General features: G+C 62.2%; 119 protein-coding genes and 1 pseudogene (2 of these 120 only partly in view). 66 read left to right on the forward strand and 54 right to left on the reverse strand.

Annotation, left to right across the window (positions count from 1 at the left end; genetic code table 11):
- From P3G66_RS02260 to P3G66_RS02280, 5 genes are all read right to left on the reverse strand, one after another.
- Window positions 1-41, reverse strand: the start of a protein-coding gene (locus tag P3G66_RS02260; protein WP_003940082.1) for a hotdog fold thioesterase. It extends 886 nt beyond the left edge of the window; only the first 41 of its 927 coding nucleotides appear in the window; its start codon is at window positions 39-41; its stop codon lies off the left edge, out of view.
- Between the two features lie 44 nt (window positions 42-85).
- Window positions 86-868: a pirin-like bicupin family protein gene (locus tag P3G66_RS02265; protein ID WP_003940511.1), complete on the reverse strand. Its 783-nt coding sequence runs from the start codon at window positions 866-868 to the stop codon at window positions 86-88.
- A 115-nt stretch (window positions 869-983) separates the two neighbouring features.
- Window positions 984-1,730 carry a pirin family protein gene (locus P3G66_RS02270; RefSeq protein WP_003939960.1) on the reverse strand — a complete coding sequence of 249 codons (747 nt, stop codon included), beginning with the start codon at window positions 1,728-1,730 and terminating at the stop codon, window positions 984-986.
- 1 nt (window position 1,731) lies between these two features.
- Window positions 1,732-2,697 (reverse strand): pirin family protein, encoded by a 966-nt coding sequence (locus P3G66_RS02275; protein WP_007731415.1) that lies wholly within the window; start codon window positions 2,695-2,697, stop codon window positions 1,732-1,734.
- A 114-nt stretch (window positions 2,698-2,811) separates the two neighbouring features.
- Window positions 2,812-3,534 (reverse strand): helix-turn-helix domain-containing protein, encoded by a 723-nt coding sequence (locus P3G66_RS02280; protein WP_003939719.1) that lies wholly within the window; start codon window positions 3,532-3,534, stop codon window positions 2,812-2,814.
- Window positions 3,535-3,672: 138 nt separating this feature from the next.
- On the opposite strand from P3G66_RS02280, the gene P3G66_RS02285 reads away from it, so the two are divergent.
- From P3G66_RS02285 to P3G66_RS02310, 6 genes are all read left to right on the forward strand, one after another.
- Window positions 3,673-4,122, forward strand: a complete 450-nt coding sequence (locus tag P3G66_RS02285; protein ID WP_042452740.1) for a nuclear transport factor 2 family protein — start codon at window positions 3,673-3,675, stop codon at window positions 4,120-4,122.
- Window positions 4,123-4,171: 49 nt separating this feature from the next.
- Entirely contained in the window at window positions 4,172-5,008 is an 837-nt protein-coding gene (locus P3G66_RS02290; RefSeq protein ID WP_007731420.1) for an SDR family oxidoreductase, read from the forward strand.
- The gene (locus P3G66_RS02295) at window positions 5,001-5,783 is read left to right on the forward strand and encodes an SDR family oxidoreductase (protein WP_047271227.1); all 783 of its coding nucleotides are present in this window, start codon (window positions 5,001-5,003) and stop codon (window positions 5,781-5,783) included. Before P3G66_RS02290 ends, P3G66_RS02295 begins: the two co-directional genes overlap by 8 nt.
- Window positions 5,780-7,237, forward strand: a complete 1,458-nt coding sequence (locus P3G66_RS02300) for an FAD-dependent oxidoreductase (RefSeq protein WP_058226219.1) — start codon at window positions 5,780-5,782, stop codon at window positions 7,235-7,237. The genes P3G66_RS02295 and P3G66_RS02300 overlap by 4 nt, the downstream gene beginning before the upstream one ends.
- Before the next feature lie 108 nt (window positions 7,238-7,345).
- Window positions 7,346-8,626: an MFS transporter gene (locus tag P3G66_RS02305; protein WP_037120539.1), complete on the forward strand. Its 1,281-nt coding sequence runs from the start codon at window positions 7,346-7,348 to the stop codon at window positions 8,624-8,626.
- A gap of 26 nt (window positions 8,627-8,652) precedes the next feature.
- A complete protein-coding gene (locus tag P3G66_RS02310) occupies window positions 8,653-9,141 on the forward strand; it encodes a nuclear transport factor 2 family protein (RefSeq protein WP_030535188.1) in 489 nt (162 codons plus the stop codon).
- Window positions 9,142-9,209: 68 nt separating this feature from the next.
- On the opposite strand, the gene P3G66_RS02315 is transcribed toward P3G66_RS02310, so the two are convergent.
- Both P3G66_RS02315 and P3G66_RS02320 read right to left on the reverse strand, forming a co-directional pair.
- Complete coding sequence (locus P3G66_RS02315) at window positions 9,210-10,850, reverse strand: ABC-F family ATP-binding cassette domain-containing protein (protein ID WP_276116132.1); 1,641 nt, start codon at window positions 10,848-10,850, stop codon at window positions 9,210-9,212.
- 208 nt (window positions 10,851-11,058) lie between these two features.
- A complete protein-coding gene (locus tag P3G66_RS02320; RefSeq protein WP_021332048.1) occupies window positions 11,059-11,616 on the reverse strand; it encodes a TetR-like C-terminal domain-containing protein in 558 nt (185 codons plus the stop codon).
- A gap of 51 nt (window positions 11,617-11,667) precedes the next feature.
- Between P3G66_RS02320 and P3G66_RS02325 the strand changes: the two genes are divergently transcribed.
- From P3G66_RS02325 to P3G66_RS02360, 8 genes are all read left to right on the forward strand, one after another.
- Window positions 11,668-12,627, forward strand: a complete 960-nt coding sequence (locus tag P3G66_RS02325; RefSeq protein ID WP_003940520.1) for a DMT family transporter — start codon at window positions 11,668-11,670, stop codon at window positions 12,625-12,627.
- Window positions 12,624-14,219, forward strand: a complete 1,596-nt coding sequence (locus P3G66_RS02330; protein WP_276116133.1) for an amidohydrolase — start codon at window positions 12,624-12,626, stop codon at window positions 14,217-14,219. Before P3G66_RS02325 ends, P3G66_RS02330 begins: the two co-directional genes overlap by 4 nt.
- Window positions 14,220-14,940: 721 nt before the next feature.
- Window positions 14,941-15,882, forward strand: coding sequence for an Ig-like domain-containing protein (locus tag P3G66_RS02335; RefSeq protein ID WP_256519856.1), 942 nt, complete (start codon window positions 14,941-14,943; stop codon window positions 15,880-15,882).
- 218 nt (window positions 15,883-16,100) lie between these two features.
- Entirely contained in the window at window positions 16,101-16,610 is a 510-nt protein-coding gene (locus P3G66_RS02340) for an alternate-type signal peptide domain-containing protein (RefSeq protein WP_019745196.1), read from the forward strand.
- Window positions 16,611-16,625: 15 nt separating this feature from the next.
- Window positions 16,626-17,168 carry a hypothetical protein gene (locus P3G66_RS02345; RefSeq protein WP_019745195.1) on the forward strand — a complete coding sequence of 181 codons (543 nt, stop codon included), beginning with the start codon at window positions 16,626-16,628 and terminating at the stop codon, window positions 17,166-17,168.
- Window positions 17,169-17,233: 65 nt separating this feature from the next.
- Window positions 17,234-17,905, forward strand: a complete 672-nt coding sequence (locus tag P3G66_RS02350; RefSeq protein ID WP_276116134.1) for a signal peptidase I — start codon at window positions 17,234-17,236, stop codon at window positions 17,903-17,905.
- 9 nt (window positions 17,906-17,914) lie between these two features.
- Window positions 17,915-18,520, forward strand: a complete 606-nt coding sequence (locus tag P3G66_RS02355) for a SipW-dependent-type signal peptide-containing protein (protein WP_116057901.1) — start codon at window positions 17,915-17,917, stop codon at window positions 18,518-18,520.
- Window positions 18,517-19,128 carry a signal peptidase I gene (locus tag P3G66_RS02360; protein ID WP_276116135.1) on the forward strand — a complete coding sequence of 204 codons (612 nt, stop codon included), beginning with the start codon at window positions 18,517-18,519 and terminating at the stop codon, window positions 19,126-19,128. The genes P3G66_RS02355 and P3G66_RS02360 overlap by 4 nt, the downstream gene beginning before the upstream one ends.
- 384 nt (window positions 19,129-19,512) lie before the next feature.
- Here the strand turns inward: P3G66_RS02360 and P3G66_RS02365 are convergent, their stop codons facing one another.
- Window positions 19,513-19,962 (reverse strand): hypothetical protein, encoded by a 450-nt coding sequence (locus tag P3G66_RS02365; RefSeq protein WP_225320133.1) that lies wholly within the window; start codon window positions 19,960-19,962, stop codon window positions 19,513-19,515.
- Here P3G66_RS02365 and P3G66_RS02370 point away from each other — a divergent pair.
- The gene (locus P3G66_RS02370; protein ID WP_225320132.1) at window positions 19,949-20,203 is read left to right on the forward strand and encodes a hypothetical protein; all 255 of its coding nucleotides are present in this window, start codon (window positions 19,949-19,951) and stop codon (window positions 20,201-20,203) included. The genes P3G66_RS02365 and P3G66_RS02370 overlap by 14 nt on opposite strands.
- Window positions 20,204-20,210: 7 nt before the next feature.
- On the opposite strand, the gene P3G66_RS02375 is transcribed toward P3G66_RS02370, so the two are convergent.
- Both P3G66_RS02375 and P3G66_RS02380 read right to left on the reverse strand, forming a co-directional pair.
- A complete protein-coding gene (locus P3G66_RS02375) occupies window positions 20,211-20,621 on the reverse strand; it encodes a limonene-1,2-epoxide hydrolase family protein (RefSeq protein WP_276116136.1) in 411 nt (136 codons plus the stop codon).
- On the reverse strand, window positions 20,618-21,859 hold the full coding sequence (locus tag P3G66_RS02380) for a cytochrome P450 (protein ID WP_064443758.1): 1,242 nt from the start codon (window positions 21,857-21,859) through the stop codon (window positions 20,618-20,620). Before P3G66_RS02380 ends, P3G66_RS02375 begins: the two co-directional genes overlap by 4 nt.
- A 185-nt stretch (window positions 21,860-22,044) precedes the next feature.
- On the opposite strand from P3G66_RS02380, the gene P3G66_RS02385 reads away from it, so the two are divergent.
- From P3G66_RS02385 to P3G66_RS02400, 4 genes are all read left to right on the forward strand, one after another.
- The gene (locus tag P3G66_RS02385) at window positions 22,045-22,599 is read left to right on the forward strand and encodes a helix-turn-helix domain-containing protein (protein WP_276116137.1); all 555 of its coding nucleotides are present in this window, start codon (window positions 22,045-22,047) and stop codon (window positions 22,597-22,599) included.
- A 122-nt stretch (window positions 22,600-22,721) separates the two neighbouring features.
- Window positions 22,722-23,870: a TetR/AcrR family transcriptional regulator gene (locus P3G66_RS02390; RefSeq protein WP_031330833.1), complete on the forward strand. Its 1,149-nt coding sequence runs from the start codon at window positions 22,722-22,724 to the stop codon at window positions 23,868-23,870.
- 58 nt (window positions 23,871-23,928) lie between these two features.
- Window positions 23,929-25,056 (forward strand): acyl-CoA dehydrogenase family protein, encoded by a 1,128-nt coding sequence (locus tag P3G66_RS02395; RefSeq protein ID WP_276116138.1) that lies wholly within the window; start codon window positions 23,929-23,931, stop codon window positions 25,054-25,056.
- On the forward strand, window positions 25,053-26,117 hold the full coding sequence (locus P3G66_RS02400; protein WP_064443760.1) for an acyl-CoA dehydrogenase family protein: 1,065 nt from the start codon (window positions 25,053-25,055) through the stop codon (window positions 26,115-26,117). Before P3G66_RS02395 ends, P3G66_RS02400 begins: the two co-directional genes overlap by 4 nt.
- 19 nt (window positions 26,118-26,136) lie before the next feature.
- Here P3G66_RS02400 and P3G66_RS02405 read toward each other — a convergent pair whose 3' ends face one another.
- Complete coding sequence (locus P3G66_RS02405; RefSeq protein WP_073513617.1) at window positions 26,137-27,675, reverse strand: long-chain fatty acid--CoA ligase; 1,539 nt, start codon at window positions 27,673-27,675, stop codon at window positions 26,137-26,139.
- Between the two features lie 191 nt (window positions 27,676-27,866).
- On the opposite strand from P3G66_RS02405, the gene P3G66_RS02410 reads away from it, so the two are divergent.
- Complete coding sequence (locus P3G66_RS02410) at window positions 27,867-28,904, forward strand: phosphatidylinositol-specific phospholipase C domain-containing protein (protein WP_073513616.1); 1,038 nt, start codon at window positions 27,867-27,869, stop codon at window positions 28,902-28,904.
- Window positions 28,905-28,979: 75 nt separating this feature from the next.
- A complete protein-coding gene (locus tag P3G66_RS02415; protein WP_054825167.1) occupies window positions 28,980-29,756 on the forward strand; it encodes a trans-aconitate 2-methyltransferase in 777 nt (258 codons plus the stop codon).
- A 27-nt stretch (window positions 29,757-29,783) separates the two neighbouring features.
- Here the strand turns inward: P3G66_RS02415 and P3G66_RS02420 are convergent, their stop codons facing one another.
- The 5 genes from P3G66_RS02420 to P3G66_RS02440 form a co-directional block, all read right to left on the reverse strand.
- A complete protein-coding gene (locus tag P3G66_RS02420) occupies window positions 29,784-30,779 on the reverse strand; it encodes a glycine betaine ABC transporter substrate-binding protein (protein ID WP_003939988.1) in 996 nt (331 codons plus the stop codon).
- On the reverse strand, window positions 30,776-31,555 hold the full coding sequence (locus tag P3G66_RS02425) for an ABC transporter permease (RefSeq protein ID WP_007731455.1): 780 nt from the start codon (window positions 31,553-31,555) through the stop codon (window positions 30,776-30,778). Before P3G66_RS02425 ends, P3G66_RS02420 begins: the two co-directional genes overlap by 4 nt.
- A gap of 41 nt (window positions 31,556-31,596) precedes the next feature.
- The gene (locus P3G66_RS02430) at window positions 31,597-32,808 is read right to left on the reverse strand and encodes an ATP-binding cassette domain-containing protein (protein ID WP_007731456.1); all 1,212 of its coding nucleotides are present in this window, start codon (window positions 32,806-32,808) and stop codon (window positions 31,597-31,599) included.
- Window positions 32,805-33,452 carry an ABC transporter permease subunit gene (locus tag P3G66_RS02435; RefSeq protein WP_019745160.1) on the reverse strand — a complete coding sequence of 216 codons (648 nt, stop codon included), beginning with the start codon at window positions 33,450-33,452 and terminating at the stop codon, window positions 32,805-32,807. Before P3G66_RS02435 ends, P3G66_RS02430 begins: the two co-directional genes overlap by 4 nt.
- Before the next feature lie 300 nt (window positions 33,453-33,752).
- Window positions 33,753-34,373 (reverse strand): malonic semialdehyde reductase, encoded by a 621-nt coding sequence (locus P3G66_RS02440; RefSeq protein ID WP_007731458.1) that lies wholly within the window; start codon window positions 34,371-34,373, stop codon window positions 33,753-33,755.
- A gap of 109 nt (window positions 34,374-34,482) precedes the next feature.
- On the opposite strand from P3G66_RS02440, the gene P3G66_RS02445 reads away from it, so the two are divergent.
- From P3G66_RS02445 to P3G66_RS02470, 6 genes and pseudogenes are all read left to right on the forward strand, one after another.
- The gene (locus P3G66_RS02445; protein ID WP_007731459.1) at window positions 34,483-34,836 is read left to right on the forward strand and encodes a helix-turn-helix domain-containing protein; all 354 of its coding nucleotides are present in this window, start codon (window positions 34,483-34,485) and stop codon (window positions 34,834-34,836) included.
- Between the two features lie 155 nt (window positions 34,837-34,991).
- Window positions 34,992-35,159 (forward strand): hypothetical protein, encoded by a 168-nt coding sequence (locus P3G66_RS02450; protein ID WP_021332067.1) that lies wholly within the window; start codon window positions 34,992-34,994, stop codon window positions 35,157-35,159.
- A gap of 26 nt (window positions 35,160-35,185) precedes the next feature.
- Window positions 35,186-35,527: pseudogene (locus P3G66_RS02455) on the forward strand (transposase); the annotation flags it as partial.
- A gap of 175 nt (window positions 35,528-35,702) precedes the next feature.
- Window positions 35,703-36,665: a DUF389 domain-containing protein gene (locus tag P3G66_RS02460; protein ID WP_073513615.1), complete on the forward strand. Its 963-nt coding sequence runs from the start codon at window positions 35,703-35,705 to the stop codon at window positions 36,663-36,665.
- A 543-nt stretch (window positions 36,666-37,208) separates the two neighbouring features.
- Window positions 37,209-38,057, forward strand: a complete 849-nt coding sequence (locus P3G66_RS02465) for an alpha/beta hydrolase (protein ID WP_063315824.1) — start codon at window positions 37,209-37,211, stop codon at window positions 38,055-38,057.
- 190 nt (window positions 38,058-38,247) lie between these two features.
- On the forward strand, window positions 38,248-38,451 hold the full coding sequence (locus P3G66_RS02470) for a PspC domain-containing protein (protein WP_003939828.1): 204 nt from the start codon (window positions 38,248-38,250) through the stop codon (window positions 38,449-38,451).
- Between the two features lie 9 nt (window positions 38,452-38,460).
- Here the strand turns inward: P3G66_RS02470 and P3G66_RS02475 are convergent, their stop codons facing one another.
- Window positions 38,461-39,120: a TetR/AcrR family transcriptional regulator gene (locus P3G66_RS02475; RefSeq protein ID WP_080712681.1), complete on the reverse strand. Its 660-nt coding sequence runs from the start codon at window positions 39,118-39,120 to the stop codon at window positions 38,461-38,463.
- A gap of 99 nt (window positions 39,121-39,219) precedes the next feature.
- Here P3G66_RS02475 and P3G66_RS02480 point away from each other — a divergent pair, with 99 nt between their 5' ends.
- Entirely contained in the window at window positions 39,220-40,716 is a 1,497-nt protein-coding gene (locus P3G66_RS02480) for an MFS transporter (RefSeq protein ID WP_003940566.1), read from the forward strand.
- A gap of 49 nt (window positions 40,717-40,765) precedes the next feature.
- Here P3G66_RS02480 and P3G66_RS02485 read toward each other — a convergent pair whose 3' ends face one another.
- A complete protein-coding gene (locus tag P3G66_RS02485) occupies window positions 40,766-41,473 on the reverse strand; it encodes a TetR/AcrR family transcriptional regulator (RefSeq protein ID WP_007731468.1) in 708 nt (235 codons plus the stop codon).
- Between the two features lie 141 nt (window positions 41,474-41,614).
- On the opposite strand from P3G66_RS02485, the gene P3G66_RS02490 reads away from it, so the two are divergent.
- Window positions 41,615-42,052, forward strand: coding sequence for a GtrA family protein (locus tag P3G66_RS02490; protein WP_020908979.1), 438 nt, complete (start codon window positions 41,615-41,617; stop codon window positions 42,050-42,052).
- Window positions 42,053-42,102: 50 nt separating this feature from the next.
- The gene (locus P3G66_RS02495) at window positions 42,103-42,873 is read left to right on the forward strand and encodes an ABC transporter permease (RefSeq protein WP_276116139.1); all 771 of its coding nucleotides are present in this window, start codon (window positions 42,103-42,105) and stop codon (window positions 42,871-42,873) included.
- A gap of 523 nt (window positions 42,874-43,396) precedes the next feature.
- On the opposite strand, the gene P3G66_RS02500 is transcribed toward P3G66_RS02495, so the two are convergent.
- Window positions 43,397-44,878 carry an NAD(P)/FAD-dependent oxidoreductase gene (locus P3G66_RS02500; RefSeq protein ID WP_073513614.1) on the reverse strand — a complete coding sequence of 494 codons (1,482 nt, stop codon included), beginning with the start codon at window positions 44,876-44,878 and terminating at the stop codon, window positions 43,397-43,399.
- A gap of 76 nt (window positions 44,879-44,954) precedes the next feature.
- Window positions 44,955-45,413 (reverse strand): DUF5990 family protein, encoded by a 459-nt coding sequence (locus P3G66_RS02505; protein WP_042452701.1) that lies wholly within the window; start codon window positions 45,411-45,413, stop codon window positions 44,955-44,957.
- Between the two features lie 38 nt (window positions 45,414-45,451).
- Here P3G66_RS02505 and P3G66_RS02510 point away from each other — a divergent pair, with 38 nt between their 5' ends.
- Window positions 45,452-46,606, forward strand: coding sequence for a lipase family protein (locus P3G66_RS02510; protein ID WP_047271110.1), 1,155 nt, complete (start codon window positions 45,452-45,454; stop codon window positions 46,604-46,606).
- A gap of 33 nt (window positions 46,607-46,639) precedes the next feature.
- Here the strand turns inward: P3G66_RS02510 and P3G66_RS02515 are convergent, their stop codons facing one another.
- The 5 genes from P3G66_RS02515 to P3G66_RS02535 all read right to left on the reverse strand — a co-directional run bounded on the left by P3G66_RS02515 (window position 46,640) and on the right by P3G66_RS02535 (window position 49,718).
- Window positions 46,640-46,972, reverse strand: a complete 333-nt coding sequence (locus P3G66_RS02515; protein WP_276116140.1) for a CD225/dispanin family protein — start codon at window positions 46,970-46,972, stop codon at window positions 46,640-46,642.
- A gap of 73 nt (window positions 46,973-47,045) precedes the next feature.
- Window positions 47,046-47,573: a hemerythrin domain-containing protein gene (locus P3G66_RS02520; protein ID WP_030535215.1), complete on the reverse strand. Its 528-nt coding sequence runs from the start codon at window positions 47,571-47,573 to the stop codon at window positions 47,046-47,048.
- On the reverse strand, window positions 47,570-48,136 hold the full coding sequence (msuE, locus tag P3G66_RS02525; protein WP_019745144.1) for an FMN reductase: 567 nt from the start codon (window positions 48,134-48,136) through the stop codon (window positions 47,570-47,572). The genes P3G66_RS02520 and msuE overlap by 4 nt, the downstream gene beginning before the upstream one ends.
- Before the next feature lie 8 nt (window positions 48,137-48,144).
- Window positions 48,145-49,203, reverse strand: coding sequence for an LLM class flavin-dependent oxidoreductase (locus tag P3G66_RS02530; RefSeq protein WP_054781093.1), 1,059 nt, complete (start codon window positions 49,201-49,203; stop codon window positions 48,145-48,147).
- An 11-nt stretch (window positions 49,204-49,214) separates the two neighbouring features.
- Window positions 49,215-49,718, reverse strand: coding sequence for a MarR family transcriptional regulator (locus P3G66_RS02535; RefSeq protein ID WP_064443762.1), 504 nt, complete (start codon window positions 49,716-49,718; stop codon window positions 49,215-49,217).
- 158 nt (window positions 49,719-49,876) lie between these two features.
- Between P3G66_RS02535 and P3G66_RS02540 the strand changes: the two genes are divergently transcribed.
- A complete protein-coding gene (locus P3G66_RS02540; protein ID WP_276116141.1) occupies window positions 49,877-51,178 on the forward strand; it encodes an HNH endonuclease signature motif containing protein in 1,302 nt (433 codons plus the stop codon).
- A gap of 95 nt (window positions 51,179-51,273) precedes the next feature.
- Here P3G66_RS02540 and P3G66_RS02545 read toward each other — a convergent pair whose 3' ends face one another.
- Entirely contained in the window at window positions 51,274-52,236 is a 963-nt protein-coding gene (locus P3G66_RS02545) for a sensor domain-containing diguanylate cyclase (RefSeq protein WP_064443764.1), read from the reverse strand.
- A 173-nt stretch (window positions 52,237-52,409) separates the two neighbouring features.
- On the opposite strand from P3G66_RS02545, the gene P3G66_RS02550 reads away from it, so the two are divergent.
- On the forward strand, window positions 52,410-53,678 hold the full coding sequence (locus P3G66_RS02550) for a VWA domain-containing protein (protein ID WP_050654800.1): 1,269 nt from the start codon (window positions 52,410-52,412) through the stop codon (window positions 53,676-53,678).
- Window position 53,679: 1 nt separating this feature from the next.
- On the opposite strand, the gene P3G66_RS02555 is transcribed toward P3G66_RS02550, so the two are convergent.
- The 4 genes from P3G66_RS02555 to P3G66_RS02570 form a co-directional block, all read right to left on the reverse strand.
- A complete protein-coding gene (locus tag P3G66_RS02555; RefSeq protein ID WP_064443765.1) occupies window positions 53,680-54,771 on the reverse strand; it encodes an alpha/beta fold hydrolase in 1,092 nt (363 codons plus the stop codon).
- Between the two features lie 170 nt (window positions 54,772-54,941).
- Window positions 54,942-55,568 (reverse strand): superoxide dismutase, encoded by a 627-nt coding sequence (locus tag P3G66_RS02560; RefSeq protein WP_003940303.1) that lies wholly within the window; start codon window positions 55,566-55,568, stop codon window positions 54,942-54,944.
- A complete protein-coding gene (locus P3G66_RS02565) occupies window positions 55,561-56,133 on the reverse strand; it encodes a flavin reductase family protein (RefSeq protein ID WP_042451450.1) in 573 nt (190 codons plus the stop codon). The genes P3G66_RS02560 and P3G66_RS02565 overlap by 8 nt, the downstream gene beginning before the upstream one ends.
- A gap of 105 nt (window positions 56,134-56,238) precedes the next feature.
- The gene (locus tag P3G66_RS02570; protein ID WP_064443766.1) at window positions 56,239-57,084 is read right to left on the reverse strand and encodes an LLM class F420-dependent oxidoreductase; all 846 of its coding nucleotides are present in this window, start codon (window positions 57,082-57,084) and stop codon (window positions 56,239-56,241) included.
- A 125-nt stretch (window positions 57,085-57,209) separates the two neighbouring features.
- Here P3G66_RS02570 and P3G66_RS02575 point away from each other — a divergent pair, with 125 nt between their 5' ends.
- The 5 genes from P3G66_RS02575 to P3G66_RS02595 all read left to right on the forward strand — a co-directional run bounded on the left by P3G66_RS02575 (window position 57,210) and on the right by P3G66_RS02595 (window position 61,419).
- Window positions 57,210-58,100 carry a class I SAM-dependent methyltransferase gene (locus tag P3G66_RS02575; RefSeq protein ID WP_257233152.1) on the forward strand — a complete coding sequence of 297 codons (891 nt, stop codon included), beginning with the start codon at window positions 57,210-57,212 and terminating at the stop codon, window positions 58,098-58,100.
- 244 nt (window positions 58,101-58,344) lie between these two features.
- On the forward strand, window positions 58,345-59,202 hold the full coding sequence (locus P3G66_RS02580) for an ABC transporter permease (protein ID WP_003939782.1): 858 nt from the start codon (window positions 58,345-58,347) through the stop codon (window positions 59,200-59,202).
- On the forward strand, window positions 59,199-60,299 hold the full coding sequence (locus P3G66_RS02585) for an aliphatic sulfonate ABC transporter substrate-binding protein (protein ID WP_042451442.1): 1,101 nt from the start codon (window positions 59,199-59,201) through the stop codon (window positions 60,297-60,299). Before P3G66_RS02580 ends, P3G66_RS02585 begins: the two co-directional genes overlap by 4 nt.
- Window positions 60,283-61,110 carry an ABC transporter ATP-binding protein gene (locus tag P3G66_RS02590; RefSeq protein WP_192712231.1) on the forward strand — a complete coding sequence of 276 codons (828 nt, stop codon included), beginning with the start codon at window positions 60,283-60,285 and terminating at the stop codon, window positions 61,108-61,110. Before P3G66_RS02585 ends, P3G66_RS02590 begins: the two co-directional genes overlap by 17 nt.
- Before the next feature lie 81 nt (window positions 61,111-61,191).
- Window positions 61,192-61,419, forward strand: a complete 228-nt coding sequence (locus P3G66_RS02595; RefSeq protein WP_007733785.1) for a hypothetical protein — start codon at window positions 61,192-61,194, stop codon at window positions 61,417-61,419.
- Between the two features lie 57 nt (window positions 61,420-61,476).
- On the opposite strand, the gene P3G66_RS02600 is transcribed toward P3G66_RS02595, so the two are convergent.
- From P3G66_RS02600 to P3G66_RS02625, 6 genes are all read right to left on the reverse strand, one after another.
- Complete coding sequence (locus P3G66_RS02600; RefSeq protein WP_003940277.1) at window positions 61,477-61,665, reverse strand: helix-turn-helix transcriptional regulator; 189 nt, start codon at window positions 61,663-61,665, stop codon at window positions 61,477-61,479.
- Entirely contained in the window at window positions 61,665-62,084 is a 420-nt protein-coding gene (locus P3G66_RS02605) for a hypothetical protein (RefSeq protein WP_192712232.1), read from the reverse strand. The genes P3G66_RS02600 and P3G66_RS02605 overlap by 1 nt, the downstream gene beginning before the upstream one ends.
- A gap of 90 nt (window positions 62,085-62,174) precedes the next feature.
- Window positions 62,175-62,693: an N-acetyltransferase gene (locus tag P3G66_RS02610; protein ID WP_003940356.1), complete on the reverse strand. Its 519-nt coding sequence runs from the start codon at window positions 62,691-62,693 to the stop codon at window positions 62,175-62,177.
- A gap of 19 nt (window positions 62,694-62,712) precedes the next feature.
- Complete coding sequence (locus tag P3G66_RS02615; protein ID WP_007733788.1) at window positions 62,713-63,591, reverse strand: SDR family oxidoreductase; 879 nt, start codon at window positions 63,589-63,591, stop codon at window positions 62,713-62,715.
- Window positions 63,588-65,120 carry an NAD(P)/FAD-dependent oxidoreductase gene (locus P3G66_RS02620; protein WP_192712234.1) on the reverse strand — a complete coding sequence of 511 codons (1,533 nt, stop codon included), beginning with the start codon at window positions 65,118-65,120 and terminating at the stop codon, window positions 63,588-63,590. Before P3G66_RS02620 ends, P3G66_RS02615 begins: the two co-directional genes overlap by 4 nt.
- 13 nt (window positions 65,121-65,133) lie before the next feature.
- Window positions 65,134-66,138, reverse strand: coding sequence for a patatin-like phospholipase family protein (locus P3G66_RS02625; protein WP_209920673.1), 1,005 nt, complete (start codon window positions 66,136-66,138; stop codon window positions 65,134-65,136).
- Between the two features lie 130 nt (window positions 66,139-66,268).
- Here P3G66_RS02625 and P3G66_RS02630 point away from each other — a divergent pair, with 130 nt between their 5' ends.
- Window positions 66,269-66,859, forward strand: a complete 591-nt coding sequence (locus P3G66_RS02630) for a TetR/AcrR family transcriptional regulator (RefSeq protein ID WP_030535226.1) — start codon at window positions 66,269-66,271, stop codon at window positions 66,857-66,859.
- Here P3G66_RS02630 and P3G66_RS02635 read toward each other — a convergent pair.
- Entirely contained in the window at window positions 66,795-67,919 is a 1,125-nt protein-coding gene (locus P3G66_RS02635) for an alpha/beta hydrolase (RefSeq protein WP_228232235.1), read from the reverse strand. The genes P3G66_RS02630 and P3G66_RS02635 overlap by 65 nt on opposite strands.
- 19 nt (window positions 67,920-67,938) lie before the next feature.
- Between P3G66_RS02635 and P3G66_RS02640 the strand changes: the two genes are divergently transcribed.
- Genes P3G66_RS02640 through P3G66_RS02650 form a run of 3 tightly spaced genes read left to right on the forward strand, consistent with a single transcriptional unit; the run spans window position 67,939 to window position 69,961 of the window.
- Window positions 67,939-68,703 (forward strand): MBL fold metallo-hydrolase, encoded by a 765-nt coding sequence (locus P3G66_RS02640; protein ID WP_042922301.1) that lies wholly within the window; start codon window positions 67,939-67,941, stop codon window positions 68,701-68,703.
- Complete coding sequence (locus tag P3G66_RS02645) at window positions 68,700-69,359, forward strand: alpha/beta fold hydrolase (RefSeq protein ID WP_058037738.1); 660 nt, start codon at window positions 68,700-68,702, stop codon at window positions 69,357-69,359. The genes P3G66_RS02640 and P3G66_RS02645 overlap by 4 nt, the downstream gene beginning before the upstream one ends.
- Window positions 69,360-69,409: 50 nt before the next feature.
- Window positions 69,410-69,961: an SRPBCC family protein gene (locus P3G66_RS02650; RefSeq protein WP_003940599.1), complete on the forward strand. Its 552-nt coding sequence runs from the start codon at window positions 69,410-69,412 to the stop codon at window positions 69,959-69,961.
- Between the two features lie 4 nt (window positions 69,962-69,965).
- On the opposite strand, the gene P3G66_RS02655 is transcribed toward P3G66_RS02650, so the two are convergent.
- The gene (locus tag P3G66_RS02655; RefSeq protein ID WP_007733803.1) at window positions 69,966-71,036 is read right to left on the reverse strand and encodes a LacI family DNA-binding transcriptional regulator; all 1,071 of its coding nucleotides are present in this window, start codon (window positions 71,034-71,036) and stop codon (window positions 69,966-69,968) included.
- A 159-nt stretch (window positions 71,037-71,195) separates the two neighbouring features.
- On the opposite strand from P3G66_RS02655, the gene P3G66_RS02660 reads away from it, so the two are divergent.
- On the forward strand, window positions 71,196-72,368 hold the full coding sequence (locus P3G66_RS02660; RefSeq protein ID WP_003939770.1) for an acyl-CoA dehydrogenase family protein: 1,173 nt from the start codon (window positions 71,196-71,198) through the stop codon (window positions 72,366-72,368).
- A complete protein-coding gene (locus P3G66_RS02665) occupies window positions 72,365-73,513 on the forward strand; it encodes a CoA transferase (protein WP_003939934.1) in 1,149 nt (382 codons plus the stop codon). Before P3G66_RS02660 ends, P3G66_RS02665 begins: the two co-directional genes overlap by 4 nt.
- A gap of 54 nt (window positions 73,514-73,567) precedes the next feature.
- Here the strand turns inward: P3G66_RS02665 and P3G66_RS02670 are convergent, their stop codons facing one another.
- Entirely contained in the window at window positions 73,568-74,569 is a 1,002-nt protein-coding gene (locus tag P3G66_RS02670) for an NADP-dependent oxidoreductase (protein WP_003939765.1), read from the reverse strand.
- 111 nt (window positions 74,570-74,680) lie between these two features.
- Here P3G66_RS02670 and P3G66_RS02675 point away from each other — a divergent pair, with 111 nt between their 5' ends.
- Window positions 74,681-75,604: an alpha/beta hydrolase gene (locus P3G66_RS02675; protein ID WP_039973369.1), complete on the forward strand. Its 924-nt coding sequence runs from the start codon at window positions 74,681-74,683 to the stop codon at window positions 75,602-75,604.
- Entirely contained in the window at window positions 75,601-76,032 is a 432-nt protein-coding gene (locus P3G66_RS02680; RefSeq protein WP_003940510.1) for a nuclear transport factor 2 family protein, read from the forward strand. Before P3G66_RS02675 ends, P3G66_RS02680 begins: the two co-directional genes overlap by 4 nt.
- Window positions 76,033-76,050: 18 nt before the next feature.
- On the opposite strand, the gene P3G66_RS02685 is transcribed toward P3G66_RS02680, so the two are convergent.
- Complete coding sequence (locus P3G66_RS02685; protein WP_007733807.1) at window positions 76,051-76,824, reverse strand: SDR family oxidoreductase; 774 nt, start codon at window positions 76,822-76,824, stop codon at window positions 76,051-76,053.
- A gap of 209 nt (window positions 76,825-77,033) precedes the next feature.
- Between P3G66_RS02685 and P3G66_RS02690 the strand changes: the two genes are divergently transcribed.
- Complete coding sequence (locus P3G66_RS02690) at window positions 77,034-77,960, forward strand: hypothetical protein (RefSeq protein ID WP_276116142.1); 927 nt, start codon at window positions 77,034-77,036, stop codon at window positions 77,958-77,960.
- On the opposite strand, the gene P3G66_RS02695 is transcribed toward P3G66_RS02690, so the two are convergent.
- Window positions 77,948-78,559: a phosphoribosylanthranilate isomerase gene (locus P3G66_RS02695; RefSeq protein ID WP_042451422.1), complete on the reverse strand. Its 612-nt coding sequence runs from the start codon at window positions 78,557-78,559 to the stop codon at window positions 77,948-77,950. The genes P3G66_RS02690 and P3G66_RS02695 overlap by 13 nt on opposite strands.
- Before the next feature lie 69 nt (window positions 78,560-78,628).
- Here P3G66_RS02695 and P3G66_RS02700 point away from each other — a divergent pair, with 69 nt between their 5' ends.
- The 3 genes from P3G66_RS02700 (at window position 78,629) to P3G66_RS02710 (ending at window position 82,004) form a co-directional block, all read left to right on the forward strand.
- Complete coding sequence (locus P3G66_RS02700) at window positions 78,629-79,930, forward strand: alpha/beta hydrolase-fold protein (RefSeq protein WP_047271090.1); 1,302 nt, start codon at window positions 78,629-78,631, stop codon at window positions 79,928-79,930.
- Between the two features lie 91 nt (window positions 79,931-80,021).
- Window positions 80,022-81,251, forward strand: a complete 1,230-nt coding sequence (locus P3G66_RS02705) for an acyl-CoA dehydrogenase family protein (protein ID WP_007733810.1) — start codon at window positions 80,022-80,024, stop codon at window positions 81,249-81,251.
- A gap of 156 nt (window positions 81,252-81,407) precedes the next feature.
- On the forward strand, window positions 81,408-82,004 hold the full coding sequence (locus P3G66_RS02710) for a CatB-related O-acetyltransferase (RefSeq protein ID WP_037125853.1): 597 nt from the start codon (window positions 81,408-81,410) through the stop codon (window positions 82,002-82,004).
- Between the two features lie 12 nt (window positions 82,005-82,016).
- Here P3G66_RS02710 and P3G66_RS02715 read toward each other — a convergent pair whose 3' ends face one another.
- Window positions 82,017-82,622 (reverse strand): hypothetical protein, encoded by a 606-nt coding sequence (locus tag P3G66_RS02715; protein ID WP_276116144.1) that lies wholly within the window; start codon window positions 82,620-82,622, stop codon window positions 82,017-82,019.
- Between the two features lie 67 nt (window positions 82,623-82,689).
- Here P3G66_RS02715 and P3G66_RS02720 point away from each other — a divergent pair, with 67 nt between their 5' ends.
- Together P3G66_RS02720 and P3G66_RS02725 are read left to right on the forward strand one after the other, a co-directional pair.
- A complete protein-coding gene (locus P3G66_RS02720; protein ID WP_020970627.1) occupies window positions 82,690-83,043 on the forward strand; it encodes a VOC family protein in 354 nt (117 codons plus the stop codon).
- Between the two features lie 73 nt (window positions 83,044-83,116).
- Complete coding sequence (locus tag P3G66_RS02725) at window positions 83,117-84,436, forward strand: M18 family aminopeptidase (protein WP_064443778.1); 1,320 nt, start codon at window positions 83,117-83,119, stop codon at window positions 84,434-84,436.
- Between the two features lie 27 nt (window positions 84,437-84,463).
- On the opposite strand, the gene P3G66_RS02730 is transcribed toward P3G66_RS02725, so the two are convergent.
- Window positions 84,464-85,441 (reverse strand): Dyp-type peroxidase, encoded by a 978-nt coding sequence (locus P3G66_RS02730; RefSeq protein ID WP_276116146.1) that lies wholly within the window; start codon window positions 85,439-85,441, stop codon window positions 84,464-84,466.
- A gap of 250 nt (window positions 85,442-85,691) precedes the next feature.
- Between P3G66_RS02730 and purL the strand changes: the two genes are divergently transcribed.
- The 9 genes from purL to purM all read left to right on the forward strand — a co-directional run bounded on the left by purL (window position 85,692) and on the right by purM (window position 96,039).
- The gene (purL, locus tag P3G66_RS02735) at window positions 85,692-87,980 is read left to right on the forward strand and encodes a phosphoribosylformylglycinamidine synthase subunit PurL (RefSeq protein WP_003940379.1); all 2,289 of its coding nucleotides are present in this window, start codon (window positions 85,692-85,694) and stop codon (window positions 87,978-87,980) included.
- A 3-nt stretch (window positions 87,981-87,983) separates the two neighbouring features.
- Window positions 87,984-89,768, forward strand: a complete 1,785-nt coding sequence (locus P3G66_RS02740) for an alpha/beta-hydrolase family protein (RefSeq protein ID WP_042922291.1) — start codon at window positions 87,984-87,986, stop codon at window positions 89,766-89,768.
- Window positions 89,765-90,421 carry a CPBP family intramembrane glutamic endopeptidase gene (locus P3G66_RS02745; protein WP_007733821.1) on the forward strand — a complete coding sequence of 219 codons (657 nt, stop codon included), beginning with the start codon at window positions 89,765-89,767 and terminating at the stop codon, window positions 90,419-90,421. The genes P3G66_RS02740 and P3G66_RS02745 overlap by 4 nt, the downstream gene beginning before the upstream one ends.
- The gene (locus tag P3G66_RS02750) at window positions 90,421-90,810 is read left to right on the forward strand and encodes a sterol carrier family protein (protein ID WP_276116147.1); all 390 of its coding nucleotides are present in this window, start codon (window positions 90,421-90,423) and stop codon (window positions 90,808-90,810) included. The genes P3G66_RS02745 and P3G66_RS02750 overlap by 1 nt, the downstream gene beginning before the upstream one ends.
- Before the next feature lie 170 nt (window positions 90,811-90,980).
- Window positions 90,981-92,558 carry an amidophosphoribosyltransferase gene (purF, locus tag P3G66_RS02755; protein ID WP_003940541.1) on the forward strand — a complete coding sequence of 526 codons (1,578 nt, stop codon included), beginning with the start codon at window positions 90,981-90,983 and terminating at the stop codon, window positions 92,556-92,558.
- Between the two features lie 144 nt (window positions 92,559-92,702).
- Complete coding sequence (locus P3G66_RS02760; RefSeq protein ID WP_003940441.1) at window positions 92,703-93,311, forward strand: AIM24 family protein; 609 nt, start codon at window positions 92,703-92,705, stop codon at window positions 93,309-93,311.
- A gap of 3 nt (window positions 93,312-93,314) precedes the next feature.
- Window positions 93,315-93,992 carry an AIM24 family protein gene (locus P3G66_RS02765; RefSeq protein ID WP_003939918.1) on the forward strand — a complete coding sequence of 226 codons (678 nt, stop codon included), beginning with the start codon at window positions 93,315-93,317 and terminating at the stop codon, window positions 93,990-93,992.
- Window positions 93,993-94,005: 13 nt separating this feature from the next.
- Window positions 94,006-94,752, forward strand: a complete 747-nt coding sequence (locus P3G66_RS02770; protein WP_003939813.1) for an AIM24 family protein — start codon at window positions 94,006-94,008, stop codon at window positions 94,750-94,752.
- Window positions 94,753-94,959: 207 nt separating this feature from the next.
- Window positions 94,960-96,039 (forward strand): phosphoribosylformylglycinamidine cyclo-ligase, encoded by a 1,080-nt coding sequence (gene purM, locus P3G66_RS02775; protein WP_003940225.1) that lies wholly within the window; start codon window positions 94,960-94,962, stop codon window positions 96,037-96,039.
- A 150-nt stretch (window positions 96,040-96,189) separates the two neighbouring features.
- On the opposite strand, the gene P3G66_RS02780 is transcribed toward purM, so the two are convergent.
- The 4 genes from P3G66_RS02780 to P3G66_RS02795 all read right to left on the reverse strand — a co-directional run bounded on the left by P3G66_RS02780 (window position 96,190) and on the right by P3G66_RS02795 (window position 99,332).
- Window positions 96,190-96,393 (reverse strand): DUF3073 domain-containing protein, encoded by a 204-nt coding sequence (locus P3G66_RS02780; protein WP_003940337.1) that lies wholly within the window; start codon window positions 96,391-96,393, stop codon window positions 96,190-96,192.
- A gap of 202 nt (window positions 96,394-96,595) precedes the next feature.
- Window positions 96,596-97,549 carry an asparaginase gene (locus P3G66_RS02785; RefSeq protein ID WP_003940365.1) on the reverse strand — a complete coding sequence of 318 codons (954 nt, stop codon included), beginning with the start codon at window positions 97,547-97,549 and terminating at the stop codon, window positions 96,596-96,598.
- The gene (locus P3G66_RS02790; RefSeq protein ID WP_030535239.1) at window positions 97,546-98,214 is read right to left on the reverse strand and encodes an MOSC domain-containing protein; all 669 of its coding nucleotides are present in this window, start codon (window positions 98,212-98,214) and stop codon (window positions 97,546-97,548) included. Before P3G66_RS02790 ends, P3G66_RS02785 begins: the two co-directional genes overlap by 4 nt.
- A complete protein-coding gene (locus tag P3G66_RS02795) occupies window positions 98,211-99,332 on the reverse strand; it encodes a folate-binding protein YgfZ (protein ID WP_007733828.1) in 1,122 nt (373 codons plus the stop codon). The genes P3G66_RS02790 and P3G66_RS02795 overlap by 4 nt, the downstream gene beginning before the upstream one ends.
- A 79-nt stretch (window positions 99,333-99,411) precedes the next feature.
- On the opposite strand from P3G66_RS02795, the gene P3G66_RS02800 reads away from it, so the two are divergent.
- The 5 genes from P3G66_RS02800 (at window position 99,412) to cydC (ending at window position 106,407) form a co-directional block, all read left to right on the forward strand.
- Window positions 99,412-100,275 (forward strand): aminodeoxychorismate lyase, encoded by an 864-nt coding sequence (locus P3G66_RS02800; protein WP_007733829.1) that lies wholly within the window; start codon window positions 99,412-99,414, stop codon window positions 100,273-100,275.
- A gap of 154 nt (window positions 100,276-100,429) precedes the next feature.
- Window positions 100,430-101,929, forward strand: a complete 1,500-nt coding sequence (locus tag P3G66_RS02805) for a cytochrome ubiquinol oxidase subunit I (protein WP_007733830.1) — start codon at window positions 100,430-100,432, stop codon at window positions 101,927-101,929.
- A 9-nt stretch (window positions 101,930-101,938) separates the two neighbouring features.
- Window positions 101,939-102,982 (forward strand): cytochrome d ubiquinol oxidase subunit II, encoded by a 1,044-nt coding sequence (gene cydB, locus P3G66_RS02810; RefSeq protein ID WP_003939727.1) that lies wholly within the window; start codon window positions 101,939-101,941, stop codon window positions 102,980-102,982.
- Between the two features lie 58 nt (window positions 102,983-103,040).
- Window positions 103,041-104,729, forward strand: coding sequence for a thiol reductant ABC exporter subunit CydD (cydD, locus tag P3G66_RS02815; RefSeq protein WP_007733831.1), 1,689 nt, complete (start codon window positions 103,041-103,043; stop codon window positions 104,727-104,729).
- On the forward strand, window positions 104,719-106,407 hold the full coding sequence (gene cydC / locus P3G66_RS02820; protein ID WP_276116148.1) for a thiol reductant ABC exporter subunit CydC: 1,689 nt from the start codon (window positions 104,719-104,721) through the stop codon (window positions 106,405-106,407). Before cydD ends, cydC begins: the two co-directional genes overlap by 11 nt.
- 233 nt (window positions 106,408-106,640) lie before the next feature.
- On the opposite strand, the gene P3G66_RS02825 is transcribed toward cydC, so the two are convergent.
- The 7 genes from P3G66_RS02825 to P3G66_RS02855 all read right to left on the reverse strand — a co-directional run.
- A complete protein-coding gene (locus P3G66_RS02825; RefSeq protein WP_276116149.1) occupies window positions 106,641-107,681 on the reverse strand; it encodes a type IV toxin-antitoxin system AbiEi family antitoxin domain-containing protein in 1,041 nt (346 codons plus the stop codon).
- A gap of 144 nt (window positions 107,682-107,825) precedes the next feature.
- Window positions 107,826-108,464 carry an FABP family protein gene (locus tag P3G66_RS02830; RefSeq protein ID WP_039973378.1) on the reverse strand — a complete coding sequence of 213 codons (639 nt, stop codon included), beginning with the start codon at window positions 108,462-108,464 and terminating at the stop codon, window positions 107,826-107,828.
- Between the two features lie 258 nt (window positions 108,465-108,722).
- A complete protein-coding gene (locus P3G66_RS02835) occupies window positions 108,723-109,028 on the reverse strand; it encodes a DUF1416 domain-containing protein (protein ID WP_003939797.1) in 306 nt (101 codons plus the stop codon).
- A gap of 2 nt (window positions 109,029-109,030) precedes the next feature.
- Complete coding sequence (locus P3G66_RS02840; protein ID WP_003939859.1) at window positions 109,031-109,864, reverse strand: sulfurtransferase; 834 nt, start codon at window positions 109,862-109,864, stop codon at window positions 109,031-109,033.
- Between the two features lie 74 nt (window positions 109,865-109,938).
- Window positions 109,939-110,409 carry a DUF4395 domain-containing protein gene (locus tag P3G66_RS02845; protein ID WP_003940408.1) on the reverse strand — a complete coding sequence of 157 codons (471 nt, stop codon included), beginning with the start codon at window positions 110,407-110,409 and terminating at the stop codon, window positions 109,939-109,941.
- Between the two features lie 228 nt (window positions 110,410-110,637).
- On the reverse strand, window positions 110,638-111,114 hold the full coding sequence (locus tag P3G66_RS02850; protein WP_003939684.1) for a thioredoxin family protein: 477 nt from the start codon (window positions 111,112-111,114) through the stop codon (window positions 110,638-110,640).
- Window positions 111,111-111,332, reverse strand: the end of a protein-coding gene (locus tag P3G66_RS02855; RefSeq protein WP_003939847.1) for an LmeA family phospholipid-binding protein. 558 nt of this gene lie beyond the right edge of the window; the window shows 222 of its 780 coding nt (coding positions 559-780); the start codon falls outside the window, past its right edge — the gene reads right to left on this strand; it ends in the stop codon at window positions 111,111-111,113. The genes P3G66_RS02850 and P3G66_RS02855 overlap by 4 nt, the downstream gene beginning before the upstream one ends.

The following is a 111,332-nucleotide window of genomic DNA, read 5'->3' on the forward strand; positions in this document are numbered from 1 at the left end:
TCAAGCTTCTTGACGGGCGCGGCGGAGTTGTCGATGCTCATCTGTCGAGTATCTCCAGCGCGCCGAGTCCTGCCGAGACCGGGTCTCAACCACCGATACGTGAATGCATCTCCCAGACGAGGACTTCGGCCCCGGCGTCGGAGGTCAGCTGCTGGCCACCCGAATCGCTCAACCGGACAGCATCGCCTTCGTACAGTGTGCCGACGCCCTCCATCTCGGCAGTGCCCTGCGCGACGAAGACGTGCAGGAACCGTGCGCCCGGAAGATTCACGGAGGTGCCCGGCAGAATGCGTGCGACATGCATGGCGGCGTTCTTGTTGTTGATGCGAATCGCCGAATGATCCTTGTAGCGCTCCATCCCGGAGGCAACCGGGATCAGACCGCCGCGCAGCAGTTCGTCGTCGATCTCGAGCTGTTCGTAACCGGGGGTCAGTCCACCTTCGTCCGGTACCACCCACATCTGAATGAAATGCACGGGGTCGGAATGCTGTTCGCCGCCGATACGCCACGAATCGTTCTTCTCACTGTGCATGATTCCGGTACCGGCGCTCATGCGCTGGGCGAGTCCCGGATAGATGACGCCGGTGTGGCCGATGGAATCCTGGTGCACGAGCGAACCGCGAAGCACCCAGGTCACGATTTCCATGTCCTTGTGCGGATGGGTGTCGAAACCGGTTCCCGCCAGTACGGTGTCGTCGTTGTTGACGAGCAGCAATCCGTGATGAGTGTTGTCCGGATCGTAGTGCTGTCCGAACGAGAACGAATGTTTCGAATCCAGCCAGGAGACGCGGGATTTCAAGCGATCGCCGGAGCGGTGCACATCGATGTGCGGTGTCGTCCGTGGGGCCTGTGCTCGACCAGATGCCATGGCTCCTCCTTCTGTACCACCGGGATCCACCACAATCGGGATCCGCCACTACCGGCATCCACCCTACGACGAACCTGCTGTGTAGTCCGAACATTGGGCGTACTCGGTGGTGTCGTCAGTTCGTCGACGCGTGCATCTCCCACACGAGTATCTCCGCATCGCCGATTCCCTCGACTCGTTGACCGCCAGTATCCTTGAGTCGCAACGAATCTCCCGGACCGAGCAATCCGACTCCCTCGACGTCGACAGTGCCACCGGCGATGAAGCCGTGCACGTACGGCGCATCCGGGAGAGATACCGACCCACCGGTCTCGAGGCGAGCAACATGCAGTGCCGCATGTTTGTTGTGCAAGCTGATCGCGCTGTGGTCGCGATGCGCGGGCATCCCCGACGCCAGGGTGATCAGGCCACCGCCGTCGAGTTCGGAGTTGATGTCGAGTTCCTGATAGCTCGGAGTCACTCCGGATTCGTCCGGGGGTATCCACATCTGGACGAGGTGAACGGGCTCGGTGACACGCGAGCCGTCGGCCCGGAAGCGATCGTTGCGCTCGGAGTGCAGGATTCCGGTACCGGCGCTCATTCTCTGCGCGAGTCCGCGATGGATGACCCCGGAGTGCCCAGCGGAATCCTGGTGAACCAGAGATCCGCTGAGCACCCACGTCACGATCTCGGTGTCGCGGTGCTGATGAGTGTCGAAACCGTAGTCGGCTTCGATGATGTCGTCGTTGTTCACCAACAGAAGTCCGTGCGCGTACGCGGCGTGATCGAAGTTTCCGGCGAAGGGGAAACTGTGACGCGCCGTGAGCCAGCCGTAGTTGAGATGCGCACGTTCGTCAGCTCGCTGGACGACTACCGACGACATGTCAGCTCAGCGTCTCGTGTGCCGCCGGGATGGATCCCAGGCGTCCGGCCTGGAAGTCCTCGAAGGCCTGCATGACCTCGGACTTGGTGTTCATGACGAACGGCCCGGCCATCGCGATGGGCTCACGAATCGGTTTGCCGCCGAGGATGAATACCTCGAGAGATTCGGTCCGTGAATCCTGGCGATCGGAGGCGGCGACGGTGATGGAGTCACCGCGTCCGAAGACAGCTGTCTGTCCGACACGAATGGGCCGACGCTCTGCCCCGACCGTGCCTTCGCCGGCGAGCACGTAGACGATCGCGTTGAACTCGGGGTTCCACGGAAGCGTCAGGCTCGCACCCGGGGCCACAGTCGTGTGGGAGAGCGCGATCGGTGTGTACGTCGATCCGGGTCCGGCGTGGCCGGCGATGTCTCCGGCGATGACGCGTACCAAGGCTCCGCCGTCCGGCGAGGAAAGCAGGGCCACCTTGTTACCGGTGATGTCCTGGTACCGCGGAGATGCCATCTTGTTGTCGCGAGGCAGGTTGACCCACAGTTGGACGCCGTGGAAAAGGCCGCCGCTGAGGACGAGGTGCTCCGGCGGAGTTTCGATGTGGAGGATGCCGCCACCCGCGGTCATCCACTGGGTGTCGCCGCCGCCGATAATGCCACCGCCACCGTTGGAGTCCTGGTGCTCCATGATGCCGTCGATCATGTAGGTCACGGTTTCGAAGCCGCGGTGCGGGTGCCACGGTGTGCCCTTGGGTTCTCCGGGTGCGTAGTTGACCTCGCCCATCTGGTCCATGTGGATGAAGGGATCGAGGGCGGAGAGGTCGATGCCGGCGAAGGCGCGGTGAACGGGAAAGCCTTCACCTTCGTATCCGACCGGTGCGGTGGTGATGCTCTTGACGGGGCGGTCGACTGCTGACTCTGCCGGCTCGTCGAGACGGGGCAGGGCCAAGATGTTCTCGACTGTCACAGCAGGCATGTCGTACTCCTTGTATCCGTGAAGCTGATGTCAGGTAGTTGATTGTTCAACTATCTCATTCGGAGTCAACAAAGTCGAGCCCCGGGTATTCCCGGGGCTCGACTGGTGTTCGGATCAGCGCAACATGCTGCCGAGGGTCTTTGCAGCTGCCATGACCTCGGCGCCCAGCGCTGCTTGGTCCTCGGAGTCGAAGACGGAAATTCCGAGGCTGGAGATGGCGTCGCGGCGTCGGCCGGGGATCACCGCCGAGATTCCCAGGACGGACGGGATGACCTCGCCGACGGTCACTGCGTAGCCGCGTGCGCGTGCCGCCGTCACTTCCTCTCGTTCCCCGCTCGTCGGCGGGAGTGAGGCAAGGATGGAAAGCCCGGCGGAGCCGCGGTCGATCGGATCGACCTGCCCTGGATGAAACGCGACGTGAACCTTGGCGCTGCGTGGTTCGACCACCATCAGCGCGCGCACTTCGGTATCGCTCTCGCGGACCACCAGGTGCGCTGTCGCCTCGGTGGCCTCGGCAAGTTCTTGAAGTATCGGGCGAGCGAGAGTGCGCAAATCCTGTTCCACCGGTTCGGCGAGGGTGACCAGGCCGGCGCCGAGAGTGACGCGCTTGAAGGAGTCCTTGCGGCACAGGTGATGAGCCTCGAGCGTGCGGATCAACCGATGTGCGACGGTTCGGTGGACTCCCACTCCGTCGGCGATGTCGGTGACCGACAAGCCGTGCGGATAGGACGTCAGGAGTTCCAGGATCTCGAGTCCGTGGTGCAGCGTTTTCGACATGCTCGAGTCCACTTGAACTGCGCTTTTGCGCGGTCGGTGTTCCTCGCTCAGCTCTGACATCAAATCCCTTTCTTGACGTTTGTGAGGTATGCCACCTACGCTTTGAACATATCGCACAGTGTGTGCGATTATCGCACACTTTACGGAGCTGCACAACCTTCGGGTGGATGCAGCACAGCGTGTTCGGAGAGAACCTTCATGAGCAACTGCAGCGTCGTGGCAACGGAGGATGTTGCCGCAATCCACCAGCTGTACGGCCACCAGAGTCATTGCATAGACTCTGGGCGCCAGCAGGATTGGGCGCAGACATTCACCGATGGCGGTGAGTTTCATTCCCCCAGTTATCCGGAACCTGTGGTCGGTTTCGACGACCTTGCGGCTTTTGCTGCTCGCTTCTTCGCTGCGGCGGAAGCTGCCGACGAGGTGCATCGCCACGTTCTGACCAATCTCGTCGTCGAGGCGGTGGACGAGAGTGCTCTCACAGTGCACGGGTACCTGCAGATCGTTGCCACCGCTCGCGGCGGAGACTCGCGACTGGTGCGGATGACAACTGTCACAGATCACGTGGTTCGGGTCGGTGAGGAGTGGAAGATCGCCCGCCGCACCGTTTCCCGCGACGACGCGCCCCGAGCGTCCGAACAAGCTTGAAGTACCGAAATGTTTCTTGCACAACAATATTCAGTAGGAGAAGTACATCATGACCGAAAGCTCTGACCAGACGAACCCGGGCCGTACCGTTGTGACGCAGATGTCGGCGGTGTACCCGGAGTTGGCAGGCAAGGTCGCAGTGGTGACCGGCGCGGCTCAGGGTATGGGTGCGACGTTCGCCGAAGGACTGGCAACGCGCGGCGTACATGTCGTCGGCGCCGACATCAACGAAGAGCAGATGCTCGCCACGGCCGCACGAATCAACACGGACCTCGAATCGAATGCACTGGCGGACAAGCCGGGGCGCGTCGTCGGAGCTCGGGTCGACGTCACCAAGCCCGACGAGCATGAATTGCTTGCGCAGTTGGCGTTGAAGGAGTTCGGCCGGGTCGATTTCTGGATCAACAATGCGGGTATCTTCCCGTTCGCGCTGGCCGAGGAGATCACCCCGGAGCAGATCGGCGCAACGCTGAGTGTCAATGTCGAAGGAGTGCTCTACGGTGCTCAGGCGGCGGCACGTCACCTCGGCCCCGGCGGCGCCATCGTCAACATGTCTTCGGTGTCTGCGCTGCGTGTGCGGAAGGGGAGGGGCGCATACTGCACGTCGAAAGCTGCCGTTGCGCACCTCACGGAGTCTCTCGCAGTGGAGTTCGGCGACAAGGGTATTCGGGTCAACTCCATTGCACCCGGCTACATCGACACGGCGATGACGAAGTGGGTTCAGGAAGATCCGATCGCGCTCGCGAACGCACTCGACGCGGTACCGCTGCATCGTCTGGGCTCGCCCGAAGAGGTCTTCGGCCCGCTGCTGTTCCTGCTCTCGGACAGCGCGCGCTACGTCACCGGGCACAGCATTGCGGTGGACGGTGGTTCGCGGCATGTCTGAGTCCACGACATATCCCGGCGTCGTTCTCGTTACCGGCGGTGCTGCCGGGATGGGAGCGCATCACGCGCACACTCTCGCCGCGCGCGGTTCGCATGTCTGCATTGCCGATGTTTCGGATTCATCCGGCGTGGTCGACGACATCGTCGCCGCAGGCGGATCGGCATCCGCTCATATTCTCGACGTCACCGATGCCGAGGCCTGGGACCGGGTTGTCGACGAAATTCGCACCACCCGTGGGGAACTCGGCGGACTGGTCAACAATGCCGGTATCTCGCGTCGGCTCGAATTCATGGACACCCCGAACGACATCTGGGAGCTGACCATGAAGATCAACCTCTTCGGCCCGTTCTACGGTATGAAGGCGGTGGCGCCGCTGATGCGCGAGAGTGGTGGCGGATCTATCGTCAACATCTCGTCCATCGCCGGTCAGATCGGATACTTCTCTCCGGCTTACTCGTCGAGCAAGTGGGGTCTGACCGGTCTGTCGAAGTCGGCCGCAGGCAACTTCGCGCAGTGGGGGATTCGCGTCAACTCGGTGCACCCGGGACTGGTCGGTACGGCGCTGCTCGGCGGCGCGAACGACTTCGTCGCCGCGTCACTGAAGTCGGTTCCCTTCGGACGCATGGGAACTCTCGACGAGATCACCGAAGCAGTGCTGTTCCTGCTCTCGAACAGTTCCACCTACACCACCGGTACGGAACTCACTGTCGACGGCGGGTTGGTGTCGAACGGTCTTTACCACCGCATCATCGCGGAGACTGGAGAACTTTCATGACCGAACACTGGGACGTCGTTGTCATCGGTGGCGGCGGAGCAGGTCTCGCCGCTGCGGTGTCGGCAGCTGAAGAAGGCGCATCCGTTCTGCTGTTCGAATCCGAAACCGAACTCGGTGGATCCACCGCGCTGTCGGCCGGTATCTTCACGGCCGCCGGAACGAGCGTGCAGGCCGGCCTCGGAGTCGAAGACTCGGCAGAGAAGTTCTTCCAGCACTACATGGACCTCAACCAGTGGATGCTCTCACCCGGATTGATTCGTGCATTCTGCGAAAACGCCGGTCCGACACTGGAATGGCTCATCGGACTCGGCGTCGAGATTCCCGCGGCGATCTCAGGTAACGCTCACCAGCCGGGACTCGCCCAAGCCGGCGTCGAGGACGTCTGGCGCGGCCACGTGCCCAAGGATCAGGGATACGGACTGATTCAGGTGCTGGACAAGGCTCGTCGTAAGCACGGGATCGAGGTCATCTTCGGAACACGGGTGCAGAAGCTGATCGAGGAAGACGGTCGGGTTGTCGGCGTTGTCGCCGACGACATCGAGGTGCCTGCGGGCGCCGTCGTTGTTGCCTCCGGTGGATTCGCGCAAGATCCGGGTTTGGTGGAACGCCACTTCCCGGACGCGAACAAGGCCGGAGAGGCCTTGTTCGTCGTCGCAGCCGAGGGGAGCCGCGGAGACCATCTTCGTTTTGCCGAAGACCTCGGTGCTTCCCTGGCGGGCGACGGCTGGGGTCTGATGCTGCCCACCGTCTACTTCCAGCGATTCCACCACTGGCAGGCCGGCTTTCCGCCGAAGTCGCGGATCTACGTCAACCAGGACGGCCGTCGTTTCATGGACGAGGACAGCTCGTACGCGGTCTCGACCGGCATCATCGACCATCAGGGTGGATACGGTTGGATGATCTTCGACGAGAACGCTCGCGTGAATCTGGCTCCAGGATATGCGGATTGGAATCCCGAACGCATCGAGGAAGAAGTTGCCGCCGGTGGCACGATTCGTGCGGACACGATCGAAGACCTCGCAGTGGCTACGGGTGTTCCGGTTGCGACGTTGGCGCAAACCCTGCGTCGATGGAACGACCAACTGCCCAGCGGTCACGACGACGACTTCCTCCGCCATCGCACGTTGCGGAACAAGGGTGCCGTCGGCAATCCGGATCCTATTGCGACAGCTCCGTTCTATGCCGCGAAGATCCTTCCGGCAGAGCTCGTCTGTACGCATGCGGGAATGGAGATCAACACCGATGCGGCCGTGCTCGGCAGCACCGGAGTACCTATCGAGGGTCTGTACGCCGCAGGTGAGGCCGGCGCCGGAATCCTCGGACTGAGATACGTGGGCGGCGGCAATGCGGTTGCCAACGCTTTGACCATGGGCCGCGTAGCGGGACGTAATGCGGCGAATTACACCAGGACCAGCGCTGAGAGCGCACCGGTCCATTCCATCGCGCACTCCTGACGTCCGACGTCTGCGCGGCACCGAATCCAGTCAGTATCCAATCCAGGCAGGGAACAACATGTCAGAGAATGAGACCATGGCGAGAGCCGAATCCACCGAGGGCGCAGCGTGGCAACCGAACGACAGTCGACGACGAAGGTAATTCGCGCGGCCATCGTCGGTACCGTCGTCGAGTACTACGACTTCGGTATCTACGGATACATGGCCACGACGATCGCCGCGCTGTTCTTCGTTTCCCATGACCCGAACGCAGCACTGCTCGGTACCTTTGCAGCATTCGCCGTGGCCTTCTTCCTACGCGTGCCCGGCGGCATCTTCTTCGGCCACATCGGCGACAAGTACGGCCGCAAGAACGCGCTGTCCTGGACCATCCTCCTGATGGTTCTCGCGACAGCCGGAATGGGCCTGCTGCCGACTTACGCCACGTTGGGTGTGTGGGCGACGTCCATCCTGGTTCTGGCTCGTTGCCTGCAGGGCTTCGCGGCCGGCGGTGAACTCGGCGGCGCCAACGCGTTCGTCTCCGAGTCCGCTCCCAAACGGTGGCGTGCGACGCAGACCTCGATGGTCAATACCGGCACCTACCTGGGTTCGCTGGCAGCTTCGCTCATGGCCCTCGGCCTGACGTCGGTGTTCTCGCAAGAGCAGATCCTCGAATGGGCTTGGCGTATCCCGTTCCTGCTCAGCCTGCTGATCGGTGGCATCGGTATCTGGATCCGCAGCCAGATGGAAGACACTCCTCAGTTCGAAGAACTGCAGGACAAGGGTGAGACCAAGAAGCTTCCCATCCGTGAGTTGCTCAGCACCTCCGGTGGCAGCGTCGTCAAGATCATCCTGCTGGGCGCACTCATCACCGGCGGTTACTACATCGCCTCGGTGTATGCCGCGACGTACCTGCAGACCACCGGCGGTCATTCGTCGCGCGTTGCTTTCCTTTCCACTTCTCTTGCACTGGTTCTCGGCGTCATCACGTTGCCGATCTCGGGATACATGGCAGACAAGTACGGGCGTCGGCCGGTGCTGTTCGCCGGTAGTGCCGCCGCAGTGGTTCTCGGAATCCCGATGTTCATGATGATGGCCGGTTCTGGCATCTGGCAGGCGGTTGTCGGTCAGTCAGTGCTCTTCATCTGCGTTTCCGTTGTCAACGGTGCTTCGTACGTGACCTATGTCGAAATGCTGAAAGCATCTGTGCGGTACAGCGGTCTGGCATTGGGTAACAACGTCACCAACATGTTCCTCGGTGGCACCGCGCCTTTCATCGCCACCTATCTCATCAGCTTGACCGGTAACTCTCTCGCTCCGGCTGGATACTTCGTCTTCTGTGCGGTGATCACCCTCGTCACGGTCTTCTTCATCAAGGAGACCAAGGGTGTTGAACTGCAGGTTGATTGATTATCGGGTAGAACAGGAGCCTGACCGTGTCCCTCGCTGACAAGCAAGAAATCACCGAAGTTCTGTATCGCTACGCTCGGGCCGTCGATCGGAAGGATTTCGACAGCGTGGCCCTCTGCTACTTCGACGACGCGATAGACAACCACGGCGGTTACATCGGAACCGTCGACGGGCTGATCGAAGACATGAAGCTCAGACACAAGACGATCGACTCGTCGATTCACTGCATTTCCAACATACTGATCGACGTCAACGGCGATGTCGCTCAGTGCGAGTCGTACTGTTTGTGCTTTCTGCGGCAAGAGCGTTCCGGTACGGATACGGTGCAGACGCTTGCGACGATCAAATGCCGTTACGTCGACAGGTTCGAAAGGCGCCACGGTGAATGGCGAATCGCCGATCGGATTGTCGTGTTCGACGAATCCCGTGAAGACGTGATCGAGAACATCCTGTCCACGGACTGGGTGACGCAACGTCGATCCTTCGACGATCCGGTGTACACCAGGACGCCTTGACCAGTAGTGCAGACGAAGGCCTTCACACACATCGTGTGTGAAGGCCTTTCGCCTGTTCACTTCTCGTGTCAGCCCACTGCGCCTGGTGCGGCGACCTCGGTCAAACGGCCGTCCGAGAGCCTGAGCCAGCGTTCGACCTTGACCTCGGCCAGGAATCTCTCGTCGTGGCTGACCACCACGAACGCCCCCTGATATGCATTCAGGGCACTTTCGAGTTGAGCAACGCTCACCAAGTCGAGGTTGTTGGTCGGCTCGTCGAGAAGAAGCAGCTGCGGGGCCGGATCGGCGAAGAGAACGCACGCCAATGTAGCCCGCAGTCGTTCACCGCCCGAGAGTGCAGCGACGGGAAGATGAGCACCCGCACCCCGAAAGAGGAAGCGCGCCAGGATGTTCATGCGTTCCGGTGCCGGTAGGCCTGGAGCAGACAAGGCAAAGTTCTCTGCGACGGTGCGTGCGGGGTCGAGTAGGTCGAGCCTCTGCGACAGGTATGCCACTCGACCGTCGGCTCGCGTGATCTCACCGGAAGTCGGCGCCACATCCCCGTTGACGATGCGTAGCAACGTCGACTTTCCGACGCCGTTCGGCCCGGTCAACGCGATACGCTCCGGTCCTCGAATGGCCAGGTCGATTCCGGAGTCGGCGAAGATCGCATGATCACCGAACGCGAATTGCATTCGCTCACCGAGGAACACCGTCCGGCCGGCGGGTACATGTGTGCCAGGCAATTCGAGTGAAATCGTCTGGTCGTCTCGAAGAGCGCGGCCCGCTTTGTCGAGTCGTTCCTTCGCCGCGTCGACCCGGGCGAGGTGTGTCTCGTTGGCCTTGCCGGCCGACTCCTGAGCATTGCGCTTCATGGTCCCCGCAAAGATCTTGGGCAAGCCCGCGTTCCCGAGATTGCGGGCAGCGTTACTTGCGCGTCGCGAAGCACGTTCTCGGGCCTGCTGCAGTTCGCGCTTCTCGCGCTTGACCTCTTGCTCGGCGTTGCGGATGTTCTTCTCCGCCACTTCGCGAGCCGAGCGTGCCGCGGCTTCGTAGTCGGTGAAATTGCCACCGTAGAAGCTGATCTCGCCGCTGTGAAGTTCGGCGATGCGGTCCATGCGGTCGAGTAGGCCTCGATCGTGACTGACCACCAACAGACAACCACTCCAGTCGTCGAGAACGTCGTAAAGCCTGCGGCGCGCGTCCAGGTCGAGGTTGTTGGTGGGTTCGTCGAGGAGAAGGACATCGGGGCGTCGCAGGAGTTGCGCCGCCAGTCCGAGCGAGACGACCTGCCCGCCGCTCAGAGTGTCGAGGCGACGATCGAACGTCATGTCGCCCAAACCGAGTCGACCGAGTTGGGCTCGCGTTCGTTCCTCGATATCCCAGTCGGACCCGATTGTCGTGAAGTGTTCTTCTCGTGTGTCCCCGGATTCGACAGCGTCCAGCGCAGCGAGCGTCGGGGCGATGCCCAAGACCTCGGCAATGGTCAGATCGGCTGTCAGTGGCAGGTCCTGCGGAAGGTATCCGAGAACGCCGTCGACGGACACACTGCCGGCGCGCGGCCGCAACTGGCCGGCGATCAATCTGAGCAGAGTGCTTTTCCCGACGCCGTTCTGGGCCACCAGCCCGGTTCGGCCGCCGGGCACGGTGAATGACAATTCGTCGAAGACCGGAGTGTCGTCCGGCCAGGCAAAAGACAGATTCGAGCAAACGATGTAGGTATCGGACATGAATAGACCTCAGGTGTTGTGCGGGCGCGGCAACGCTGCTCCGCGAAGAGTCGGGTAAGTGAACGACAACATGGCCACGACGGCAGCGCTCCGAGGCGTCTGCCGGTGGCCGTCATGCCCGGTTTTATCCGGAGATGTCGAGTTCACCAACCATGTCTGATCCTTTTTGGTCTGTGTTGTTTCATCCGACGATAACAGGAGCCGGTATCTACATACGAGCAATACCGGCGCAGAGAAGTTCGACCAGTCGTCGATACACCCGATCCGGGTCGGTGCCGGCCGGTTGTCCCTCTACCGATTCGAGGATGCAGAAGCCGTGCAGCGCACTGCGAAGAGACCACGCCGCCTGCTCCGAATCATCCGGGCTCAGACCGTATCCCGCGATCACCTTGTTGATGACGTCGACCACCTCGCCGACGGCGGAGACCAGATCGGGATGCGGAGCAGTGGGGTAGCGGTCGGTGATGGCGTAGAGCCCGGGGTGTACTCGGACGAACGCACGCCATGCGTCCGCGAGCGCCATGACGGCGTCGTCGCGCGAGAGACCGACCGCGGCGGCACGCAGTTGTTCGGCGAGAAGGCTGCGTGCGAGGAGGCTGAGTTGATGGTGGACGTCGTCGACCCCGTCGACGTGTTTGTACAGCGCTGACTGCCGGACGTCGAGGGTCTCGGCGAGTTGACTCAGTACCAGAGCGTCGGCGCCTTTGCTGTCGACCAGATCGGCTGCGGCAGCGATCACGCGTTCACGGGTAACCGGAGTTCTCATGCACGCATCTTCCCTGTATGACAGGCTTCGCGTCGGTGATACATTATCACCATGAGTGATGAAGTATCGCCACGCGAGCTGTCCGGCGATCAACTACGCCGTCGTGACCTGCGCGTAGTCGTCACCGGTGCATGCATCCTCGGGTTGACCTCGGTGCTCTACGAACTCTCAGGAGTGTCTCCGTCGACGGGTGCATTCTTTCGGTGTCTCTATGCGCTCATCCCTCTCGGCATGCTCGTGCTCGTTCAGCGTCGTCGGTCACCCCGGCCTTCGATCTCGGCGCCCTGGATCGTGAAGTCTCTACTTGCCGGCGCGTTCCTCGGAATCGATCTGGTGCTCTGGCACGAGTCGATTCATTCGATCGGGGCAGGTCTTTCGACTGTGATCCTGAATTTGCAGGTGCTGTTCGTCGCAATCCTCGGCTACGTTGTCCTGCGCCAACGGATCGGCCGGGAACTGGTCGCCAGCCTTCCGTTGCTCTTCGTCGGAGTTGCTCTGGTAGCCGGGACGAGCACAACGCTCACCGGGTCGAATCCTGCTGTCGGAGTGTCGTTTGCCGTGATCGCCGCAGGCGCGTACGCGGTCTACATCTTCCTCATGGGTCTGGCTACTCGGGCGGCGGGCAGAACGGCGTTGCCGATGTTCGTCTCGACGGGAGCCACTGCCCTCACGGCAGGTGCATACGGCCTCGTGAGTGGAACTTTGGATCTGACACCGTCACTCGTAGCTCAAGGTTGGCTTGTGCTGCTCGCGTTGGTATCTCAGGTGATCGGGTGGCTGCTGGTAGCCAGCGCCAGTCAGCGTCTGCCTGCCAGTGCAGTCGCCGCCAGCCTCGTGTTGCAATCGGCGTCAGCACTGTTGTTCGGCGCGGTGATGCTTGCGCAGACCCCAACTCTCGTCCAACTTGCGGGTGCCGGAATGATTTTGGCCGGAGTGGTTGTGGCGACGCGGATACCCGCGAAGAAATCCTCGACGACTGTTGTCGGAAAACGAATGGAGACAAGCGTATGACCACGGCGGCTGACCACATCTACATCAACGGCGACATCAGGGCCATGGACGGTGCGGTCGGCGATAACGCCACCGCTGTGGCAGTCAAGGACGGCAGATTTGTCGCCCTCGGAACTGACGCCGAGATCTCGGCGCTGACCGATTCCGAAACCTCCGTTGTCGATCTCGCCGGAGCGGTGGTTGTGCCGGGGTTCATCGAGACGCACCTTCATCCGATGATGTGGGGTTTGATGCTCAGTGGGGTCGACGCAACGACGAATACGTGCCCGACCATCGAGAAGTTGATCACGGCGTTGGCCGCGCGGGCCGCGATCACACCAGTTGGCGAGCCCATCGAAGCGTGGGGCTTCGACGACAGCCTCGTGGCGGAAGATCGAGGCCTGACCGCGGTTGATCTGGACAAGGCTTCCACCGAGCATCCGATTCTGGTGCGGCACTTGTCTGCTCACGGGATCTACGTCAACTCGGTCGCACTGGAGAAGGCCGGAATCGATGCCACCACGGTCGATCCGGAAGGTGGTGTCATCGTTCGGGACAGCGACGGTGTACCCACCGGTGAACTGTGCGAGGTTCCGGCAATGTCTCTGGTGCACGGACTTGTTCCGGATATGAACCCGGATGCGTCCAAGATCGCGATGCTGCGGGCGCAGGAAGTCATGGCGTCGGTGGGCGTGACGAGTTTCCACGACATGTACGTCACGGCCGAGATGTACGAGGCGTACCGGCAACTCGACGCCGATGGTGACTTGAGGCTGCGTGCGCGCCTCTATCTCGGCCACGGGGTTCACGATCAGTTGGGTGAACTCGCCGATCCGACCGAGCGAGTTCGTGTGGGCGGCGTCAAACTCATTTCGGACGGGTCGATTCAGTTGCACACCGCTGCGCTGACCGCGCCGTACCACGATCTGGGCGGATGCCACTGCGGCGGAATGGCAATCCCGGCAGGTGCGCTCGGGGCACTCGTCGAGGAACATCACGCTGTCGGCCGACAGGTTGCGATTCATACCAACGGTGATCAGGCCATCGATTTTGCATTGGACGCAATTGCAGCGGCACGGACGGCGCACCCGGACATCGAAGTTTCGCATCGACTCGAGCACGTTCAGACGTTGCGGGAAGATCAGATCGCGCGGATGGTCGAACTCGGGGTGGTGGCGTCGATCTTCGTGAACCACGTCTACTACTGGGGTGACCGGCACCGCGATCGTTTTCTCGGACCGGGTCGCGGCGAGCGGATCAGCCCCGTGGCGTCGGTCGTGGCGGCGGGGCTTGCCTACGCGCTGCATTGCGACTGCCCTGTCACTCCAGTGAACCCGCTCTTCACGATGAACACCGCCGTACATCGTGTGACGCGAGAAGGTCATGTTCTGGGTGCGGAGCAACGGGTTTCCGCGTCCGAGGCGCTGGCCGGCTACACAAGCGCAGCCGCTCGTCTCACCGGTGAGTCATCGGACAAAGGTCGGATAGCGGTGGGACTTTTGGCGGATTTTGTTGTGCTCGACGGAGATCCGCTGCGCAGCGAATCGACAGACTTGAATGAACTGTCGGTCCTGCGCACGGTTGTCGGAGGTGAGACCGTCTTCGGGGCGTAGATGCTCGTCGTTTTACCTTGGGATTGGGTGCCGGTAGTCAACTCCTTACCGGCTTCGCAACTGTAGATGCACGTGGGCCGGGAGCGAATTTGCTTCCCGGCCCACAGCTTTGGATGCAGAACGGGCAGTCGCGATTCGATGGTCGGACAAAGTTATTGGTGGAGTGCTGGTTTCGGAGCGCGCGAGAGTTTGTCCTGGCCGGCCGATCCGGCGGGGCGCAGCGATCGATGGCGCCCGTGTCCGTGGCGCTAGTGGACGAAATGCGGGGGTCTCGAAACGGCTCGATCCTTCTGTTTGCTCGAGGGTCGCTGTTCTCGGCGAGTTCGTTCGTGGATTCCCGGACATACCAAGAGTATCTAGAACTTGTTCTTGTTTGGATCGGAATGAATCGCCCGTTCGATCGCAGAACACTTTTTGGTAAATAGTTGCGATGCACAGCTAACTATTTCTAACGGTACTGGTCAGGGTGCAGAAGTAGCCCTTGAGGGATGTCGAAATTCCTTCTGAACGTTTGACCAGTAAAACCGCCACAAAAGCTGATACGTGTGATAAAAATTGATCCGAAGCGGAGCGGTTGCTATGTATGAGCGAGGGCATGCACAGCGTCACGGTTCGGCTCGCAAGCTTTCTGCAACATGTTTGGCACCGATGGCGGATGTACCTCGTTCCGCCATCTCTTCACCCAATGCCCGGCAACGGGACAGACGAAATGAGTCTTCACATGCCTCGATTTTTCCCGGTCGGGGACGGACGAGAATCCCGTCTCCCCCGGCGCGCCACTGCTGTGTTGGCGGCTCTGCCGGCTGCACTGCTCCTCGCGACCTCGGGTGCGCTGCTTGCACCTGGTAGCGCCGCGGCCGCCCCGGGCGACGACATCACTGACCAGTGCCTGGAGATGTCCCAGAACGGTGGACCCTGGGTGAAGCCGGCGGCCTTCGATCCCAGTGGAACCGACTACATCCCGATCCCCGGTGACGAGGGCACGCAGTTGGCCTTCAACGTTCGTAATGTCTGCGACCTTCCTGCCACGCTCACTCTTTTCAGTGAGAGCTGGTCCGTCTCGGGCGGCGGCACTGCGACAGTGCGGGGCAAGCTCGACGGCCAGGTCGGCCAGCAGTTCGTGATTGGACCGAATGCGAATTCGTCGACGCGGATCGAGCTGGTGAAAACGCCTCTCGCGCAGAACGCCAACGTGATGGCTGGTTTCATGATCGGCATCCCTGCCGGCGAAGTTTTGCAGGGATACGAGATCAACCCCGGCTGGGGTCTGGTCCTGGTGGAGGGCGAGCCTGCCGTGGTCGCCCCTAGTGCTCCGACCGACTTGTCTCTGGGCGCCGCCGAAGTAGAGGCGGGTACACCCGTCAAGGTCTCCGGCAAGGCAGAGCCGAACAGCACCGTCACCGTCACCGGAGGCGGCGCCACCTGCACCGCCACCGCGGATACGAGTGGGAACTTCAGCTGCAACCTGACGATCACCACGCCCGGCAGTCATCCGATCACCGCCACTGCGACAAATGAGGGTGGGACCAGCCCGGCCTCTACCGCGGTGACGGTGAAGGTCACGGCGAAATCCACCGATCCAGGTGGCAGCAGCAGCGGTTCGCTCGGAAGTAGCACCGGTTCGCTCGGAAGTCTCGACCTGTTCGGCAGCCTCGGCGGATAACCACTCCGGCCCAACCGGCCACTTAGACCTCGCGATGCGCGGGGCGATCTCGACCATCTCCGCGCATCGCCAACCTTCTCGGTCACCGAATTCAATTCGGCGGCTTCATTTCCCATGCCCCTTCCTGGGGCTGTTTCACCGGAGTGCACATCCGCACGGCCCGGGCTCAACCAAGCGCGTCGGATGTCCCGCCGCGAACTGCACAGGAGGAATACCAGATGAACAAGACCACAAAGGGTGCCATCGCCGCTGGTGCGGCTGCCGTTCTGCTCGCCGGCGGTGCCGGAACCATGGCCGCGTGGAACTCGTCCACCAACGGTGGCGCTCCGCAGACGGTTGGCGCCGGTTCGCTGTCGGTCGAGCAGGTCGGCGCCGGCGTGTGGAAGTGGGCAAACGGCAGTACCTTCAATCCCGCGAGCGACCTGATTGTGCCCGGTGATGTCGTCACCTACACCGCGAACTACAGCATCGACCTCGTTGGCACGAACCTGAAGGCGAAGTTGACGCCTTCGCTCACGGGGGTCACCGGAGACCTCGTTACGCTGAATCAGCTGACCGTGGCCCCGGCTAGTGGCACCGTGACTACATACACCGCCGGCCTGGATCAGGCGGCAACGTTCACGACCACCATCACATTCAACGCGGGGGCCGCGGGCGACAACACCGGTCAGACGAAGACCGCCAGCCTCGCCGGCGGCGCGGTCACCCTCGAGCAGACGCTCAACTAAGCCAAAGAAGGTCACGTGAAGACCCAGTACAAATGGGCGATCGCAGCGTCGTCGGTTCTGCTCATCGGGTTCGTCTCGGTGCAGCAGACCGGCGCGCTGTGGCGCGATACCGCAGAATCGACCGGCGGCACTATCCAGGCAGGCATGCTCGATATCTCTGCCGGCGGTGAAGGGGTCAAGCAGTTCAACCTCGATGGGTTCAAGTTGGACAACAAGGGCCCGGGCGACAGCATTCAGATGCCTCTGCCGGTGATCAACTCCGGCAACGTGCAAATGAACTACGTGCTTTCCGATGTTGTACTCAACGGCGCGACCCCACCGCCGCTGAGCCTGCGCGTGGCCAAGGTAGCCAACGAGGCGGCCTGCACCGCCACTGGCGACGTGGGCACTGAGCTCTACAACGGTGCCATGGACGGCGCGGCCTTTTCCGAACAGCTGGTTCCGGCCGGGCAGATGCAGGTGTTGTGCCTGCGGGCCACGTTGGGCCAGGGCGCGGCAGCGAGCCAGCAGTCCAACGCGACGTTCACTTTCGACGCAAGCTCAGTGAGCCAGTCATGACCGTCACCGCGAGAAGCCGGCGTGCAGGCGAACGTGCCGAGTATCGACCCCGGCACAGCGCACACGTGGAAACATCTGAGCGGCAACATGATCCCGAACAAGGCGGAGACGACAAGACCACCCTATGGTGGTGGACTCGCACCATCGTCTCGTGGGTACTGCTGCTGCTGATGGTCGGCATTCTCGCGGTGATGGTCGTTATCCCTCGACTCACCGGCTCCACCGCGTACACGGTTCTCACCGGTTCGATGGAACCGACCATGCCCCCTGGCACGCTCATCGTGGTCAAGCCGACCCCTAACGAGGATCTGACCACCGGGGACGTGATCACGTTCCAGCCCGTCTCCGGCGATCCAGCGGTGGTCACCCACCGCATCGAAGGCATCTATTACACGGGGGAAGGGGAGCGTCGCATCCACACTCGCGGCGACAACAACCCTATCGCCGACTCATGGTCGTTGGTGCCCGAGCAGATCTGTGGTCGGGTCATTTATTCGGTGCCGTATCTGGGCCGGGTGAACTCGGTGATCAACGGGCAATCGCGTTCGATTCTCACTACGGGCGTGGCTGCGGGCCTGGCTGTATATGCCGTGTGGATGGTCGTCAGTGGCATCCGCGACAAGCGGGGCAAGGCCGGTGACGACGAAAGCGGCACCGACTCGACTCTTTCCGGCCCGGAGTTCGGCGCGCCGGTATTGCCCGCCGATCCATCGGCACCAACCTCCGAATCGAAATAGGACAGCAGAATGTCTACAGAACAGAAATCGGGCGGCGACGCGCGTCTCGGGGCGCGGATGCGAAGCCGTCTGGGCGAGACCGGTTGGATACGGACCCGGGCCGTGCTCTCACTGGGCATGGTCCTGGGCCTCGGAGCGGTCGGCACGATGGCGGCGTGGTCCGACAGCGCTACTGCGACCACCGGCATGTTCAGCACTTCGTCGGTCCAACTGAAAGTCGACAACCAGCGGCCCGCACACCAATTCACCGAACTCAAGCGCAACAGCATGCTGCCAGGCCAGAGTGAGGCCGGAGCATTGACGGTTCAGAACACCGGAACGGCCAACTTCCAGTGGGCGGTATCGGCAACGGCCACTGGCTCGTCCGCGCTGATCGGGAAGCTCAAGGTTTCGCTACATCAGACCGGCGCCAACGACGGCAGTACCTGTTCAGGACCGATCATCGGGACGCAGCAAGCGGTCTCCGGGAACCCGACACTCGTCTCTGGCCGATCACTCGCTGCCGGTGTTTCGGAGCAGGTGTGCATCAAGGTGACCGTCGATTCGACCGCGGGTCAGACGGAGCAGTTCAAGATCGCCGATCTGGGCTTCAACTTCACCGCAACGGGGCAGTGATCATCGCGATGGACAGCACCGATGAGGAGGTGAGCGTGGGACGCAGTCGTGGCAAGGAAATTGCCTTGAATGTGGCTGCGGTCGCCGGGCTCATCTGCATAATCGCCACTCTCGCGTCCCTGATATTCGGGATCAAACCACTGGTGTTTCGCTCGGGTTCGATGGAACCTGCAATTTCCACCGGTGCGCTGGCGCTGGCGAAGACCGTGCCTGCAACTGAATTGGCTGTCGGCGACGTGATCAGCGTCGACAACGACCAAGGCGTGCGCATCACCCACCGCGTTGTCGAACTCGAATCGGCAGGAGCGGACACCGTGCTCGCCACGCTCAAGCGCGATGCCAACAATGTGGCTGATCGACTGCCCTACACCATCACCGAGGCCGACCGAGTGTTCATCAGCGTCGGCGGGCTCGGCTATGTCGTTGCTTGGCTTTCCAGCCCGCTCGCAACCTTCCTTGGCGGCGGATTGGTAGGCGCGGTGCTGGTCATCGCATTTGGACGAACTAAAGACCGGCGTCTGGAGAATGCCCGCGCCGCCACTACAAATGACGCCCGCGTCGATGCTGACGAAACCTGCGGGGAGCTTCAGGAGGCTCATAATGATTGAAATGCGACGGGCTAGCACCCGCATGAAGTCGCTGCGGTCGTTGATCGCTGTCGGCGGCGCTGCTGCAATGGCTTTCGGTCTGGCTCAGGCCACTGGGACGTTGGCAAATCCAACTGACGTGGTCAATTCGACTGGCGCACAGGTGGCGACGGGCAACTTCTATCCGACGCCGCTGACCGCAAGTATCGGGTGCTCGACCTCAGGTTCTGTCACGAGCCAACGTGGAAACCCCTATTGGAGCGCTGTACCCGGGGCAACGGGTTACAAGGTCGAACTGATGAACAGAAGTAACAACACCGTCAAGGACACAAGGACCTTCACCGCTACGCAACTTCAGTGGTCGAGCGTATCTGACTCGGATCGCTCGGGACTTTACATCAGGGTCTACACCATAAATGGCCCGATGACCTCGTCGGGATATACAACCGGCGCCGGCATGTCTTTCAAAGACTGGGTTAGTGGTCGCACCGCGTGCGAGGGTAGTTCGAGCACAAGCAAGCCAAACCAGGCTTGGGAGAACGTCTCCACCTGGGATCCGAGCACCCCGGCGCCGAACGGCGCGAACCCTCTGAGCAGGATGCAGGCCGAAGCGATGGTTGCGACCGAGCCGGAAGCTGTCGAGTCGGAATCGACCACCTCACAAGCTCCGTCGACGAGCGAGACCGCCTCTCCGACAACGCCTACCGAGCCGACGAGCACAACCGAGGCCCCGACCACCACGACGACACCGAACACGACGACACCGAACACGACAACCTCGGCACCGACTACGCCGGGAACCACGTCGCCGGAGACTTCTCCGACAGCGGACCCGAAGCCGGTGCTTACTGACACAGTCGAGAATGGTGGTCTCACCGGAGGCTGGACCGCGGGTGGAAACAAGGTTGCGGTCGTCGACGCCGACGGCAACGAACTCGCAAGCGGCCGTGTCGAATCGGGTTCCACTCTGCACTGGTACAACGGCCAGTTGTGGATTGTGGGGGCAACCGAGGTCTACCGCATCATGGAGTCGCCGCAGGACGGCACGTGGAAGTTCTACAAGGACAGCGGGCAGAACATGCCTGACTTCGGCTAGCGGCTCATCACTCGACCTCTCGACTGTGCCCCCGGGTCTCCGGACCCGGGGGCACGGACAACAGTTTGTTGATCGGCGCAAGATCGAAATAGTCACGCCATGCAACAATTTTCGAGTCCACGATCTCGAAGATCCCCATAACCGGCAGGACTACGTGTTTGTCGCCGAGGTCGAATCGGTCGGTCCGTTCGTTGAGTACAGTCGCACCGTTGGCGTACTGGTGATGAATCGTGAATTCGATCCCACCGAAGGCCGAAATGAAGCCTTCCAGGAAATTCAGGATCTCGGTGCGTCCGACGATCGGGGCCATCGGAATATTATGGTAGACAGCATCTTCACTGAAGTACGACGCGATTGTCTCGGCGCTACCCATCTTCCACTCGGCGCAGAAAGCAGTGACCAGTTCTTCGGGACTCATGGTGTGACCTCTCGGTGTGGTGAGACGTTCAGGTGCACACGCTGATGGCGGCGTACGAACATGCTGGGGACCCAACGGGGTGGGGATTCGGAATCGATTGTGAAGTGCGCACTGTTTTCGAGAAGGACTGCGATCGCGATCTTTGCTTCCAGACGAGCCAGCGCGGCCCCGACACAGAAATGTGCTCCTTTGCCGAAGGCGAAATGTGCTCGGGGATTGACTCTGTCGAGGTTCATCACCTGTGGTTCGACGAACGACTCGGGGTCGCGGTTCGCCGAACCCCACAGCAGTATGAGATGACTGCCGGCGGGCAGTGTCATGCCACCGAGTGTCGTGTCCGCGTTGACATGTCGGTGATGTCCGCGAAAGGGTGACTCGAGCCTGAGCGTTTCTTCCAGGAACGCGCCCACGAGTAGAGGGTCCTCGCGCAGCTGCGTCTGAATCTCAGGGCGCTCGGCGAGCAACCGTGCAGAGTTGGCGATCAGTCCGGCGGTCGATTCGCCACCCGCACCGACGAGTTGCACCAACATCAGCACGGCCACGTCTTCGCTGAGTTCGCCTGCGTCACAGCAACGGACGAGGTCTCCGAGTAGATCATCCACCGGGTGAGCCCGTGCCTCACGAAACTTGCTGTAGAGGTACCCGGTGAGTTCGGCCGCCGAGGTGACGACGCCTGTCAACCGTTCTGCGGTCACGATGCCGCTGAGAAGTTCGGTGCTGTCGTACGACCACGCCAGCAATTGGGGGACGTCGTGTGCCGGCAGGCCGATCAGCGTGGCAACCATCTGCAGCGGCAGCGTGTCCGCTACCGACGTGACCCATTCGATCCGTCGACCGTCGAAGCCGTTGTCCCACAACTGCTGCGTGTACTCGGTCATCACCGGCTCGAGTGCTCGTATACGTTTGGCGACCAGTGTCGGCAAGACAAGTTTGCGCTGGTGCTGATGGTCGGGCTCGTCGGCAGTCGCGAGAACGTGAACAGCTTGGCCGCCGCCGTTCATGTCGAAGGTCACGGCCGAACCGTCCGGTGTACGAACCAGCACGCCGGTGAGGTTGTTGGAGAAGTCGTCGGTACGGGAAACGGCTTCGGTGACCAATTCCCACGTGGACACCAGATAGAAGTCGGTATCAGGAATGCGGTACACGGGGTGCCGGCGCCGGAGTACGTCGTATAGCGGGTACGGGTCGTCGATGTTCGACGGCAGGAAAGGGTTGATGTCGAGCGTCGATAGTGTCACGAAGGGAAGATTTCACGGCCGTCGAGGAGAAGTCAACAGGTGGAAAATGCCTCTGAACTGGCATTTTGAGAAAATCTCACGCACTTCAACCCCCTCGTACTTCTCCCAGTTCAGAGGCTCGCGGCCTTCCGTAGCCTTGAGATTTCTGATTGAATCTGTCTCAGAGTGAGACGAGGTGACGGAGAGTGACCGGTGCAAACGAGCGCCGCGCCGCCGACTGGTTGGCCGGCGGTAACCGCCGTGAACTCGCAACCGAGCGCATCTTCGCGGCTGCGGCAGAGCTGATTCGAGAACAGGGATTCGATCGGTTCAACGCCGACGACGTCGCTGCCCGCGCAGGCTGTTCGAGGGCAACGCTCTACCGCTACGTAGGTGGCAAGTCCGCGATCCGCGAGGGGTTGTTGTCACGAGGCGCGGCATCCGTGGCGAGCAAGGTCGCGACTGCCGTCGAATCACTGCACGGCGACGAGCGCATCGTGGAGTCGATCCTCGTCGCCGTCGACGCGATCAGATCCGACGCTGCCATGAGCCACGGCCTTGCGGCAGCGCGGGCCAACGGAATCGACGAGTATCTCGTGTCCTCGCCGTTGCTCCCGCGTACTGCACTGGAACTTGCAGGATTGGATCCTGAAGGTCAAGATTCGCAGTGGGTGGTTCGGATCGTGTTGATGCTGTTGGCGTGGCCTCTTGCAGACAGGGCCGCCGAACGAGGGATGGTCGAGTCGTTCATCTACTCCTGAGCGGGATTCCGTGTTCGTGAACGGTGCATCGGATCGTCGCTGCTGTAGACGGTTCGGTTCATTGCTTCATTCCTCGGCTCGGTACTCTGAGCTTGTCCGCTGCCGCGAAGGAGAGAGTCACGATGGTCGTACGCAGGCCCCGCGACCGTAAGCAGCAGATTCTTGCGGCTGCAGGTGAGCTTTTCCGTGAGCACGGTTATCACAACGTGTCTGTCGCTCAGGTGGCTGCTGCAGTTGGAATCACGGCACCTGCGCTCTATCGGCACTTCAAGAACAAGCCGGATCTCCTCTACGCCGCGGTCAACGCAGGCATCGAATCGCTCTACGATCGGGTCGCAGGTGCCGAGGATCTGAAAACACTGATCACCGAACTTGCGGCATCGGTGTCCAAACGTCGGGGTCTGTCGCTCCTGTGGCAGCGAGAGGCACGCTATCTGCCTGACGAGCAACGAGAGGAAATGCGTTCGACCCTCAAGAGTGCAGCTTCGCGCGATGCAGTGCTGATCCGAATTGAGCGTCCCGACCTCGACGAGGAAGACAGCTATCTGCTCGCCTGGGCTGTCATCGCAGTCTTCAACAGTGTGTCTTCGCATCGAGTGTCCTTGCCGAGGCGTCAGATGGAACTGCTGCTTGTCGAGTTGGCAGACCGCGCTGCATACGCGGAACTGGGTCGCTCAGAAGTGAAAGTCGTGGCGGCAACGGGTCACCTGCCCGTTGTGATACCCAGACGTGAACTCTTGTTGACCGAAGCAATTCGGCTGTTCGACGAGCGTGGATATCAAGCAGTCAATACCGAGGACATCGGTGAGGCTGCAGGAACGACAGGCCCGAATGTGTACAACCACTTCGATGCCAAGATCGACCTGCTGATCTCCGCGGTCTCGAGGGGCGGCGAGCGTCGCCGGCTCGGCGTTGCACAGGCTCTCGGCGCCGCAACCGGCCCGGAGGACGCGCTGTCCGGATTGCTTGCCGCACATATCGATTTCGCGATCAACGAGCGTCATTTGATCGGGTTGTTGATCAGCGAACTCGACCAATTACCGGACAAGTTCCGCCGCACGTGTGAACAGAATCAACGTGAGTACGTCGCGCTATGGGTCAAGATGCTCGAAGAAGTCCGTCCGGGCCTCGAGTCCGCCACCGCCAGGATCACCGTCAATGCCACTTTGACAGTTGTGGAGAACGCCGTCCGAATCGGCCGGCTTCGCCGTCGCGACGACCTGTCGGACAGACTCTTCGAGATCGGCTGCGCCCTGCTGCTGGGCGCATGAAAAATTCGGGTAAGCGCCACGGGCGGCGGATCGACTCACGAAACTGATCGGAGACGTCATGCGTTTCGATGCAACAGAACTGACGAGCGAGGAGCTTGCTCTTCAGGCTGAAGTGCGGGAGTACCTCGACAAGCGACTCACCCCCGGTACCTACTCGCTCGGACTCGGGATGGCCGGGGCGGTGGATCCGGTGTTCTCGCGAGATCTGGGTCGACGTGGGTGGCTCGGCATGTCGCTGCCGAAGGAATACGGCGGGGGCGGACGGTCAGCAGTGGATCGATTGGTCGTCGTCGAAGAACTTCTCGCGCGGGGAGCGCCGGTCGGCTATCACTGGATCGGAGACAGACAATCGGGTCCGAGCATCGCCGCCAACGGCACGGAAGAACAGAAGCGGTCCTTCCTTCCCGGTATCGCGAGCGGTGAGTTCTCGTTCTCGATCGGGATGAGTGAGCCCGACTCGGGTTCGGACCTGGCATCGGTGCGCACTCGCGCCGAACGTGTCGATGGTGGCTGGAAAGTCAACGGCACCAAGATCTGGACCACCGGCGCCTTCCACGCCACACACATACTCGCCCTGCTTCGAACCTCGGCAGACAAGCACAACGGACTCACTCAGCTGATCGTCGATCGCGACAGCGAGGGCCTGACCGTCTCACCCATTCCGTTCATCGACGGTAGTGAGGACTTCTGCGAGGTGTCGTTCCAGGATGTTTTCGTGCCGGATTCGCGTCGCCTCGGAGACGTCGGAGCGGGCTGGGGACAAAACACCGGTGAACTCGCACTCGAGCGAGGTGGCGTCGACCGTTGGATGTCGCTGATGCCGGTCCTCGAGAACTTCGCGGCCAACCAAGCAGCGCAAGGCGGTCCAGCTGCCCTCGCCGATCTGGGCTCGATTACCGCACGCTGCTGGGCTTTTCGCGGGATGTCGCTGTCCATCGCACGGATGGTCGACGCCGGTCGCTCGCCGGTCACGGAGGCCGCGCTGATCAAGGAGATGGCAACACGCTTCGAACAGGACTGTGTTGCGACCGTCGCGCGGCACCTCGGCCGGGTTCCGGACCTTGCATCCGACGATCCGTACGAGTCGCTGCTCGCCCGGGCCGTGCTGGTGGCGCCGTCGTGGTCGATTCGCGGCGGTACCAACGAAATTCTCCGCACCGTGATCATGAAAGGGTTGGACCGATGAATTCGGGGTCACAGATCAACGCGTATACATTCGACGCCGACCTCGAATCGATGGTCGAGCAATTTTTCGCCGAGAAGTCCGGCACCGAGGTGGTAGCGCAGGCGGAGATCGGCGGTCTGCCCGCCGGATTATGGAGCGCGGCAGTCGAACTAGGGTTACCTCTGGTCGGTCTTCCCGAATCGGTTGGTGGTTCCGGTGGCTCGCTCCTCGACGCCGTGACTGTCCAGCGCGCGGCGGCGAGGCACGCTGCGCCGCTGCCGCTCGCCGAGACGTACCTCGCGGGCAGGCTGGCAACAGCGGGCGGGTTACCCGTGCCCTCCGGAATCGCAACGGTCGCCCCGGGTTCGCCGCGCGACGATGTGCGCCGGACCGACGACGGTTTCCTGTCGGGAACCTTTCACGACGTGCCGTGGGGTAGTGCCGCATCAGTGCTGGCAGCAGTTCTCGGTGATCGCGTCGTACTCCTTGACATCTCCGACGCCGAGATCGGTGGCGGGACGGATCTTGCGGGGCAACCGCGTGAGAGCCTGACGTTCTCCGAAGCGCGGACCATTGACGGCGACAACCCGGTCGATGCCCGGATTCTCAGCAAGCTCGGCGCGTTCTTGCGCTCGGTGCAGATGTCGGGAGCGATGGAGTCGGCGTCGACGTTGACCCGGCGCTATGTGTCCGACCGGGTGCAATTCGGTAGGCCCGTCGCGCAGTTTCAAGCAGTCCAGCAGCATATCGTGACGCTTGCTCAGATGGCTTCGATGTCCACGCTGGCCGTCGATCGCACTGCACATGCACTCATCAGAGGCGACGCCGACTTCGAAGTGAGCGCAACCAAATTGGTGGTTTCGCAGAATGCGCTCGTGAGCGTCCGCGCCGCCCACCAGGCACACGGTGCAATCGGCATGACCCGCGAATACCGATTGCAACAACTGACGCGTCGACTGCACGCCTGGCGATCGGAGTTCGGCGACGAAGTCGCGAGTGCGACGCAACTAGGAGAGGCCGTAGCGGCGTCGCCGTCACTGCACCGCTTGATCACCGACCCAGAACCGACATTGAAGCTGTAATCCTGACCGTCGTAAAGGATTACGTTGCGTTGCAACGAAGATCGCGCTTCAGCACCTTGCCTGCTGCCGACAGCGGCAATGCATCGACGAATTGGAAGGTGCGCGGAGATTTGTATCCGGCTATCAGCGTTTTCACGTGAGCGCGCAGTTCGTCGGCGTCGGCGTCGAAACCATGCCGAAGGACGACCACGGCATGGACACGCTCGCCCCACTGGGCATCGGGCAGACCGATCACGGAACAGGCCGCGACGGATTCGTGTTGTGCCAGAGCGTTTTCGACCTCGGTGGAGTAGACGTTCTCGCCACCGGTGACGATCATGTCCTTGATGCGATCGACGATGAACAGGTAACCGCGGGCGTCGAGGTATCCGGCGTCGCCGGTATGCATCCACCCGCTGCGGAGCACTTCTGCGGTCTCCTTCGGTTTGTTCCAGTATCCGAGCATGACGTGGCTGCCGAACGTGACGATTTCGCCCACCTTGCCGGGTGGGAGTTCCGAGCCGGCCGGGTCGACGATTTTCACCTCGCAATGAGGGAGCGCGCGACCAGCGCTGCGGAGGAGATCACCACCTTCGAGGTGATCGGCTGGACTCAGCATGCTGATGTGCGCGGTTTCAGTCATCCCGTAGCCCTGAGCGAAGGAACTGTTGGGGAACATTTGCATGACCTGCGCGAGAAGCGTCGGAGATATGGGCGATGCGCCGTATCTCAGGATCCTGACGCTGGACAGATCGTAGGTGGTTGCGTCTTCGCCCGTTTCGTTTTTGTGGGCGACCAACATCTGGAGCATTGTCGGCACCAGACCCACGGTTGTCGGGCGATAGCGGTCCACGGCCTCGAGGAACGTCCGTGGGCTGAAGTTCGGTACGAAGACCTGGGTTCCACCCATCAGCGACTGAGCCAACCATCCGACGATCCCGGCAATGTGAAACAGAGGGTTCACCGCGAGGTTCGTTCCGTTGCTGATTGCCACGCCGCCTGCCGCGAGAGTGCCCAGCGCCGAGGTCATCAGCGCTTGATGGCTGATCATCACGCCCTTCGGCACTCCGGTGGTCCCGCCGGTGTAGAGGAGTAGTGCAAGCGTGTCGCCGCCGACGCGCAGATCGTCGACCGGAATCGCCTCCGCGATCACCCGTTCGTAGTCGAGCATTCCGTCCGGAACTCGGTCGTTGCCGCAGTAGACGACAGTGGTCAGCCCTGGACACGCCTCGCGAAGGGTAGATCCGACGGAAGCAAAATTCTCGTCCACGAGTAATACCGTCGACCCTGAATCTTCCAGGGCGTACCTGATTTCCGCCGTGCTCCAGCGAGAATTGACCGGACTGGCCACTGCTCCGAACCACCAGCAGGCCAGGAGCGCCTCGTGGTAATAGTCGGAGTTCGATGCCAAGATCGCGACTCTGTCACCGGTGCGCAGGCCCAACGTCTGCAGCCCGCCCGCGAGCTTTTTGATCCGGTCGACCGATTCGCGAGACGTGCGCACTCGGCCGTCGGAGATCGTCATCACCGCTTCGGGCGACGCTCGTAGGGATCGGTGAACGAATTGAGTCAGCTGCATGCGATTCCTCCTGCGAGTGTGCGGCGAGTGCTCTGACTCGGATCAGTTCCGGCACTGATGCTATTGGCCTGACAATTGCCCTCACCCACCGCCTGAAATCATGCCCCACTCCGATGCAATCTAGGACGATCGTCCAGTTAACTCTGACGATTCCATCCTGCCGCGGGGTGATTTCTGCGAGAGTGTCGAACATGCGAGCAATCCTGGTAGCCGGTATGAGTGCGTTCGTGGCGGTCGTCTCGGCGCCCTCTGCCGGCGCCGAAACGACTACGAACCAAGTGCGCTCGTTTTCCGAGACCACGTCAGTCGGGGTCCACAATTCCTACGAGAAGGCGACGTTTCCGTACTTCGCCGACGCTTTGGATTCCGGGGCGTCGTTGCTCGAGCTGGACCTGTGGACCAACGGGGGCGGTCCGGACTGGCGTGTGTCGCACATGAATCCGGTGGCGAGCGAGAGCAACTGCGTCGGCGCTCAGGACGCATCCGGGTTGCGAAGCGGTCTACGAGATCAGGGATTCCGTGGATGCCTGGCAGATATGCGGGCGTGGCACGAGGCCAATCCCGAGCACCCGCCGGTGATGATCAAGTTGGAAATCAAGGACGGGTTCACTGCCGGGTACGGACGTGGGCCCGCGGATCTCGACGCCCTGATTCTCGGGACACTCGGAGACGCGGTTTTCACGCCGGCCGATTTGATGGGGGAGTCCTACTCCACCCCGGATGCCGCCGTCACCGAGCGTGGATGGCCGAGCAATTCCGAAATGACCGGGAAATTTCTGTTCGAGCTGATACCGGGAACGATCGAGGAGGGAAACCCTCTCGATACGGAGTGGACGGACCGGCAGTATGCGACGCACCTGCGAGATCTGTCCTCCGCCGGGCTCGTCGAACTCAGCGCCGCCTTTCCCGCTGTTCACCGTGCATCACCGGGAGACCCACGTCTCGACCGCTATACCGACCCGGGGATCCGTCCGTGGTTCGTGATTTTCGACGGCGACGCTCTCGACTACACCGCCGGAGTCGTGGATCCGAGTTGGTACCACGATCGCGGCTACCTGCTCGTCATGACCGACGCGCACAAGGTCGCTCCGCAGATCGACGGAACCCATGCCACCGAAACCGAGGCGAGCGAGCGTCTCGACCTGTTGGCCGGGCAGCACGCAAGTTACATCACCGCGGACTGGTCGAGGTTGCCGAACGTACTGTCCACCGTGGTGCCGCGTCGGTGATTTTCGAAAGGCCGGATCGTGAAGAGCGAGATCTGACGGGCGGCAATTCTCAGGAACAGGGTGCAGGATGGGTTCATGCGCACTGTCACGTGGAATCCCGAAGTCTACGGCCGCTATTCGGGTGAGCGGTCACGCCCGTTCGTGGACCTGGTGTCACGGGTGGCCACCGAAGACCCGACGCGGGTAGCCGACCTCGGCTGCGGATCAGGCACCCTGACCGCGATGCTCGGGGAAAGATGGCCGGACGCCTCGGTATCCGGATTCGACTCGTCTCCCGAAATGGTCGCGCAGGCCCCTACAGACCTACCGGGAAACGTCACCGTCGAGTTGGGGGACATCATGTCCTTCGACGCCACCGGTTACGACGTGGTCGTCAGTAACGCTGCATTGCAGTGGGTTCCGAGCCATCGCGAGCTGATCGACCAGTGGACGGACACCCTGGAATCCGGATCGTGGCTGGCGTGGCAGGTGCCGGGTAACTTCGATGCTCCGTCCCATGCGCTCATGCGAGATCTCGCGGAATCAGCGGAATGGAGTGAGCGACTGGGTGGCGTCCTACGCGGCCCGGAAGGCGTCGACAGTCCAGTTCAGTACGCGCAGCGTCTCCAAGAACACGGATTCGACGTCGACGCCTGGGAGACGACGTACGTACACGTGCTGGCAGGTGCCGACCCGGTGCTCGGATGGGTACGGGGGACGGGGTTACGACCCGTGCTCGACGTTCTCGGCGAAGCTGACGCTCCGGAGTTCGAGCGTCAGTATTCCGATCTGCTGAGGGAGGCCTACCCCGCAACAGCCGCGGGAACGCTCTTTCCGTTCCGGCGGGTGTTCTGCGTCGGACGCAAACGGTAACTACTCGGCTGGGTTGCGGTCAGCCGATCACTGCGCCGTGACAAAGCCTTCCGAGACCAGCCAGTCGCGGGCCACGTCCGCCGGCTCCTTGCCGTCGACGTCGACCTGCCGGTTGAGCTCGGTCATCACCTCGTTGGTCAGTCGCTCCGAGATCGGTGCCATGACTTCTGCTACCTGCGGATGTGCTTCCGCGAAGTCCTTTTTCATCACCAGTGCCGGATTGTATTTCGGGAAGAACTGGAGATCGTCGTCGAGCAGAACGAGATCGAGTGCGATGATGCGACCGTCGGTGGTGAACACCTCGCCGAACTTGCACTGATCGCCATCGGCTGTCGCCTGGTAGATGATGCCGGTCTGCAGGATCTGGCGTTGGGCACGAGAGGCGTCGAAACCGTATTTCGCTGCCAGGCCGGGATATCCGTCCTGGCGGACGTTGAACTCGGTCTCGACGCACGTCACCGCAGCTCCGGGATCGGATTCGACCAACTTCGCGTAGTCGGAAACGGTCTTGACACCGGTCTTCTCAGCGGTCTCCTTGCTCATCGCCAATGCATACGTATTGTTCATCGGCGCCGGATCGGTCCACACCATGTCGTTCGCAGCAAGGTCCGCATCGCGGACGGCCTCGAACTGCGCCTGCGAATCGGGAAGCGGTGTCTCGTTGCCGAGGTAGTTGATCCAGCCGGTTCCGGTGTATTCGTACGCAAGATCGATCTGGCCGTTCAACTGTGCGTCACGGGTGCTGTTCGAGCCCTGGATGTTCGTGAGGTCTCGAACATCCGCGCCCGCAGCGGCCATCGCGAATTCGATGACGTACCCGAGCACGATCTGCTCGGTGAAGTCCTTGGAGCCGACGGTCATCTTCACACCCTCGAGCTCCGGAACCGGCTCGATGCTGCCGGGGCCGACGGCCAGGGGCAGTGCGCCACCGGACTCGAGACCACACGAAGCGACAAGTGTGAGGCCGATCGTGGCAACCGCGAGTTTCCAGCCCCACGTTCTGGTGATCGAAGTCTTGGTCATCGCAATCCCTTGGGCCCGAGATAAGTTTCGGCGAGCGCGCCGAGCCAGTCGATCAGCAAGGCCAACGACACCGCCAGTACGGCACCGACCACGAGGGTGACGTTGTCGCGGAGCTTGTATCCGGTGTCGATCAGAATGCCGAGTCCGCCGGCACTGACCAGGAAGCACAGCGTCGCGGTACCGACGGCCAGAACGAGCGAAGTACGCAGTCCTGCAAGGATGTACGGGACGGCCATCGGGAACTCGAGTTGACGCAGGACCGTGAGCGAAGACATTCCCTGCCCGCGCCCCGCATCGATCAAGGTCTTGTCCACTTGCTGGTAGCCGAGGATGGTGTTGCGCAGCACCGGAAGCAACGAATAGAACGCGATGGGAAACACGCCGATCCAGAAGCCGGTCGTTCTTGTCGCGAGATAGAACAGCACGAGCAGGCCGATGGCAGGCGCTGCGGCTCCGATGTTGGCTATTCCCACGAAGAACGGTGCCAGGCGGGTGAATTTCGGCCTGGTCAACAGGGTTCCGAGTGGAACCGCGATGGCGACGACGATGATGACCACGGCGGCCGTGATCAGTACGTGCTGCCAGGTCAGTGTGACGATGTTGTCGAGATTGATGCTCGCCTTCTGCGTCGCGTTGAGATCTCGGCTGAATGCCCAGATCAACACGCCCGCAACCAGGATCAGGACGATGACCGGCTGGACATACAGTCGCATCCGTTCCGCACGGCGCGTGGCGGCGTTCTCGGCCGCACCCAGATCGGGGGCGTCCGGTTCCATCTCAGGCGCGGAGACGCGCTCCTCTGTCGTGGCAGTCATGTTCAACCCTCGACGTTCTCGGTGTCTGGCTCTTCGTCGTGGTCGTGCGCATGCTCCTCGCGCATTTCGGAAAGATGGCTGACCAGTGTGTCGATGGTGATGAGACCGACGTACTCGCCACGCCGTCCGGTGACCACGGTGGACGCATTGCTCTCTGCGAGAAGAGCTTCCAACGCATCCTGCAGGGTGGACTGGATGGACACGGCTTCGCCGATCTCGTTACCGACACCTCGAAGAGTCGACGCATGGGCGAGGTGGCCGGGCGAGACCCAGCGAAGCGGCCGTCCGCGCTGATCGAGAATCAGGGCCCACTTCCACTTACGCGCTGCGAGTGCGGTTCTCAAATCATCGACCGAATCGGTTTCGCGGGCGGTGAGGCACTGCTTGAGTTTGATCTGGCGCACGCGTGTCAGGGTCAGCTGCTTGAGCGAGGCGTCCGCCCCGACAAATCCGGCGACCATGTCGTTTGCGGGATTGGCGAGAATCGCTTCCGGAGTGTCGTACTGCATGATGCTGGACTGATTGCCCAGCACGGCAATACGGTCACCGAGTTTGACTGCCTCGTTGAAATCGTGGGTGACGAAGACGATGGTCTTACCCAACTCCGACTGCAGACGCATCAGTTCGTCCTGGAGCAGGCCGCGGGTGATCGGATCGACGGCACCGAAAGGTTCGTCCATCAACAGCACCGGAGGATCGGCAGCCAGCGCCCGTGCCACGCCCACACGCTGTTGCTGCCCGCCGGACAATTGGCGAGGGTAGCGGTCGCGATAGGTATCGGGATCGAGGCCTACGAGGTCGAGCATCTCGTCGGTGCGCGCTGCGATACGTTTCTTGTCCCAACCGATCAGACCCGGGACAGTCGCGACGTTCTTCGCAATCGTGAAGTGCGGGAACAAGCCTGCCTGCTGGATCGAGTACCCGATGCCACGGCGGAGCTTGTCCGGGTCGATCGACAGCGCGTCCTTGCCGTCGATGGTGATCTTGCCGGAGGTAGGTTCGATCAGGCGGTTGATCATGCGCATCGTCGTTGTTTTGCCGCAACCCGAAGGTCCGACGAAGACCACGATTTCACCGGCCGGAACAGTCAGCGAAACATTGTCCACCGCTGCAGCTTTCTGGCCCGGGTACCGCTTGGTGACGGACTCCAGGACGATCTCGACCCCGGATACCTTCTGATCTGTGGATACGTCAGACGGAATGGTTTCAGTCATTGCAGCCCCTTCGAAGTAGTGAGACGACCGATGACGACGTAGATTCCGTCGAGAATCAGAGCGAGAATGACGATCAGTACGGTGCCGACCAGCGCTTGCGGAACAGCATTCGGGCTACCGACACGCGAGAGTCCGGAGAAGATCAGGTTTCCCAGACCAGGACCTTTGGCGTACGCCGCGATGGCGAGGATGCCCATGAGCATCTGTGTACTGACCCGCATGCCGGTGAGGATCGACGGCCACGCGATCGGTAGCTCGATTCGACTCAGTACGTGCATGCGATTCATTCCGACACCGCGGGCTGCGTCCGTGATCGCCGGGTTGACTGCATCCAGACCGATGATCGTGTTCCGAATGATCGGGAGCAGGGCATACAAGATCAACGCGGTGATCGTGGGAGCGACGCCGAGACCGAGAATCGGAATGAGCAGTCCGAGGAGGGCGAATGAAGGAACCGTCAGGATCGTGCTGGCCAACGCCGTAGCGATGGAGGATCCCGCCGGGCTCCGGTAGACGAGAATGCCGATGATCACGGCGGCAATCGTCGCGATGATCACGGACTGGATAACTGCTGAAACATGTAGGTACGAGTCGGTCATCAATTGTTGTCGTCGTGCAACGACAAAATCCCATAGGGCGCCCATATTTCCGAACCCACTTTCTTCGGACTTCTGCTCGCTCGAACGTCTTCCCTCGACACCGACCGGCGCACAAGGGCTTTCCCCGCAGCCTCCGTAGGCCGAGGGGTTTCCCTCGACTGTCGTCCAAAAACTGAGATACTGCAACTAATTCCGATTGCAGCGTGTCGGATGTTGTTCTGGACGTGAGATTTTGCGAGACGCGGGTATGTACCCACTGCGGGCAGAGTTGAAACGCGCTGGAGATGGCAAAGCGGGAGAGTTCCGCAGAACTCTCCCGCATTGCTTGGTTTGTCCGAATTGTCCTCAGGCCCAGCTGAGCGCATCCTCATCGGAGAGGCGCGGCAGACGATCGAACCAGGGGTTCTCACCGGGATGGCCGATGTTCACCACGAGGATCGTCTTGAAACGTCCGTCTGCGAAGAATTCGCCGTCGATGCCGTCGGCGTCGAACCCGGCCATCGGGCCGGCGACCAGACCCTGTGCGCGAATCGCGAGGATCACGTAGCCGGCCTGAAGTGCGGCATTGAACCGACTCGTCGAACTGGCGGCAGCCTCGTCGGATTCGAAGTAGTCCTTCATCTCCGGGCGAATGGGGAACAGGTTGGGGATGTGCTTGTAGAACTCGGTGTCCACCGCCAGAACGGCAACTGCAGGAGCGGCCTCGGTCTTGGCTTTGTTGCCGTCTGCCATGTGCTCGACGAGGCGTGCTTTGCCTTCCTCGGTACGGACGAACAGCACACGTAGCGGATTGGTGTTGGCCGCGGTCGGTGCCCACTTCGCGAGCTCCCAGATCGCAGTCAGTTCGTCGTCGGTCACAGGTTCGTTCGAGAAGGAGTTGGCGGTGCGAGCCGCAGTGAAGAGGAGTTCGCGGCCGGCTTCGTCGAGTTGCTGGGCGGTGAATGGGGTGGCTGCGTCGAGAGACATCGGGGGTTTCCGTTCCGTGGTAGCTCGACCGAGCAACACCCGGTAAAGCTAGTTGCTAGTAAAAAAATAGTGCCTACGGATACGTTAGCACTGTGGCTAGGATGGTGGGGTGGCAAGCAAGAGCGAAGCGGGACACGAGCCCCGCGCATGTGACGGGGCTCTGGCCCGCGCGTTCGGCTTCCTGGGCAAACGGTGGAACGGCGTCATTCTCGGCACGCTGCTGAACGGGCCGGCGGGATTCTCCGAACTCAAGCGCGCGGTGGGCGGGATCAGTGATTCGGTGCTCTCGGAACGCCTGACGGAGTTGGCAGGGGCAGGCCTGGTGACGAGGAGCGTCGATGCAGGTCCGCCCATCGCCGTGGAGTACGAACTCACAGCGTCGGGGCAGGCGCTGCTCCCCGCTCTCAGTGAACTGACAACGTGGGCCGCCGAAAATCTGCCACCCGAGAGTTGCTCGAACTGAGCGCTAGCTCGAACGGCAGTTCAGCGACTGCGCGGGTCCTGTTTCTGCCAGTTGTTATTTCCTTACCGTTTTTCCCGGGCGATACTGGCCGAACATTTGTCGGTTCGGGGCTGCCTGGGGACGCCGGGTATGGCTCTTTTTGTGCTGCTGTTCGCATGGCTGAAGGAGAACGGCCGCCCGGTGTTCTCGACGACTCGATCTATCAATCGCCTGACGGACTTCGAAAATTCGGCCGGACGAAGTCGGAAGTGTGGTTCCGGAACAAGAAGGCATACAACGCCTCTCGGATTGACGACGCCGCGGTCGAGGCCGCAAACGGGTAGTTGGTGCGGGTGGCTGGGCAGATGTCGCCGCCACGGGTGGTGACGTGTCTGCGTTCGGAAGCGCAGACAGATTGGCCGGCATCTCAGGGTCTAGCGCCTGTGCCGCGAGATTCGGGCCGAGTCAGTGGAAATCTGCGCCGGCCGCGCAGGTACGACCGCAGGCTGTTGCGGGCCTTCTATCTGTCCGCGCAGCACAGTATCCGGCACAACGCTCAGTCGTAGGCTTTTTGTACCCGCAAACGGGCCGAGGGGCAGTGTCATACGCAGGCGGTTCTTGCGTTGGGAGGCGGAGACTGAACGTGTGGTGGGCGCTCCTCCGCGATAACGCGATCTATCAACTTGGACCGACTACCGCCGCGGCTGCGTGAGCGCCCTAGCGACTGACGCAGTGCGGTAGATGTATGTGCGCCGGGGGAGTGTGGCTCGTAGCGCTGAGAATCCACGGTGTTGAGACATGTCCGAGCCCGCTATGGTTTCCGGTGATGGACCGGCCGTCGATGCTGCCTGCACCCGAGGCCACCGCCGGCTGAAGGAGACAATACTGTGCTGCATCTGCGTGTCATCTCGCCGAGTGAGCGGACCGGAGATGTGCTGAACATGTTGGCCGCCGAACCTGGGGCTACTCATGTGACACTCGCACTCAGAGCCGCTGTCGATCCGCCGGGAGATGTGATCGAGGCCGATGTAGCCCGCGCATGCGCGAACGACGTGCTTGCCGCGTTGACTGCTCTGGACCTGGTGAGGGCTGGCGGTATTTCGTTCGAGCCGGCGGGAACCATGCTGTCCCTCTCCGCAGAACGGGCGGACACTGCGGCCCCGAGAAGTCCCGACGAGACAGTGGTGTGGGAGCAGTTGCTCGGTCAGGTGCGCGAAGGTGCCCGACTGACTCCGGCGTTCCTGGCCTTCCTGGTGATCGCGTTTTTGCTCTCGGCAGTCGGTGTTGCCACGGCGTCGCCGCTGACCCTGGTCGGTGCAATGGTGGTGGGGCCGGAGTTCCGGCCGCTGGCAGCGCTTTCAGTGGGTCTGGTACGTCGAGACAAAGATCTCGTGCGAAATTCGATTCGTACACTCGCGATCTCGTTTCCGGCCGCGATGGCCCTCACCGGCCTGGCTACCTTGCTGTGGATTCGTCTGGGCTGGGTCGGAATCGGCGATGTCGAGAACGCCCGCGCATTCGACTTCATCTACGAGGTGGGGCCGTTCTCACTGGTGGTAGCACTGCTGGCGGGAGCGGCTGGCATGCTGGCAACGGTCACCTCTACCTCTACGGTCCTGGTGGGGGTGTTCATCTCGGTGACGACGGTGCCAGCTGCGGGATTGGCGGTCGTTGCGGTCTTCGCAGGTAAGTGGAATGTCGTGCTGAGTTCGCTGGCTCAGCTCGGTGTCAATCTGATCGGTATCGTGCTCGCTGGAGTAGTTGTGCTGCTGCTGTTCTCGTTGCCCCGATCCGGTCGCCAATGGAAATCAGTCACGCGCCGGGACGCCAGGCCTGGCACATCGCCGTAGGCGCCTGACCCACTGCCGGAACTGGACTTTCGAGGCTTCAGGCTGACAGCTGTCTTGCGGATCGGTGGGAATGTCTGCGCCGACAAACGTCGCGACAAACAGATCCGGCATGCGAACTGTCGGATCTGGGTACCGCTGTCTGTACCGATCATGGCTTCCAGGCTGGTTGCAGCGACTGGAAAAGGGGATCAATCGAGCCGCAACCGATTGGCCGCGTGACTTCACTCAGACCCTTCGGACCTGCAGCGCCGACGGCTCTGCCGGAGGAAACGGCCTGCCGCAGTGCTTGACAAGACTTGTCGAGCTTCTCCTTGGTAGCGACGAAACATCTACGCAACGTAGATGCAACGTAACCAAAACTAGTGTTCTGGATCACACAGTGTTCGTGTGGTCGAGAGGCCTTTGGTCACGAATCTGTGGGCAGAACGGGTCCTGGTTCGCTACCGGTGGTGGATGAGGACAAGGTTCCGCGGGTTGAGCACACAGCTCGCGGAACCGCCCCACCACACGCCCCGACGAGGGCACCGGCCGACAGGAGTTCAGGTGTCCGTAGTTGCGGAAGTCCCGGCGATCGATTTCGCGGAGACCGAATTCGATTGGGCGCAGCGATCGACGCTGATTCGTGAAGTCGACCCACTCGTTCCGGGGCCACCATCCTTGGCGATGTGTCTGAGCGAGCCGACGCGCGGACTGGTCGACATCGCTTCACTGCTTCTCGCGGCTCCGTGGTTGCTTCGATCGCCGCGTGGGGACGGGCATCCGGTCCTCGTTCTCCCCGGATTGCTGACTTCGGACGTTTCGACTCTCGCCTTGAGGACATACTTGAGCTTTCTCGGATACCGGGTTCACGGTTGGAATCTGGGTCTGAACACCGGTCCGACGGCGACGGTGGTCGACGGACTGCCTGCCGCATTGGCCGAGGTAGCAGATCGATACGAGCAGAAGGTGTCGGTAATTGGCTGGAGTCTGGGCGGTATCTACGCTCGAAAGCTGGCGAGGGACCTGCCGGATTCGGTGCGTCAGGTAGTGACACTGGGAAGTCCTTTCGGTCTCACCAGTCTGGAGCAGACGAGAGTCGGATCTCTCTACGCTCGTTTGTCCGGCAATCACGCGATACTGCCTCCGGTCGACGGCATCGAATCCGAACAGGGATCGCCTATTTCCGTTCCCGCCACGTCGGTCTACTCCAGGCACGACGGTATCGTTCCATGGCAAGCGTGCTGTGAAACCTCGGCAGGCCTGTCGGAAAGCATTGCGGTGCAAGGCAGTCACATGGGGTTGACCCACAACCCGTCGGCGTTGTGGACCGTTGCCGATCGTCTGGCGCAGGACGTCGACAACTGGCAACCTTTTGCGGCTCCGAAACGGCTTCGACGCATGTTTCCCTGCTGAGGTGCGAGGCTGAGGTCCGAGGCCGGGGTGTGGGGGAGAACCCTGAGTCCGACGCGGGGACGGACTCGTACCTGAGGACACACCGCGTCGGAAAAGATGGGTCCATGGCCTGATGCGCACAGGTGGATCGGCAGCGGATAGTGGAGGTCGACGCGGATGAACCGCGAGTTCCGTTGAAAGGAAACAACACATGACCTCCCCGATGAATACCCGCAAGCTCACCCGCGCCCGCTCGGGAGCAATGTTCGGTGGGGTGTGCGCCGGAATCGCTCGGTACTTCGGTTGGAAGTCGTCGACTGTCCGCTTGCTGTTCGTACTCTCGTGCCTGCTGCCCGGCCCGCAGTTTCTGATCTACATCGTGATGTGGATTTTCATTCCTCGTGAGCAGATCTGACCGAACCGCTCAACGGCGGCGGTCTTTCAGGCATTGCTTGGCCTCGTGCAATTCCTCCGAACTCAGTGGAGGAAGGGGCAGTGCGTCACGGTGCAAGCCCTCCGTGCGTAGGCCGTCGAGCATTACCGAGAGGTATCGACGCCACACGGTCGGGTTGACGGGCTGAGCAAATTCGGTGACTGCGCCCACCATGAAGATGAGGCCGAACAGGTCCGTCGGTACGGCGTCGGTGCGCAGCATCCCGGCCTCCTGGGCCCGGTAGAAGATCCTCTCGACCGACGGTTCGATGATGGATCGTTGGCATGCGACTTGCTCGCATCCCTCGTCGGTTCCGTTCAGGACGTCTTTGAGTCCGCGGTTGACCGACATACGGCTGCAGGCGAATTCGGCAAAGGTGACAAGTCCGTCCCACGGATCCGGATTGGCAAGTGACGCGTCCGCGGCCGCTGCCATGTCGGCGAAGTTCTGCTGGAAGACTCCGTCGATCAATTCTTCTTTGCTGGCGAACCGCCGATAGACCGTTCCGACGCCGACCCCCGCGCGCCGGGCGACGTCGTCGAGTGTGACGTCGATCCCTTCTTCGGCGAACAATTCACGTGCGGCGTCGATGATCAACTGCCGATTACGTGCAGCATCGGCGCGAAGGGGGCGCTCCATTGCGGTACTCATGTCCCCACTCTACCCGCCAAGTGGAGACAGCCTCTCCGTTTTGGTGTAGCGTTTTTGCTAACCGGAGAAGCCATCTCCGCATAGGTTGGGCGAGGGACTATGTCAGACATTGCTGAACGGACTGAATTCGAGCAGTCCTCAGCGCCTTCAGGGGACAACCACGCAAAGCGGTGGCTGGTTCTCGCGGTTCTGGGAATTGCGCAGCTGATGGTGGTCTTGGATGCCACCATCGTCAACATCGCGCTGCCTGCTGCGCAGCGCTCACTGGAGTTCGGTGATTCGGACCGCCAGTGGATCATCACGGCATACGCATTGGCGTTCGGCAGTTTGCTGCTACTCGGCGGTCGATTGAGCGACTTGTTCGGGCGCAGGCGAACTTTCATCGTCGGCCTGATCGGCTTCGCAGTCGCTTCCGCCATCGGTGGCGCAGCCGTCAACTTCGAAATGCTTGTTGCCGCTCGTGCCGGCCAAGGCGTATTCGGTGCGCTCCTTGCCCCGGCAGCCCTGTCGCTGCTGTCCGTGACATTCACGGATCCAGGTGAGCGTGCCAAGGCGTTCGGTATCTTCGGTGCCGTTGCCGGTGGTGGTGGCGCCATCGGACTGCTGCTCGGCGGCGCACTCACCGAGTGGGTCGACTGGCGCTGGTGCCTCTTCGTGAATCTCTTCTTCGCGGCGATCGCTCTGGTCGGAGCAGTCCTGTTGCTCGCGCCGCACACCAGTGACTCGCGACCCAAGCTCGACATCCCCGGAACGATCCTGGTGTCGATCAGCTTGTTCAGCATCGTCTTCGGATTCTCGAAGGCCGAGTCGGACGGGTGGAGTGCAACTCCCACTATCTCGTGGCTCGTTGCCGGCGTCGTGTTCATGGCGGCGTTCATCTACTGGCAGACCAAGTCCGAGCACCCACTTCTTCCGCTGCGGGTGGTCCTCGACCGAATCCGGGCGGGCTCGTACCTGGCGATCTTCCTTTCCGGCGCAGGCATGTTCGCAGTCTTCCTGTTCCTGACGTACTACATGCAGCTGATCCTCGGGTACAGCCCGATCATGACCGGCCTCGCATTCATGCCGATGGTGTTCGGAATCGTGACAGCGGCAACGCTTTCGACAGCGGTTTTGCTGCCGCGCGTCGGTCCGCGAGTGCTGATCGTGAGCGGAATGGTCATCGCGGCGATCGGAATGACTCTGCTGGCCCAGATCTCGGTGGACAGCACCTATGCAGTCCACATTCTGCCGGGGCTCGTCGTCACCGGACTCGGCATGGGCAGCATTTTCGCCCCGTCGATGCAGGGAGCAACTTCAGGCGTGCATCACGAAGATGCCGGCGTCGCATCTGCCACGGTCAACACGATGCAGCAGGTGGGCGGCTCGATCGGAACTGCACTGCTCAGCACGATTGCCGCCTCGGCTTCCACCAACTACCTGGTGGGCCGCGAGATGAATCCGCTGACTCAGGCGCAGGCCGCCGTCGAGAGTTACACCACGACGTTCTATTGGGCCGCAGGCATATTCGCGGTCGGTGCGGTCTTGACCGGACTGGTTCTTCGGAGTGGACTGCTTCCGGATTCGCCGGAAGGTGAACCGGTAATCGCCCACTGACAGCAAATTTCGGGGTCGACGCCGCAATGGCGTCGACCCCGAAATCGACTCAGCAGTTCTTCCCGGGCGTTGCCTGAAACCGATGAAGGACGTGATCGAGTTGCTCGGAGGACAGCGCCGGCACGGGCAGTTCCCGATGGTCGGTGCGGGACGCGCAGAGTCCGTCGATCATGAACCCGAGTGCGCGGCGGTAAGCCTGAGGGGCCTCGTCGCCACCGAACTTCTGGGCCATCTTGACGACCTGCATGAGAAGTGGAATGTCGTTGACTTCGAAGTCGCTGCGCAGGGTGCCCTGTTCCTTGGCGCGATTGACAAGTACTGCAGTGTGTCGAGCGATCCCGGCGCGCGCGCGAGCGAAGGTGTCGGACGTGAAGCGTCCGTCCATCAGGAGATCGCCGAATCCGCGGTTGTCTGCCATGCGCAGAGAGATCACGTCGAGAAAGTAGACAAGACCTTCCCAGGCGTCGGGCATCTCTCGGGCGGTGGCGGCGATCGTTTCGATCTCGGAACACCGCGTGTCGAACAGTGCCTGGATCAGTTCGTCCTTGCTGGCGAACCGGCGATAGACGGTGCCGACGCCGACGCCGGCGTGCTTCGCGACGTCCGCCAGCGTGGCGTCGAGTCCTTGGGCAGCGAACACCTCGCGAGCGGAGTTGAGGATGCGCTCGAGGTTGGCCTTGGCGTCGGACCGAAGGCGCGGCTGTGAGCAGTCGGCCGAGGTCCCCGCATGAGAAGCGTCGGGGTGTGTTGTCGGCATCCTCACAGTCTACGGCACTAAGCGGAATGATCGATTCCGTTAGTGCTATATTACTAAGCGGAACGTGTGGTTCCGATTGTCCGTATGAGAGAAGCCGATATGAGCACGTCTGACATCTGGGTCGGGAGCAATCCGATCTCGATGGTGGGTACGCGGAGTGCAGGTTTCGCGGCAACGAGGCTTCGCGCCCTTGCCGGCGACGGCGCCTTTGCTCAGCTCGTTCGTTTTGCCCTCGTCGGCGGAGCCAGCAACATCTTGTACTTTGCCGCTTTTCTGGCGCTGCGCGGTGACGGAGCGCTGGTCGCCAACGCAGTTGGTGCGGTCTTGAGCACCATTCTGGCCAACGAACTGCATCGCCGGCTCACCTTCCACGCCGCGGATCGCGTCAACTGGTTCACCGCGCAGTGGGAAGGCGGTGGACTCGCACTGGTCGGGTTGATCGCCAGTTCTGCCGCCATCAGTGCGCTCGGCTTCCTTCTCCCAGGCGCCGACGGGCTTCTTCAAGCCGGGCTTGTGATCGCCGTGAGCGGAATTGTCGGTGGCCTGCGATTCGTCGCCCTTCGCGGTTGGGTGTTCTGAGCGGTTCTCGAATTCGGATCGGACTCGGCTCGTAGGGAACACTGAGACCCATGAGCCTTTCGATAGCCGACTCCGGCATCCGTCTGGCTGTGCTCTGCATCGTCATGGCACTTGTCGCCACGCTCGTCTACCGATTCACCTATCTCGGTAGCGTTCGGGTGGTCCCCGGTGCCCTCGCTCGTGGCGCTCTTCAGCTGGCTGCGATTTCGTTGATCCTTGCCGCCGCCTTGGCCCACATCTGGTCGGCGCTCCTCGTGCTCGCCGGCATGTTCGTTGCGGCGTCTTTCACCGCGGCACGACGCTCGAACGCGGGGACGTCCGGAGTTTGGCTGACCATCGCGTTGGCGTCGGGAATCGGTGTGGTTCTGCCACTGATGCTGCTGTCCGGAGTGGTTCCGCTGCAAGGCGTCGCTCTGGTGCCGATCGGCGGCATTGTTCTGGGTGGCGCGATGACTGCAACATCGATGGCAGCCAGACGCGGACTCGACGCCGTCGACGACCGGTACGGGGAAGTGGAAGCAGCACTGAGCCTTGGATTTTCCCAACGCGATGCGCGGTGGGAGGTAGCCCGCACCGCTGCCTCCGATGCTCTGCTGCCTGGAGTCGACCAGACACGCACCGTCGGCCTCGTGACATTGCCCGGAGCCTTTGTCGGTGTGTTGCTCGCGACGGGATCGGCCGTTCAGGCCGGTGCTGTGCAAATTCTTGTATTGGCAGGGTTGTTGTTGGCACAAACCTGCTCGGTGGCCGTGGCGTTGGAACTCGTCGCCCGCGGTTTCGTCTTTCGAGGTCAAGCTGTCAGGCCTGCGCGAGTTCGTTGATCTTGTCGCTGCGAAGGACGCGGCCGGGAAGATCGGGGGTGTTTGCCGCGAGGGTGATCATTGCCCTGCCGATGTTTTCACTGGTGGTCACGCTGCTGGGCCACACCCTGCGTAAGAGTGGGTGGAGAGGCACGGAGATTTGATACGACCGTGTCGATTCGTGAATCGTCCATGTATTCGACCAGCACTCTGTTGCCGACCATCACAACGGAACGGACTGGAGATCATCCGGCCGGAATGGCCAACTGAACGCTTGACCTGCAATTATGAGTCCATTTTGATCCGACTCGCGACTAAAGTCCCTACAAACCGGCTGGACGGTCGGCTGAAAATAGTTTTATGGACGAAGGAGTTGATGAAATACACGTTCTCGGATCGGAGTCCGCCGGTCGAATGGTAGAGGCGTCGGCGATCATCGTTCTCGGTGCGCTCTGTGCAGTAGTCGCAGGTTCGGGTGTGTTCTTTGTCGTCGGATCGATTGGTGGCTTCGCCCGATTGCTCTACCTGGTTGTTCGTGGTCCGCTCAACTCTTGCTCGGTTCCGGCGTCGACTGTCGAGCTGGCGCCTTCGAGAACGTCATGTGGTCGTTGATGCTCCCGAACGTCGAGTGAAGACGATCAAGGATGTAGTTCTGACGCATGTTCCACGGTGACTTCGATCCCTGCTTCGGGAACTGTTCCACAGCACGCATGACGTACCCCGACGCCAGGTCCAGGATCGGCCGCTGGTCCATCTCTTCGCTCGCGTGCGGCACGCACTTCGAATAGCCGCGCTTGTCCATCTCCGTCAGCAGTCGGCAGACGTACATCGACGTGAGATCTGCTCGCAGAGTCCACGAGGCGTTGGTGTAGCCGACGCACATCGCGAAGTTCGGTACGTCGCTGATCATCATGCCCTTGTAGACGTAACGATCACCGAGGGTGACGGGTTCGCCGTCCACTTCGATCGACATCCCGCCGCACGCTTCCATCTTCAATCCTGTTGCAGTGACGATGATGTCAGCTTCGAGTTCGCGACCTGACGCGAGACGAATTCCGGTCTCGGTGAAAGTGTCGATGCGATCGGTCTCGATCGAGGCCTTGCCGGATCGGAGGGCTTTGAACAAATCGCCGTCCGGTACGACGCACAAGCGTTGATCCCAGGGATCGTAGGTGGGTGTGAAGTGAGGATCGAGTGGGATCTCTTCCGGGAGTTGGCGACTGATCGCGAGGTTCAGCAACCGCTTTGCACGCGCTGGACTGCGCCGGCACAGTTGATAGAAACTCAGGTTCACTACGATGCTCTTCCATCGAGCGATGCTGTGCGCGAGTTGATTCGGCAATACTGCGCGGATGGTGTCCGATACCTTGTCGCTGGACGGCAGAGCCAGAATGTATGTCGGTGATCGCTGGAGCATGGTGACATGGCTCGCGTCGCGCGACATCGTGGGGACCAAAGTGACTGCGGTGGCGCCGCTTCCGATCACAACGATCTTCTTGTCGGAGTAATCGAGATCCTCGGGCCAGAACTGCGGGTGCACTACGTCGCCGCTGAATGATTCACGTCCAGGGAAGTCGGGGGTGTATCCGCCTTCGTAGCTGTAGTAACCACTGCACAGATAGAGGAAGTTGCAGGTCAGGGTTTCATCTTCGTCACCGGTCGTGACAGTGACCGTCCACGTCGAGTCAGCTGACGACCATGATGCGGCCGTCACCTTCCGGTTGTACCGAATCTTCTTGTCGATCCCGTTCTCTCGCGCGGTGTCGCGCACGTACCGGAGGATCGAATCACCGTCGGCGATTGCTTTGGCATCTGTCCACGGCCGAAACGGGTAGCCGAGCGTGAACATGTCGGAATCCGATCGGATGCCAGGGTATTTGAAGAGGTCCCAGGTTCCGCCACTGTTCGCACGGGCCTCGAGGATTGCGTACGACTTGCCGGGAAGCTCGGTCTGGAGTCGATACGCAGCACCGATGCCGGACAAGCCGGCGCCGACGATCAGGACATCGAGGTGTTCGGTGCTCATCAGTTCGGACTCCGTATCGATCGTGTGGGGCCACCGGGCAGACTAAGTGTTCGATCTCCACACTACTGAACGATGCTCAGTAAGGCGAGGATGACCATGTGATCGTCGGCGGTCGGATAGCCGCACACAGTGGTTTACCTGCGGCGTCGGTGAGGCCGAGGTCTCCGTGGAGCATGCCGGAAGCGTCGGCCTCCTCGGCGATGTGCTCGGGGATCGCGTCGAGCATCAGCTTTGCGCGCCGAAACATCTCGAACGTCTGGTCATCGGATACCGTCACCCAGGACAGGTAGATGAAGCGTCCGCGAGGTGGACCCTGGATGTATGGACCGAGTAAGTCCCAGGCACCGGACTTTCGCTCCAGACTCGCTGTCAGTTCCCATCGCACTGTCTCGGTATCTCCCGGTACGAGGTCGAGGATTTCGTGTGGCTTGCCTCGGCGCTGAACGCCGACGTGGATGTTGCTGCGCTCTTCGAAGGTTGCGGTTTCGGAACACTCACGTCCGGGCAGGCTGTGACCGGTGATGATGATCTGCATATCGACATCATGCTCTGCATAGGTCGGGAGGGGTTGGCGTGGTGAGTCGTTCGGGTAGAACCTCTGTTGCGGCCGTGGTGGCGAGCATTCTGTTGTCGGGTCTCGGGTGGGGGTCAGGTGTTGCAGTGGCGACGGCGGACGAACCGGAAGTCGCGGGCGCGCTGGAGTCCTATGGCGAACTCTCGGCCGCAGTGTTTCCGGTCGGCGCCGGTGAGACGCAGCGGGTCGTCTATCGAACTCTGCGTACCGCTGACAGATGGGGAGAGTCGTCAGGGTCCGTGTTTCTGCCGGAAGGCGCCCCACCGGCGGGCGGTTGGCCCGTCATCTCCTATGCCCACGGAACTTTGGGCAGTGCGGATCAGTGTGCACCCTCGTCGACCGGATTCGGTCCGGGCGAGATCGAACCGATCGAACGCTGGTTGGAGCAGGGGTACGCGGTGGTCGCTACCGACTACTCGGGAGTTGGTACCGACGGGGTGCTGGCCTATCTCGACGGACATGCCGCCGGGGCGAATGCCGTCGACATCGTGCGGGCCGCGCACGAGTTGTACGGCAATGTGCTGAGTCCGCGGTGGATGGTCGCGGGTTTGTCCGAAGGTGGTCATGCGGCGTACTTCGCGGGACACGAGGCCACCACTCGTGCACCGGAATTGGATTTCCGCGGCTCGGTCGTTGTTGCCGGCCCCACACACATGGAAGGGCTGTTTCCGTTGGGCGGACCGCTGTTTCCCGACTTCGGCATCACCGGGCTGGTGGGATACGCGCTGTACGTTCTGGCCGGGATCGACGATCAACGACCCGAAGAGAACATTCGCGAGGTTCTCTCGCCGCAGGGGATCGAGTGGATGGAAAAGGCTCGGACACTGTGCGCCGGAGATCTCGGCCGCCACATTCGCGCCGAACGAATCCAATTGAGCTCGTTGTTTTCTCGGTCGGTATGGACGCCACGCTTCCACGATCTGTTTCGCGAGATGATGCAGGTGCCGGTCGACGGCTACGACCGTCCACTGCGCGTGGTGCAGAGCGTGTCGGACACAACGGTTCCTGTCGCCCTTACCTGGGCGCAACTGGTCGACATGCGTTCGCGGGGAACGCAGTTCGAGTATCAAGAACTCGCCGGAATCAGCCACGGTCAAACGACGGTCGCTTCGATGGACCAGACCATGGAGTTCGTCGATCGATTGATGAGGTGATGTCCTGGTGGTGTGGTTGACCAGGGTGGCTGTTCAGCGCATACGCCGCGGACCGTAATCGTGGCCACCGTTGGCGAACCACACGATTGCCGCACTCGCGTACAGGATGCAGACCAGGAGTAGTAGGCCGCCTGCGATCCACAGCGAGATCTGACCGAGCCGTTTCACTCGATCGGACGCATACCGCGACCCGGCCATATCGCCGTCAGCCCACAGCGGATACACGTTGAAGGCGTGCGTGAAAGCGGAGAAGGAAAGCGGCCAGAAGAACAGCAGCGAGACCACTGCCCAGCCCGCATTGACGGGTGGTCGAATCGGGTGCTGAGGAACGGATTGCTGGACAGTGGGTTGATCCGGGGTGGTCATGGGGGGCTCCTGACATGAGGTGGCCCTTTCGACGCTACTGCGATGGAGCTGAAGAATCACTGAGTGTGCGCGATCAGCCGTAATGCCAGTCGCGATCCATCCGTCGGAAGTACGGAAAGAGTGTGGCCTCCTCGAAATCGAGGTGCGACTGCATATGATCCGCCAATTCGGAGATTGCGGCGTGTGCCCGATTGACCGTGGAGGATTCGGTGCTCAGCGCGAGCGACGCACGCTTGGCTTCCGACACGATCTCCCCGACAAGCTTGTGTTCTGCCTGCAGTCGTTCGACCGCAGGGGCCAACTCGGGAAAGTTCCTGGTCATTACCGGGAACATTCGTTGATCTTCGATGGTGTGGTGCAGAGTCAGCGTGTTGCAGTAGAAGTCGCAGTTGACCCGTAGTTGCCAGACGAAATCCGCGATCGTCAGATTGTCGATCATCTCGGGTATCCGAGTCAGATCGGCGGTTTCGTCCGAAAACAGTTGCAGGGCATTCTCGAGTACCTCGATATCGGCTCGCAGAGGTTCGTGAACCTGACGTAGCTGTTCGATCATCCTCAGACCGGCAACTGTTGCCGTGTTGTGCGAATGAGGGGTGTTCACGTCAGCGCAACTCGATCCCGCTCCGCGAGCATCCTCGCTACCGGCAGGACGTCCTTTGCTGCCATCTCGATACGCTCGAATACCTCGGGGTTGAGGATAGTCGTTCCGTCGAAATCACCTGAGCTGAGATAGATCCCGACCGGAGCGGTCAGCGCTTGGAAGAAAGCGAACAGTGGACGCAGGGCATGGTCCAACACGAGAGCGTGGCGGTCGCTGCCACCTGTCGCAGCAAGAATCACCGGAGTGTTGGCAAGCGCGTACTGGTCCACGAGATCGAAGAAATGCTTGAACATTCCCGTGTACGAGCCTCGGAACACCGGTGACGCCGCGATGACGATATCGGCGGACTCGACTGCTGCCAGCGCTTCGGCGGTCACTGAGTCGACGTGATCGCGATCCAGAGCAGATGCAAGACCTGGAATCAGATCCACGATTTCGAAAACTCGTGTGTCGATCTGCTCGAAGTCTCCCAAGGTTTCGACGATCAGGTCGACGAGGGCGCGAGTCTTGGAGGGTTTTTGAAGGTTGCCGACAACGGCAACAATTTTGAGCGGTGTGCTCATCGAAACTCCTATTTTTGGGACGACTTCAGTGATTCGATTTCCTTACGCACAACGGGGGCTACTTCGGTGCCGAGGATCTCGATCGCACGCAGCATGTCCTTCTGTGGCACGTTGCCGAACCCCATCTGGATCATGATGCGGTCATGATGGAACAGTTCGTACTGCGCCATCGTCTTGTCGATGATTTCCTGCGGGCCGCCGAGGAAGAACGCACCCGCGGTGGTTGCCTGCGCTTCATATGCCCTGCGCGGCATGGGAACTCCGTTTCCGCGCTGATGATGATTCTGCATCCACCCGGCCTGGAAGTACGGGTACGACGTGTCGAGTGCTGTTTGCTTCGAGGTATCGACAAATCCTGGCGAAGCAATCGAGACAGCCAGTTTCTTCGGATCGTGTCCGAACTCCGCTGCAGCCCTGCGGTATAGATCGACGAACGGTTCGAACTGTTGGTAACTTCCACCGATGATGGCCAGTGAGAGGGGCAGGCCCAGTTTCGCGGCACGGACGACAGAGGCCGGAGTACCTCCGACTGCGATCCACACCGGAATCTGACGGTCCGGGCGGGGCGTCACGTCACCGTCGATCAGTGGTGGGCGAAGTTGTCCTTCCCAGTTGATCGGGTTCTCGTCGCGCAGTTTCAGTAGTAGATCAAGCTTTTCGGCGAAGAGTTCGTTGTACTGGGACAAGTCGTACCCGAAGAGCGGAAATGACTCCGTGTACGAACCTCGGCCGGCAATGATCTCGGCACGGCCTTCGGAAAGCAGGTCGACTGTCGCGAACTGTTGGAACACACGGACGGGATCGTCGGAACTGAGTACAGTTACGGCGCTGGACAGCTTGATGTTGTCGGTAGCCTGAGCCATTGCCGCGAGCACAACTGCCGGGGCTGAGACTGCGAAGTCGGTGCGATGGTGCTCGCCGACGCCGAAGACATCGAGTCCAACCTGATCGGCAACGGTTGCCTGCTCCACCAAATGGCGAAGGTGGACACCGGGATTCATCATCGCGCCGGTAGTGGGATCTGGGGTGAGTTCACCGAAATGGTAGACGCCCAATTCGAAAGCCATGTTGTTTCTCGCTATCTGTTCGTGGGGGTGATGGAAAGCTGTCCTACGTGCGCATCGCATGCGCCGCCTTGATTGGTGTGATGTGTGGCAAGTCGGGAGGAGAAGCGTTCGAGTACCGGAAGCTCCTCGGTTTCAATGAGATCGGAGAAATATTCGGCGATCCCTCGCGTGTGTATGGCGGACGCTTTTCGAAGCGTCTTCTTGCCTGCAGGCGTCATCGATACCGTCACGACGCGTCGATCGTTGTCCGGTCTAACGCGCTCCACTAATCCGGCCTCGACCAATCGATCGACGACGCGCGTCACGCCACTGGTGGTGACCAGGACCAGTTCGGCCAGATCGCCCATTCGGATCGTGTTTCCCGGAGCTTGGTGCAGTCGGAGCAGAACGTCGTACTGGCCAAGGGTGAGTCCGGTGGTGGTTCGAAGGTCCGCCTCCATCTTGCCGAGGATGACGCTGTGGGAGACGACGAGGTCGCGCCACACACGACCACGTACGTGTTCATCAGTTGTCATCGGTGACGCCCTCCATTTATTTGCGACCGCAAGTATTGCTTACTCAAATAATACGCGTGCGACCGTCGAACTATTCCCTGCTCTTATTTGCGCTGGTAGTGAGGTATTGACTCGAACGCATGTTCGAGTATGATTTGGGGAGGGGATCGGGGGATTCAATGAGTGTCTTGTTGTCGGATGTGGTGTCTGGTTCTGCGGTGGGGTTACGCGGACGTCTGTGGCAGTTGTCTGCTGCTGAGTTGCGCGCTGCTGCTGTCGAGGCGAGTGCGGAGATTCTGCGCCTCGAAGCTGTGCGTGTGGCTGTGGTGGACGAGTTGTCGTTGCGCCCGGATGATCAGGTGATTGCCAGCCGCGGTGTGGGGTCCTGGTTGGCGGCTAACACGATGCTGCAGGTTCGGGACGGGAAGAAGATCGCCGCGTTGGGTGCGGCGTTGCGGCCGTTTCCGGCGGTGGCTGCTCGGTTCGATGGCGGGGATTGCTCGTTCGATCATGCCGTGTTGATCGTGGCGTTCTGTGAGTCACCACCGAAGGGCATGCCGGAGGAAGCGCTCCCTCGCTGTATCGATTTGTTGTTGGCTGCCGCGTCCGGAGTGGAAGCGACAACCACGAAAGTGCGGAACGTGATCGCGACGTTAGAGCGCATTTTCGAATCGGATGAGATTCCGCCCGCCGAGGATGTGGATCGGAATGAGTTGCGGATCGCGTCGACGTTGAACGGTCGGGTGGTGGTGCGTGGTGATTTCGACGCCCTCACCGGAGAAATGCTGCTGTCGGCCCTGTCGAATTTGACGATGCCCACCCCGGCACCGGATGGAACCCCGGATTCTCGGTCGGCAGCGAAGCGGACCGCGGACGGGTTCACCGAACTGATCCGCCGCTATCTCGACTGCGCCAAGACCGGAACCGACGGCGGTCAGCGGCCGCACGTGAACGTGCACATCAACGCCCGCGATCTGGCGGAGCATCGGGACTGCGCCGCCACACCAACTGATGGTGGTGGAGTGGCTGTGTCTGATCTTGATGTCGGGCACATGCCGTGGCTCGGACCGCTGTCCGTTTCGCAGACAAGGCTTCTCGGGTGTGATTGTTTCCTCTCGACCGTGCTGCTCGACGATCACGGCGCGCCCTTGGATGCGCAACCAGGAAAGAGGTTGGTCACCGCCGAACAACGGACTGCGTTGATTGCCCGCGACAGAGGCTGCGCGTTCCCGGGCTGCACATGCGTGCCCGCCTGGACCGATGCGCACCATATCCGGCACTGGGCGAACGGCGGGCCGACGGTGATGAACAACCTGGTCCTGCTGTGCCGTTCACATCACCGACTGATGCACCGGAAATCAGGGTTCGTCGGCAAATGGGAAATCCGAATCGGCGCCGACAACAAACCCTGTTTCATCCCGCCGCCCTCGATCGACCCCGGACAGCAACCCAGGCCGGCGAACACCACCTTCAAAACCTGAGAGGTCAAACCTCTTTGGCGACAACAGAACACGGACCGAGCACCGCATCGAAGGGATCCTCCGATGCGGTGCCAACCGGCCGTGGAGGAGTCGAATCAGTGCTTCGAGCGCTTGTGGCGGTACATCTCCGCATCGGCCGTATCCCAAGTCTCGGAAAGGCTTTGGGTCATGGAAAAGTCGGCTCGACCGATCGAACAACAGACGTCGGCATTCCGGAACGCCTTCTCCAAACACTCGAGCAGGTAGTCGACGGCGCGCGGCTGTGTATCGGGCAGAGCGATTCCGAACTCGTCTCCGCCCAACCGTGAAACCACCGCACCAGGGTGCGCGCACGCTGCCAAGATCTTGCCGGCCCTTTGAACGTATTCGTCGCCCGCGGCGTGGCCGAGTTCGTCGTTGATGGTCTTCATGCCGTCCAGATCGACGATGATGATAGCTCCCGGATCGGCGAATTGGCGGTACCGAGTTTGCTCGGCCTCGAGGATGCGATTCCACCCGCGCCGATTGAGAAGACCTGTCAACGGGTCGGTCTCGGCATCGAGTTGCGCAGTTTCGGCCAGTCGGACTGACTGCGCGCGCTGATAGTCGACATCGAGAATGGTTCCGAGAAGTCGGCACAGGAGATTGAGGAGGGCCAGGTTGTCCTCGAGTGCGGAGTCGCCCGCACTCGGGTCGGCGCCACACAGAGTGCCGAAGAGACTGCCGTCGTTGTGGAGGATTGGGATGCTGAGGTATGCGCCAATGCCTTCCCACCTGCCATCACGGGACAGTGCGCGCACGAGCGCGCGATTCGATGAGACTGGCGGCGCATTTCCGAGTACCACCCCGCTGCACATGGTGTTTGGCCAAGCCCGGGTCTCGCCGACTTCGATGTGAAGTGGGTTGGGTGAGACGGTGAGAAAGATTTGATTGGACCCGTCGAACCGCGTGATCGACCACAGTGCCAGCGGAAGATATTCGTCGAGGTAGGACACGACCGAGCGACTTGCGTCGTCGAAATTCGTCAGAGGTGGCAAGAGTGGCAACATCGGGATGGTGCGCGTCTGGCCGTGCGGCATTTTGACCTCCTGATCGACCCTAGGATTCTGTCGATGTTCAGGCTCTTGGTCCCGCGTGCGACATATCTTCCACGAACAGTCTGCCTCGAGAATCCTCGCGATTGCTGAAAGTGTGCTGTGATTCTTCCGACCGCGGGGCCGTTGATTCTTTGGTGGCCAGCTAATCTTCCGGTATGGAGCTGGCGCGTGGAGCGAACACAGTCGTTGAGGGAACTTCGCTGAAGGTGGCGGTGAACGGTAGCGCCCCGGGCACGGTAGACCTGATGGTGTTCCAGCTCGACGAACGGAACAAAGTACGGGACGACGCAGATTTTGTCTTCTTCAATCAGCCGGTCTCACCCGAAGGCGCGGTGCGCTTGGAGTCCGGCGGCGTCATCGAAATCGACATTGCGAGGTTGCCCGCTGACATCCATCAGCTGAGTGTTGCCGTGGCACTTGATGCGGCGGCAAACGGAACCCTGTCTGCTGTCGGGGGCCTTGGTGTCGTGGTGGAGCAGGTTGGTTCCACCGCCATCGTGGCTCAGGCTTTGGGGTTGACGAGTGAGAGGGCAGCGGTTCTCGTCGAGATCTATCGCCGCGGCGCGGGCTGGAAGCTGCGAAACGTGTCAGCTGGCTGGGACAGCGGATTGGCGGACCTGGTAACAGCATTCGGAGTGTCGGTCGACGAGGAACCGCCGGCTCGACCCGCCGGCTCTGCTGAAACGACAGACGGCATTCGGACCGTGCCCGACGAAGCCAAACTCTCCATGGTGAAGCGGGAGAAGCTGGACCTCCGAAAGCGCGAAGTGGCCAAGGTCCTGCTGACGAAGGGTGGCAACGGAATTCGGGCACGGGTGGTCCTGGTGATCGACAAAACCGGAAGTATGGCCAAGCAGTACCGCACCAGAGTGGTGCATCGTGTTGTCGAACGCATGATTCCCGTTGCGATCCAACTCGATGACGACGGCAAGCTGGAGCCGTACTTGTATGCAGTCAGCTTCGTCAAACTCCCCGAGATCTCTGTCCATGACGCGGAAGAGTGGTCGGATACCTACCTGCACTTGCGCGGCTCGCACGGCGGATTCAACTACGACAAGATCGGCGCCGCAAATCGTGAAGTGCCGATCATGACTGAGATTCTTTCCGGCCTGACACGTGGTTCGGCGCCGACGCTCGTCCTGTTCTTCACCGACGGTGGCTTCAGCGAGCGCAAGGAAATCACGAAATTGATGCGCGAAGCGTCTGGGCTCCCGGCCTTTTGGCAGTTCGTCGGAATCGGCAAGGCCAACTACGGAGTGCTGGAGAAGCTCGACGACCTCGACGGCAGGGTGGTCGACAATGCCGGATTCTTCGCGCTGGACGACATCGACACCGTCGACGACGCCCAGTTGTACACCCGTTTGCTGAGTGAATTCCCGGATTGGCACAAGGCAGCTGTAGCCGCGGGCATCACAACGCCGTGATTTAGCTGGTCGAAACCAACTGCAGTGCATTCTCTTTCAAGAATTCGTCGATGTGCGCCCAGGTGGAGTCTCTCGCGGTGGGGCCGGCAACGAGCCCGAGGTGACTTCCCGGCGCCTTCTCGAACCGGACCGACGGCGCTCCGGTGAGGACCGACGTGATCGCTTCCACCGAAGCGATGGGTGCAATCACGTCAGTGGTGCCGCCGACCGCGAGAACGGGAACGCTCAGAGCTGACAGTTTGATCTCGCGTCCGGCAAGCGTGACGGCGTCGTTGTAGAGATTGTTGCCGAGCATGAGTTGTTCGCAGATCTGCTGAAAAGCCTTGCCAGGGTATCCAGGCATGGCTGCCATGAACTTGTCTATCGATTCCATGCGAGCCAGTGTCTCGGTGTTGTGGAGGTTGCGCATGATGAACCATGGCTTGAGAACTTCGCGCTGCAACGCCGTCACCTTGTAACTCGCCTGAACGAGTGGAGCAGGTAGTCCGCCGACAAGATTGGTCGCGGACGTGAGTGGGGTGTCGCCCGTGTATTTGCCGATCAGCCTCAAGGGGCTGATAGCGGGAATCTTCGTGTAATCGATTGGCGTTCCGATTGCCGTGATCGATGCGATCGGCAGGTCGGAGTGAGCGGAGCCCGTGAGCAGAGACATGGTCCCGCCGAGGCTCCACCCGATCAGCGAAACCGGTGCGCCGTCATGTAGGTCCGAGATCGTACGGATCGCTTCCGGGATGATGTCGTCGACCCAGGCCTCGAAACCCATCCCGCGGTCGGAGTACCGCATGGTCCCGTAGTCGAGGAGGTAGGGCGTGTTCGCCCCATCCAGTAGGTGCGCGGCGAGGCTTTGGCCCGCACGAAGGTCGTAACAGTCGGCTGAAACCGCGAGGGGCGGTACGAGGAGAACCGGATTACCTCTTGGCCTCCACAATGCGCCGAAGCGATACAGATCGCGGTGTGGACCTTCGCTGATCAGTACGGACGGGGTGCGTTCGGTCTTCTCGACACCGTCGCCGAACGAGAGTCCCCATGCATTGCGTGCTGCGGTGTCCAGCGTCGGACGCCACGTCGCGATCAAACCACTGATATCGAGCACTGGTTCCCCTCGGAGTCGAATCGGCGGACGGCCGAGTCAGCCGCGCTCGGTGTATGTTACCTGCCTTCACATACATCGATCTCGGGGGTGTAAAAACCCAGCTCGGCAACGGAGCCACCGTGCCGAGCTGGGCTGATCGGGGTGATATGGCAGTGATCGGGTGGGGACGATCAGGCGGGGACGATCAAGCCGGTCGAGGCTGTGGCCGTCGCGTATCGCTGTGCAACGTCTTCCCAGTTGATGACGTTCCAGTAGGCCTTCACGTAGTCGGCCTTGACGTTCTTGTACTGCAGGTAGAAAGCGTGCTCCCACATGTCGAGCATGAGCAACGGAACGATACCGATGCTGATGTTGCCTTGCTGGTCGGTGAGCTGCTCGATGACCAGGCGCTGCCCGACCGTGTCGTAGGCCAGTACCGCCCAGCCGGACCCCTGCAAAGTGGTTGCTACAGCGGAGAAGTGGTTGACGAATGCGTCGAAGGTGCCGAAGTGCTCGTCGATTGCGGCTGCCAACTCGCCCTCTGGCCGCTCACCGCCGTTGGGGGAGAGGTTCTTCCAGAAGATGGAGTGATTGGTGTGGCCGCCGAGGTGGAAGGCGAGGTTCTTGCTGAGCAGCGGCGCCTTCGCGGTGATCGTGCCGTCTTCGCGCGCAGCAGCCAACTGCTCGATTGCGCTGTTGGCGCCCGCCACGTACGTGGCGTGGTGCTTGCTGTGGTGCAGTTCCATGATCTCGCCGGAGATGTGCGGTTCGAGAGCGGCGTAGTCGTAATCCAGTTCGGGGAGAACGTATTCAGTCATGTGACATGCCTTCCTTTGAGGAAATGTTGTGAGTCGAGAGATTTCGATAGGTTCGATTGTGATAGACGAGCGGCGCTGACATGTGCTGCGGATCGATGACGTCGACGACGCGTGCAGTGACGATCACTGCGGCGCCACATGTAGTGGCATTCAAGGGAACCGCACGCAGGGCGTGGCCTGTCCCATGTAGGAACGGTTCACCCGTCGAGAGAAACGACCAGGGCATATCGTCTCCGAAGCGCACAGCGCCGCGGGTTGCGAACGTGGAAGCCAGTCGTTCGTTCGCCGAATTTGCCAGGTGAACAACAAAACTGCGGGCGGAAGCGATGACGCTCGCAGAGCCTCGCAACGACTGCAGTGAAAACGCCAGAACTGCAGGATCGGCGCTGATCGAGATCACCGACGATGACGTGATGCCGGCCGGGCCGTCATCGCCCGTTGCGGTGATGATCGAGACGCCGGCGGGATGGTTCCGGAACGCCTCGACGAAGGAGTTTCGGATGGACGGCTCCGCATCAACAGAGTCGTCCGAAACAGATTGGGTGCCAACCAGTTTTGTGGTCACTCCTCGCCCCTCTTCTGTCTCGGGTTTTGCTGCCGTTGCACTGTCTTGTGCAATACCGACGTTAAAACCTCGAGTGCAGTTGAGGTCAAGATGCTGTGGCGGACCTCACCGTCCGAGCTTGGCTGCCAGACGTTCCATGTATCCGACAACCTCGTCGGGGCTCTTGTCCGGAGTGCCGAACATTGCTTCGGTGACACCGATGTCTGCCCAGTGGGCGAGCTTCTCCGAATCGGGTTTGCCTGCCAGGACGGTTATTTCAGGCTCGCCGACTCTACCTGCTTCGGCCCAGATCTTTCGGAGCAGTTCCACGTTTCCGTCGATCTCCTGCTCGATGGGTGTGGTGATCCACCCGTCGGCAGACTTTGCGATCCACTTGAAAGTCTTCTCGTTGCCGCCGCCGCCCAAGAGGATGGGAGGACGGGGCTTCTGAACTGGTTTGGGCCACGCCCAGCTGGGTCCGTACTTCACGAATTGGCCGTCGTACGACGCTTCTTCCTTCGACCACAGTTCGCCCATGGCTTCGAGATACTCGCGGAGTGCGGTCCGGCGTTTGTTGGGCGGTACGCCGTGGTCGGCGAGTTCCTCTGCATTCCAGCCGAATCCGACGCCGAAGACCACGCGTCCGCCGGAAAGATGGTCCAGCGATGCGATGGTTTTCGCGAGAGTGATCGGATCGTGTTCGAGGGGGAGGGCCACGGAGGTGCCCAATCGGATGGTGTTCGTGACCGACGCGGCGGTGCCGAGGGCAACCCAGGGGTCGAGTGTGCGCATGTAACGGTCGTCGGGCAATTCGGCCGACTGGGTTCCGGGGTGATCGGAATCCCTCGAGACGGGGATGTGAGTGTGCTCCGGAACGTAAAAGGCGTCGAATCCATTCGCCTCCGCAGCCTTTGCTGCATCGGCAGGGCGGATGCCGCGATCACTGGTGAACAGGCTGAGTCCGTAGCGCACTGGTTCTCCTTCGATGGTCCGTCGAAAAACTGTAACCTGTTGCATCTTCGTTCGGATAGGTTTCCAGCCCAGTAAATCGATTGCCGACGTGACCGGGGACGTGGTGAACTCGGGCGGACTTTGTTGTGGGTCGAGAAGTGGATGCAGTAGAGGTGGATGCAGTAGTGATGGATGCAGCGGAGATGAATCGGTTGTCGTGGAATGCGGCGACCGTCGCTCACAACAGTCACAAAGGAGACCAGGCACAGTTCTTTCGCAACGGCGGGTCGACCTTGTATCCGGAAGAACTGGCGCTGCTCGGCGAGATCGACGGCTCCTCGATTCTTCATCTGCAGTGCAATTCCGGTCAGGATTCGTTGAGTTTGGCCGCTCTCGGTGCCGCGGTGACCGGCGTCGACATCGCGGATTCCGCGATCGACTTCGCCCGAACCTTGTCCGCGGAATCCGGAATTGCCGCCGATTTCGAGCGTGCCGATGTATCTGCGTGGCTCCGCGCTGCTGCCGCTGGCCAGAGAAAGTTCGACCGAGTCTTTTCTTCGTACGGAACGGTGATCTGGTTACCCGATCTCGACGAGTGGGCCGAGGGGATTGCCGGTGTTCTCGCGCCGAACGGTCGATTCGTTCTGGTGGAGTTTCATCCGTTTGCCATGTGTTTCGACGAGAAGTGGTCGCTGACATACCCGTACGGAGGCGGGACTCCCGTGACCGAACCCCGTGGCGTGGGCGACTACGTGGCAGATTCGGCCGATCTCGTCTTGCCAGGCGCTGAGGGAAAAGGAGTCGAGAACTTCGAAAATCCTTTCCCCTCATGTGAATTCAACTGGTCCATTTCCGAGGTGCTAGGAACTTTGCGGCGCGCCGGATTGACGCTCGAGTCTTTCGACGAGTACCCGTACGCCAACGGTTGGCAAGGATTCGAGGAGATGGCTGAACTCGGCGGCAAGCGTTGGGGAGTCCCGGCCGGACGACCCGAGATCCCGCTCATGTATTCGCTGTCGGTTCGCTTGGCCGACTGACGCCTATTTCCCCCGCATTTGCGGGTAATTGCAGACACAGGTAGTAATTACCCCCATGCCCTCGACGCCACTGACACGACGCATCGCCGTCGACCTGTGCCGTCTTGGTGCCAACTGCTGTTGCTGTTGATTCCTTCCGACTCTCCTGAGTGAGAATGGCGCCGCTCTGTGCGCCTTCGCCCCTGCATATGCGCCCGTTGCTGCATGTGTGCCGGAATTTTCCGTACGTCGAGGAAGAACAGCGATGTCGACTCCTGTCGAAGCAATAGAACCAACATCAGTCACGGAACCGAACCGTGAGCCGCGTCGGCCGTGGACTTCGAGTGCGACCACTGTCGGACTGCCGGTGCTTTCCGTGATCGCATTCTTGGCCCTGTGGCAGGTCGCTGCCGCGAGCGGCACCTGGAGTGAGACCTTCGTGCCGTTCCCGAGCACGGTCTGGCATGCCTTCGTCAACACGATGACCACGCACGACGGAGTGCGCGGCTACCAGGGCTACCTGCTCTGGGAGCACCTCTACATGACGCTGCGACGGGTGCTGGTCGGTGTGATCATCGGCGTCGGATTGGGCGTGATCCTCGGTTTGGCCATGGGATCGGTGACATGGCTGCGGAGCCTGCTCGAACCGTGGTTGACGTTCCTGCGCGCACTGCCGCCCCTGGCGTATTTCTTCCTGCTGGTGATCTGGCTGGGAATCGACGAGGCGCCGAAGATTACATTGCTGGCGCTCGCTGCTCTTCCGCCGGCAGCGGTGGCCACCACAGCTGCTGTGGTCGCGGCGCCGGTCGGACTGGTCGAAGCGGCCAGGGCCCTGGGAGCCTCACGGGCGCAAGTGATCCGGGACGTCGTCGTCCCGTCGGCCTTACCGGAAACTTTCACGGGCATTCGGCTGTCGGTAGGTATGGCGTACTCGTCGGTGGTCGCGGCCGAACTGTTCAACGGCATCCCCGGAATTGGCGGAATGGTCAAGGATGCAAGCAATTACAACAACACACCGGTCGTGCTGGTGGGGATCTTTGCCATCGGATTCTCCGGCCTGATCATCGACGGACTGCTGCGGGCTGCAGAGCGCCGCGCCGTTCCCTGGAGGGGAAAAGTATGACTGACAATCAGAAACACGCCAGCAGCAATCTGAAGCGCAGCAGTAATTCGACGCCCAATGAAGGAAGGGCTGCCCGGACGGCGTTCACGGTGCTGATCGGCGTCCTTGCCCTTGTTCTCGGTGCGTGCTCGGTGGATCATTCGGGCCAGGATTCGTCCAAGGAAACGATCCGTATCGCTTACCAGTCGTTCCCGAGCGGCGACTTGATAGTCAAGAACAATCGCTGGCTCGAAGACGCACTGCCCGAGTACAACGTGAAGTGGACGAAGTTCGATTCGGGAGCCGACATCAACACCGCCTTCATCGCCGGTGAAATCGATTTCGGCGCAATCGGTTCGAGCCCGGTTGCTCGTGGCCTCTCGGCACCGCTGAACATTCCGTATCAGGTCGCGTTTGTTCTGGACGTGGCCGGCGACAACGAAGCCCTGGTGGCGCGCAACGCAACCGGAATCAAGACCGTCGCAGATCTGCGCGGCAAGAAAGTGGCCACGGCATTCGCCTCGACCGCGCACTACAGTCTGCTGGCAGCGCTGAACCAGGCCGGACTCAGTGCCGACGACGTCCAATTGGTGGATCTCCAGCCGCAAGCATCCCTCGCAGCCTGGCAGCGCGGTGACATCGATGCCGTCTACACCTGGCTGCCCACGCTCGACGAACTCCGTAAGGACGGAACACAGTTGATCGCCAGCCGTGAGCTCGCGACAGCAGGGAAGCCGACACTCGATCTTGGTGTGGTGTCGACTGCGTTTGCCAAGGATCACCCCGAGATCGTCGACACCTGGCGCCAGGTTCAGGCCCGCGCGCTCACGACGATCGCCACTGATCCGAACGCGGCAGCGGAAGCTGTTGCCGCACAATTAGGCGCCTCGAAGGACGACGCGGCAGCGCAGTTGAAACAGGGTGTGTTCCTCACTCCGGAGCAGATCTCCTCGCCGGAATGGTTGGGCACCGAGGGCGCTCCCGGGAATCTGGCAGTGAACCTGCAGAGTGCAGCGCAATTCCTGGCCGAGCAGAAGCAGATCGACAGTGTGCCTGATCTGGCGGTCTTTCAGAATGCTCTCTATGTGAAGGGGCTTCCCGATGTCCTTGACCAGTAGCGTGACCGCACAGCAGGCCTCGGGAGGATTCGCTGCCGACCGCCCGGGCGCGATCCGAATCGACACCGTCTCGCACAGGTACGGCCACGGTCGAGAGTCCGTCACGGCACTCGGGCCCGTATCGATCGACGTCACACCTGGTGAGTTTCTGGTTCTCGTCGGAGCGTCGGGTTGCGGCAAGAGCACATTGCTGCGGCTGATCGCGGGTTTCGAAAGTCCTTCCAGTGGAACGGTTCAGGTCTCCGGATCCGACCCGATTCCCGGGTCGAGTGCGGGAGTGGTGTTTCAGCAGCCACGGCTCTTTCCGTGGAAATCGGTGGGCGGCAACATCGATCTGGCACTCAAATACGCCGGCGTTGCGAAGAGCGAACGCGGGCAAAGGCGTGACGAGCTTCTCGACCGCGTCGGTCTGGTCGGCACTGCGGACCGGCGTATCTGGGAAATCTCCGGCGGGCAGCAGCAGCGGGTGGCAATTGCTCGTGCCTTGGCGGCCGAAACGTCGTTGCTCCTGTTGGACGAACCCTTTGCCGCGCTGGACGCCCTCACTCGCGAGCGTCTGCAGGAGGACCTGCGCAGTGTCAGTGCCGAATCGGGGCGAACAAGTGTCTTCGTCACTCACAGTGCCGACGAGGCGGCCTTTCTCGGCTCCCGCGTCGTAGTTCTGACAAGCCGACCGGGCAAGGTCGCGCTCGACCTGAAAATCGATCTGCCACGAACCGGCGTCGATCCCGACGATCTCCGAGGCTCACCCGAATACGCGGCATTCCGAGCCGAAGTCGGCCATGCGGTCAAGGTTGCAGCTGCAGCGTAGGTACCCTGCGCGTCGACTACCAGGTGGCCGCGTCGATAATAGGAAGGAGAACGTGCAGGACACGACGAACAAGGAGTGGTCATGGCAACTGAGGTGGAGTCCGGTGACCTCGTGCAGGCAGCCGGCCATGCGGGTCCGTGGACGGTAGTCGAAGTTCGCCAGGGGATGGCGCTGCTCGAACACAGTGACGGGCACAGGTTGTCGCGTCGAACGACGACGTTGACCGTCGTCCGCAAGGGCTCGGGCAAGAAGGCAACGGCCGTCGAAGACGGGAACGACGAAAACGGATCGCCAACTCTGTTCGACTGAAACCGCAGCTCGACTGAAACCGCAGCTCGACTGATCTTCCGTCAGTTCGAGACGGCGTCAGCTGGAGAAAATGTCGTCTACGCGTTTGTCGAAGTATTCGGCGATTCGGAACGCCAGTGACAGACGCGGGTCGAAGTGTCCCTTCTCGATCGAGATGACGGTCTGGCGTGTGATGCCGAGCGCGTCGGCGCACGCTTGCTGTGACAATCCGGCTGCCGTACGAAGTTCTTGAAGGTTGTTGCGCATCAGATCTTGTCAGATCTCGATTGTGGGGTGCGGTCCCTCGACACTGCCCAGTACCGGATTCCGAAGTCGGCCAGCCCGAGGGCTGTAAACATTACGAGCGGCAGTTCGGGAGCGCCGAAGACATTGTGCGCGATCAGCGCGATCCCCATGGCAGTGATCAAGTCGGTGAACGCGCCGAAGCCGGCCTTGCGACTCCATTCTGTTTCGACGGTGTCCTCGGGGTAGGCGGGGGCCTTGTCGTTCTCCGATGAAAAAAGGGCCCACGCCGACCCGATACAAGCCGGTGCCATGACGATTGCGAAGACGATGAAGGCCAACGTCTTCCGATCATCGGCGGTCAATGCTGCGAAAAAGCTGAAGGCTAGCGTTGCTGCGACGCCGATACCGATGATCAGGCTCCACCGTGCCGTGGTGCTCATGAAGCCTCCCAGGTGTAAGAGTTCTTTGACATGCCTGAGCGTAGGTCTACGTGCGCTGGATGTCAAAGAACTCTTACATCGCGCTGAGGGTCAAGCGACCCCGAAAGGCGCTGCGTATGAAAACTTCCCCGTCTGATCGGGGCGGTGCGTGGTGAGGGTCCTGATCTGAAAGTGCTCGCCCCACTCGGCTTCCGGAGACTCGATCCCGGCGTCCGTGCTGGTGACGAACCCGAACTGCGGGTAGTACTCGGTGCTGCCCAGGAGGGCGAGCAGTGGCACGTCCAGAGCGTCGGACGCACCGATCACCGCGTGCATCAGCGCCGAACCGACGCCGCTGCGTTGGTTGTCCGGTGTGACTGCCAACGGGCCGAGGCCAACCGCCTCAACGGGACCGACCCATCCGCGTGTTCCGATCACGAAACCAACGATCTCATCACCGGCGACGGCGACAAGGGACAACTTCGGTAAGTAGTCGTTCGAGGCGAAGAGCTGACGTGTCAGTTCGATCTCGTAGGGAGACTCGCCGGGCGGCGCTTGGTCGGCAAACGCCGCCCCGAGCAGTGAATAGATTGCGTCACGGTCGGAAGAAGTTTCGCGGCGGATGTACATGGCCACGAAACTACCCGCTTCATCTCCGATCGTGCTCCTCGTTTTCGGCCTGACGTGCCACTCGCTTTTCGTAGTCCGCACGCCCGTTCGGATCTACCGATGTCAGCGCGCGGCGATCGTCGATCACCCGGCGTCCGATGTTTATCATCCATTCGGGTACTACAGCGTCGATGAGGTCCCAGCCCGCAAGGTAACGCGGAACAGTAGTTTCGGCTCGCCGGTGCGCGACCGTGTCGACGACAGCTTTGGCCACGACCTCGGGTTCAACCGTCGGCATGCCCTTTCCGAGTGGCACACCGGAGGAGAGCCCGGTGCGCACCGCGCTGGGCAGGATGGCGCTGACGCTGACGCCGGAATCTGCGAATTCGACACGAGCAGAGGCGGAAAGGCCCACCGCACCGAACTTGCTTGCGTTGTACACGGCCATTCCTGGCACCGGTAGCTTGCCTGCCATGGATGCGATGTTGACGACGTGGCCGCGTCGCCGATCCACCATGCCGGGAAGCACGGTGCGCATCCCGTGAATCGGGCCCCAGACATTGACGTCGAGGGTTACTCGACTGGTGGCGTCGGACTCGTCGAGGAAGCTGCCGAGCGGCATCACGCCCGCATTGTTGACCAGAATGTCGATGTGACCGAATTCGCCGATCACTGTGGAGACGAACACATCCCAGGATTCGCGTGAGGTGACGTCCAGAGCGTACCCGCGGGCCCGTGCGCCGATGGATGCGGCGGTGTCGACGGCCGTCTCCTCGTCGAGGTCGCCGACGCAGACGAGTGCGCCGCGAGCTGCGAACAACTCCGCTGTGGCCCGGCCGATTCCGCGGCCACCTCCGGAGATGACGACGACTGCTCCGTCGAGATCGATCGGCGGGTAGGTGGTGCCGAAAAGGCTCATGTGGTGTACTCCGGTTCGGGGGTGGTGGTGGGCTCAGCGGGGGTGTCGTCTGACGCAGGGTTGTCGGACAGCGTGTGGTTGTAGGCGTATGGATCGAAGGCCCGTAGCCGTCGACGCATGGCTCCTGACGACCACGGCCAGTTGAAGCTGTTGCGGCCGTTGACGTCGAAGAAATAGCTTTCGCAACCACCGGCGTTGTAGACCGTGGTACCCAATGCCTCCTGAACTTGAGAGTTGAAGGCTGCCTGTACTTCCGGGCGCACGTCGATGGTTCTCCAGCCGTGCCGACGAGCGTGGCCGATCGCCTGTGCCACATAGTTCAGTTGGGCTTCCAGAATCATGAAGGCCGACGTGTGCCCGGTGCCGAGGCTCGGGCCCAGCAGAATGAACGCGTTGGGGAATCCGCTGACGGCGGAACCGAAGTACGCCCGCGGGCTTCCCTGCCAATGATCGTCGAGTGATCGACCTTCTCCGTCGAATACCTTTGATGCGATGGGCATGTCGAGGATGTGGAAGCCGGTTCCGAAGATGATGGCGTCCACTTCCGATTCCACTCCGTCGGCGCCGATCACGGTGTTGCCGTGGATCTCTTCGACTGCGTTGGCATGGACGGTCACGTTGGGTCTGCCGAGGGCCGGGTAGTACGAGTTCGACATGAGTAGTCGCTTGCAACCGAGGGTGTAGTCGGGAGTCAGCGCCTTGCGTAGCTTCGGATCGCGCACCTGCAAGCGCAATTGGGCCGACCCGAGTTTCTGCACGATACGCAGGATCCACGGATTGCGGAACCCCAATCCAAGCGCTTCCATGATTCCGTATTCGATGCTGCGTAGAGCCTTGTGCGCTCCCGGTACGAATCGCATGACGGACCTTTCGATCCGCGGTACGTAGTGATCGGGTTTGGGAAGGACCCATTGAGCGGTGCGTTGGTAAAGGTGAAGGGCGGACACGTCGGAGACGATGCGCGGCACGAATTGGACTGCGGAAGCGCCGGTACCTACGACGGCGACGCGCTTTCCGGTCAAGTCGTAGTCGTGATTCCACTGCGAGGAATGAAACACCTCGCCCTCGAACGTTTCCAGCCCGGGAATCGCCGGCGTCAGGGGTTCGTTCCACGGGCCGGCGGCGGCTATCACGAAACGAGCAGTGAGTTCACCGCTGGAAGTTGTGATCTTCCAGAGTGATTGCGATGCGTCCCACTGTGCGGAGAGCATTTCTACCCCGAAGCGAACGTGCTTGTCGACCCCGTGGCGGACGGCCGTGTCCTCGATGTACTCGCGGATCTCAGGCTGCTCCGCGAACAGTCGGGTCCAATCCGGATTGGCGGCAAAGGAATACGAGTACAGGCCGGACGGGACGTCGCAGGCACAACCGGGATAGGTGTTGGCGCGCCAGGTGCCGCCGAGGGAGTCCGCTTTCTCGAGCAGGACAAAATTGTCGATCCCGAGGCGCTGCAGGTGAATTGCTGCACCGATCCCGGAGATCCCGCCACCGATGATCACGACCTCGAAGTGGTCAGTTCTGTTGTTCACTGAGTCTGCGCTTTCACTGGTGGGACGGGGTGGAGTGGAACGGGCGCGCATCGAGTTCGCGTTTCACGCTCGCACGTGTTGTACGTAGGGATGATTCGAAGGTGGCGAGCCGCCGTCGGCCGTCCATGAAGTTGGCGCCCATGACGGCGAGATCGTCGTCGGTGGCGTCTATGCGCAAGACCCTGGTTCCCGCAGCGCGCACCAGTTCGATTTCCCGGTCGAGGCCCTTGGACATGGAGTTCCGCAGGGCGCCGCGTTCGATACGGGCGGCGCCGCGCGCCGGCTTCAGTGTTCGAGATGCCATGGGCGCCAGTACAACCAGCTCGTCGAGTTCGAGGGGGAGCAGGAGGTCTACCGATGCCGTGGACGCCGCGCCGCCGTCGATGTACCTGACGCCGTCGATGGTGACAGGTGGGAACCAGCCGGGAATCGACCAAGACGCTCGAAGCGCTTCACCGACTGTCGCTTTCGGAGCCCCCTGTGCCCCGAACGCGACCCGTCGCCCGGTTCTGTAGTCCATGGATACCATGTACGCGCACGGATGTGGGAGCCACGAATCGCCAGGGGCAAGAGATTCGGCGAGCGTGGTGAGCCAGGACGGGTCGCCGCCACCACGCGGTGCGATACCGCTCATCCGGCTCAGAACGGGAAGATCTCGACGCGTCACCAGTCGTGGATTGCCGATCCCCAAACTCGGAAGTGGCGGGATTCTTCCGGGCGCCGATGCTGTGTGGGCGAGGAGTTCGGGACGTGCGGCGGGCTCTCCGAGTTGCATGGCTACCAACTCGTCGACGCCGACTCCGCTGCCGAGCATTGTCACGAACTCGGCTCCGGCGGACGTGCCGATGATGGCGGTGGCTTCGCGGGGATCCCAGTCGAGGGCGTCCCGAACCGAGGCGAGGGCAGCAACGGTCCAGGCGAAGCCGAGGGTGCCGCCGCATCCGATTGCCAATCCCCGTCTAGGCGCGCTGTGTCGTCCGGACCCGGGTGCGGTGGTGCCGGTCACTTCTGAAGTCATATTTCGGAGACTATCAGTATCTGAATAACGTGGGTACCCCAAATTTGGGTTTCGGGAGTGCGCCTGCGGTGCGCTTCCGGTATTCGGCTACCGTTGGAATCTCGATACTCAGAACCGCGAGGAGGTTCCGATGGCGCGATTGACCAGGCAGGAAGCGCAGGCGATGACCCGCGAGACCTTGTTGGCGACGGCCGTCGAACATTTCCTCGATCGCGGGTACGCCGCCGCGTCGCTCGATCAGATCGCTGAGGATGCCGGTTATTCCAAAGGTGCGGTGTACTCGAACTTCAAGAACAAGGACGAGTTGTGCGCCGAGGTGCTCGGCCGAATCAGGTTGACCAAGGTCGGCGAGATCACCTCACAGCTCGGAGCCAATTCGACGCTCGACGACGCGGTGGCCGAGTTCGCGCGATGGGCCGAGCGAACCATCGGGGACAAGAGATGGACGTTGCTCGAAGTCGAGTTCTCGGTGCGATCGCGGCACAGCGAAGAGATCCGCGAAAAGATCGCGACGGGTGCCGATCAGGTGCGCGGATTGATTGCCGGAGTGGTGCAACATCTTGCCGAGTCCAACGGCGTGACGCCGGCACTGGACCCGAACGCCGCGGCACTGCGCATACTCAGCGTCGGAATCGGTTTGGGGCTACAGCGTGCGATCAGCCCTGAGCTGCCGGTTGATCCGCTGGTGGATACGTTGCGGGAGATTTTGCTGGGTGGGTGAGTAGAACGCGGAGCATTCCGCCGATCTCGGCGACGGCGGTGCGCGAACCCACGCTCGGTCCCAGAACGTTGACGAAGCCGTGGATGAACCCGCGATAGCGTCGATCGGTCACGTGAACACCGTTGTCGCGCAATCGAGCTGCGTAGGCTTCGCCTTCGTCCCGGAGTGGATCGAATCCCGCCGTGATCACGATGGCCGGCGGCAGTCCGGTCGCGTCGGGGGCGCGTAGCGGCGACACCATCGGATCGAGTCGATCGGCATTGCTGCCGAGGAAGCTGGACTCGTAGAAGTTCATGTTGGCCTCGGTCAGGAAGAAACCTTCACCGAACGTCGTTCGCGAGGGGGCCTTCTCGTGAAAGTCGGTCGCGGGGTAGATCAACAGCTGCGCCGCCGGTGGGGTCTTGCCGTCGTCGCGGGCACGCAGCGCGACCGTTGCGGAAAGATGCCCGCCCGCGCTGTCGCCCCCGACAGCGATGCGCGTCGGGTCTGCGCAGAACTCGTCGGCGCGGTCGACGATATCGAGGTAGGCGGCGTAGGCATCGTGTACCGGTGTGGGGAAAGCGAATTCGGGTGAGAGCCGGTAGTCGACCGAGATGACCCGTGCGCCGGAGGTTTCGGCCAACAGGCGGCACGGGGCATCGTGGGATTCGATGCTGCCCTGTACCCACCCGCCGCCGTGGAAGTAGACGAGCAGAGCGCCGGTGTCGGCTGTCGGGACGTAGAGCCGGGCGCGAAGCGGGCCGTCGGCACCCGAAACGGAGATCTCCTCGGTGTGGACGGGCGTGGGCCTGCCGCCCATCATGATCGCGGTTCGGGTGAGATTGGCGCGAGCAGCGGCGAGTGACTGGGGATCGGTTGAATGCGAGGGGAGTGGCCGCGTCTTCGCGAGCGTGAGCAGAAGGTGTGCGTCGGCGTCGAGCGTGTTGCCCTCGATGACGACGGGTGGTCCGGTGATTCGACGTTTCACCGCGCTGGGCAGTGCGAATGCGGCTGCCACCAAGGATGCTTCGGCGCGATCTCGAATGCTGCGGCTGCTGGCCTGCTTCACGGATTCCGACACGTGGCGCAGACTACCAAGCATGACTACTGCGGCACTGTCGATCACGCAGATCGAGAACACACATCTGGTTCGGTGCGGTCACGCCAATTGGGTCCTGGTCGAAGAGGGGTCCGATCTGACCTTGATCGACGGCGGATATCCGGCCAACGGCACCGACGTCGAACGCTCGATCGAACAGATCGGTCACCAGCTCGGGGATGTTCGGGCAATTCTCGTCACTCACGCGCACATCGATCACATCGGTGGGATCGCGGACATCGTGACTCGGCTCGAGGTTCCGGTCCTGATGGATCCGTTGGAAGTGCCGCATGCGAAGAGGGAGTATCTGCAACAGTTGTCGCCGGCCGGAGTTCCGTTGCTGTTGTGGCGGCGAGGTGCTCCGAAATGGCTTCGCGACGTGATCGGAGTCGGCGCGTTGAAAGGTGCGGAACTGCCTCGGGCACAGTCCTTTGCGTCCGGTGGTGCGCTGGACGTTCCCGGTCGGATCGTGCCGATTCCCACTCATGGGCATACCGACGGCCACAGCGCTTACCTTGTTCCCGACGCAGGAGTGATCGCGTCGGGTGACGCTCTGGTGACCGGACACGCGACGTCGAGTGTCGCCGGACCACAATTTCTGGTGTGCCCCTTCAATCATGACCGTGAAGCGACCGACCAGGCGTTGGACAATATCGCCGGTGCACCTGCCGGCGTGCTGTTTCCCGGACACGGTCCGGTTTACGAGGGCAGCATGACTGCCGCGGTCGAACAGGCCCGAGCGGGTCGGACAAGGATGCGTCCATGACTACTGTCGAAACGGTCGACGAAGGTGCGGTGCACGGTTTCCTTCATCGACCTGCTTCTGTGTCCTTCGCGTCGCCCGTCGCCACGCTTGCACTGACTCACGGCGCGGGAAGTAACTGCGACACCGTGCTGTTGCGTGCTGTTGCCGACGGCTTTGCTGCGGCAGGAGCGCAAGTTCTGCGCTTCGATCTCGCGTTTCGGGTGCGTCGAGCTTCGGGGCCTCCGCATCCGTCGCGTGCTGCGGAGGATCGCGCGGGCATTGCCGAGGTGATTGCTGCTCTTCGCAAGGACTACTCGGTGCCCGGACCCGTTCTGCTCGGCGGACATTCGTACGGCGGTCGGCAGGCGTCGATGCTTGCGGCGGAGAACCCGGGACTTGTCGACGGCCTGGTCCTTCTCTCCTATCCACTGCATCCACCGAAGAAGCCCGAGAAGCTCAGAACCGAACACCTGCCCGAACTGAACACACCGACCGTTGTCGTCCACGGTTCGAAGGACGAGTTCGCGACAACGGAGGAGATGCGGGCAGCACTCGCCTTGATTCCCGCCGCGACGCGTCTGGTGGAGTTCGAAGGAGCTCGACACGACTTGTCCGTGGTCAAATTTCCGGTGGTGGAGGAGACAGTCGCGGCCGCATCGGCGGTGTTTGCGTTCTGAACGCCGAGCGGGCGGTTGCCCGTGTCGGTGGTTCCTGGTGAGATCGAACCATGAGTGCCCAGCCGTATCAGCCCAGTGCCCTGTCCGACGTCACGGTGAGCGTCGACGGTGACGACACAGTCGTCAGCTTTCCTCGGGTGCTGCCGTATTCCGTCGAGAAGGTGTGGGAGGCGATCACCGACCCGGAGATGTTGGCGCAATGGACGCCGTACACCGCCGATCGGAACCTGAGCCGTACCGGTGATGCGGTGATCACCATGCTCACCGAGGACGGCGCCCCCGAAATGTCGCTGCCGGTCACCGTTCACGTCGTGGAGACCACTCGGCGGCTCGAACACGAGTGGGGCCCGGACGAATTGGTGTGGGACCTGACCCCGATCGAAGGCGGTACCCGCGTCGTGCTGACGCAGAGGTCGCGCGCCGAGGGGATGGCGTCGGCGCTCGCTGCGGGGTGGCATCTGTGCTTCGACGTACTCGATGCCCTTCTGGCAGGCGAGCCCTTCGGACCGATTGTGGGTGAACGGGCGCGCGAGTACGGCTGGGACGCACTCAACTCCGGTTACGCGCGACAGTTGGGCATCGACGAATCTCAGGTCTGGTAGCTGCTCAGAGTTTGCGACTGGCAGGCTTTCTGGTGGAGGCTCGCGCGATCAGTTCGACGGGAAGCTTCACGGATTCGACGCTCTTGCCGGAGATCAGTGCCAGTAGGTGCTCGAGCCCGGTCGCACCGATCTTTCGAGCGGGGGACCTGACCGTCGTCAGGGGCACCGGGAGTTGGGAGACAACCGGAATGTCGTTGTAGCCGACCAACGCAAGATCGTCGGGAATGCTCAACCCGAGATCACGGGCCACACCGAGTACGCCGATCGCGATGGTGTCGCTCACCGTGAAGACGGCGTCAGGGCGCGTGTTCCCACTGAGCAGTGTGGCAGCCGCATCGACACCCCCTTGAACTTCGAACTCGGAGGCCACTATTCGGTTCGGCGGCAGTTCCAGACCGGCTTCGGCCAGGGCATCGCGGAAACCCGCGACGCGTTCCCGCGACGTGCTGGCGTGATCCGGCCCCGCGATCACTCCGAGATCGCGATAGCCGCAGTCCAGTAGATGCTTCCCCGCGAGGTAGCCGCCGAGGCGGTCGTCGCCGCTGACAAAGGGAAGGCTTCGGTTGACGGATGACGTCGCCGAGTCGATGTGCCGGTTCAGCAGCAGGATCGGCAGTGAGCGCAGGGGGAGCGAGTCGACGAAATCGGTACCCGGCAGGTGAATGCTGCTCAGCATGAGACCGTCGACCTGTCGGCTCACCAGGAACTCGACCGCTTTGCGTTGCGCTTCCAGATCGTCGGGCGGGCTGGAGAGCAAGACGGAGTACCCGGCTGCGGTGGCGGCTTCCTCGATGCCTTGGAACATGGTGGCCACTACAACGTCTGTCAGTCTCGGCATCACGACGCCGATGGTGGTGGTCTTGCGGGTACGAAGGCTGGCTGCCCACAGATTCGGTTGGTAACCGAGTTCCTCGGCAACCTGACGAACTCGGAGTGCGGAGTCGGACCAGCCGTCGGCGGGCTCGGGCTGACGGAGGACCCGCGACGCCGTCGAGATGTGGACCCCGGCCTGGTCGGCGATTTCGCGCAACGTCGGCGGACGGCCGTTGCTGCGGTTCGACGGATCGGGCGTCATCTGCGTCGTGGCTCCTGGTGTGCGTCGGTCCTGAGTTGATTCGGTGTCGGTCGGCAGTTCGGGGATTGACGGGTGCGCAACCGGGCTCTACTCTAGGCGATGCAAACGATTGCGCAATCGTTCTCGCAAAGGATTGCGCCCGAGAACACTGGAGGCCCCGTGACCACGCCGCAGTCCCTGTCCGAGCTTTTTGCCATCGACACCCTGCTGGACGCCGAGGAGATCGCGATCCGCGACACGGTCCGCAAGATGGTCGACGATCGCATTCGCCCGCACGTAGGTGAATGGTTCGAAGCGGCAGCACTGCCGGCTCGTGAGCTGGCCAAGGAACTGGGCGCGCTCGGCGTACTGGGCATGCACCTCGAGGGCTACGGCTGTGCCGGGATGAGCGCCACGGCGTACGGGTTGGCCTGCCAGGAACTCGAAGCTGTCGATTCGGGCATTCGCAGCCTCGTCTCGGTCCAGGGCTCGCTCGCCATGTTCGCGATCCACCACAACGGAAGTGAAGAGCAGAAGGAAGAATGGCTCCCGCGAATGGCGGCGGGTGAAGCCATCGGCTGCTTCGGTCTCACGGAACCCGATTTCGGATCCAACCCCGGCGGTATGCGAACCAACGCCAAGCGCGACGGCGACGACTGGATCCTCAACGGCACCAAGATGTGGATCACCAACGGCTCCATCGCGGACGTCGCCGTGGTCTGGGCTCGAACCGACGACGGCGTGCGCGGATTTGTCGTTCCCACCGACACTCCGGGATTCTCCGCCCCCGAGATCAAGAACAAGATGTCGCTCCGGGCGTCGGTCACCTCGGAACTGGTGCTCGAGGACGTGCGTCTGCCTGCCTCGGCGATGCTGCCCAAGGCTCGCGGACTGTCCGGCCCGCTCGGCTGCCTCAACGAGGCACGCTTCGGCATCATCTTCGGGGCAATGGGTGCAGCACGTGACTGCCTCGAGACTGCGATCTCATATGCACGTGATCGCAAGGTCTTCGACAAGTCGCTCGCCGCGTATCAGATCACCCAGGCCAAGATCGCCGACATGGCAGTCGAATTGGGCAAGGGGCAGTTGCTCGCCATCCACCTCGGGCGCCTCAAGGACGCCGGGACGGTTCGCCCCGAGCAGGTCAGCACCGGCAAGCTCAACAATGTCCGCGAGGCCATCAAGATCGCCCGTGAATGCCGAACCATTCTGGGCGCCAACGGCATCACGCTCGAGTACCCCGTGATCCGGCACGCCAACAACCTCGAATCCGTTCTCACCTACGAGGGCACGTCCGAGGTTCACCAGCTCGTGATCGGCCGCGCTCTCACCGGTGAAGAAGCTTTCCGGTGACGGCAGACGCTGTCGGAGCGCTCGACGGGTTGGTGATCGCTGATTTCGGCCGCGTCCTCGCCGGTCCGTACGCCACGATGATTCTCGCCGACCTGGGTGCCGAGGTCGTCAAGATCGAGCGGCCGGGTGTCGGGGACGACACTCGCAGCTGGGGCCCACCGTGGGTGGGGGACGAGTCGAGCTACTTTCTGTCGGTGAACCGTAACAAGAAGTCGGTCACTCTGGACCTGCGCGAGCGCGAGGATCTGGAGAGTGCACGCGAGCTGGTTCGCAATGCGGACGTCGTGGTGCAGAACTTCCTGCCGGGAACGATGGACCGTCTGGGGCTGGGCTACGACGCTGTCCGAGAAATGAATCCGCGTGCGGTCTACTGCTCGATCAGCGGCTTCGGTGGCAACAACTCTCTGCCGGGATACGACCTGTTGATTCAGGCGGTCGGCGGATTGATGAGTATCACCGGACCCGATCCCAAGACTCCCACCAAGGTCGGTGTCGCGGTGGTCGACGTCATCACCGGCCTGCATGCCAGCGTGGGAATCCTTGCAGCGCTGCGCCATCGCGATCGCACAGGCGAAGGGCAGCACGTCGAGGTCAATCTGTTGTCCTCGTTGCTGTCCGCACTGGCCAACCAGTCGTCCGGCTACGTGGCCGCGGGCGTGGTGCCGCAGGCAATGGGCAACCGGCATCCGAGCATCGCACCATACGAGGTATTCGACACCGCGGACCGTCCGCTGGTCCTCGCGGTCGGCAATGATCGGCAATTCAGTTCGTTGACAGAGGTTCTCGGAGTTTCCGAACTTGCCGCTGATGCGCGTTTCGCGTCCAACAGCGACAGGGTTGCGCATCGAGAAGAACTGTTCGACGCCGTCACTGCTGCATTGGCCAAGGGCTCTGCGGACTCGTGGTTCGAGGCACTGACCGAGCGAGGTGTTCCGTGTGGGCCTCTCAACGACATCGCCGACGCGATAGCGCTGGCGGAACGGCTGAATCTCGATCCGGTGGTGTCCATCGACGACCCGCGTCGCGATGCACCGACTCGGCAGGTAGCCAATCCGATTCGGATGAGCGGCACGCCGGCAACCTATCGGTCGGCCCCGCCGCGGTTGGGGGAGGACAGCGTTCCCACTCCGTCCGGAGTCAGTTGACCCAAGCGAATCGGCCACCGGAATACCGGTGGCCGATCTGCGTGTGTGGCCGACTCAGCTGACCTTCAAGACCAGCTTTCCGGTGTTCGCTCCGGCGAAGAGAAGATTGAGGCTGTCGCCGAACGCGTCGATACCGCCGTCGACGACGTGCTCGCGAGCAGTCAATTCGCCACTCTTGATCCACTTTCCGATCTGCTCTTGTGCTTCTGCGTAGCGATCGAGGTAGTCGAAGACCACGAAGCCGGCCATCGTGGCGCGGTTGACGAGAAGTGACAGGTAGTGAGCAGGGCCTGGCTGAGGTTCGGTGGCGTTGTAGCCCGCGATGGCGCCGCAGATGACCACCCGAGCTCCGAGGCGCAGACGGGAGAGAGCGGCGTCGAGAATTTCTCCGCCGACGTTGTCGAAGTACACGTCGATACCGTCGGGAGCGTTGGACTTGAGCGCCTTGTATACGGATTCGTTCTTGTAGTCGATGGCGACATCGAAGCCGAGGTCCTCGGTGAGCCACGCGCACTTCTCCGGACCGCCGGCGATGCCGATGACCTTGCATCCGTGAAGCTTTGCGATCTGGCCGACCAGACTGCCGACCGCACCCGCGGCACCGGACACGACGACGGTGTCACCGTCTTTCAGCTTTCCGACGTCGAGTAATCCGAAATACGCAGTGACGCCGGGGAAACCGAGAGCGCCGAGCCAGGTCGGCAGGGGAGCGATCGATTCGTCGACCCGAGTGACGTCTGTACCGTCGGAAACGCCGTACTCGGAAGCGCCGAAGGATCCGGCCACGATGTCCCCAACCTGGTAATCGGGGTGCTGTGATTCGGTGATGCGTCCGACGCCGTGGGCGCGCATGACGGAACCGAGCTTGACCGGCGGAACGTACGACTTGACGTCGTTGAGCCAACCGCGCATCGCGGGGTCGAGGGAGAGGTATTCGACCTTGACGACAAACTCGCCCGGTCCGGCGGACGGGATCTCGGCATCGACGTATTCCCAGGTGGAAGCGTCGGGAAGTCCTGTCGGGCGGGCGGCGAGGCGTACTTGGCGGTTGGTCATCTCTCCCCTTCGGCGAAACGAATTGAACTTGAGGCCGGATTCAATATAGGTGATGGATCACGAACTGGGAAGAGTTGGATGAACCGATTGACGACTATGTATGTTCGATCGATGAGCAATGTGGTCGAAGACGCGCCTGGTTGGTTCACTCGGGCGTTGGCAGCGCCGGTCGAGACGGGGTCGGTGGAGGTCGAGGGTGCCTCGGTGCACTTTCGGGCTTGGGGGCCGGCGGGGCCGGGAATCGTGCTGATTCACGGCGGCGCAGCCCACAGTCGCTGGTGGGATCACATTGCGCCGCAGTTCGCCGAGGGGCGCCGCGTCGTCGCTCTCGACTTGACGGGCCACGGCGACAGTGACACTCGCGACGCCTACGCGATGTCCCAGTGGGCTCGCGAGGTGCTGGCGGCGGCCGAGGCAGGGGGAATCGACGGCAAGCCGATTCTGGTGGGGCACAGTATGGGTGGGATTGTTTCTTTCGTGGCCTCGCATCTGCATGGCGAACTGTTGGACGGGGTTGTCATCATCGATTCTCCGCTCAAGGCGCGTACGCCCGAAGAGGAGGCGGCTCGACGCCAGAATGCGTTCGGCCCCAAGAAGGTTTATCCCACCAGGGAAGACGCGATGGGCCGTTTCCGCTTCGTTCCGCCGCAGGATTCGGGTCTGCCTGCGGTGCGTGACCATGTGGCGGCCACGTCGATGGAGGAAGTCGAGGGCGGTTGGTCGTGGAAGTTCGATCCGAATTTCTTTCTCCGAGTAGGCGCCGAAGATGTTCTCGACAGCGAACCACGTTGCCGCGTAGCCTATTTCCGAGCTGAGAACGGCATCGTGTCCGATCGACTCATGGAGCACATGCGCGGATTGTTCGGACCGGAGGCCATCGTGGCGGAGATTCCCGAAGCCGGACATCACGTCATGATCGATCAGCCGTTGCAACTCGTGACCGGGGTGCGAACTGTGTTGAGTGCGTGGTCCGTCGCAAGTCAAGTGCCGGTAAATCAAGCGGCAGGTAACGTCGAGGGAAGGGTAGAAGCATGAGCACGGAATTGACGCTCGAACCGAAAGTCGAAGCTGCACTGAAGTTGTGGCACACCATGATCGAAACCGGCGATCTGTCGGCGCTACCGACGATCGTCGCGCCCGACGCGCAGTTCCGATCGCCCACGGGATTCAAGCCGTACCAGTCCGCGGATGCCGTTGTGCTCATTCTCAATACGGTGATCCAGGTGTTCGAGAACTTCGAGTACCACCGTCAGTTCGCCGGAGCCAACGGTCGGCAGGTCGTGCTCGAATTCAGTGCGAACATCGGCGATAAAAGTCTCAAGGGAATCGACATGGTCGAATTCGACGAGGACGGCAAGATCGTCGATTTCGAGGTCATGGTGCGTCCGGCCAGCGGGCTCGCGGCTTTGGCTGCCGAAATGGGTAAGAGGCTCGGGCAGACGCTACCGACCTACAAAGCCTGAACTGAGTCCGGCCAAGGCTCAGTTCGTACTGAATCCGCCGTTGGAGTGAAGGAGTTGTCCCGTAATCCAGCCTCCGGCGTCGGACATCAGAAACCGAACGAGGTTTGCAGTGTCGCCGGGAGTACCCAGCCGGCCGGCAGGAGTCTGGAGGGTTGTGGCCTGTCTGATCGCGGGTGTCATCCATCCTGTGTCGATAGGTCCTGGGTTGACGACGTTGGCTCGTATGCCGCGTGATCCAAGTTCGACTGCGGCGGCGATGACGATGCGGTCGAGAGCGCCCTTGCTGGCCCCGTACGGAAGATTGTGGGCCGCATGGTCGCTGGTGAGTGCGATGATCCGCCCGGCCACCTGACTGACGTCGCGCTGTTCCGGAAGCCGTTCAGCGAACGCTTTGATCAGAAGCCAGGAGGCGCGAGCGTTGACGGCGAAATGTCGTTCCCAGCTCTCGACGGTGGTATCGAGGATCGAGCTGTCGACGCTTTCGCAATGTGAGAGCACCAGCCCACGGAGGTCGTTCCGCGCTGCGGCAGCGTCAACGAGCTGATCGGCCACGTCGGGCGAGGCCAGATCTCCGGGAACCAGGTCGACACGGCTTCCGAGTGCGCGACACTTCTCGGCAATGTCTTGCGGATCGTGCGCTCCGCGCCCGAACCCGACGCGTTCGTCGTAAGGCTCCCAGTAGCCGATAGCAAGATCCCAACCATCCTCGGCAAGGCCCAATGCGAGGCTCGCTCCGATCGACTTGCTCCGACCGACACCGGTGATCAATACGGTCCCGCGCTTGTCAGACACTGCTCGCCTCCCGAGATGTCCTGCAATTCAAATGGGGTGAGGTCACTTCAGATGGAAGCATCACTGTAGCGGGCGAGCTGTCGCCTGTATCGAGCGAGCTGTCGCCGTGCCTCGACCTGACCTGTGTCTTGACACGGCGCTGGTCACAGCGTTTGACTGAGATGCAAGCTCGAGTTGATTCGCCCGACTGCGTTCCGGGAGGTTGACCTATGCGCGGCAAGGGAATTGCAGGCAAGGCTTTCTCAGGCGAGGGCTGTAGACGTGGACAAGAATCTCACCGAGCACGGTCTCATCGCGGGACCGTCTCGGTTCTGGCTTTGGTTGGGGTGTGCGTACTTTCGTTTGCCACCACTCAGATGGCCGGCGCGCAACCCGTTGCAGACACAGTCGATACCGGGTTCGTGATCCCTTTTGCCGGGGCACCGGTCTACGAGAGCGTCGCGCCCACGCAGATGACTACTCCGGATCAACTCAACCAGCCACTCGGTCAGCAGACTGCGGAAGAGATTGCCGCGCAGATCGGACTCGAACCAGCCGACGCTTTGACCGAGGAGCAGTATCGCGATCTCATCTCCGGCGGAGGGGTCGGCGGAAATCGCGAGGACGCCGCGGTGATCGACGAATGCGCTCGGATTCTCACCAATACGAACGGGCGGCCCCTCTATTCCGGCACTACGCCGTCGGTTCTGGCCAGTTACGGGTTGTACGTGAATCCCGACGGATTGCTGGAGAGTCCGGCCAACGCGGATGCGCCGACGCGACAGGTGAATACGCTGATCGCCCCTGGCGGTTTCGTGGGCACCTGGTTGCGCAACAACGGTGCGACGCACACTCTGATTGCGCTCTATCAGTCGGCATACACGGTGCAGGCAGTCTACGGATTTGCAGCGCAACAGATTTCGGGAGCAGCGCAGCTGGTGACCAACACCAAAGGCAATGTGAGTTCGGAAGTCGGCATGTCGATGGCGCCGCCGCTCTGGATAGTGAACTTCGCACTGCTCTACATCTTGAAGCCGTCACTGGCGGCGGCCATGCCTGCGAACTGGGCTCCCATTCCGCCGGCCGTTGCCGACGCCGTGAAGGCGAGTCCCACCGGTCAAGTCGCTTTCAGTGACTACGCGTCCTATTTCGAGTGATCGGTCTGCCGGACAGCGCTGACGAACTTCTCGATCAACGTGTGGTCCTTGACGCCGCGGGAGGATTCGACGCCGCTGGAGACGTCGACGCCCCAGGCGCCGGTGGCATCGAGTGCGTCGCGAACGTTGTCCGGGGACAGTCCGCCCGCCAGGATCCACTGGCCTTGCGGGCGCGATTGCTGTTGGGCCCAGTTCCACGGCACCCCTGATCCGGCGTCTGCGCCGTCGATCAGGAGTTCGTCCTCGCCGAGGTCGAGATTGTAACCGTCGCGGACGTTGCTGGAGACGACCGCGCGGATGACGGTGAGGCCGGCATCGTGCAGCCGCTGCACTTGCTCGGCGTCGACAAGATCGTGAACCTGTACGGTGCGAAGCCCGGTGATCTTCGCGATCTCGAGGATCTGTCCGATCGGGTTGCCGAGAAAGACTCCGATTGCACGGATGTGATCGGGAACTCGCGCGAGCAGAGCGACTGCGAGTGTGGGGTCGACTTTGCGGACGCTCTCGGCGAAGACGAAACCGATGGCGTCGACGCCCAGGCCCACCGTGAGGTCGACCGTGTCAACGTCGCGTAGGCCACAGACCTTGATGAATGTCACCTGATACAGAGTACTAGCGTCGTCGTCTAGCCTCGTGCGTGCGACATTTCTACGCGCGAGAGGCTTGACGTGGACTGGCTCTACCGAATCAGTTTGATCTCGGGACCGCTGCCGGTGATCCTGACTGTCCTTGGGGTCCTGGGTGGTGTGTGGCTGCTCGGTTCGAACGTGCGCTGGTACTACCGCAGAGCGGTGCCGATCGCGGGGCTGATTGCACTGGTGATCATGATCGCCGTGTGGATCACCGTCGAAAAGGTGATCGTGCCGTTCCCCGATCCCATCGAGATGTCGATCTACGTGTGGATCGGAATCGGTATCTACGCGTTGCTACTTCTCGGGCCGCGAATCAAGGCGGGCGGAACCGTCGCGAAAGCGCTCCTGTCCGTGATCGCGACGGTTCTGGTCGTCATCACTGCCGCGACGCAGATCAATCTGGTTTTCGCCGCGTATCCGACTGTGGGAATTGCGTTCGGACACGACGATTTCGACCGCATCTCACTCAGTGAAGTTCCCGGTCCGACCGATCCTGTTGTCACCGGCGATCCCACCGACACTGTGTGGAAAGCGCCGGAGGGCATGCCGATTCGCGGACGGGTCACGACTTTGCCTGTCCCCGGGACGATTTCAGGATTCTCCGCGCGCGACGCGCAGGTGTATCTGCCGCCGTCGTACTTCACCAATCCGCGTCCGCTTCTTCCCGTGCTCGTGCTCATGGCAGGTCAGCCTGGCAAGCCCGAGGACTGGCTCCAGGGCGGAAAGCTGACCGCGACAATGGACGCTTTTGCACGGGATCACGAGGGGTTGGCTCCAGTCGTCGTGATAGCCGATGGAACAGGGTCGCAGATGGCCAATCCGCTGTGCACCGATTCGTCACAGGGCAAGGTCGGCACGTATCTGGCAAAGGACTTGCCCGCTGCGGTGGCGAATGCGTTCCAGATCGACACGAATCCGCGAGCGTGGGCAATCGGCGGGCTCTCCTACGGTGGCACCTGCTCACTGCAGATGGCGACCAATTACCCCGAGGTGTACCCGACATTCCTCGATCTGTCCGGTCAATTGGAGCCTTCGCTCGGTGACCGACAGCGAACCGTCGACGAGATATTCGGCGGCGACGAAGCGGCGTTCGTGAAGGTGAATCCGATGGACCTGCTGGCGACTCGGAAGTTCCCGAACTCGGGCGGAGTGTTCGTCGTCGGAACAGATGACAATGAGTTCAAGCCCGGTCAGCAAAAGGTGTACGAAGCGGCCAAAGCGGCCGGAATGGACGCCAGGTATCTCGAGCTTCCCGGTGGTCACAGCTTTTCGGTGTGGTCGGCCGGCGTCGAGCAGGAGCTGACGTGGATCTCGCAGCGAATGGGACTGATCAGCTGAATCCTGTTCCGGTTTTGGAACGTGTTCTATATTCGGTGTGTGGCTGTCGTTCGGCAGTCTCTCGATCGTTCACCGACTGGAGTTCAGGCACATGTACGAGTGGTCCGACACCGACCTGATGTTCCGCGACGCCTTGCGGGGCTTTATCGACAAAGAGGTGCGACCTCACGTCGACGAGCTCGAAAGCGGTGCGCTGCCGCCGTTCGACATCATTCGCAAGCTGTACTCGACCTTCGGTCTGGCCGACATGGCACGCGAGGGCCTCGAGAAGTCGCTGGCACGCGAGCGCGGCGATGCGCCCTCCGGTGACGGTGAGAAGTCGAGCGCCTTCAGCGGCGCCGGCAGCATGGGCGTCGTGCTCAACAGCGAATTGGCCGGAGTCAGCCTCGGCCTGGTCGCATCGTTGGGTGTCAGCCTCGGATTGGCCGCCGGAACTATCCGCAGCCGCGGCACACTCGCGCAGAAGGAACGCTGGCTCCCCGGCCTGGTGACATTCGAGACCGTCGGCGCCTGGGCGATCACCGAACCGGACTCCGGCTCGGATGCCTTCGGCGGCATGAAGTCCTACGTACGCCGCGACGGCGACGACTACATTCTCAACGGCAACAAGACCTTCATCACCAACGGTCCGTACGCCGACGTGATGATCGTGTACGCAAAGCTCGACGAGGGCGATGCGTCGGTTGATCGTCGCGATCGCAAGGTGCTCGCCTTCATCCTCGACAAGGGCATGGAGGGTCTCACCCAGAGCCCGCCGTTCAAGAAGATGGGCATGAACTCCTCACCCACAGGTGAGCTGTTCTTCGACAACGTCCGCATCACCAAGGACCGTCTGCTCGGCGAGACCGAGGACAGCGGAAAGTCGGACGGCAAATCCAGCGCCAAGGAGAGCTTCGCCGCCGAACGCATCGGCATCGCGTCGCTCTCACTGGGCATCATCAACGAATGCCACCGTCTGAGCATCGAATACGCGAAGTCCCGCAAACTGTGGGGACGTGAGATCGGGCAGTTCCAGCTCATCCAGCTCAAGCTCGCCGAGATGGAGGTCGCTCGAATCAACGTGCAGAACATGGTCTTCAATGCGATCGAGCGCACCGCAGCCGGAGACAAAGTGAGCCTGGCGGAGGCGTCGGCGATGAAGCTGTACTCCTCGCGCGCAGCGACCGAGGTCGCGATGGAAGCCGTGCAGCTGTTCGGTGGAAACGGCTACATGGCCGAGTACCGAGTCGAGCAGTTGGCGCGTGATGCCAAGTCGCTCATGATCTATGCGGGCAGCAACGAAATTCAGGTCACCCATATCGCCAAGGGCCTCCTGGGCTGACACCGGTACGTTTTCGCTTGTCGGTCGATCGCAGCAGGAACCAGATAGTCTTGCTGCGGTCGGCGACACCGCGCCGACGGATCGGAGTAAGCAGTGAACGCGTCAGATCCCATTGCGTCAGATTTCACTGCGCCGGATCCCACAAATGTTCATCCGATGGCCGGGCAACCGCGAGTGGTGTTGCTGAGGCCGTTGATCGACAACCCGTTGATCGAGGTAGGGGAGTACACCTACTACGATGATCCGGAGTTCGCCGAAGAGTTCGAGACTCGAAACGTGTTGCATCACTACGGTCCCGACAAACTGGTGATCGGAAAGTTCTGCGCCCTGGCCACCGGTGTCACCTTCATCATGAACGGCGCGAACCATCGTATGAACGGTGTCTCCACCTACCCGTTTCCGATCATGGGCGGTGATTGGGCCAGGCACATGGATTTGGTGCAGGATCTGCCGTCACGCGGTGACACCGTCGTCGGGAACGACGTGTGGTTCGGCGGGAACGTGACAGTCATGCCCGGTGTCCGGATCGGTCACGGGTCGATCGTGTCCACTGGCGCCGTCGTAACGCGCGACGTCCCGGACTACGCAATTGTCGGCGGCAACCCGGCAACGGAGATCAAGCGCCGCTTCAGTGCCGAAGACATCGAGAAGTTGGTGCGAATTGCGTGGTGGGACTGGCCGATCGAGAAGATCACCCGCCACGTCCGGGTGATCTCGGACGGGAGTGTCGCGGAACTCGAAGCGGTCGAGTGATCTCCGCGCCCGCTAGTTCGTTCGTGTGAGCGAGTAGTTCCGGACATAAAGCAGGGCGGCCGCGAGAAGGCCGACGGCAAGACCTGTTGCGGTGAAGGTGATCAGGTTCGGCTCGAGGTCGAAGTGGATGATGGTCGATTCGGGGTAGGGCTTCTGCGGGTCACGAGGTTCGGGAAGGACCACCGAATAGAAGGTGGGCGGCCAGATTCGTCCGACAACGGCGACCGCAAGTCCGTAGGCCGCTCCGAAGATCGAAAGTGCAAGCGGAAGAACAAATCTTCGCCCACCTGCGTCGCGGGACAGGTGCCATCCCGTCGCGTTCAGTATCGCCGACACGGCAATGGCGACAGCCGTTCCGACAATCAGGAACCACGCAGTTGCGGGGAACCAATGAGGGGCGTCGACGTAGCTGTAGCCTTCGACAACCCACATGTATCCGGTCTTGCCGTCCTCCGCCGGCGGCGGTGGCGGAGGTTGGATGCCGATATGTTCTGTTCGCATAGATGGCGTGGCGAATCGCCAGGCGAGCACTCCGAGGTAGCTCAACAGCAAGCCGGTCGCGATGAAAACTGCGAAGAGTGGTTCTGCAACACGGTCGCGCAGCGTTGTGAGTCGCACTCGACGATCGTCTCATCTCAGCCCGAGATCGAGAGTCTTTGTCGGTGGCTTCCATTAGCGTGTGCGCATGACTCTCACACTCGGCATGATCACCTTCGACAGTCTCGATCCCGGTCCGCTCGCAACGTGGTGGGCGGCGCAGTTGGGCGGAAACATCGTCGAGGAGAACGACGGTTGGTTCTACATCGTCGCGGTCCCTGACAGCGCCACCAACTTCGCATTCCAGAAGGTCCCGGACCCCACCGCCGGCAAGAATCGCATCCATCTCGATTTGGGGAGTCCGGATCTCGACGCCGAGGTGGCGCGGCTCGTCGAGGCCGGAGCAACCGAGCACCACCGCGAGAACATGGACGGTTTCCGCTGGGTGACGCTCCTCGATCCTGATGGGAATCAGTTCTGCGTATCCGGTCCTCACGCCTGAGCTAACCGATTCTGTGCTCACCTGATTCGTGGCCACTGATATCCCGGACACCTGTTCGGGCATGATGAGAGGCATGACTTCTCAGACTTCTCGGGCGGCTCGGGCCGGGGCGGCTTCTCTGACCGGGGCCGACGCAGACGGCTTGTGCAGCTTCGTCGATTCGTCACCGTCGCCGTTCCATGTGTGCGCGACGGTGGCGACCGAGCTGACGGCCGGCGGGTTCGTCGAAGTCCACGAAACGCAGTCGTGGCCAGCCGAGCCCGGACGGTACTTCCTCGTGCGAGGCGGTTCGCTGATCGCCTGGAGCACCGAGGGCGTGGGAAACGCCACTCCGTTCCGGATTGTCGGAGGTCATACCGACAGCCCCAACCTGCGGGTCAAACAGCATCCCGACCTCACTTCGGCCGGGTGGCAGATGGTGGGCCTCGAACCGTATGGCGGTGCGTGGCTGAACTCCTGGCTCGACCGCGATCTCGGTATCTCCGGACGATTGAGTGTCCGGGTGGGAAACACTGTGGAGCAGAAGCTGGTTCGCATCGACGACCCGATTCTTCGTGTTCCGCAGCTGGCTATCCACCTGTCCGAAGATCGCAAGGGTGTGACGCTGGATCCGCAGAGGCACGTCAACGGAATCTGGGGCGTGGGTTCGAAGCCCAAGTCTTTCATCGGCTTTGTCGCCGAGCGTGCGGGTGTAGCCGCGTCGTCGGTTCTCGGCTGGGAATTGATGACACACGACCTTGCGCCCAGCGCAGTCGTGGGGGTGGACAAGGAATTGGTCAGCGCCCCCAGGCTCGACAATCAGGGCACGTGTTATGCAGGGACACAAGCACTTCTGGCCGCAGTCGAGTCGCCCGGTCAGCAGGTCCCAGTGCTTGCACTCTTCGATCATGAAGAGGTCGGCAGCATGTCCGATCGCGGAGCTTTCTCGGACCTGCTGAACACCGTGCTCGAGCGGATCGTGTTGGGACGCGGTGGTGGCCGCGAAGAATTCCTGCAGGCGATGGCCGGCTCGGTATGCGCGTCGGGCGACATGGCACACGCGACGCACCCCAATTACCCGGACCGCCACGAGCCCGCTCATCGGATCGAGATCAACGGTGGGCCGGTACTCAAGGTGAACCAGAACCTGCGCTACGCCACCGATGCGGCCGGTGCCGGCGAATTCGCGCTCGCGTGCGATCAGGCGGGAGTGCCGATGCAGCGCTACGTCCACCGCGCCGATTTGCCGTGCGGCTCCACCATCGGACCGATCACGGCATCACGCACCGGACTGTCCACCGTCGACGTCGGCGCGCCTCAGCTCGCGATGCACTCTGCCCGCGAGCTGATGGGCGCGGCAGATGTCCGCATGTATGCCGACGCGCTCGGTGCGTTCCTCACGCCGCGTAGTTAGAGGGCGGGTAGCTGGGGGAGCGGGCAGTTAACGGGCAGAGAGCCCAGCGGGTGTAGCCGGTAGATCCTCGAAGAAGTCGGCGCTCGGAGTGAAGAACATCGAGCCCGTCACGGCCGTCGAGAAATCGAGCAGACGGTCGTAATTGCCGCGAGGGTTGCCGAGAAACATGTTCTCGAGCATCCGTTCGGTGATCGCCGGCGTGCGGCAGTAGCCGATGAAAAAGGTGCCGATCTCGTCGTCACCGAGGCGCCCGTACGGCATGTTGGCACGCAGGATCTCGAGAGCCTTGCCGTTCTCGTCCTTGATTGCGTTGAGGGCTACGTGCGAGTTGGCCGGCTTCACTTCGGACGTCATCTCGATGTCCTCGAGCTTGCTGCGTCCGATCACACGTTCCTGCTCGTCGACGGTGATTGCTTCCCAGTCCCGCATCTTGTGGACGTAGCGCTGGATGTGGACGTAGCTTCCTCCGGTGAACGCAGGATCTTCGTCTCCGACAGTCACGGCGGCGACGGCGTCGCGGCCCACCGGATTTTCGGTGCCGTCGACGAAGCCGATGAGGTCTCGGTTCTCGAAGTACTGGAAGCCGTGAACCTCGTCGACCACCGTGGCTGCGCCGTGCAGTCGCTTCGTGATCTGCCGAGCCACCTCGAAACACGCATCCATGCTCATCGCGCGGATGTGGAAGAGCAGATCGCCGGGAGTCGACGGCGCCGAGTGAACGTCACCCTGTAGAGCGGCGAACGGGTGCAGTAGCGCGGGGCGCGGACCGGCGAACAGTCGATCCCAAACCGACGAACCGATGCTTGTCACCACATCCAAACCTGATCCGGGGACGCGCAGCCCCACGGCGCGCTGCAGGCCGGCGACGTCGGCGAGTAGTTCTCGTGTGGTGTTCTCGCCACCCGGATTCACGGTCGCGACCAGGAAAATCGCAGCCGGAGTGAGGGGAGTGGTCACCGACTGGGACTGTGCTGTGAGGTCGGACTGACGAACATCCTGGGTCATGCGAGACCTTTCGAGGGAGAGAGTGGACCGGCCCTGACTTTAGGAAAACCGACCGGATCACCCAACCGGGGCGGGTGTGACGGGCGATACTTCGCAGGCCCGGAGGTGTTGCGGGTGCTGCCGTCTGCGGAAGTCGTCGGCCCACACCGATAGACTGTCCCCCGGCACGTTCTTTCGTTGGGCACATTCGTGGTGTCCCGCTCCGCGCCGGCTTGCCTCTTGACTCCCGTAGGGAAGGGACCACTCTCCAGTGTCTGCTCACCAGGTCGATACCGTCACGCACGCATCGGCTGATCCCGATGCCGCTCAGCCGTTCAAGGAGCTCGGTCTCAAGGACGACGAATACGCACGCATCAAGGAGATCCTGGGCCGCCGTCCCACGGACGCCGAACTGGCGATGTACTCGGTGATGTGGAGCGAGCACTGCTCGTACAAGTCCTCGAAGGTCCACCTCGGATACTTCGGCAAGACCACCACCGACGAGATGCGCGCCAACATGCTGGCCGGTATCGGTGAGAACGCCGGCGTCGTCGACATCGGTGACGGCTGGGCAGTCACGTTCAAGGTCGAGAGCCACAACCACCCGTCGTACGTCGAGCCTTACCAGGGTGCGGCGACCGGTGTCGGCGGCATCGTCCGCGACATCATGGCCATGGGTGCTCGTCCGATCGCCGTCATGGATCAGCTTCGGTTCGGTGCTGCTGACGCCCCCGATACCCGTCGCGTCGTCGACGGTGTCGTGCGCGGTGTCGGTGGATACGGAAACTCCCTCGGCCTGCCGAACATCGGCGGCGAGACGGTCTTCGACGAGTCCTATGCAGGTAACCCGCTGGTCAACGCCCTCGCTGCCGGCGTCATGCGCGTCGAGGATCTGCATCTGGCCTTCGCTTCGGGCGCGGGCAACAAGATCATCCTGTTCGGCGCACGCACCGGTCTCGACGGAATCGGCGGCGTCTCGGTCCTCGCGTCGGCGACGTTCGACGACGAGGGTGGAGACACCGGCGGACGTAAGAAGCTGCCCGCGGTTCAGGTCGGCGACCCGTTCACCGAGAAGGTGCTCATCGAGTGCTGTCTCGACCTTTACAAGGCCGGCCTCGTCGTCGGCATCCAGGACCTCGGCGGCGCCGGGCTGTCCTGCGCCACCTCCGAGCTGGCCGCGGCCGGCGACGGCGGCATGCACATCAACCTCGAGAAGGTTCCGATGCGCGCCACCGGCATGACCCCGGCCGAGGTGCTCTCGAGCGAATCGCAGGAGCGCATGTGCGCCGTGGTCACGCCCGAGAACGTCGATGCGTTCATGGAGGTCTGCAAGAAGTGGGACGTCCTGGCCACCGACATCGGCGAGGTCACCGACGGTGAGCACCTCACCATCTCCTGGCACGGCGAGACCGTCGTCGACGTTCCCCCGCGCACCGTCGCGCACGAGGGCCCGGTTTACCACCGCCCCGTCGAGCGTCCGGCAACGCAGGATGCCTTGATCGCGAATACGACTGCCGGACTGAAGCGTCCCGAAACCGACGCCGAGCTCGAAGCGACCCTGCTGAAGATGATCGCCTCGCCTGCCCTGTGCAGCCGCAAGTGGATCACCGAGCAGTACGACCGCTACGTCCGCGGAAACACCGTCCTGGCCGAGAACGCCGACGGCGGTGTCATCCGCATCGACGAGAAGACCGGACGCGGAATCGCACTGTCCACCGACGCTTCGGGCCGCTACACCGCGCTCGACCCGTACACCGGTGCGCAGCTCGCGTTGGCCGAGGCTTTCCGCAACGTGGCAGTCACGGGCGCAACGCCCAAGGCCGTCTCCAACTGCCTGAACTTCGGTTCTCCCGAGGACCCGGGTGTCATGTGGCAGTTCCAGCAGGCCGTTCGCGGCCTTGCCGACGGCTGCGCCACCCTCGGCATCCCCGTCACCGGCGGCAACGTCAGCTTCTACAACCAGACCGGATCCACGGCAATCCTGCCGACGCCGGTGGTTGCCGTCCTCGGTGTGATCGACGACGTTCACCGCCGCATCCCGACGGGCCTCGGACTCGAGCCCGGCGAGACGCTGATCCTGCTCGGCGACACCCACGACGAGTTCGACGGCTCCATCTGGTCGCAGGTCGAGCACGGTCACCTCGGTGGCGTGCCGCCGAAGGTCGACCTCGCCCGTGAGCAACTGCTCGCCGACATTCTGCTCGCCTCTTCGCGTGACGGTCTCGTCACCGCAGCCCACGACCTCTCCGAGGGTGGACTGGCCCAGGCTGTCGTCGAAGCCGCGCTGGCCGGCGAAACCGGTTGCCGCATCCTGATTCCCGAGGGCGCAGATCCGTTCGTGACCTTGTTCTCGGAATCGTCGGGACGTGTCCTCGTTGCAGTTCCGCGTACCGAGGAGACTCGTTTCACCGGTATGTGCACCGCCCGCGGCTTGCCGTGGACGCGTATCGGGGTCGTCGACGAGGGCAGCGACTCCGTCGAGGTCCAGGGACACTTCTCCGTCACGATGGCCAAGCTCCGTGAGGCCTTCGAGGGAACGCTGCCCGCACTGTTCGGGTGATAGATGGTCGATTCCGGAGAACTGACTTCTTCTGACAGCCAGCCGCAGGAACACCACCTGCGGCTGGCTGTTCCCGCACCCCTCGAGAAGCTCGACAACCGCTTCACCGAGTGGGCGTGGGGGCTCCTCAAACTCGACTTCACCGGCATCGCGTTTGCCGCGTTCTTCTTCTGCTGGTCGTTGACCCCTTCGCTGTTGCCGCGCGATTGGCTTTTCCAAGGTCTGATCGGCGGAATCAACTCGGCCATCGGCTACGGCGTCGGTACTGCGATCGGTTGGGCTGTCGAGCGATACCTGCTCAGCGGGCGACGGTGGTGGCCACTGCCCGAGCCGGTGCCTTCCGCGATCAAGGTCTTCGTTCCGGTCGCGTCCATCGTCGCGGCGATCATCATGCTGGTCTACGCGGCCGGGTGGCAACGTGAAATCGCGGCACTGACCGATGCCGAAGGCACGACCACTTCCGGCTACATCCGAACCCTCGGACTGAGCCTGCTCGTCGGTGGCCTGCTCATCTCGATCTGGCGGGTCCTCCACGATCTGGTGAAACTGATTGCCCGACAGCTGATGCGGCGGTTCCACTGGTCACGGTCGGTGGCCAATGGCGTCGGTGTCCTGGTTGTCACCGTCCTGTTCTTCATGCTGGTCGACGGCGTCCTGGTCCGCGGAATCTATGCAGCGACCAACTCGATCTTCAGTCTGCAGAACTCGACCACTCGCGACGGCGTCGTCGAACCGCAGGATCCGATGAAATCGGGTAGCCCCGAATCAGCCGCTCCCTGGGACACATTGGGGTTCGAGGGACGAAACTTCGTCTCGCGCGGACTCGACGCGCAGGAACTCGAAGCGGCAACCGGTAAGCCTGCGATGGATCCGATTCGCGTATATGCCGGACTTGAAAGCGCCGAAGATCCCGAAGAGCGTATGGATCTGGTCATCAAGGAGCTGGAGCGAACCGGCGCCTTCCAACGCAAGGTCCTCGTGGTCATTCCGACGACGGGTACGGGATGGGTCAATCCCACTGCGGCACAGGCAATCGAACTTGTGCATGACGGCGACACTGCTCTTGTCGCCAGCCAGTACTCGTACTTGCCGAGTTGGATCTCGTTCCTCGCCGACCAGGAGAAGGCGCAAGCTGCCGGACGCCTGTTGATCGAGCGGGTACACGAAAGATGGCTCCAGGAACCGGAAGCCACCAGGCCGAAGTTCATGGTCTACGGCGAGAGCCTCGGCGTCATGGCCGGCGCCGGAGCCTTCGACACACTGCAGGCGGCGCGCGATACCGCCGACGGAATTCTGTGGGTTGGCCCGCCGAACGCGACGCAGTTGTGGCGTTCGATCGAGAAGAGGCGCGATCCAGGCACTCCCGAAGTAGCTCCTGTCTACGCGGACGGCTTGGCCGGCGTGCGGTTCGCGGATCGCTCCGAAGACATTCCGACCGACGGGATGACGTGGCCGCAGCCGCGGGTTCTGTTTGTCCAGCACCCTTCCGATCCAGTGGTGTGGTGGTCACCCGACCTCATGTTCAATCGGCCCGAGTGGCTCAAGGAAGTGCCCGGTTTCGACCGCTCGCCGTCGATGAAATGGTTCCCGGTCGTGACGTTCTGGCAGGTGTCGGCCGACCTCGGCAACGCCGCGGGAGTTCCGGACGGCCATGGTCACAATTACGGAACCTCCGTTCTGGACGCCTGGATCAGCGTTGCCCAGCCCGAGGGGTGGACGGCCGCAGAAACCGAGCGAGTGCGGTCGGCATTGGTTGTCGCCGTGAAATCAGAGGGCCCCGAGAAGTGAGGGGAGTCGCCTCGATCGCGCTCTCCGCTACCGCGATCACCTGGAGCAACGTCGTGCTTCCGGCATTCGGTCTTTCGCCCCGAGCCCGCGCCGTGGTCAACACCGCGGCCGGTCTGTCGGCCATCGGAGTCCTACTCGCACGTGGTTACACCCGCGAGGAACTCGGCTTGGCGCACACCGGCATTCGTGGTGGTGCTCAGTTCGGCGGAGCCGCGGCGGGGGCGGTCCTTACCGGCTACAGCGTCGCTTTGGCCGTTCCGTCCTTGCGCGCGACTCTCGCTGCCGACGAGCGAGCAGACGGCCGCGAAGACTTCCTCGAATGGATCATCCTGCACATCCCGTTCGGGACGGTGCTCTCCGAGGAACTGTTGTTCCGTAGCGCGATGTCGGCCGTCTGGAGCCGCGAACTGAACAGGCCGACCGCGCAGGCTGTTCACGCACTGACCTTCGGGCTGTGGCACGTCGCTCCCGCTCGCGGTGCCGGCGACAACGTTCCCGCAGCAGTGGCGTTCACCGGCGCTTCGGCATTGCTGTTCGAGTGGCTGCACCGCCGTGGCGGCAGCGTACTTGCCCCCGCCCTGCTGCACCTGGCCACGAATGCCGGTGGCGCACTTGCCGTTCGTATCGCTACTCGCAGACAGGGAGTGAACTGATGCCGCCCCGCCGCGCCGTCGACCCCGCCGAATTTCGTGCCGCCGTCCTGGCCGTCGGCCCGTGGCTTCGAGATCCGGAACTGCCGAAGCCTTCGCGCAGTGAACTCGGTGCGGCAGTGAAGATGAGTGCGCGCACTCTCGAACAGATCGCCCACGGATCGAGCGTCGAGGTGCGGGTCCCACCGTTTGTTGCGGTGCAATGCATCGAAGGTCCGCGTCACACGCGCGGAACCCCGCCCAACGTCGTCGAGACGGACGCTCGGACGTGGTTGCAGATGGTCACCGGATTGCTCGAGTTCTCCGAGGCCTCAGGTGACGGAAGAGTCGACGCCTCAGGTAGCCGCGCTCCCGAAATTGCGCACTGGCTCCCACTGCTGCGGTTGACCTAGCAACAGAGGGGTTGGCGCAGTGACAGAGTGGTTGACGCAGTAACAGAGAGAGACCATCCGGTTCGCTTCGGCGTGATCTGAGACCCAAGGCAGCCCTCAGGGGAAGTGAGTCCCAAAATGGCCGTAGACTGTGGATGCCCCCCAACCCCTGCCCACAAAGGGAGCGCCCGGTGACTCGTGCCGATCTGTCGGTCAACAGTCCAAATCTCCTCGCTTCGAACCCGTCCGACGAGGACGAGAACGAGCCCCGCGAAGAATGCGGTGTATTCGGCGTCTGGGCGCCGGGAGAGGATGTGGCGAAGCTCACTTATTACGGCCTGTACGCACTTCAGCACCGTGGTCAAGAAGCTGCCGGCATTGCGGTAGCCGACGGCTCCCAGGTGCTGGTGTTCAAGGATCTCGGCCTGGTCAGCCAGGTATTCGACGAGCAGACCCTCGCAGCGATGCCAGGTCACGTCGCCGTCGGACATTGCCGTTACTCCACCACCGGTTCCACGACGTGGGAGAACGCGCAGCCCATCTTCCGTACGACCACTGCCGGCACCGGCATCGCGCTCGGCCACAACGGCAACCTGGTCAACACCGCTGAACTCGCGAGCCGCACCCGTGCAGCCGGCCTGGTCAACGACAAGCGCCCCAATGCCGCGACTTCCGACTCCGACCTCATCGGTGGTCTCCTGGCACACGCTGCCGGCGACAGCACCATCGAACAGGCCGCGATGGAATTGCTTCCCACGTTGGAGGGCGCGTTCTGCCTCACCTTCATGGACGAGCACACGCTGTACGCAGCGCGGGATCCGCACGGCATCCGCCCGCTCTGCCTCGGTCGACTCGACCGCGGTTGGGTAGTCGCCAGCGAGACCGCAGCCCTCGACATCGTCGGTGCGTCGTTCGTTCGCGACATCGAACCCGGTGAGCTACTCGCGATCGACGCCGACGGCGTCCGCTCCTCGCGTTTCGCGAATCCGACGCCCAAGGGCTGTGTCTTCGAGTACGTCTACCTTGCCCGTCCCGACAGCGTCATCGGTGGCCGTTCGGTCCACTCGACCCGCGTCGAGATCGGCCGTCTGCTCGCCAGCGAGCATCCCGCCGAAGGTGACTTGGTCATCCCCGTTCCCGAGTCCGGCACCCCCGCAGCCGTCGGATACGCACAGGGCTCAGGCATCCCCTACGGCCAGGGTCTGATGAAGAACGCCTACGTGGGCCGTACCTTCATCCAGCCGTCGCAGACGATCCGTCAGCTCGGTATCAGGCTCAAGCTCAACCCGCTCAAGGAAGTCATCCGCGGCAAGCGCCTTGTGGTGGTGGACGATTCGATCGTCCGCGGTAACACTCAGCGTGCGCTCATCCGGATGCTCCGCGAAGCCGGCGCCCTTGAAATTCACGTCCGTATCGCCTCGCCGCCGGTCAAGTGGCCCTGCTTCTACGGCATCGACTTCGCCTCACCGGCCGAATTGATTGCCAACGGCGCGGGCGGACAGGATGCGACGTTCGAGGAGATGCTCGACGGTGTGCGTCGTTCCATCGGAGCGGACACCCTCGGATACATCTCCACCGAGGGCATGATCGCCGCCACCGAGCAGCCGGCCAGCCGTCTGTGCGCCGCGTGCTTCGACGGGACCTACCCGATCGCGCTTCCCAAGGAAACGTCGATCGGCAAGAACGTCCTCGAGGGGATGCTCGAGAGCACCGCAGGTTCGACGGCCACTCGCGACAACGACAATGCGAGCGCGCTCAGCCGCCCCTGAACATCAGAATCGTTGAAATTCGACAGCCGAGAATCTGCCGTCCACAGCATGTGGGCGGCAGATTTTCTGTTCACGACTTTCTGTTCCACGACACGGCATACGTCGTGAGCATCTGGCATAGTGCCCTCCGTGGCGCAACTGAGAATGGATGGGCACCGGGTACTGGTCGCAGACCTGGTGGGGGACACCATCAAAGCGATCAACGGCTCGATGGTGGCGTACGAGGGTGCGATCACCTTCAAGAACGCCGGAATGGGCGGTGGTGGCGGGCTGCGTGCCGCGCTGAAACAGAAGGCGGCAGGTGAATCACTGTCCCTGATGGAAGTCAGTGGTCAAGGCACCGTCTACTTCGCGGTCGACGCCCAGGACATCACGATTATCGAGCTCAACAACGACGCTTTGCACGTCGAAGCCTCGCAATTGCTCGCATTGGTCGGCCAACTGCGAACCGACGTGAAATTTGCCGGTCTCCGCGGCGCAGGTTCCGGACAGGGCTTGTTCACGACGGTCGTCAGCGGCACCGGTCTGGTGGCGGTGCTGTCGAAGGGCGGACCGATCATCGCGCTCGAGGTCAGCCCGCAGTATCCGCTGGTTGCCGATCCCGACGCATTCGTCGCTCACCGCGGTCAGCTGAACCAGAGCTTCGTCACCGACGTCACCTGGCGCTCCGCGATCGGCGGTGGCAGCGGTGAAGCGTTCTCGCTGCGATTCGACGGATCCGGTGTCGTTTACATCCAGCCTGAGGAGCGCTGACCCATGCCGTTGGAATTGGTGAACAGCAAGGTCGTCAAGTCGACCCTCGCACCGGGACAGAACGTGCTCGCCCGCACCGGGTCGATGCTCTACTACACCGGCGACGTCCGCTTCATCCCGCACAGCATGGGCGGTGGGCCCGGCGCCATGCCGAACATGGGCGGGATCGCCGGGATGGCCGGCCGCATGATGTCCGGCGAACACGCACGCATGATGGCGGCCGAGGGAAACGGTGAGGTCTTCTACGGGCACGCCGGCTTGTACGTCGAGGTCATCCACCTCGACGGGTCGTCAATGCTCACCGTCGAAGCCGACCGACTCCTCGCACACGACGGTTACCTCCAGAGTTCGATAGTCGCTCTCACGTCGCAGGGCGGTGTGCGCGGAGCAGTACGCGGCGCCATGACCGGTCAAGGACTGTTCACGACGCAGTTGCACGGCCAGGGAAGCGTCGCGGTTCTCTCGCACGGGGGTGCGATTCCGTTGCAGGTCGGTCCGAACAATCCTCAGGTCGTCGTCGACCCGCAGGCATACGTGTGCCACATCGGTCAGATCAACGTCGACATCTCCGCGAACGTCGGTTGGCGCGAGGCCGTCGGCAAGGGCTCGGGGGAGTCCATCCAGCTGAAGATGACCGGCGCCGGCACCGTCTGGGTCCAGGCGTCCGAGCAGAAGTTCTGAGAGGGCACAGAGCATGGGTATCGAAATTCACAATCCGGCAACTCTGCCCGCCAACGACAACGTCCCGGGCAACGATTACGCCTTCTGCGTCGAGATGGCCGGGCAGCCGTGGTTCACGTCCAAGGGCGCGATGATCGCGTACTACGGAAACATCAACTTCGAGCCGCTCGGGCGCACGAGCATGACGGCGATCGTCGCGGCCAGGTTCTCTTCACCGCTCTACGCGGACGACTGGGTGCTCGCTCAGGGACAGGGCAAGTTGATCCTCGGGGACCGCGGATTCAACATCAATTCCTACGACCTCGACGACGGCAACCTCACGATTCGCGCGGCCAATCTCCTCGCCTTCGAGACCAGCCTGGACCTCAAACAGTCCATCGTCCCAGGCTTTTTGACGCTACTGGGGACAGGCAAGTTCCTGGCGTCGTCCAATGGCCCGGTCATGTTCGCGGAGCCGCCGCTGCGCATCGACCCGCAGGCGTTGGTGGGTTGGGCCGACTGCCCGTCGCCGTCCCACCACTTCGATGCCGACTGGATGCAGAGCTTCCTGGGCGCGGTTCGCGGAAGCATGTTCGGCGCGAACACCGGCGAAGAACGCCAGTTCGATTTCACCGGAGCCGGGACGGTACTGATCCAGTCGAGCGAGAAGGTCGTCCACGACGGACACCTCCTCAAACACATCGAATCCGAGACGGTCGCACTCGGGCAGAACAGTCTGCGCGCACTGCACGCCTCGATCGGTGCGCGGCTGCAGAACTGACGTCTCGGGGTACGCGAGGTCTCACCGAGGGGGCCGGTCCGGTAGCGTATGGGCGTAATCGTCGGTATTTGTGTGCGCGCTCTGGGTCTCGAGTCGAACGATCCATCTCGCGTCACGAGGATTGCAAACACTTCACATTGCAAGACCACTTACCTGTGCACGAGCAATACGTGCTCGCGAGAAATACAAGGCTGGAGTAGTAACCCGATGACCGAGGACAGTCACCGCACCGCAGGCGCCTCCTACGCGGCAGCAGGAGTCGATATCGCCGCAGGCGACCGGGCGGTGGAACTCTTCGCCCCTCTGGCCAAGAAGGCCAGCCGCCCCGAGGTCATGGGTGGCCTCGGTGGTTTCGCCGGCTTGTTCTCCCTCAAGGGTGACTACAAGGAGCCGTTGCTCGCCGCATCGACCGACGGCGTCGGAACCAAGCTCGCTGTCGCGCAGGCGATGGACAAGCACGACACGGTCGGACTCGACCTCGTCGCCATGGTTGTCGACGACCTCGTCGTCTGTGGCGCCGAGCCGCTGTTCCTCCAGGACTACATCGCTGTCGGCCGGGTCATCCCCGAGCGCGTCGCGGAATTGGTCAGCGGCATCGCCGAGGGCTGCATCCAGGCCGGTTGCGCTCTCCTCGGTGGCGAGACCGCCGAGCACCCCGGCATCATGGCCGACGGTGACTACGACCTCTCCGCCACCGGCGTCGGTGTCGTGGAGGCCGAGAAGCTGCTCGGACCGGATCGCGTTCGCCCCGGCGACGTCGTCATCGCGATGGGTTCTTCGGGACTGCACTCCAACGGTTACTCACTGGCCCGCAAGGTCCTGCTCGAGATCGACCGCATGAACCTGAGCGCACACGTCGACGAGTTCGGCCGCACGCTCGGTGAGGAACTGCTCGAGCCCACCAAGATCTACGCCAAGGACTGCCTGGCACTCGCTGCCGAGACCGACGTGCGCACGTTCTGCCACGTCACCGGTGGCGGCCTCGCCAACAACCTCGCGCGCGTCATGCCCAAGGGCTTGGTCGCCGAACTCGATCGCGGAACCTGGAGCCCCGCTCCGGTCTTCGCCATGATCGCGCAGCGCGGACGCGTCGAGCGCGCCGAGATGGAGCAGACGTTCAACATGGGCGTCGGCATGGTCGCCGTCGTCGCACCCGAGGACGTCGACCGTGCACTTGCCGTCCTCACCGCACGCCACATCGACTGCTGGACGCTCGGTAGCGTCAAGAAGGCGTCGGACGCCGCTGCAGAGCGTGCGTTCCTGGCCGGAGACCACCCGCGCTTCTAGACCGCAACGTCAGCTGCCCCATCGGAGAGATCCGGTGGGGCAGTTTTGTGTGTCCGTGCAAGCAGACGCGAGGCGGAAAATCGAACGCAAAAATGAGGAAGAGCGATCAGCTCTTCCTCATTTCACAGTCTGCGCGGTGGCAGTGCGCGGTCAACGCCGCCAGTCGTCGTAGTCGTCCTCTCGCGCATGCCCTTCCCTATCGGAAGTCTGGTCCGATCGGACACTGCTCCGATGCGAGTTGGTCGATCCACCTGCGAGCTCTCTTTGCAGGCTGTCGAAATCCGTGGTCGGTACGCTGTATTTCAATTCGCGTGCAACCTTGGTCTGCTTTGCCTTAGCCCGGCCGCGGCCCATGGCTGACCCCCTCGCGCTTTCGCGGGGCGGCCTGGGGAATTTGGCGGCCCCGTTTGAGTGTGTAAGTTTCCTGACACACACTCTAGCGTGGAAAAGTCGCTTCCGCTTCCACGAAGGCCTCACCGCCGTGTCTGATTGCTCTCACTATGGCCGCGAGCTGCCAGGATGCTGAAAGAACTCGTCAGAACTTTGTGAGAACTGCTCAGAAGTTTCCGGGAATTGCGCGAATCGTCCCCACTCGGGCGTCGCCGCCGAAGACCGGAGCGGATGCGAGAGCCGCCAACTCCTCGGTCCACTCGGTGTTCATCCGCTTGAGCAGAGCTGCCGCCAAGGGCAGGAGCGCCCGCTCGTGACCGTCGTCGATCTTGAGGGCGAAAGCGGAACCGTCGGGAAGCGCTCCGGCGTAGATGCCGTCGTATCCGGTCTTGGAGAACAGACCCGGCACTGCGGACATCAGGCGCTGATCGTTGCGGCCGGTGCCCGAGACGAGGAAGGGGTTCTCGCGGACCGCGTCGGCCACAGCTCGTTCGGGTGAGTCGGGCTCAGCCGAGGGCAGGCGTCCGAATGCCCGAGCCAGGTTCGTGAGCGAGAGCGGCACGATCGGGAGACCACAACCGTCGATGCCGAGTTCCTGCTCTTCCTCGCCGCTGAGATCGAAGATCGTCTCCTGGATCGCGAGTTGGAGGGGATGAGTCGGCTCCATGTACGTCTCGAGCGGCCAGTCGTTCACGACGCACGTGGCGAGCATCGCGGAGTGCTTGCCCGAGCAGGTCATGTAGATCGGGCTGGGAAGCTCGCCCGCTGCGATCAGTTCGGCTCGGGCCAGTTCGTTGCCCGGCAGATCGGAGGGGCACTGCAACTGGTCGACACCGAGTTGGTAGCGAGCGAGAAGCGCTGCGACCAGTTCGATGTGATCGGCCTCGCCCGCATGTGAGGACGACGCGACGGCCAGCTCTTCCGGGCTGGTGGGTGCAAAGCCGTTACGAAGCGCAGCGACGGCTTGCAGCGGCTTGTTCGCCGAGCGCGGGTAGATGGGTGTGTGAATTTCCCCGAGTCCGACAACGACCTCGCCGTCGGCGCCGAGAATGACGGCCGATCCGCGATGCACGCATTCGCGGAATCCGGAGCGGACCACTTCCACCAATTCGATACTCACGAGTGCACCTGCGCTTCTGCTTGTTCGATGAACCTCTGGACGCGCGCGGTGACGTTCGGTGCAAGGTCGGTGTGTTCTGCGAGGAGCCGTCGAAGCCGCTCAGGATCCGTTCCGGCGAAGACCTCTCGAACAGTCACTCCGTGATCCGGTACGTGGACTCGGGTGACCGAATCGCCCGCGGCGATCGTGCCGGTCCGGTTGACGCGAAGGTAGGCGCCGACGTCGGTCCGCTCGGTGAATCTTTTGACCCAGCCCTTTTCCGCGGCCCAGATGCCGAAGGTGCCGCACGGGACGCGGGGAGCAGTCACCTCGAGTTCGAGAACGTCCGACGCCTCGGCTCCGGTGATGTGCCAACGCTCGCCGATCACGGCGTCCGTGACGAGCATCCCGCTGATGTGAAGATTCTCGCCGAACCATCCGGGGCCGAGAGGTCGGCCCAATTCGTCCGACCAGCGCTGCGCTTCGTCGCGCTGATACGCGTAGACAGCTTGGAAGGCGCCGCCGTGGAACTCGGTGTCGCAGACGTAGTCGCCACCCAGACCGAGTCGGCCGACCGCGACGCGGCCGTCGACGGGACGCTTGTCGATCGCGGTACGGGGGACTCGCCTGACGCCACTGTCACGTTCGGTGTGGACGACGCAGACCGCGTCGACCGTGCCCGTCACTTTCCGCGCAATCGGTTGACAGCCTCACGTCCGGCCTGGGGTGCGTCGTCCGCCACGATCGAATCCGGATCGATGGACGCAGCGCTGGGGCCGGCCATCAGTTCGGTGTCGACCGGGATGTTGCGCTTGATCAGAGCGAGTGCGATGGGGCCGAGCTCGTGATGATTGACGACGGTCCCGACGCGTCCGACGGCCCGTCCGCCCGCCGTGATCGGGTCACCCGGTTCCGGGACGGCTTCGGCGCTGCCGTCGAGGTGCAACATGACGAGATGGCGCGGGGGCTTGCCGAGATTGTGAACTCGGGCGACGGTTTCCTGACCGCGGTAGCACCCCTTGTCGAGGTGGACGGCGCCGTGCTCGGCCGGCCCACCGATCCAGTGGACCTCGTGCGGGATGGTCCGTTCGTCGGTGTCCAGTCCGAGGCGAGGCCTCGTCGCTTCGACGCGCAGTGCCTCGAAGGCCCAACTGCCGGCGGGCTTGGCGCCGGCATCGGTCAGCCTGGTCCACCACGCTGCCAGTTGCTCACGTGGGACGAGAAGATCGAAAGAGTTCTCGGTAGGCCACGGCATGCGGCGGACAAATCCGCCGTCGGCCAAGGCGTGAGCGTCGTAGGCCTCGGTGGGTGTCTGAACCTCGAGTGCGGCGAGGACAGTTGACGCTTCGGGTCCGATCAGGCTCAGGACCGCGAGTTCGTTGCCGTCTCGAGGTTCGGCCTTGGACCAGAACACCATCTTCTTCAAGAAGGAGAGAAGGTCGGGTCCGCGGTTCGCCTCGGTGTCGATCCAGGTGACACCTGCCAGGTCCGTCTGCACGAAGTGGTGCTCGACGCGTCCGTTGACGTCCAGGCTCAAGTTCTCGGCACTCTTGCCGTCGGGGAGCGCGGCGATGTGCTGGCTCGAAATCGTGTGCAGCCACGTGAGGCGTTCGTCGCCGGGAATGGCGATCACGAATCTGTGACTGCGGTCGACCACCACTGCTGCGCGCTGCGCGGTTCGCTGTTCGCCGAGAGGATCGCCGTAGTGCCACGCGACACCGATGTCGGCCGAACCGTCCGGTGCGGTGACCGCGCCGGGGGAAGTCAGAAGTGGGCTGTTGGGCACAAGAGCGTTGTCGACCACGAGACCAGTCTAGGAGTGTGGGCGGGATCGCGGTTACAGGGCGGCCCCGGCGGCTTGGCGGATCGTTAGGGTTGATGGCATGCCTGATCGCGTATTGGTGACTCTCGACCATGAGGTGCTCGATGCTGACGCACCGTTTCTGCACGCCGACGACCTGGCGGTGGTGCGCGGCGACGGAGTCTTCGAGACGCTGTTGGTACGCGACGGCCGCGCCCGGGTGGTCGAGGGACACCTGAGTCGACTGGTTCTGAGCGCGCGGGCACTCGGTCTGCCCGCTCCCGTTCTCGATGATTGGCGTCTGGCGATCGAGATGGCTGCCGAGGAGTGGGGGACCGAGAAGGAAGGCGCTCTTCGTCTTGTTCTGACCCGCGGCCGTGAGAGCGGTGACAAGCCGACAGCCTTCGTGATGGTCGGTCCGGTGGCCGATCGGGTCAGACAGGTCCGCGAATCGGGGTTGTCGGTGATGACTCTCGAGCGAGGTTTCTCTGTCGATCTCTCTGCCCGGGCACCCTGGCAGCTACTGGGCGCGAAGACGTTGTCGTACGCAACCAACATGGCAGCGCTTCGATATGCGGCGAATTTGGGTGCTGACGATGTGATCTTCGTCAGTTCCGAGGGCAATGTGTTGGAGGGGCCACGCTCGACGGTGGTGATCGTTCGGGACAGGACTTTGATCACACCGCCTCCCGCACAGGGCATTTTGATGGGCACTACGCAGCGCGCCCTGTTCGACGTTGCCGGCAGTGCTCGCTTCGATTGCCGATACGAAACCCTCCGACCTGCGGATTTGATTGCGGCCGACGGAGTGTGGATGGTTTCGAGCGTCACGCTGGCCGCACGCGTCCATACACTCGACGGGCTCACATTGCCAGAGCCGAAGGTCTCCGGGGAATTCGCGGAATTGGTTGAACGTGCAATTGATTCGGATTCAGCAGGGCGATAGGCGAATAGGAATCGCGACAGGTCTCTACTACATTTGGTAGTAGCAAAGTCCTGCGGTCCAAACCGGACAGCAGTACCGTGTCCGCAGGGGCCGAGCGACTGCCCGCGTCTCGAACCCCGAAGCCTGTCCCAGGGCCCTACTCTCGGAGTAGCCAATGGATACTTTGGACGTCTCCAGGTGGCAGTTCGGTATCACTACCGTCTACCACTTCATCCTTGTTCCGCTGACCATCGGACTTGCGCCGATGATCGCGATCATGCAGACGATGTGGGTGGTCACCAAAAAGGACCACTGGTATCGGCTCACCAAGTTCTTCGGCAAGCTTTTCCTCATCAACTTCGCACTCGGTGTAGCCACCGGCATCGTGCAGGAGTTCCAGTTCGGCATGAACTGGAGCGAGTACTCGCGATTCGTCGGTGACGTCTTCGGAGCTCCGCTCGCATTGGAAGGCCTCGTCGCCTTCTTCATGGAGTCCGTCTTCATCGGACTCTGGATCTTCGGTTGGGGCAGGCTGCCCAAACTTGTACACCTGGCGTGCATTTGGCTCGTGGCGATCGGCGTCAACGCGTCGGCATTCTTCATCATCGCGGCCAACTCGTTCATGCAGCATCCGGTCGGTGCGACGTACAACCCTGAAACGGGTCGTGCCGAGCTCACCAGTATCTGGGAGCTGCTGACCAACAACACCGCTCTCGCTGCCTTCCCGCACGCGGTTGCCGGCGCCTTCCTGACAGCGGCGACGTTCGTCGCCGGCATCAGTGGTTGGTGGATGGTGCGGAACATGCGCCGCGCCAAGCAGGCTGAGGCCGCCGAAGCCGAGCGCCTCGAAGCCGACGCACGGACGATGTACCGCCCGGCAACACGATTCGCGTTGCTCGTCATGATCGTGGCCGGAATCGGCATCATCTATACCGGTGACGTCCAAGGCAAGCTCATGTTCCAGCAGCAACCCATGAAGATGGCGTCGGCGGAATCGCTGTGCGACACCGAGATGGATCCGGACTTCTCGATCCTCACTATCGGCACTCACAACAACTGTGACAGCGTGACGCACGTTCTGAAGGTGCCGTTCGTTCTTCCATGGTTGGCCGAGGGCAAGTTCACCGGCGTCGAACTGCAAGGCGTGAACCAACTGCAGGAGCAGGCGGAGCAGGACTTCGGACCGGGTAACTACCGACCGAATCTCTTTGTCACGTACTGGTCTTTCCGCGCCATGATCGGCCTCGCCGCCGGTTCGGCAGCACTGGCTCTCGCGGGACTGTGGGTCACTCGTAAGGGGCGGGTCCCGGACCAGAAGTGGTTCGGAATACTCAGCCTGGTCGCGATCCCCACTCCGTTCATGGCGAACAGCGCCGGTTGGATCTTCACCGAGATGGGCCGTCAGCCCTGGGTGGTGCATCCCAACCCGACCGGCGTCGACATGATCAGACTTACTGTCGACCAAGGTGTTTCGGACCACGCGTCGGCTACCGTCTGGGCTTCGCTGATCACCTTCACCCTGCTGTACGGAGCGCTGGGAGTCGTCTGGTTCAAGCTGATCGTGCGGTACGCGAAGGAAGGCCCGTTGGAGCACGACATGCATCCGCCGGGCGATACAGATCATGATGAGCCGGAAGATCCGGACAAGCCCAAACAACTGTCGTTCGCGTACTAGGAGGCGATCATGGGACTTCAAGAAGTATGGTTCGTGCTCGTCGCAGTACTGTTCATCGGTTACTTCGTCCTCGAAGGGTTCGACTTCGGTGTCGGAATGCTCATGCCGATCGTCGGCAGAGGCAGTGACCTCCCGGCCGATACGCGTCGACGGGTAGCGCTCAACACGATCGGCCCGGTGTGGGACGGCAACGAAGTGTGGCTGATCACCGCCGGTGGCGCGATGTTCGCGGCATTCCCGGAGTGGTACGCGACGTTGTTCTCCGGGTTCTATCTACCGCTGCTGATCATCCTGGTGGCCTTGATCGTTCGTATCTGTGCCATCGAATGGCGAAGCAAGATCGACGACGACAAATGGCGTCAGCGTTGCGACTGGGGCATCATCTTCGGCTCCTGGGTCCCGGCAGTTCTCTGGGGCGTGGCTTTCGCGAACATCGTTCGGGGCGTGGCGATCAACGCAGACAAGCAGGTCGAGTCGGGATTCTTCGATCTGCTCAATCCGTACGCGCTGCTCGGCGGTCTGACCACCGCGCTGGTGTTCGCTCTCCACGGTGCAGTGTTCCTGGCACTCAAGAGTGCCGACGAGGTTCGTGAAGATGCCGTGAAAATTGCTGCACGACTGGCAATTCCAGCTATTCCTGTTGCCGGCGGATTCGTTCTGTGGACGCAACTCGCCTACGGCAAGGGATGGACGTGGATTCTGGTAGCTGCCGCTGCTGCGGCACTGATCGGCGTCGTCTTCCTGACGCGGGCCGAGCGCGAAGGCTGGGCCTTCGTTCTCACCTGTGTGGCCGTCATCGCCACCGTCGTGCTGCTGTTCGCCTCGCTGTTCCCGAACGTCATGCCGTCGACGCTGGATCCGGCGTACAGCCTGACCATCGAGAACGCGTCGTCGAGTCCGTACACGCTCAAGGTGATGACGTGGGCCGCGGCATTCATGACGCCGGTGGTGATCATCTACCAGGGTTGGACGTACTGGGTGTTCCGACAGCGCATCTCCTCCAAGCAGATTCCGGCGTCGATCGGTCTGCGATTCAAGGAGAAGACGTGGTAGTCACCAACCTTGAATCACGAAACATTCGAATCACGAAAGAACTGACGGTCGAATTCACGTGACTATCGAAGTAGGCGACGCTCCCACCACTCGGGAGCGTCGCCGGGGGCCGATCGACCCGCGGCTGTGGCGACATTCCGCTTCTGCGCGCGGCTATCTGATCCTGACTGTTGCTCTGTCGATGGTGAACGTCGTGATGGTCATCGTCGCGGCGCTCATGATCGGCCGGGTGCTGGCCGGAGTGATCACCACTCGAACTGTGGATGTTTCCTCGTGGACAACCGAATTGGTTGTTCTCGCCGCAGCTGTGGCGGTCCGAGTTCTGGGGACCTGGCTGCAGACCAGGTATGCGCACCGGGCGTCGACTCGCGTCGTTGCCGAGATCAAGAACGGCGTGCTGACGTCGGCGACGGCGATGAGTCCTCGCGATCTGGATCCGCGGCGTGACGAGATCGCGACCGTGGTCACCCGAGGTGTCGACGGCCTTGGTCCGTACCTGACGGGATACCTTCCGGCCCTGGTCTTGTCGGTGACGCTGACACCCATCACCCTGATAGTCATTGCGGTGCAGGACATGACGTCTGCGGTCATCATCTTCGTGACGCTGCCGCTGATCCCCATCTTCATGATTCTGATCGGCCTGCTGACAAAGGGTAAGTCGGAGAAGACGCTGGCAGCGATGACCACGTTGTCTTCGCAACTGCTCGATCTCCTTGCCGGTTTGCCGACGCTGCGGGCGCTCGGTCGTCAGCAAGGTCCTGCCGAGCGCGTCCGTGAACTCGGTGACGCTCATCGGCGAACGACGATGTCAGCTCTCCGCGTCGCGTTCCTGTCCTCGATGGTGCTGGAACTGCTCGCAACGCTCTGCGTCGCGTTGGTGGCCGTGAGTATCGGCTTGCGACTGGTGTACGGCGACATGTCACTCGAGCCGGGGATAGTCGCGTTGATCCTCGCCCCCGAGGTGTACCTGCCACTTCGGATGGTGGGAACCCAGTTCCACGCCGCCGAGGACGGAATGGCGGCAGCCGACAAGGCATTCGAGGTTATCGAGGCGGATTCTGCCGCGCCGGAGGGTGGTAGCACGACGGTGGTCGCTCGAGGCGCTGACATCGTCTTCGACGGACTCGGTGTGGCCTCTCGTGGGGGAGTCGCACCGTCTCGACTTTCCGCCATGGCATCGCCAGGGGCGATCACCGTGCTCACCGGTCCCAACGGCTGCGGCAAGTCGACGGCAGTGCACGCGCTGCTCGGGTTGATCGAACCGAGCAGTGGGCGTGTGACGGTCGCCGGCGTCGATGTCCGAGACCTGGACGAGCACGCGTGGTGGAGTCAGTTGGCCTGGCTTCCCCAGCATCCGGTCCTCCTACCCGGCACCGTTCGTGAAAATCTCGATCTCACCGGGGTCGTCGATGCGCAAGCACTGACCCACGCCGCTGCTGCGACGGGATTCGACGCGGTACTGGCCGAGCTGCCTGCGGGCGTCGAGACCGTGATCGGCGTCGGCGGTACAGGTCTGTCTTTGGGGCAGCGGCAACGGCTGGCACTGACACGCGTGCTTGCCTCGGACCGCGCAGTTCTTGTCCTGGACGAACCCACCGCTCACCTCGACTCGGATTCGGAAGGGACAGTGTTGGCTTCTCTGAGAGCACGGGCGGAGCGTGGCGACACCGTTGTCGTGATCGGCCACCGTCCGAGTGTGCTTGCCGCAGCTGACCGGATCGTCGAGGTGCGCGCTCATGAGAAGTGACGCTCACGATCCGCTTCTGCGTGCTCTGCGGCTACTGGAACTTCGGCCACGACGCGTACTGACGGCGGTAGCGGCGGGTGTGGCAACACTCGGTAGCGCACTCGCCTTGGCGGCGCTGTCCGCATGGTTGATCACGCGGGCTTGGGAGATGCCTCCCGTTCTCGATCTCAGTGTTGCGGTAGTTGCCGTACGCGCATTGGGAATCTCACGTGGTGTCTTCCGCTATCTCGAACGATTGACGACGCACGACGTCGCGTTGCGCGGAACCACCGCGGCGCGATCGAGGATCTACCAGCAGTTGGCCGCAGGAGATCCCGCGGCAGCAGCCGGACTACGACGCGGTGACCTGCTCTCACGTACGGGCGCCGACGTGGATGCACTGGGCGACGTCGTCGTCAAAGCACTGATCCCGATTGCGGTCTCGATTGTCCTCGCGTTTGCTGCGGTGGGAATCCTGTTGTTCATCTCGGTTCCGGCCGCGCTCATTCTGGCCGTTGCGCTGGCGGTGTCCGGGATCGCGGCACCCTGGCTGTCGGCTCGTGCTGCTCGACTCGCCGAGGCCGACAGTTCTGCTGCCGCAGCGCGATTCAGTGAGTCCGCGGTGACCGCCCTCGACCATTCCGCCGAGCTCCGGGTATCGGGTCGCTTGGATCAGGCGGTGAGCGAGGCTGTGTCCGCCGAGAACGATGTGGTCGACGCAACCGATCGCGCGGCGGTCCCGAGTGCCTTTGCCGCCGCTGCCACGCCCCTGGCAATCGGAGTGAGCGTCCTCGGTGCCCTGCTGATCGGAATTACGCTGTACGGAACCACCGAGATGTCACCGATGTCCATGGGAATCCTTGTACTGCTTCCGCTGTCGGCTTTCGAGGGAACCGCGATACTGCCCAGCGCGGCGGTGGCATTGACCAAGGCGCGGCTGGCGTCGGCACGCATCATGGCGGTACTCGATCGAGCCGACGCCGAACACGTTGAAGGAAATCGTGCGTGGCCGGAGGACGGGGTCCTGAGTGTGCACGCGTTGCGGGCGGGTTGGCCCGGGGGAAAGGTGACCGAACCGCTGTCGGTGGACCTTCCTCGCGGTGCTCGTGTTGCCGTCGTCGGCGAGAGTGGATCGGGAAAGACCACTGCGCTGATGACGATGGCGGGACTGCTGCCGCCCGTCGCGGGAACAGTTCGTGTTGACTCGGTGGACGTTTCGGATATCGATCCGGCCGAGCTGCGTCGGCACGTGGGGTACTTCGCCGAGGACGCACACCTCTTCGAGACGTCGGTACTCGAGAACCTGCGCGTCGCACGCGGTGACCTCACCGCCGAGGACGCGGAGAAGGCACTTGCCGCAGTTGGTCTCGGCGACTGGCTGTCGGAACTGCCGGACGGGCTCGACACCTACCTGGTCGGCGGCATGCGAGCGGTTTCGGGCGGTGAGCGTCGTCGGTTGCTGTTGGCACGCGCGATCGTCTCGCCCGCGGAGGTACTGCTGCTCGACGAGCCGACCGAGCACATGGACGCGGAGGCCGGCGCTCAGTTGCTCCGCGAGTTGCTCAGTCGCGACGCAACGCTGGTCGATTCTTCGCGAACCGTTGTTGTCGTCACCCACCAACTTCCGGACGGCACACCAGCTGACCAGGTGATATGCGTCGGAGAAGTTTCTGTGGAAAATACGTTGCCGTCATCGTGAAGTGGGCGTACTTTCTCCTGTACACAAGGAAGGAGGTGGTCTGAAATTGAAGTACAGACGGACGCGTGAGGTGGCTGCCAGCTAGCCGCAATCGCTGATGGAATTCACTTACCGCGTGAGCGGCCGGCGAATCCCAGGCAGCCACCCGACCCCCGAGCCCCCGATCAGTCCGACCGGGATCCGCGCGAAAGCGTGGGTGTGGCTCGGGGGTCGCTTCGTGCCGTGCGCCTTTATCAACCCCCGGCGGTTAATAAAGGCGCACAGCGTGGACAAGGATTAGGCCCCCACCATCCACCGCGCTCGAGGATGGCTCTGACCTCGGCTGCAGTTCGGCACGAGGCCCCCTCCATCTCCTCCCAACCGAAGACCAGTGTGGCGTTGCCTGACAGTTCGGATGCGTTTCCTCGCCGACGATCACGCAGCGCAGTCGCTCGAGAAGAGTGGAAGGCAAATCCGTCGAGTCGAACGATCAGTGCGACACCGCAATTGCGGTAGTCGACGTCCTCGTAGAGAGTTCTCCCATCGACGAGGACCGGCGATTGCCGTCGTGCTTCCGGCAAACCGTGTGCTCGCTCGACCTCGATTGCGTAGCGATGCTCGAGTACCGACTGGACACCGCGATCCAACAGGTCCAATGTCGAGGACAGCGCTTTGACATATCGCCTCGGCCGGCGGCATTCCATTCGGGTGCGCAATTCCATCCGTGACACTTTGCACGCCGTGGCGGAGCGAACCAGAGAACGAGCGGCGTCGCGAGCCGACGGCTCTGCAACCGCCAGGTCAATTGCGGTGTCGGCCAGCGAAGTACGAGCAGGCTGAGTGGCAACGCCGATGTGGGCCTGAGCGCGTGAACGATGAACGATCACTCCGGGATGGGCAGTGGACCACCCCAACGGAACGGGGCGCGCCGGGGAGCGTTCGGGTCTGACCGTCGGACTCTGACAGCGCGAGGATCTGCCGTATCGGACCGTGATGTGGACCGGCAGTTCGGACTCGATGTGCGTGAGTCCCCACTCTTCAGCTGCCGTCCGGTGACTCAGGTAGGTCTCTCCGCCGCCGAACAGAAGGGCGGCCTCGAGAATCATTGCTCGGTTGAGCGGGCCGTTGGTGCTGGATTGAACGCCGTGGAGGACGGAAGTCCATTGACCGGATTCGACCAGATGTTGGATGCGCCGCGGTGAATAGCCGAAAGGGCGTAGTTGTTTATTGGTCGCGAGTCCGTGTTGGAAGTCGAAGAGTCTTCGGAGATCAGGATCGATGTAGTCGCAGCTCATGCGAATACCGTCAGATCGCGGACCGACAAGAATCGGTCGAAGATGCCGCTCCGAAGCCCGCCTGTGGAATTTGTCGGTGCCTGTGGATAAATCTGCTGTGCGCCTTTATTAACCGCCGGGGGTTAATAAAGGCGCACAGCAGAGCTAGCCGATGTAGCGCGTCAGGCGGGCCGAGAGACGCGGTTCCAGGCCACCGTCAGACATGATCCGCTCTTCGACGTACGCGAGGTCGCCGCCTTCGACGATGCCGTACAGACGCTTCGCGCCGCCGTACAGTGCACCGGACTGGCTGCGGATCACCACGTCGGTGGCAAGTTCCCACGACGCCTGGGTGAGTGCGCGCCCGTAGTACATTTCGACGACACCGGAGCTGTGGCTGAGCAGGAGTTCGACCACTTCCTGGTTGACGCTGCCCGGGATGCCGTCGCCGCCCATGCGCCAGTAACCGCTCTCGCGCAGATCGGGGCTCACGTACTTGCCCTCGGCGTCGAGGCGCCAGGACCGGGACTCCCAATTGAGGTACGGGCCGCCGTCGTGCGAGATGACGATCTGCTGACCGAAGGCGTAGTCGCCGTTCTCGTCGTGTCCTTCACCTTCGCCGCGCCAGACACCGACGAGGGGGAGAAGCGCGAGGAGTTCGGGATTGATGTCCGGGCCGAGGCGCAGGTTTGCGGTGTCCTCCGGCAACGGAAGGTCCGGCAGGGTCGGAATGTTGAGCGACGCCGTCGACTTGGAGCGCTCGACGGCGATGGCGACAGCTTCGTCCCCGCTGCCGCGCCTCACGGCACCTGCAGCGGCGGAATCGTCAGCGGTCGCGTCGGACCCTGAATCCGGAGCCTGACTCACGACTCGTCGGTGACCAAGCGGTACACGACGTACACGGAGAACCAAGCGATCATGACGGATGCGAGTGCGAGGAGTACCTCGAAGAAAATGACCACGGGTACATCTTAGACCGCGGCGACCGACCGGAAAAATCGGGAGCCGGAATGCAGAAGGCCCCGCACCGGAGGGGTGCGGGGCCGCCTGACAAAGCAGGAATTACTTGCTGACGGTCACGTCCACGTTGTGCACGCCCGAGCCCTCGGGAGCGACGGTGGAGGTGCCGTTGCCCGAGCTGGACAGTGCACGCACGGTCCACTCGCCCGGAGCGGCGAAGAAGCGGAAATCGCCGGTTCCCGATGCCACGACCTCGGCCGTGAACTCTCCGGAGCCGTCGAGCAGACGCACGAATGCGCCGCCGATGGGCTGGCCGTCAGCTGCGAGAACGCGGCCGGTGATGACCGTTTCCTTCTCGACGTCGACGCCGGCAGGCAGGGTCTGGCCCTGGGTAGGTGCTCCACACATGATCAGGCTCCCAATTCGATCGGTGCGCCGACGAGTGAGCCGTATTCGACCCAGCTGCCGTCGTAGTTCTTGACGTTGTTCTTGCCGAGGATCTCCTGCAGGACGAACCAGGTGTGGCTCGAACGCTCGCCGATGCGGCAGTAGGCGATCGTTTCCTTGGTGTCGTCGAAGCCCTTTTCCGCGTACAGCTTGGCGAGGTCGTCGTCCGACTTGAAGGTGCCGTCCTCGTTGGCGGTGGTGCTCCACGGGATGTTGATGGCTCCGGGGACGTGGCCACGCTGCTGCGCCTGCTCCTGCGGAAGGTGGGCGGGAGCGAGGATCTTGCCGGAGAACTCGTCAGGGCTACGAACGTCGACGAGGTTCTTGCTGCCGATGGCGTCGATGACCTCGTCGCGGAAAGCGCGGATCGAGAAGTCGGGGGTCTCGGCCTTGTACTGCGTGGCTTCGCGGTTGACTGCGTCCTTGGAGAGCGGGCGTCCGTCGAGTTCCCACTTCTTGCGGCCGCCGTCGATCAGCTTGATGTCCTGGTGGCCGTACAGCTTGAAGTACCAGTAAGCGTAAGCGGCGAACCAGTTGTTGTTGCCACCGTAGAGAACGACGGTGTCGTCGTTCGCAATGCCTTTGGCGGAGAGCAGATCCGAGAACTGCTCCTGGTTCAGGAAGTCGCGTCGGACGCCGTCCTGGAGGTCCTTGCGCCAGTCGAGCTTGACTGCACCCTCGATGTGGCCGCCGTCGTATGCGCTGGTGTCCTCGTCCACCTCGACAAAAACGGTCTTGGGGGTGTTGAGGTTCTGCTCAGCCCAGTCAGCGGAGACTAGGACGTCGGAGCGAGCCATGGTGTTCCTTTCGATGTGGTCTTGCATCGGTCGTTATCTAGCAGGGGTTCAGCAGGGTTGTGGGGCAAGCGTTTTCACGCGGTGGTAGCGCGGCCGGTATTTCGCAGCCTTGCGACGAGTGGATAGATCTGGCAGCCGAGGCAGATGCCGAACGCGGCGTTGAGCAGGGCCGCGAACAAGGCGAAGCCGGTGGCAACGGTGCCGACGATCGTCGACCCGGCCAGGAAACCGACCGTGCCGGCGAGTGCGAAGACGAAGCCGACGAACTGCGCGAAGCGCAGCGGCGCTACGGGTTCGCGTTCGCTGACCGGCGAGAGTCGCGGGGCGACGAGCTTGCCGAAGATCTGGCCGTACGGGCTGCGCTTGGGGCCGAGTACCGCTCCGACCGCGAAGACGATGGCCTGTAGTGCGAGAACGACGGTGGCGGCGGGCAGTGAGAAGGTCGAGAGGATGAGCGTGAGTACGAGAACGCCGGTGGTGACCCACGCGGCGAATCGAGGTCCGCGGACGTCGACCTGCTCGAGCTGGGGTGTGGTTGTGGACATCGGGAGTGCTCCTGCGCTGGATTGCATGATGCTGTGCCTGGACCGAGAAAACGGGACGTCAAAGTCCCACTCGGTGGATTGATCACGTGAGCGAAAGCTCGAAGGTCAGAGAGATCTGATGGATGAGGTGATCAGCAACAGGTACAGCAACAGCCCCCGAGGCGGCACAGGTCTACTGCGCGGCGTCGGGTGAGCATCAGCTCGTGGCGGGTTTGCACGTCGGCGAGTTTACCCCGAATTCTCGGATTTTGGCTCGTGGGGTCCGGATAGTGGTACGAGTGCAGCTTTCAGATCGGCTGCGGATGGCACTCCGGACACCCGGAACTGTTCCTCCAGGCCACCGTCGAGGATGAAGGTGGTGGGCAGCGAGAGGACACTCATCTCGCGTGCCAGAGCCGGTTCCTTGTCGATGTCGAGCTCGATCTCCACCGGCGGACGGGGAGCGTCGGCCATCGAGATCACGACCTGACCGACGACGCGGCGTACTGCCGCGCACGGTCCGCACCAGTCGGCAGAGAAATGCAGTACGACGGGTCCGCCGTTCGGCGAAGAGACTCCAGCGGCGCGGAGCAGTTCGAGGCGACTGTCCGCCGCGCCGGTCGCGGCCGGCGTGGTGACTCGGACCTTTCCGTTGCGCGACTTGAGAAAGAGCCCGACCGCGACGACGGCGACCAGCGCGACCAGCAGAATTGTGATCCCGGTCATCGGTTCTGCAGCTCTGCGAGATCGATCGTCGTGTTTTCGGCGCTGCCTTCGATCACGATTCTTCCGCCTTCCGCGTAGACCAGGCTCGGCTGAATTCCGTAGGGGAGTGCCTGCGGATCGATCGTGTAGCTGAACAGTCCGAGGACGACGGGTTCGAGTGCTGCGGGGATCGAGAAATCGGCTTTGCCCTCCGGACCGAAATACAGATTGCTGGCGAC

Source organism: Rhodococcus sp. C3V, assembly GCF_029269915.1.
Taxonomy (GTDB): Bacteria; Actinomycetota; Actinomycetes; order Mycobacteriales; family Mycobacteriaceae; genus Rhodococcus_F; species Rhodococcus_F qingshengii.

What these genes read in the sequence shown, in the direction of transcription:
- P3G66_RS02265 (WP_003940511.1), bottom strand. Translation starts at nt 868, where the DNA reads ATGGCATCTGGTCGAGCACAGGCCCCACGGACGACACCGCACATCGAT.
- P3G66_RS02270 (WP_003939960.1), bottom strand. Translation starts at nt 1,730, where the DNA reads ATGTCGTCGGTAGTCGTCCAGCGAGCTGACGAACGTGCGCATCTCAAC.
- P3G66_RS02275 (WP_007731415.1), bottom strand. Translation starts at nt 2,697, where the DNA reads ATGCCTGCTGTGACAGTCGAGAACATCTTGGCCCTGCCCCGTCTCGAC.
- P3G66_RS02280 (WP_003939719.1), bottom strand. Translation starts at nt 3,534, where the DNA reads ATGTCAGAGCTGAGCGAGGAACACCGACCGCGCAAAAGCGCAGTTCAA.
- P3G66_RS02285 (WP_042452740.1), top strand. Translation starts at nt 3,673, where the DNA reads ATGAGCAACTGCAGCGTCGTGGCAACGGAGGATGTTGCCGCAATCCAC.
- P3G66_RS02290 (WP_007731420.1), top strand. Translation starts at nt 4,172, where the DNA reads ATGACCGAAAGCTCTGACCAGACGAACCCGGGCCGTACCGTTGTGACG.
- P3G66_RS02295 (WP_047271227.1), top strand. Translation starts at nt 5,001, where the DNA reads ATGTCTGAGTCCACGACATATCCCGGCGTCGTTCTCGTTACCGGCGGT.
- P3G66_RS02300 (WP_058226219.1), top strand. Translation starts at nt 5,780, where the DNA reads ATGACCGAACACTGGGACGTCGTTGTCATCGGTGGCGGCGGAGCAGGT.
- P3G66_RS02315 (WP_276116132.1), bottom strand. Translation starts at nt 10,850, where the DNA reads ATGTCCGATACCTACATCGTTTGCTCGAATCTGTCTTTTGCCTGGCCG.
- P3G66_RS02320 (WP_021332048.1), bottom strand. Translation starts at nt 11,616, where the DNA reads ATGAGAACTCCGGTTACCCGTGAACGCGTGATCGCTGCCGCAGCCGAT.
- P3G66_RS02325 (WP_003940520.1), top strand. Translation starts at nt 11,668, where the DNA reads ATGAGTGATGAAGTATCGCCACGCGAGCTGTCCGGCGATCAACTACGC.
- P3G66_RS02330 (WP_276116133.1), top strand. Translation starts at nt 12,624, where the DNA reads ATGACCACGGCGGCTGACCACATCTACATCAACGGCGACATCAGGGCC.
- P3G66_RS02335 (WP_256519856.1), top strand. Translation starts at nt 14,941, where the DNA reads ATGCCTCGATTTTTCCCGGTCGGGGACGGACGAGAATCCCGTCTCCCC.
- P3G66_RS02340 (WP_019745196.1), top strand. Translation starts at nt 16,101, where the DNA reads ATGAACAAGACCACAAAGGGTGCCATCGCCGCTGGTGCGGCTGCCGTT.
- P3G66_RS02355 (WP_116057901.1), top strand. Translation starts at nt 17,915, where the DNA reads ATGTCTACAGAACAGAAATCGGGCGGCGACGCGCGTCTCGGGGCGCGG.
- P3G66_RS02375 (WP_276116136.1), bottom strand. Translation starts at nt 20,621, where the DNA reads ATGAGTCCCGAAGAACTGGTCACTGCTTTCTGCGCCGAGTGGAAGATG.
- P3G66_RS02390 (WP_031330833.1), top strand. Translation starts at nt 22,722, where the DNA reads ATGGTCGTACGCAGGCCCCGCGACCGTAAGCAGCAGATTCTTGCGGCT.
- P3G66_RS02395 (WP_276116138.1), top strand. Translation starts at nt 23,929, where the DNA reads ATGCGTTTCGATGCAACAGAACTGACGAGCGAGGAGCTTGCTCTTCAG.
- P3G66_RS02400 (WP_064443760.1), top strand. Translation starts at nt 25,053, where the DNA reads ATGAATTCGGGGTCACAGATCAACGCGTATACATTCGACGCCGACCTC.
- P3G66_RS02405 (WP_073513617.1), bottom strand. Translation starts at nt 27,675, where the DNA reads ATGCAGCTGACTCAATTCGTTCACCGATCCCTACGAGCGTCGCCCGAA.
- P3G66_RS02410 (WP_073513616.1), top strand. Translation starts at nt 27,867, where the DNA reads ATGCGAGCAATCCTGGTAGCCGGTATGAGTGCGTTCGTGGCGGTCGTC.
- P3G66_RS02415 (WP_054825167.1), top strand. Translation starts at nt 28,980, where the DNA reads ATGCGCACTGTCACGTGGAATCCCGAAGTCTACGGCCGCTATTCGGGT.
- P3G66_RS02420 (WP_003939988.1), bottom strand. Translation starts at nt 30,779, where the DNA reads ATGACCAAGACTTCGATCACCAGAACGTGGGGCTGGAAACTCGCGGTT.
- P3G66_RS02425 (WP_007731455.1), bottom strand. Translation starts at nt 31,555, where the DNA reads ATGGAACCGGACGCCCCCGATCTGGGTGCGGCCGAGAACGCCGCCACG.
- P3G66_RS02430 (WP_007731456.1), bottom strand. Translation starts at nt 32,808, where the DNA reads ATGACTGAAACCATTCCGTCTGACGTATCCACAGATCAGAAGGTATCC.
- P3G66_RS02435 (WP_019745160.1), bottom strand. Translation starts at nt 33,452, where the DNA reads ATGGGCGCCCTATGGGATTTTGTCGTTGCACGACGACAACAATTGATG.
- P3G66_RS02440 (WP_007731458.1), bottom strand. Translation starts at nt 34,373, where the DNA reads ATGTCTCTCGACGCAGCCACCCCATTCACCGCCCAGCAACTCGACGAA.
- P3G66_RS02450 (WP_021332067.1), top strand. Translation starts at nt 34,992, where the DNA reads ATGGCTGAAGGAGAACGGCCGCCCGGTGTTCTCGACGACTCGATCTAT.
- P3G66_RS02470 (WP_003939828.1), top strand. Translation starts at nt 38,248, where the DNA reads ATGACCTCCCCGATGAATACCCGCAAGCTCACCCGCGCCCGCTCGGGA.
- P3G66_RS02475 (WP_080712681.1), bottom strand. Translation starts at nt 39,120, where the DNA reads ATGAGTACCGCAATGGAGCGCCCCCTTCGCGCCGATGCTGCACGTAAT.
- P3G66_RS02480 (WP_003940566.1), top strand. Translation starts at nt 39,220, where the DNA reads ATGTCAGACATTGCTGAACGGACTGAATTCGAGCAGTCCTCAGCGCCT.
- P3G66_RS02485 (WP_007731468.1), bottom strand. Translation starts at nt 41,473, where the DNA reads ATGCCGACAACACACCCCGACGCTTCTCATGCGGGGACCTCGGCCGAC.
- P3G66_RS02490 (WP_020908979.1), top strand. Translation starts at nt 41,615, where the DNA reads ATGGTGGGTACGCGGAGTGCAGGTTTCGCGGCAACGAGGCTTCGCGCC.
- P3G66_RS02495 (WP_276116139.1), top strand. Translation starts at nt 42,103, where the DNA reads ATGAGCCTTTCGATAGCCGACTCCGGCATCCGTCTGGCTGTGCTCTGC.
- P3G66_RS02500 (WP_073513614.1), bottom strand. Translation starts at nt 44,878, where the DNA reads ATGAGCACCGAACACCTCGATGTCCTGATCGTCGGCGCCGGCTTGTCC.
- P3G66_RS02505 (WP_042452701.1), bottom strand. Translation starts at nt 45,413, where the DNA reads ATGCAGATCATCATCACCGGTCACAGCCTGCCCGGACGTGAGTGTTCC.
- P3G66_RS02515 (WP_276116140.1), bottom strand. Translation starts at nt 46,972, where the DNA reads ATGACCACCCCGGATCAACCCACTGTCCAGCAATCCGTTCCTCAGCAC.
- msuE (WP_019745144.1), bottom strand. Translation starts at nt 48,136, where the DNA reads ATGAGCACACCGCTCAAAATTGTTGCCGTTGTCGGCAACCTTCAAAAA.
- P3G66_RS02530 (WP_054781093.1), bottom strand. Translation starts at nt 49,203, where the DNA reads ATGGCTTTCGAATTGGGCGTCTACCATTTCGGTGAACTCACCCCAGAT.
- P3G66_RS02535 (WP_064443762.1), bottom strand. Translation starts at nt 49,718, where the DNA reads ATGACAACTGATGAACACGTACGTGGTCGTGTGTGGCGCGACCTCGTC.
- P3G66_RS02540 (WP_276116141.1), top strand. Translation starts at nt 49,877, where the DNA reads ATGAGTGTCTTGTTGTCGGATGTGGTGTCTGGTTCTGCGGTGGGGTTA.
- P3G66_RS02545 (WP_064443764.1), bottom strand. Translation starts at nt 52,236, where the DNA reads ATGCCGCACGGCCAGACGCGCACCATCCCGATGTTGCCACTCTTGCCA.
- P3G66_RS02550 (WP_050654800.1), top strand. Translation starts at nt 52,410, where the DNA reads ATGGAGCTGGCGCGTGGAGCGAACACAGTCGTTGAGGGAACTTCGCTG.
- P3G66_RS02560 (WP_003940303.1), bottom strand. Translation starts at nt 55,568, where the DNA reads ATGACTGAATACGTTCTCCCCGAACTGGATTACGACTACGCCGCTCTC.
- P3G66_RS02580 (WP_003939782.1), top strand. Translation starts at nt 58,345, where the DNA reads ATGTCGACTCCTGTCGAAGCAATAGAACCAACATCAGTCACGGAACCG.
- P3G66_RS02585 (WP_042451442.1), top strand. Translation starts at nt 59,199, where the DNA reads ATGACTGACAATCAGAAACACGCCAGCAGCAATCTGAAGCGCAGCAGT.
- P3G66_RS02590 (WP_192712231.1), top strand. Translation starts at nt 60,283, where the DNA reads ATGTCCTTGACCAGTAGCGTGACCGCACAGCAGGCCTCGGGAGGATTC.
- P3G66_RS02595 (WP_007733785.1), top strand. Translation starts at nt 61,192, where the DNA reads ATGGCAACTGAGGTGGAGTCCGGTGACCTCGTGCAGGCAGCCGGCCAT.
- P3G66_RS02600 (WP_003940277.1), bottom strand. Translation starts at nt 61,665, where the DNA reads ATGCGCAACAACCTTCAAGAACTTCGTACGGCAGCCGGATTGTCACAG.
- P3G66_RS02605 (WP_192712232.1), bottom strand. Translation starts at nt 62,084, where the DNA reads ATGAGCACCACGGCACGGTGGAGCCTGATCATCGGTATCGGCGTCGCA.
- P3G66_RS02610 (WP_003940356.1), bottom strand. Translation starts at nt 62,693, where the DNA reads ATGTACATCCGCCGCGAAACTTCTTCCGACCGTGACGCAATCTATTCA.
- P3G66_RS02615 (WP_007733788.1), bottom strand. Translation starts at nt 63,591, where the DNA reads ATGAGCCTTTTCGGCACCACCTACCCGCCGATCGATCTCGACGGAGCA.
- P3G66_RS02625 (WP_209920673.1), bottom strand. Translation starts at nt 66,138, where the DNA reads ATGACTTCAGAAGTGACCGGCACCACCGCACCCGGGTCCGGACGACAC.
- P3G66_RS02630 (WP_030535226.1), top strand. Translation starts at nt 66,269, where the DNA reads ATGGCGCGATTGACCAGGCAGGAAGCGCAGGCGATGACCCGCGAGACC.
- P3G66_RS02640 (WP_042922301.1), top strand. Translation starts at nt 67,939, where the DNA reads ATGACTACTGCGGCACTGTCGATCACGCAGATCGAGAACACACATCTG.
- P3G66_RS02645 (WP_058037738.1), top strand. Translation starts at nt 68,700, where the DNA reads ATGACTACTGTCGAAACGGTCGACGAAGGTGCGGTGCACGGTTTCCTT.
- P3G66_RS02650 (WP_003940599.1), top strand. Translation starts at nt 69,410, where the DNA reads ATGAGTGCCCAGCCGTATCAGCCCAGTGCCCTGTCCGACGTCACGGTG.
- P3G66_RS02655 (WP_007733803.1), bottom strand. Translation starts at nt 71,036, where the DNA reads ATGACGCCCGATCCGTCGAACCGCAGCAACGGCCGTCCGCCGACGTTG.
- P3G66_RS02670 (WP_003939765.1), bottom strand. Translation starts at nt 74,569, where the DNA reads ATGACCAACCGCCAAGTACGCCTCGCCGCCCGCCCGACAGGACTTCCC.
- P3G66_RS02675 (WP_039973369.1), top strand. Translation starts at nt 74,681, where the DNA reads ATGAGCAATGTGGTCGAAGACGCGCCTGGTTGGTTCACTCGGGCGTTG.
- P3G66_RS02680 (WP_003940510.1), top strand. Translation starts at nt 75,601, where the DNA reads ATGAGCACGGAATTGACGCTCGAACCGAAAGTCGAAGCTGCACTGAAG.
- P3G66_RS02690 (WP_276116142.1), top strand. Translation starts at nt 77,034, where the DNA reads ATGCGCGGCAAGGGAATTGCAGGCAAGGCTTTCTCAGGCGAGGGCTGT.
- P3G66_RS02705 (WP_007733810.1), top strand. Translation starts at nt 80,022, where the DNA reads ATGTACGAGTGGTCCGACACCGACCTGATGTTCCGCGACGCCTTGCGG.
- P3G66_RS02710 (WP_037125853.1), top strand. Translation starts at nt 81,408, where the DNA reads ATGGCCGGGCAACCGCGAGTGGTGTTGCTGAGGCCGTTGATCGACAAC.
- P3G66_RS02720 (WP_020970627.1), top strand. Translation starts at nt 82,690, where the DNA reads ATGACTCTCACACTCGGCATGATCACCTTCGACAGTCTCGATCCCGGT.
- P3G66_RS02725 (WP_064443778.1), top strand. Translation starts at nt 83,117, where the DNA reads ATGACTTCTCAGACTTCTCGGGCGGCTCGGGCCGGGGCGGCTTCTCTG.
- P3G66_RS02730 (WP_276116146.1), bottom strand. Translation starts at nt 85,441, where the DNA reads ATGACCCAGGATGTTCGTCAGTCCGACCTCACAGCACAGTCCCAGTCG.
- P3G66_RS02740 (WP_042922291.1), top strand. Translation starts at nt 87,984, where the DNA reads ATGGTCGATTCCGGAGAACTGACTTCTTCTGACAGCCAGCCGCAGGAA.
- P3G66_RS02750 (WP_276116147.1), top strand. Translation starts at nt 90,421, where the DNA reads ATGCCGCCCCGCCGCGCCGTCGACCCCGCCGAATTTCGTGCCGCCGTC.
- P3G66_RS02760 (WP_003940441.1), top strand. Translation starts at nt 92,703, where the DNA reads ATGGATGGGCACCGGGTACTGGTCGCAGACCTGGTGGGGGACACCATC.
- P3G66_RS02765 (WP_003939918.1), top strand. Translation starts at nt 93,315, where the DNA reads ATGCCGTTGGAATTGGTGAACAGCAAGGTCGTCAAGTCGACCCTCGCA.
- P3G66_RS02770 (WP_003939813.1), top strand. Translation starts at nt 94,006, where the DNA reads ATGGGTATCGAAATTCACAATCCGGCAACTCTGCCCGCCAACGACAAC.
- purM (WP_003940225.1), top strand. Translation starts at nt 94,960, where the DNA reads ATGACCGAGGACAGTCACCGCACCGCAGGCGCCTCCTACGCGGCAGCA.
- P3G66_RS02780 (WP_003940337.1), bottom strand. Translation starts at nt 96,393, where the DNA reads ATGGGCCGCGGCCGGGCTAAGGCAAAGCAGACCAAGGTTGCACGCGAA.
- P3G66_RS02800 (WP_007733829.1), top strand. Translation starts at nt 99,412, where the DNA reads ATGCCTGATCGCGTATTGGTGACTCTCGACCATGAGGTGCTCGATGCT.
- P3G66_RS02805 (WP_007733830.1), top strand. Translation starts at nt 100,430, where the DNA reads ATGGATACTTTGGACGTCTCCAGGTGGCAGTTCGGTATCACTACCGTC.
- cydB (WP_003939727.1), top strand. Translation starts at nt 101,939, where the DNA reads ATGGGACTTCAAGAAGTATGGTTCGTGCTCGTCGCAGTACTGTTCATC.
- cydC (WP_276116148.1), top strand. Translation starts at nt 104,719, where the DNA reads ATGAGAAGTGACGCTCACGATCCGCTTCTGCGTGCTCTGCGGCTACTG.
- P3G66_RS02825 (WP_276116149.1), bottom strand. Translation starts at nt 107,681, where the DNA reads ATGAGCTGCGACTACATCGATCCTGATCTCCGAAGACTCTTCGACTTC.
- P3G66_RS02835 (WP_003939797.1), bottom strand. Translation starts at nt 109,028, where the DNA reads ATGTGTGGAGCACCTACCCAGGGCCAGACCCTGCCTGCCGGCGTCGAC.
- P3G66_RS02840 (WP_003939859.1), bottom strand. Translation starts at nt 109,864, where the DNA reads ATGGCTCGCTCCGACGTCCTAGTCTCCGCTGACTGGGCTGAGCAGAAC.
- P3G66_RS02845 (WP_003940408.1), bottom strand. Translation starts at nt 110,409, where the DNA reads ATGTCCACAACCACACCCCAGCTCGAGCAGGTCGACGTCCGCGGACCT.
- P3G66_RS02850 (WP_003939684.1), bottom strand. Translation starts at nt 111,114, where the DNA reads ATGACCGGGATCACAATTCTGCTGGTCGCGCTGGTCGCCGTCGTCGCG.